Here is a 115,343-nt window from a genome sequence, read left to right as displayed (position 1 = left end):
ATGGTAGTTGAAGAGTTTGGTGCGAAATTTAAAGTTAACCTGTTTGATTATCTAGATACAGGCTTGTTTTTAGACCACCGTTTAGTACGTCGTTATATTCAAGAAAATGCCAAAGATAAACGCTTTTTAAATTTATTTGCGTATACAGGTAGTGCATCTGTGCATGCAGCCCTTGGCGGCGCAAAAGCGATTACTACTGTTGATTTATCTAAAACCTACTTAAAGTGGGGCCAAGATAACTTTGATCTAAATAATATAAGCAATACACGTTATCGTTTTGAACAAGCCGATTGCTTAAAATGGCTTGAGCATGCAACAGCACAGTACGATTTAATATTTTTAGATCCGCCTACATTCTCTAATTCTAAACGTATGAAAGATGCGTTCGATGTGCAAAGCGACCATATTAAGCTACTAACGTGGGTTAAAAAGATTTTAAGCCCTTCAGGTACTTTAATATTTTCAAATAACAAGCGTGGTTTTGTTATGGATGAAGTAGGCTTAATTGGTTTAGGTTTAAAAGCAGTTAATATTTCTGAAAAAACATTATCGCCAGATTTTAAGCGTAACAAAAAAATTCACAATAGCTGGTTAATTACGCATGGCTAAATGGGTTTTGTATCATACAGAAGGATGCCACTTGTGTGAGCAAGCTGAGCAACTAGTTACTGATTTGCTTGATGCCTCAAGCTCATTAGAATTGGTTGATATAATTACTGATGAGCAGCTTATTAACAAGTATCAAACACGTATTCCTGTATTAAAAAGTGAACAAGGCCTGCAACTATATTGGCCTTTTAGTGCACACAGTGCACGTGAATTTATGACGCAAGCAGATTAAGAGCAAATAAGAACTATGGATTTAATTAGAATTTTAAAAGCACAACTTGCCTTTGGCACTCATGCGTTACTTAATAATGCGGATGCTGTCATTGAAAGTGGCGAGCGAGTGTGTATTGTTGGCCGTAATGGTGCTGGTAAATCAACACTTTTAAAAATACTCGATGGCCAAGTTATTCTTGATGATGGTGAAATTAACCAATTAGGTGGATTAAAAATATCTCGTCTAGAGCAAGATCCACCAAAAGGCGCCAGTGGTACAGTATTTGACTACGTAGCCCAAGGTATGCCTGAAATTGCTAATTTACTCATTGATTTTCATCATGTTAGCACGCAATTACAAACTGAATGTACAGATAAATTACTCAATAAACTTGAACGTTTATCAAATCAGTTAGAGGCGGCTGATGGGTGGCGTTTTGACAGCCGTATTCAATTAGTATTAACGCAATTAGAATTAACACCGGAAGCAAAGCTTGAATCGCTATCTGGTGGGTGGTTGCGTAAAGTTGCACTTGCTCGCGCACTTGTAAGTGAGCCTGATTTATTATTACTTGATGAGCCAACGAACCATTTAGATATGGCAAGTGTTATGTGGCTTGAGCAATTTTTGAAAGAGTTTAAAGGCGGTATTGTATTTATATCGCATGACCGTGCGTTTATTCGCGCTGTTGCCACTCGTATTTTGGACTTGGATCGCGGGAAACTTATATCTTACCCTGGTGATTACGCTACGTACCTTGAACAAAAAGCCCATGATTTGAAAGTTGAAGAGAGTCAAAATGCGCTGTTTGATAAGCGACTTGCCGAAGAAGAAGCCTGGATCCGTCAAGGTGTTAAAGCAAGAAGAACACGTAACGAAGGACGTGTACGTGAACTTAAGCAACTTAGAAACGAGCGTAAACAACGTGTAGATCAAGTTGGTAAAACAGACTTTAATATTGAAACAGCTGATCGCTCTGGTAAGTTAGTTTTTGAAGCTAAGCATTTAAATCATGCATTTAAAGACAAAGTAATTGCTGATGATTTTTCTACTTTGGTTATGCGTGGTGATCGTATTGGCTTAGTGGGTCCAAATGGTATAGGTAAAACTACACTCTTAAAGCTTTTGTTTGGTGATTTAGAAGCCGACAGTGGTGTAATTAAGCAAGGTGTAAACCTAGAGTTTGCTTATTTTGATCAGTATAGACAAAAATTAGATGAAGAAGCGACTGTTCAAGATAATGTAGCAGAGGGCAAGCAAGAAGTAATGATGGGCGGGCGTTCTCGTCATGTACTTGGTTACTTACAAGACTTTTTATTCCCGCCAGCTCGAGCTCGCACGCCAGTTAAAGCGCTCTCTGGTGGCGAAAAAAACAGATTGCTACTGGCAAAACTTTTCTTAAAGCCTTCTAATATTTTGGTACTCGATGAGCCAACCAATGATTTAGATATTGAAACGCTAGAATTACTTGAAGATATTATTAATCAATATCAAGGTACGGTTTTAATAGTTAGCCATGACCGCGAGTTTATTGATAATACATGTTCAAGTGTTTGGGCATTTGAAGGTAACGGTAAAGTAACGGATATCGTTGGTGGTTACAGTGATTATGAAGCCTATGTTAATTATCTTGCTGAACAAGCTAAAACAGCACAACAGCAGCCTGTAAAAAAAATTGAAAAAACAGCGCCTGCACCTGTAGCTAAAGCAGAAAGTAAAAGCAATAAACTCTCTTACAAATTAAAACTTGAATTAGAGCAACTACCAAATAAAATGGAACAACTTGAGGCTGAAGTAGAAGCTCAGCAAATAATTGTGAGTGACCCTGACTTTTTTAAACAAGACAGTGACGTTACCACTAAAGCATTGAACCATTTAGCACAACTTGAGTCTGACCTTGAAGCTGCCTTTGAGCGCTGGGAAGAACTTGAAGAATTAAAGAATCAGTAGTAAGGACTAAAATGAAATATAAATTACTCGCTGCCAGTATTTTAGCGACATTAAGCACATCTGCAACAAGTGCTACTTACCAGTTAAGTGAATTAGGGACTCTTGAAGACGCTAAATATTCTTACGTATCAGATGTAAGCGAAAGCGGGCATATTATAGGTTTTGCAAACGGCTTATATAACTTGCCAATCGATACCAGCTATATAGACTTTGGTGAAAGTGTAGTTGAAAGTGCATACGACAGCGAAGAAGCGGCATACGAACTAAGTGATAAAGAAATTACATTTACACTTGATGATATTGATAATAATGATGCTGTAAGTACAAACCCAGATGCCCATAGCTTTATGGTTAGCTTTTTATCGAGTTCTTCTTTAGGTATTTCAACTAACTTTGAATACCAAAAACTAAGCTCTTTAATTGGGGTTGTATTTTCAGATGAGCAAGTAACAGAGCAACCGTTATTTGATATAGCATCTGTCGATTATGACGGCCTAACACGCTCAACAACAAATATTTTTAATGCAGTTAGTGAAGATGGTGTAATGGTTGGTTGGGGCAGCGCGCCTTATGACAAAGTATCTTTTACACCTGATGACGAAGACGATGCTGAAACATGGTTCACCCATGAGTTTATCGAACGTGGTGTTGTGATAAGTTCAAGTGGCGTACAAGTACCTCTAGAGCCAGAATTTAATGAATATGGCGGTACGAGTCGCGCAAACGATATTATTAAAACGAACAGTGGCTACACAGTTGTAGGTAATGCATCTATCGATATTCCGCTTGAAAGAGAAGAAGATATCGAAGATAACTGTGATAATGAAGATGAGCCAACATCCGTTTGTATTAACTTATTAAACTCTAATATTTCTCGTGGTTTATTTAATAAACGCGCAGTTAAGTGGGAGCTTGATGAGTCTTTAAATATCACTTCTTTTGAAGAGCTAGGTTTAGCGCTTGCTCCTGATGAAGATGAAACTGAAGACGATGCATTTACAAGTACTGCTTTAGCAATAAATGAAAATGGTGTAATTGTAGGTTCTTCAAATACACGTTATTACAAAAATGACGATACAATTATTACTATGCCTGTATATTTTAAAGATGGGGCAGTAACTGATTTTATAGATCAGGAAGATGATTGGATTTCTGGTAGTGCAGTTGCCATCAACGATAACGACGTTATTACTGGTAACGCAGTTAAATTTATTGAGGGTACAAGAAGAAGTAAATTTTTCTATCATGATATTGAAACGGGTAATACTGTGTTTCCAACAGATTATTTCTCAAGTTCAAGCTCATACGGTAATGATATAAACAACCAAGGTTATATTGTTGGTGAAGGTGAAGTAGGTGTTTCTGATAATACACGACGTAAAGAAGCCTTTATTTACAAAATTGGTGAAGATACCATCACTAATTTAAATGATTTATTGCCTTGTTATGATACTGATGGTGAAACTGACTACGGTTACACTATGGTAGAAGCAACATCAATTAATGAAAATAATGAAATTTTTGGTACAGCAACTAAAACGGTTGAAAAACGCGATACTCTAGGTGGTATTGAAACCGATGTTAACGGTGAAATTGAATACGAAAGTGTTGCAATAGCGGTAAAACTTACGCCTATTGCTAATGGTGAAGTAGAAAATTGCGCTGCACCTGAGGCTGAAGAGTACGAGCGTAGCTCTGCAAGTTTCCCTTGGTATACATTATTACTATTACCATTAGTTGGCTTAAGACGTGTATTTCGATTTTAAGCACTAAAATATTAGTTACAAAAAAAACCAACTTAATAAAGTTGGTTTTTTTTCGTCTATAATAAATATTAATTATTTTTTACGAGCGAGCCATGCCTTTTTAACAGAACGGCGCCAAATTATATCAATACCAAAATACGCGATGATAGAAGCTATGGAAGCACATACTAAAGAGCCTAATAAGAATGCCGGGCCAATAGTTTCAACACTTTGTAAAAACCACTCCCAACTCGCTTCAAATACGAAGTGTTGCTCAGGTTGGTTTAGAATTAAAGTACCCACTAAATACGAACCATAAAAAATAGGCGGCATAGTCAAAGGGTTGGTTAGCCACACTAAAGCAACAGAAATTGGCATATTAACTCTAAATAATATAGCGCCAGCTGCGGCTAAAACCATTTGAAAAGGGACAGGGATGAAGGCAAAAAATAACCCGACTGCAAACGCGCCTCGTGCGGAGCGTCTATTTAAATGCCAAAGATTTGCATCTTGCAATAGGCGTCCAAATATTTTTAGCATTTTATGATGCCTAATTGTATTTGGATCAGGTAAAAATCTTTGGATCGTTTTTTTAGCCATTTAAAGCAACCATTTACATCTGTGTGGATATGTCTTGGGTTTGTAATTGGTTGTGTAACAACCGTATTTTATTACCAAACTCTCGAATTCACAATATTCACAATTTCCATTGTTATTGTAAGCGCTTATTTTAAGCCGTTTTCAAACGTATTGTTAGGCTTTATTTGCGCAATTTGCTGTGTAGGTATCAATTTTTATGCTTTTCATAGCTTTGAAATACCAAAACAGGATGAAAAGTATGCGCTCAGTTCTACTGTTAAAATTGAAGAGATAATTTCTTCTAAAGCACCTCAATATATAAAAGTTAAAATCTTATCTTTAGAGACAAATACATTCTCGCGTTTTAGAGCTCCAAAAGCTTTGCTGAGTGTAAATACGCAAGATGTTTTATACGTAGGGGATGAGTTTTCTGCTTCACTAAATTTGAAGTATTTTAGAAGCAATAAGAACTTTTATGTATTTGATAGTGAGCGCTATGCATTTATAAATAGAATTTTATTTAAAGGTAAAGTTCTTAATAAAAAGTTAAAAATAAAACATAACAATAATAAAAGCTTAATTTTAAGCTATCAAAATTTTTTAAAAAACACCTATAAGAATACAAAGTTACTGTGGCTTTATTATGCTCTTCTTAGCGGAGATAAGTCTTTAATGAGTTTTGAAGACAAACAACTTATGCAATCACTTGGGCTAAGTCATTTATTAGCTATATCTGGATTGCATATAAGTTTGATTTTTGGCTTGGCTTATATATTTACGCGCTTTGTGTTTATAAAAGTAAACCTGTTATTTGATCAATCAAAAAATTTATCTATTTATTACAGTCTTTCAGGCTTTTTAGCCGCTTATATATATGTTTATTTAAGCAACTTTTTAGTGTCAGCGACACGTGCGTTAGTTATGTTAGCGTGTTATTTATTACTGTACTTTATCGCCAAACAACCTCTTAGATGGCGAAGTATTTTATTCGCGCTTGTGATTGTTCTTGCAATAAACCCATTTTATTTATTGAATCCTGGACTCTATTTTTCTTTTTTAGCCGTCGCTATTATTTTTATTGTTATCAGCAAATTACCAATAACAAATACGCGTTTAAAAAGTAAAGTACTGGCCTTAATTGTCATTCAATTTGGCTTATTTTGTGGGTTACTGCCACTATCTTTATATTTTTTTAATGGAGTGAGCATAGCGGGTTTGGTTATCAATTTAGTGGCAATTCCAGTGCTTTCAATAGTTATTTTACCCTTACTAATCGTGTTTACTCTACTAAGTAGTTTTATAGATATAAGCTTAATAATTCAATTTTTTGACTATGGGGTACATCATTTATTTAATCTACTTAATCAGATACCTGAAGTACTTAGATGGCTTAGTACTGGGCAAGTGAGTTTAACTTTTGTTGTATTTTCGTACGCTACAATGCTGCTATTGTATTTATTACCTTTTAAGTGGTTGGCTCTATTACCTATTGCTGCAATCACGTTTAATTATTTTGTTAAAAATAAGCCTTTGTGGCAATTACATGTATTTGATGTAGGGCACGGGTTAATGGTTTTAATTGAAAAAGATAAACACGCATTCGTTTATGATTTTGGACCTAGCTATTTTAATCGCTACAGTCGTACAAGGAGTATTTTATTACCTTATATAAAAGCTAATAAATTAAACGTAGACACTGCCATTTTGAGTCACGAAGATAATGACCATGCTGGCGGGTTAAAGCATTTTATAGATGCAGGATATAAAACAACGCTTATGCAGTTTCACTCTAAAAGTATAAGTGATGCATGTGATAAAAAAAGTATAAATTTTCGAGGGTTAACAGTACAAACTTTTAGCAGTAGTAAGTTTAATAACGAAAATGATGATTCATGTGTCGTTAGGGTATTTAATCATAACCACAGTGTATTACTTACGGGGGATATATCTAAATCTCGAGAGGCTCTACTAGTTGCTTCAAAAAACCACTTGCAAAGTACTGTCATGTTGAGCCCACACCATGGAAGCGATACATCATCAAGCAGTGAATTTATTAATGCGGTAAAACCTCAATTTGTTATTCATTCAAGCGCTTACAAAGGTCAGTGGGAATTTCCAAAACCTTCTGTAGTAACGCGCTATAAAGAGGCTGGCGCTAAACAATTTACAACAGGTAAACTTGGACAAATAACTGTTAAATTTTATTCACATAATTTGGTTATAGAAACAGCAAGAGAGCAGGAAAGTTATTGGTTTATCAAAGATTGACGTTTAGTTTTCTCTCATCGGAGGATACAATACAGGTTGTTACTGTATTTAGAGAGTGTTATGGATCAAAGTACTACACAAATATATAAACGTTTGATTTCTTACGTTGGCGATTACAAGACTGTCGCTATCGTCGCAATTATAGGCATGATTGGATATTCAGCAATGGACGCTTTATTTATTCAATTAATGAAGCCGTTTATTGATCAAGGCTTAAATCAACGTAATACGGAAGTTTTAAAGTACGCACCTTTTGTAGTAATAGCGTTAGTGCTAGGGCGAGGTGTTTTTAACTTTATGTCCTCGTATTGTTTAAGCTATGTAGGTTCACAAGTGGTTCGCTCTTTGCGCCAACAGTTATTTGAGCACATACTCCATTTACCTGTGTCCTTTCACGATAAAAACTCAACCGGTGATTTAATTTCAAAAATCACTTTTGACACAGAACAAGTTCAGCAAGCAATTACTAAAGCGTTACTTATAGTTGTACGTGAAGGGGCTTTTGTCGTCTTTTTACTGGGTGTAATGTTTTATACCAGTTGGAAGCTTTCACTCATATTTTTAGTCATCATTCCACTTGTAGCAGTAATTGTTGCTGTAGTGTCTAAGCGCTTTCGCCATATATCTAAAAATATTCAATCCGCTATGGGGCAGGTTACTCGCAGCTCTGAACAAATGCTCAGTGGGCATAAAGTTATTCATGGATTTGGCGGGCAAGAGCAAGAAGTAAAGCACTTTTCAAAGATCAATAACCATAACCGCCAGCAGCGCATTAAAATGGATGCGACAAAAGCATTAAGCGTATCAATTATTCAAATATTAGCAGCAAGTGCTATGGCCGTTATTTTATGGGCCGTATCGTTACCATCAATGATTGATACTATTACATCTGGTGATTTTATGGCGCTTATTGCATCTATGATGATGTTACTTCGCCCACTTAAACAACTTGCTAACGTTAATAGTGATATGCAGCGTGGTATCTCTGCTGCACAAAGTATATTTTTAGTACTTGATGAGGAAATTGAGAAAGATACAGGTACAGTCACTGTTGATAAAGTAAAAGGTTTAATCGAGGTTAAAAATGTAACCTTTAAATACCCAACTAAAGATGAGGCAGTGCTTAACGATTTATCACTAACAATTAAAGCCGGTGAAAATATAGCGTTAGTTGGTCGCTCAGGGTCTGGTAAGTCAACTATTTCAAACTTGTTACCCCGCTATTATGATTTAAAGTTACCAAGTGAAATTTTACTCGACGGTATTCCTCTACAAGATTATAAATTAACAGATTTACGCCGCCAATTTGCTTTAGTATCTCAGCAGGTGGTGCTGTTTAACGACACGATTGCAAATAACATTTGTTACGGTATTCAGCGAAATGTATCTGATAAAGAATTAGAGCAAGTAGTTAAACAAGCCCATGTTTGGGAGTTTGTAAAAGATTTACCAGAGCAGCTTAATACAATGGTGGGTGAAAACGGTGTAATGCTTTCTGGTGGTCAACGCCAGCGAATAGCTATTGCTCGCGCAATTTTAAAAGATGCACCGATTTTAATTTTAGATGAAGCTACATCCGCACTAGATACAGAATCTGAAAAATTAATTCAGCATGCGCTTGATACATTAATGAAAGAGAAAACGTCTATTGTAATAGCGCACAGGCTTTCTACTATTGAAAACAGTGACCGTATTTATGTAATTGATAATGGTCGTGTTATAGAAAGTGGTGACCATAATACCTTACTTGCTAATGACGGCACTTACTCAGCATTATGTAAAATGCAGTTTGGTGATCAGGCGTGAGTAAAATAGAACAAAGTTGGTTTAAACCATTTGGTCTAATCACGTTTTTGTTATTACCATTAAGTGCTTTGTTTTGGCTCATCTCGTCAATTCGTACAGTTTTATACAGTTATAATTTATTAAGTAGTTTTGCATGTAAAACCCCCGTTATTGTTGTTGGGAACATTAGCGTAGGTGGGAATGGTAAAACGCCATTTGTGTTATGGCTGTATGAGCATTTAACTAAGCAAGGTTTATCAGTTGGTATTATAAGCAGAGGCTATGGAGGGCAATCTGATAGTTACCCGTTACTAGTAACTGACAACATAACTACGCTCCAAGCTGGCGATGAGCCCATACTTTTATATCATCGTTTAAAATGTCCGATTGCTGTAGGACCAGATCGTCAGCAAAACATTGCCCTATTAGAAGAAAAGTATAAGCTCGATGTCATCATTTCAGATGATGGAATGCAGCATTACAAAATGCCGCGTACTATTGAATGTTGCATTGTTGATAGTCAGCGCCGCTTTGGTAATGGCTTATTGATGCCAGCGGGGCCGCTACGTGAAACAACAAAGCGTTTAAATAGCGTGGATATTGTTATTGAAAACGGGGGGGATGCAAACAATAGCTATCAATTGCATACGAGTGCTCTTTGCTCAGTTAATTCGGGTGATGAAACTAAAAATAAAATAACCCAAGCACATGCAGTCAGTGCAATTGGTAATCCACAACGATTTGAAAATTCTCTTAAAGCACTGGGTATAAAGTTATTATCAACCCATCACTTTAGAGACCATTATGCTTACAGCGCTGATGATTTTGAGCAATTTGGTGAGCAGAGCATAGTAATGACTGAAAAGGATGCGGTAAAGTGCCGCTCTTTTGCCAAATCCAACTGGTATTATTTACCAGTTGATGCAAAGCCTACAGATATTGTTATAGACAAATTAAATTTATTATTAAAAGAAAAAGGAATACTAAATGGCCTTTGATACAAAATTACTTGAAATAATTGCTTGCCCAGTATGTAAGGGAAAATTACGTTTTGATAAAGATAATAATGAGTTAATTAGCACAGCAGCTAAACTTGCTTATCCTGTACAAGACGATATTCCAGTATTACTTGAAAATGAAGCCCGTGAGTTATCTTTAGAAGAGATTGAAAAGTGGAATTCGTAGTTATAATACCTGCTCGTTATGCATCTACACGCTTACCTGGTAAGCCACTTGCTGACATATGCGGTAAGCCTATGGTGCAACATGTATATGAAAAAGCCTGCTTATCGGGTGCGAGCAAAGTTGTTATAGCAACCGATCATCAAAAAGTATTTGATGAAGTCAGCCGTTTTACGCGTGATGTTGTAATGACTCGTGAAGATCATCAATCGGGTACTGAGCGTTTAGCTGAAGTTGTTGATTCATTAAATCTTGATAGCGATACGATTGTAGTTAATGTTCAAGGTGATGAACCATTGCTAGCGCCAGAAAATGTATCTCAAGTGGCTTCACTTTTAAATGATTCAAGAGCACCAATGGCCACGCTTAGTGTTGCTATTGAAGAGCAAGATGAAGTGTTTAACCCAAATGCGGTTAAAGTGGTCAGTGACATAAATAAAAATGCATTGTACTTTTCACGAGCGAGCATCCCGTTTGATAGAAATGCAATGATGACAAAAGGTAGTGAGCTTAATTTAGCCCCTTTTCAGCGCCATGTGGGTATTTACGCTTACAGGGCTGGGTTTATTAAGCAATATATTGAATTGAGCACCTCTCCTTTAGAGGTTTTAGAGTCACTTGAGCAGTTACGTGTTTTATACCATGGTTTTAATATAAAAATAGAGCAAGCTCATGTTACTCCACATGCAGGGGTTGATACGCCTGAGGATTTAGAAAAAGTAATAGCCTATTTAAAAAGTAGCAATGTGTGAATGAGCCTTTGTACACACCCTTAAATATTGTTTTTACACATAGTGATTTTTATATATTCGAAAAGCCAGCAGGGCTAAATTTTCATTCTGAAGATGGACCTGGCCTTGTTGTACTCGCTGAGCAGCAAACGGGCGAAAAGTTATTTGCTGTTCATCGCCTTGATAAAGTCACATCTGGACTCATTATTTTAGCGCGAAATAAAGCATCTGCAGCTAAGTTTACAGCTTTGTTTACAAAGCACGCTATTGATAAATATTATCTTGCTATTAGCGATGCTAAGCCTAAAAAAAAGCAAGGTTGGATAAAAGGAGGTATGGCTAAATCTCGTCGTGGTATGTTTAAGCTTCTTACTAGTAAAGTAAACCCTGCCATTACTCGTTTTTATTCTTTAAGCTATAAAGTTGGTTATAGAGCTTATATTTTAAAGCCATATACAGGTAAAACACACCAGCTTAGAGTGGCATTAAAAAGTTTAAGTGCTCCTATATTAGGAGACACACTTTATGCAGGTTCAACTGCTCCGCGTACTTATTTACACGCATTTGCATTGAGTTTTGAATGGAAAAGTGAGTGTATGCAATTTACTTTATTCCCCGACGAAGGGGATGAATACAAAATATTAAATAAACATCAAGATTTTAAGGCTTGGCAGTCGCCATGGCAATTGGATTGGTAAATGAGTGAAAAAGTAACTGATATCCGTTTTGGCGGTATTAAACGTTTATATGGTAACCAGCAATTTGATTGGTTACAAGAGGCTCACTTTTGCGTTATTGGCATAGGTGGAGTAGGAAGTTGGACCGCTGAAGCTTTAGCACGTACAGGTATCGGTAAAATCACACTTATCGATTTAGATGATATTTGCGCAACTAATGTAAACAGACAAATTCACGCACTTAGCGGGACTGTAGGTCAAGCTAAAGTAGATGCGATGAAAACCCGCTGCGAATTAATTAATCCTGAGTGCGAAATTAACGTAATTGATGACTTCATTACTCTTGATAATATTCAAGAGCACATTCAAGGTTTTGACTATGTGATTGACTGTATAGATGCAGTGAAAGAAAAAGCCGCTTTAATTGCTCACTGTAAGCGTAATAAACTACCTATTATTACAACAGGTGGGGCAGGCGGGCAAACAGATCCTAGCCAAATTACTTTTGGTGATGTAGCAAAAACTACGCAAGACCCACTATTAGCTAAAGTACGTTACATGTTGCGTAAGCAATATAACTTTAGTACCAACCCAAAACGCAAATTCAATGTTGATTGTGTGTATTCTACAGAGCAGCTAGTCTACCCTGGAAGTGATGGTAGTGTTTGCCATGCAAAGCAAAGTACAGATGGCAGTATGAATATGGATTGTAACAATGGTTTTGGCTCTGTAACTATGATTACAGGGAGTTTTGGTTTTTTTGTAGCAGCTAAAGCTATCCGAAAATACTTAGATAAAAAGCAGCGTTTACAGGCTTAATACCAGTCCGCTTAATTAAGTGAGCTATTTTGAGGGTGGAAAAACGTGTTGATAGCTAGGCAAAAATTCGCTATTTAGTTGTTCTGGGCAATTGCTCTACCTTCTGTATCCATGCAGTCGTAAATGAGAGTTTTTTAACGCAGTCAGTGACACGTTTAGCCTGCTAAAATGATTAAGTGTTCTTGCGGATTGGTATAAATTTACTTAGCTAATTTTTTGTTGTGCCATGGTTTGAATTTTATCAACCATGGCTTTTATCCCATTACCACGCGATGCACTTAAGTGGCTAATAAGACCTAATTTGTCAAATTCTTCGTACGCATTTATATTCACTACTTGCTCAGGTGTGAGTCCATTATACAACGCTAAAATAATCGCTAATAAACCTTTTACAATGCGTGTATCTGAGTCGCCAATAACAACTAACGTATTTTCTTTTAAATCAAACTCAACGAACATCCACACCTTGCTTTCACAGCCGGGTACTAATACATCCTCGGTTTTTAATACATCAGGTAATGCGGGTAAAGTTTTACCCAATAGCATTATTTCACGGTACTTTTGCTGCCAGGCAGGGGCTTTTTCTATAGATTCAGTGACTTTTTTAAACGTATTTGTCATGAGTTATCCTAATTAATTCTATAAAAGTGACGTTTAATCTAATAAAGCGATACATTCTTTAAGCGAATTGATGAATATATCAACATCTTCATAGGTATTATAAAAACAAAAGCTGGCTCTAAGCGTTCCATTAAGTCCTAAATGAGCCATAAGTGGCTGAGTGCAATGGTGTCCAGCTCTTACCGCAACCCCATAACCGTCAAGTAATGTTGCCAAATCGTAAGGATGTTCATCTTTAAAATTAAAAGATAGCGTACCAATATTGTCAGATAGGTTACTGTAAATTGTAATACCTTCAATGGTTACCAGTTTTTCAGCCGCATACTTAAATAATTCTTGTTCATACCTGTGTAACTTAGAGCTTTGCATAGCGTTTAAATAATCCAAAGCGGCAGAAAAACCCAATACGCCAGAAATATTAGGAGTACCAGTCTCAAATTTTGCAGGTGCAGGGCGATAAGTACTATGGGTAAGGTATACTTTATCTATCATTTCCCCACCAGTTTGATATACATCTAATGAGTTTAGCGCTTCATACTGCCCATAAAGTACACCTAAACCTGTAGGGCCAAGCATTTTATGGCTTGAGCAAACGTAAAAATCACAGTTTAATTTACGCAAATCAGGCTTTAGATGCATTGCACCTTGGGCACCGTCTATTAAAACAAGTGAATCAACGTCCTTTGCAGCCGTAATAAGAGGCTCTAAATTGGTGATATTACCAAGCGTGTTAGATGCTTGTGTGATCGTTAGTAAGCTAGGTTTAGACTGTTTAATAAAATCACAGCATTGCTTAATATTTAATGTACCATCATGATTAACTGGAAGGGCTATTAATTTAGCCCCTGTTTGCTCACTAAGAACTTGCCACGGCACAATATTGGCGTGGTGTTCAAGGGCAGAGATGATAATAGTATCGTTTTTACTAAAACGGCTTCGCAGACCATTACTTACCAAATTTATTGCTTCAGTGGCTCCCTTAGTCCAAACGATTTCTTTACTTAATACATTGAAATACTTAGCTGTTTTATCACGAGCTTGTTCGTATAAAGTTGTTGCGTGTTCGCTTAATGTATGGCGTCCACGATGTACGTTTGCATTTTGACTGGTATAAAACTCGTTTATTACGTCTATGACTGATTGGGGCTTCTGCGTAGTTGCTGCAGAGTCTAAATAAACAAGCTTATTATCATTTATTGACTGCTTTAAAGTAGGGAAATCATTTCTAATCTTATTAATATTAAATTCTAAAGCAGGCATAGCTCTTCAACATGGTCATTTTAAGGCAGGAATTGTAATGGGTTTATAATAATTCTCAAGTATTGATAATAAAAAAGGCCGCAAAAGCGGCCTTTTATACTAATGCACGCTAATTAGCGCTTATCAGTAGATACGAAGTCACGTTGAGTGTAACCTGTGTACATTTGACGAGGGCGGCTGATCTTGTGACCAGGTTGAGATAACATCTCATCCCAGTGAGTGATCCAACCAACAGTACGTGCCATTGCAAAGATTACAGTGAACATGCTTGTTGGAATACCAATCGCTTTTAAGATAATACCTGAGTAGAAATCTACGTTAGGGTATAGTTTTTTCTCAACAAAGTATGGGTCTTCAAGTGCTATTTGCTCAAGCTTCATAGCAATATCTAGAAGTGGATCTTGAATGTTAAGCTCAGCTAAAACTTCATGACACGTTTGGCGCATTACTGTAGCACGAGGATCGAAGTTTTTGTAAACACGGTGTCCAAAGCCCATAAGGCGGAACGGGTCAGCTTTGTCTTTAGCTTTTGCTACGTACTCATCAATACGATCAACAGAGCCAATTTCTTCTAACATGTTTAAACATGCTTCATTAGCGCCGCCGTGTGCAGGGCCCCAAAGTGAAGCAATACCAGCAGCAATACATGCGTATGGGTTAGCACCTGATGAACCAGCAAGACGTACTGTAGATGTTGATGCATTTTGCTCATGATCTGCATGAAGCATAAAGATTTTATCCATAGCTTTTGCAGTTACTGGGTTAACTTTATATTCTTCAGCAGGTACAGAGAACATCATATGCAAGAAGTTTTCTGCGTAGCTTAAATCATTACGTGGGTATACAAACGGTTGGCCGATATTTGTTTTATAAGCCATAGCTGCAATAGTAGGTAACTTAGCTACTAACTTAATTGCGCTTGTTTTACGTTGTTCAGCGTCAGTAATATCAAGGTCTTCATGATAAAAAGAAGATAGTGCGCCAACTACACCACATAGCATTGCCATTGGGTGAGCATCAAAGCGGAAACCTTGGAAGAAGTTAGCAATTTTCTCGTCTAGCATTGTGCTGCGAGTAATTTGCTTAGCAAAAGCGTCGTATTGCTCTTGCGTTGGTAACTCACCATTTAATAGTAAGTAACAAAGCTCAATGTAGTTTGAATCTTCAGCTAATTGCTCAATTGGGTAACCACGGTGTAGTAGTACACCTTTACCACCATCGATGTAGGTGATTGCAGATTCACAAGAACCAGTCGACATGAAACCTGGGTCATAAGTAAAGTGACCATGTGAACCGAGCGTTCGTACGTCGATTACATCTTGGCCAGCAGTGCCTTGATAAATTGGAAGTTCGATTGGATCTAGCCCATCAATCTGGACTGTGGCTTTTTTATCTGCCATCTATGTATCTCCTATTAAGATATCTATTCTGATTTTTAGATTTTAAAGTTCTGAAATCTGTTTTAAGCACATCTTCGCATTTTAACGTGAAAGAGGGGGTTAAAGTCAATTTTTATAAACATTATGCATATATGTATAATAAATATTCGGTATTAATTAAATATAATACTATTGGCTAATTCGCAAACATCTATAAATAAACAAGAATTGTAAAAAGCCCTGTGGGTATATATACTAACGGTGGTTTTAAACCGTATTGACTTTGGGTAAACAAATTTTTACAGCTAATTTTTTACAGCTTTGTGAACTTTAACTGTTTTGATGCGTTTATTTTGATAGTTCCACCAGTAATATTTGGTGGGTTTTTAGAAAAACAAGTAGATGAGCTCCACTGTGAGCAAAGATGGGCAAGTAACTGTGAAAAAGCAAAGACCTGTAAATCTAGATCTAACAACTATATCTATGCCGGCAACGGCTAAAGCTTCAATTTTTCACCGCGTCACCGGTGTTGCATTATTTTTTGCTTTAACGTTTGTCATTTGGGCTTGGTCTGAGTCTCTTTCTTCAGCTGAAGGTTTTGAATTCGTCAAGGGTCTGTTTAGCGGATTCATTGCCAAATTCATAGCTTGGGGCACCCTTTCTGTATTGGGTTATCACTTAATTGGTGGTATCCGTCACATCATTATGGATATGGGTCATTGGGAAGAACTTGAATCAGGTAACCTTAGCGCTAAAATTGCAATGGCACTTGGCGTTGTATTTGCCGTATTGGCAGGGGTGTGGATATGGTCTTAAATCAAGCAACTCTTAAACGTGATGGTGTACAAGATTTCGTATCTTTACGTACCACGGCACTAATAATAACTGCGTACGCGATTTTTATTATTGGCTATTTTTTAGCGACGCCAGAAGTCACATTCGAAGCCTGGACAGGCCTATTCTCTAACCTAGCAATGAAAGGGTTTACGTTAATTACCCTTATTTGCATTATGGTTCATACCCACATTGGCCTTTGGCAAGTTCTTACAGACTATGTTAAGTGCGCAAAGCTTCGTGCTGCATTAGGGTTTGTTTTAAACCTTATGTCACTTGCTTACGTAGCTATTGGTCTAATCGTTTTATGGGGTGTTTAAGTGAAATATTCTGTTCGTGAATTTGACGCCGTAGTAATTGGTGCCGGTGGTGCAGGTATGCGCGCTGCTTTAGCAATTACAGAATCTGGCAAAACGTGTGCATTAATCTCTAAAGTATTTCCAACGCGTTCACATACTGTATCTGCCCAAGGCGGTATTACAGTTGCGCTTGGTAATTCACACGAAGACAACTGGGAATGGCATATGTACGATACCGTTAAGGGCTCCGATTTTATCGGTGACCAAGACGCTATTGAATATATGTGTCAAACTGGCCCAGAAGCTATTACAGAATTAGAGAACATGGGCTTACCATTTTCTCGTTTTGAAAATGGCCGTGTTTACCAACGTCCTTTCGGTGGTCAATCGAAAAACTTTGGTGGCGAGCAAGCCGCTCGAACTGCAGCAGCAGCTGACCGTACTGGTCACGCATTATTACACCTTCTTTATCAACAAAACGTTAAAAATAAAACAAATGTATTCTCTGAATGGTATGCACTTGATTTAGTTAAAAACGATAACGGTGATGTAGTAGGTTGTACTGCAATCGAGATTGAAACAGGTGAAATCACTTTTTTCAAATCAAAAGCAGTGGTATTAGCAACAGGTGGTGCAGGTCGTATATTCGCATCAACGACTAATGCTCACATTAACACCGGTGATGGTGTTGGTATGGCAACACGTGCTGGTATTTCTATGCAAGACATGGAAATGTGGCAGTTCCACCCAACGGGTATTGCAGGGGCTGGTACGCTAGTAACTGAAGGTTGTCGTGGTGAAGGTGGTTATCTTTTAAATAAAGATGGCGAACGCTTCATGGAACGTTATGCTCCTAACGCAAAAGACTTAGCGTCTCGCGATGTTGTAGCACGTTCAATGATGACAGAAATCCGTGAAGGTCGTGGTTGTGATGGTCCTTGGGGTCCACACCTTAAGCTTAAACTTGACCATTTAGGTGAAGAAACGCTTAATCTGCGTCTACCTGGTGTATGTGATCTTGCTAAAACATTTGCTCACGTTGACCCAGCTAAAGAGCCAATTCCAGTTATACCAACATGTCACTACATGATGGGTGGTGTTCCTACTAACGTAAATGGCCAAGCGCTACAAATCGATGCTAACGGCAACGAAAAAGTAGTTGAAGGTTTATTTGCTGTTGGTGAGATTGCATGTGTATCGGTACACGGTGCAAACCGCTTAGGTGGTAACTCACTACTTGATTTAGTGGTATTTGGTCGTGCTGCAGGTAACTTCCTAGGTAAGTACTTAAATGATGTTGAAATTACTAAAGCAGCATCTGAGTCTGACTTAGAAGCATCTCTTGCTCGTTTCAACCGTTGGGAAAGTTCAACGGCTGGCCAAGGTGAAGATCCGGTTCAAATCAAAAAAGATTTACAGCAATGTATGCAGCTTAACTTCTCGGTATTTCGTGAAGGTGATTCGATGGCTACAGGTCTTACTGAGCTTAAAGAAATTCGTGAACGTCTTAAGCATGCTCGTCTTGATGACAAATCATCAGACTTCAACACGCAACGTATCGAATGTCTTGAACTAGACAACTTAATGGAAACAGCTTACTCAACTGCAGTAGCTGCAAACTTCCGTACAGAAAGCCGTGGTGCACATTCGCGCTTTGACTTCCCAGATCGTGATGACGAAAACTGGTTATGTCACTCAGTATTTAATCCGGTAACGGATGAAATGAGTAAACGTGATGTGAACTATGCGCCTAAAACGCGTGAAGCTTTCCCACCTAAAGCACGTGTTTACTAGGAGATAGACGATGGCACAAGTACAGTTTTCAGTTTATCGTTATAATCCAGATGTTGATAACGCACCTCGTATGCAAGAATACACCTTGCAAACAGAGGAAGGTCAGGACATGATGGTTTTGGATGCACTTTTACTTTTAAAAGAGCAAGATCCAACATTATCTTTCCGTCGCTCATGCCGTGAAGGTGTGTGTGGATCTGACGGTGTTAACATGAATGGTAAAAATGGTCTTGCATGTATCACTCCTTTATCTACACTGCAAAAAGGCGGTAAAGGTAAAATAGTAGTACGTCCACTTCCTGGCTTACCAGTGGTTCGTGACCTTGTTATTGACATGAGTCAGTTCTACACTCAATACGAAAAAGTTAAACCATACCTAATTAATGACGAGCCTGCTGCAGGCGAACGTCTTCAATCAATTGAAGAACGTGATAAATTAGATGGGCTTTATGAGTGTATATTATGTGCATGTTGTTCAACATCGTGTCCTTCGTTCTGGTGGAATCCAGACAAGTTCATCGGTCCAGCAGGCCTTCTTCACGCATACCGCTTCTTGGCTGATAGCCGCGATACGGCAACTGAAGAACGTTTAGCTGACTTAGACGATGCGTTCAGTGTGTTCCGTTGCCACAGTATCATGAACTGTGTTAGCGTTTGTCCTAAGGGGTTAAACCCGACTAAAGCAATTGGACAAATCAAATCTATGTTATTAAACCGAGCGGTTTGATTACTTAGTAAACGTAAGATGGCTAATAATTTTTATTAGCCATCTTGTTATGATAACTATTAATTTCTGCGCTAAAGAAAAGGGCTTATAAATGCACGAAGGTGTGATGAAGGCATGGCTAGAATCTTCACATTTAAACGGCGGTAACGTTGCTTATGTAGAAGAGCTTTATGAAGCGTATTTAGACGATGCGACTTCTGTGCCAGAAGAATGGCGAGAAGTGTTCGAACAATTACCTAAAGTAGATGGTGTGGATGTTGAAGTAAAACATTCAGAAGTTCGCTCACAATTTGCACAGCTTGCTAAAAACAAGCATAGAGAAGTGGTGGTAGCAGAGGGAAGTAGCTCTGACCTTAAACAGGTTAAAGTGCTTCAACTTATTAATGCTTTCCGTTTTCGTGGTCACCAAAATGCAAACCTAGATCCATTAGGTATTTGGCAGCGAGAGCGTGTACGAGATTTAGAGCTAGAGTACCATGACTTATCTTCAAGTGATTTTGACCGCGAGTTTAACGTAGGTTCGTTTGCCGTAGGCCGCGATACTATGCCTTTAGGTGAACTATACCAAGCGCTTAAAACTACATATTGTGGTTCTATTGGTGCTGAGTATATGCACATCACATCAACAGAAGAAAAGCGTTGGTTACAACAACGTTTAGAATCTGTTCAGTCTAGGCCTAAATTCGAAAAAGATGAAAAGCTACGTATCCTTAAAGGACTAACAGCGGCTGACGGTCTTGAAAAATATTTAGGGGCTAAGTTCCCGGGTGCTAAGCGCTTCTCACTGGAAGGTGGTGATGCGTTAGTTCCAATGCTAAAAGAGCTTATTCACCGAGCAGGTGAAAGCGGCCAGCAAGAAGCTGTTATAGGTATGGCTCACCGTGGTCGTCTCAATGTACTTGTTAATGTACTTGGTAAAAATCCATCAGAGTTATTTGATGAATTTGCCGGTAAACATAAAGATACATTAAGCTCTGGTGATGTTAAATACCACATGGGTTACTCGTCAGATTTTGCGACCAAAGGTGGCAACGTTCATATGGCGCTTGCATTTAACCCATCTCACCTAGAGATTGTTAACCCAGTTGTTATGGGCTCGGTACGTGCACGTCTTGACCGCTTAAGCGATAGTTCAGGTATTAAAGCACTACCAATCACAATTCATGGTGATTCTGCGGTAACGGGTCAAGGTGTTGTTCAAGAAACATTTAACCTGTCTCAAACAAACGCATTTAGCTGTGGTGGTAGCATACGCATAGTTGTAAATAACCAAGTTGGTTTTACAACATCAAAACAAGATGACGTACGCTCTACAGACTACTGTACTGACATTGCAAAAATGGTTCAGTCTCCTATTTTCCACGTTAACTCTGATGACCCTGAAGCAGTTGCATTTGTTACGCAAATTGCACTTGATTTCAGAAATCAGTTTAAACGTGACGTAGTAATCGATCTAGTTTGTTACCGTCGCCATGGTCATAACGAAGCTGATGAGCCAAATGCTACACAGCCTCTTATGTATCAAAAAATCAAAAAACACCCAGTACCTCGTTTAATCTATGCTGATCAGCTTATGTCTGAAGGCTCATTCACAGAAAGTGAAATTAAAGCACTTGCTGATGATTACCGTAATGGTTTAGATGATGGTAACTGTGTTGTTGAAGAAATTCAGCCAGAGACATCACACTCTTCTGATTGGGCTAAATATGTAGGCCATGAATGGAATGTTGATTATGACGCAAGCGTACCAGTAGAAGAGCTTAAAGCACTCGGTGAGAAAATAGCTTCTTACCCAGAGCAATATAAAGCTCAATCTCGCGTTAAAAAGATTTACGATGATCGTAAATTAATGGCAAACGGTGAGAAACCACTTGATTGGGGTATGGCAGAAACACTTGCTTATGCAACAATTGCAACTGAAGGCACTGATATTCGTTTAACAGGGCAGGATTCAGGTCGTGGTACGTTCTTCCACCGTCATGCTGTTGTACACAGTCAATCTGATGGCGCAACTTACACACCTCTTCAACATTTAAGTGAAGATCAAGGTACTTTCCAAGTATTTGACTCAGTACTTTCTGAAGAAGCCGTGGTTGCTTTTGAATACGGTTATGCCACAGCAGAGCCTACTTCATTAGTACTTTGGGAAGCACAATTTGGTGACTTCGCAAACGGTGCACAGGTTGTATTTGACCAATTCTTAAGTTCTGGTGAGCAAAAGTGGGGCCGTTTATGTGGTCTTACAATTTTGTTACCACATGGTTACGAAGGCCAAGGCCCAGAGCATAGCTCTGCGCGTCTTGAACGCTTTTTACAACTATGTGCGGATCATAATATGCAAGTATGTGTTCCTTCTACACCAGCACAAGTTTACGCGATGTTACGTCGTCAATCAGTTAGACCGCTTCGCCGTCCACTGATTGTCATGACACCTAAGTCATTGCTTCGTCATCCTCTTGCGACTTCATCGCTTGAAGAGCTTTCGCAGGGGGTTTTTCATAATATGATCGACGAAATCGATGATATTAACTCTGAAAAAGTAGAACGCGTTGTATTTTGTAGTGGTAAAGTTTATTACGAGCTCTTACAAGAACGCCGTAAGCTTGAGCAAGACAATGTTGCTATTGTTCGTGTTGAACAGTTATACCCGTTCCCACATGACGAAATGCAAACGATTATGGAGCGTTACCAACATGTAACTGATTTTGTTTGGTGTCAAGAAGAGCCGCAAAACCAAGGTGCTTGGTATTGTTCGCAACATCACTTTATTGATGCAATCCCACAAGGTGCTAAATTAAAATATGCAGGGCGTAAAGCCTCAGCATCACCAGCGTGTGGTTACATGTCAGTACATACTAAAGAACAACAAGCGCTCGTTGCAGACGCGCTTACTATAGAAAATAAAGGATAAGCAATGAGCACAGAAATTAAAGTTCCTGTTCTTCCTGAGTCGGTTGCAGATGCTACCGTTGCTACATGGCATGTAAGTGTTGGCGACAAAGTAAGCCGTGACCAAAACTTAGTAGACATTGAAACAGATAAAGTGGTTTTAGAAGTAGTTGCACCAAATGACGGTGTAATCACTGAAATTTCACAAGAAGAAGGTGCAACGGTACTTGGCGATCAAGTTATCGGTTTAATTGGTGATGCTGATGCAGCACCAGCAAGTGATGACTCTGACAAAGAATCTGCACCAACTAAATCAGAAGACGCGCCAGCGGCGCAATCAGCACCAGCATCAGAAGGTAAAGAAGTGGATATTAAAGTACCTGTACTTCCAGAATCAGTTGCAGACGCAACAGTTGCTACATGGCATGTACAACCAGGTGACGCAGTTACACGCGACCAAAACTTAGTAGATATTGAAACTGATAAAGTTGTTCTTGAAGTAGTAGCTCAAGAAGACGGCATTATGGGTGAGATAATCAACGCCGAAGGCGATACTGTTCTTGGTGAGCAAGTAATTGGCTCAGTGAAAGCGGGCGGCGCACCAGCTGCTCCTGCTGCTAAAGAAGAAGCGGCTCCTGCGGCTGATTCAAGTGATAGCTCTGATGTGTTAACGCCATCAGTTCGTCGCTTAATTGCTGAAAAAGGTCTAGATGCTTCTAAAATCAAAGGTACTGGCAAAAATGGCCGCGTAACTAAAGAAGATGTTGATACCTTCTTAAAAGCACCTGCGCCATCAGCTAAGAAAACTGAAGCTGCGGCACCGGCTGCGCCAATGGGTGATCGTACTCAAAAACGTGTTCCTATGACACGCCTACGTAAAACGATTGCTAACCGTCTTCTTGAAGCTAAAAATTCTACTGCAATGTTGACTACGTTTAACGAAGTTAATATGAAGCCAATTATGGATCTTCGTAAGCAGTACCAAGAAGTATTCGAAAAGCGTCACGGTATTCGCTTAGGTTTCATGTCTTTCTACGTGAAAGCAGTCACTGAAGCACTTAAACGTTTCCCTGATGTAAATGCGTCAATCGATGGCGACGATATCGTATACCACAATTATTTTGACATCAGCATTGCTGTTTCTACGCCTCGTGGTTTAGTAACACCAGTTCTTAAAGATTGCGATAAGCTATCAGTTGCTGAAATTGAAAAAGGTATTCGTGAACTAGCACTTAAAGGTCGTGACGGTAAGCTAACGCTTGACGATATGACAGGTGGTAACTTCACAATTACAAACGGTGGTGTATTCGGTTCGTTACTATCTACGCCTATCATTAACTTGCCACAGTCTTCAATTTTGGGAATGCACAAAATCCAAGACCGTCCAATGGCAGTAAATGGTAAAGTTGAAATTCTTCCTATGATGTATTTGGCACTTTCTTACGATCATCGCCAAATAGATGGTAAAGAATCTGTTGGTTTCTTAGTAACTATTAAAGAGTTACTTGAAGATCCAACTCGCTTATTACTGGATGTTTAATCAAGTAGTATGAAATGTAAGCTGTGAACCACAATTCACAGCTTTTTTTTTGCGCCTTTGGTCTTACTGGGGTTTTCATGTTAAGCCTTGGGATCTATACTAAGTGCGCAATTTGGGATAGTTGTTTATTGAATAAATATTCAGCTCTTTTAGTATAAAAAATTGGATAAAGCATCATGAATTTGCATGAGTATCAGGCAAAACAACTTTTTGCCGAATATGGTTTACCAGTTTCTCAAGGTTTCGCTTGCGATACACCTGAAGAAGCTGCTGCAGCTGCTGAGAAAATCGGCGGTGATATGTGGGTTGTTAAAACTCAGGTTCACGCAGGTGGACGTGGTAAAGCTGGCGGTGTAAAGCTAGTTAAAACTATCGACGAAGTAAAAGCGTTTGCAGCTAACTGGTTAGGTAAAAACCTAGTTACTTACCAAACAGACGAAAATGGTCAGCCAGTAGCTAAAATTTTAGTTGAAAGCTGTACAGATATCGCAAACGAACTGTACCTAGGTGCAGTAGTTGACCGTGCTTCTCGCAAAGTTGTTTTCATGGCGTCTACTGAAGGCGGTGTTGAAATTGAGACTGTTGCTGAAGAAACACCAGAACTTATCCACAAAGCTGAGATCGATCCATTAGTTGGTCCTCAAGCTTACCAAGCACGTGAACTTGGTTTCAAATTGGGTCTTAACCCAACACAAATGAAACAGTTCGTTAAGATCTTCATGGGTCTTGGTAAAATGTTTAACGATTTCGATTTCGCACTTCTTGAAATCAACCCGTTAGTAATCACAGATGAAGGTAACCTTCACTGTCTTGACGGCAAAATCGGTATTGATGGTAATGCACTTTACCGTCAACCAAAAATCCGTGAGTTCCACGATCCATCTCAAGAAGATGCACGTGAAGCACATGCAGCAAGCTTTGAGCTTAACTACGTAGCATTAGATGGTAACGTGGGTTGTATGGTTAACGGTGCAGGCCTAGCGATGGGTACTATGGACATCGTAAACCTACACGGCGGCAAGCCAGCTAACTTCCTAGATGTTGGTGGCGGCGCGACTAAAGAACGTGTTTCTGAAGCATTCAAAATCATCCTTTCTGACGACAATGTTAAAGCTGTTTTAGTTAACATCTTTGGCGGTATCGTACGTTGTGACATGATTGCTGAAGGTATCATTGGCGCAGTTAAAGAAGTTGGCGTAAATGTACCTGTAGTTGTACGTTTAGAAGGTACTAATGCTGAATTAGGTCGTGAAGTTCTTAAGAGCTCTGACTTAGACATCATCGCTGCTGAATCATTAACAGACGCTGCTGAAAAAGTTGTTGCTGCTGCGGAGGGCAAATAATGTCTGTATTAATCAATAAAGATACAAAAGTTATCTGTCAGGGTTTCACTGGTGGCCAAGGTACTTTCCACTCAGAGCAAGCGCTTGAGTACGGTACACAAATGGTTGGTGGTGTTAGCCCAGGTAAAGGCGGTCAAACGCACCTTGGTCTTCCTGTATTCAACACAGTACGTGATGCAGTACAAGAAACTGGCGCAACTGCTTCAGTTATCTACGTACCAGCACCTTTCTGTAAAGATGCAATCTTAGAAGCTATCGATGCTGGCATCGAGCTAATTGTTTGTATCACTGAAGGTATCCCTACACTTGATATGGTTGACGTTAAAGTTAAACTAGATCAAACAGGTACTCGTATGATCGGTCCTAACTGTCCAGGTGTTATCACCCCTGGTGAGACTAAGATTGGTATCATGCCTGGTCACATCCACAAGCCTGGTAAAGTAGGTATTGTTTCTCGCTCTGGTACTTTAACGTACGAAGCTGTTAAGCAAACTACAGATGCTGGTTTTGGTCAGTCTACGTGTGTTGGTATTGGTGGTGATCCAATCCCAGGTACTAACTTTATCGACGTTCTAGAAATGTTCGAAAAAGATCCACAAACTGAAGCAATCGTAATGATTGGTGAAATTGGTGGTACTGCAGAAGAAGAAGCTGCAGAGTACATCAAAGCTAACGTAACTAAACCTGTTGTATCTTACATTGCTGGTGTTACTGCACCAGAAGGTAAGCGCATGGGTCACGCTGGCGCAATCATCGCAGGCGGTAAAGGTACTGCTGATGAGAAATTTGCTGCACTAGAAGCTGCTGGCGTACAAACTGTACGTTCACTTGCTGATATCGGTAAAGCACTTAAAGAAAAAACAGGCTGGTAATTCAGTTAGTTTAATCTTTAAAAAGGCTCGCATTTGCGAGCCTTTTTGTTATTGACTAAAAATTAGTAAGGGTAACTAATATGCTGAAAAAACCGCACAGATAAATCTTGTCGCTCTTTATTTATAGATAGCTCAGAGGACATTGTATGTATTGTTTTTTCTACTTGATTCATAAAACGCCCGTAGCCTATCTCATGCTTATCTTTATCTGTTGCAACAATTACAAAATGTAGTGTTTCGACTAACTTATCGCTTTGGTAAAAGCTTTTTAAATCCAATTGATTGTCTTGTGTATTAAAGCTTAGTTTTTGTATTTCACAATTGCTCTCATTTTTATCAATTTTGCTATTACGAACTATGGGCAGTGCACCATTGGCAACCATAGCGCCGTGACTCAGTTTATTTGTAATACACGCTTTGTTAAATGAATCTTCAAAATAATCATAAAATTTAGCATAGTCATTATTATTTATTAACGCTTGAAACTGGGTTTTAATAGCGCGTGAAACGGGAATAGAGAACGTTACGTAGGTCATTTCAGCGTGAGTATCTGGAATATTACAGTGCCTAGACTGGTAGCGAGGGTAGAGACTTCTTAATTTGTATCCATAACTTTCTTTATTACCTTTTTCTTTAGCAAATAAGTCGTATGTTAAATGTTGGTGATCGCGTAATTTAAATTGAGGTTGGTTTAAAAATAAATGTCCTTGCAAATAATTTAGAACTTTAAGCACCTTATTATGAAAATGAGCTGAGTTTGCTCTTAGATCATCGCCGGTTGCTAAAAATAATAATCGTATTTTTTTACTTTTCTCACCTTTAGCGTAATAGACCTTATGCGCTTCGTGATAGCGAGGGTTATAAAAGAACAGCATTTGCTTTTGTGTTTCTAATTGATAAGACTCATCATGAAAGCGTACAACAGGAAGTTTATCGTTAGCTAATAAATGCACATTGTGTAATTCATATTCATCACAACAAGCAAAAAGCTGGCGTGCTATGCGCTCATAGCAGCAATCAATATTGCTAAAGCTTTTATAGAAATCTTCGTTGGGTGTTAGCTCTGCTAATAAATAATGATTTGCACGAGCATTTGTAGGGATATAAACACGGTGTTGTGTAGAGTTTGCCATCTTAGAGTCCTTTTTATTCGGGGTTACGCGTACTATAAAATCATTTGATGACTTAAATATTGCGCTAAAACAAATTTTATCTATAAACAAGACTTAATAAGAATTAAAGTTGAGCAATTTCTAGAATAAACCCGCATCTAGTGCTGTATGTTAGTGTTTGTTTTTGTAATAATGCATTAGTTTTGTTATCACGAATATTCAGAGGATTGCACTCCTATGGCGGAAATTGAGAATCGCCCAAGTAACTTTATTAGAACCCGAATTGATGAAGATTTAGCAAGTGGAAAGCATGCGACAACGCATACTCGTTTTCCACCTGAACCAAATGGCTTTTTACACATTGGCCATGCAAAATCAATTTGTTTAAATTTTGGTATCGCAAAAGATTACGACGGTTTATGTAATCTACGTTTTGACGATACAAATCCAGAAAAAGAAGATATTAACTATGTTAACTCTATAAAAGAAGATGTTAAATGGTTAGGTTTTAACTGGAGTGGCGACATAAAGTATTCATCGAATTACTTTGATACTTTATATGGTTATGCTGTAGAACTTATTGAAAAAGGTTTAGCTTACGTTTGTTTTTTAACAGCAGATCAAGCACGTGAATACCGTGGTACGTTAAAAGAGCCTGGTAAAAATAGCCCGTACCGAGATACTTCAATTGAAGAAAACCTAGTATTATTTGAAAAAATGCGCGCTGGTGAATTCAAAGAAGGTGAATGTGTTCTGCGTGCTAAAATTGATATGGCCAGCTCATTTATGGTGCTGCGCGATCCAATTATTTACCGTGTACGCTTTGCGGTTCATCACCAAACGGGCGATAAATGGTGCATTTACCCTATGTACGATTTTACACATTGTATATCTGATGCGCTTGAAGGTATTACACATTCACTTTGTACACTAGAATTTCAAGATAACCGTCGTTTATACGATTGGGTGCTTGATAATATCAGCCTTGAATGTCATCCACAGCAAATTGAGTTTTCTCGTTTAAATCTAGAATACACAATTATGTCTAAGCGTAAGCTAAATGACTTAGTTGTAAATAAGTTTGTTGAAGGCTGGGACGATCCTCGCATGCCTACCATAGCGGGTTTACGTCGCCGTGGTTATACGCCTGGTTCTATTCGTGAGTTTTGTTTACGTATTGGTGTAACAAAACAAGAAAACATGGTTGAAATGGGTATGCTTGAAGCCTGTATTCGTGAAGACCTAAACGAAAATGCACCGCGTGCAATGGCAGTATTAGATCCCGTTAAAGTGGTTATCGAAAACTACGATGAAAATACAATTGAAACTTTATCAGTGGCTAATCACCCTAATAAAGAAGAAATGGGTCGACGTGATGTACCATTCACGCGCGAAATTTACATCGAACGAGAAGACTTTAAAGAGCAAGCAAATAACAAGTTTAAACGTTTAGTGCTTGATAAAGAGGTACGTTTACGTGGCGCTTATGTTATTAAAGCAGAGCGTGTAGAAAAAGACGAAAATGGTGAAATAACCACTATTTACTGTACTTACGATAACGAAACACTAGGCAAAAACCCAAGTGATGGTCGTAAAGTGAAAGGTGTTATTCATTGGGTTTCTGCACCAGAGTCTATTACCGCTGAAGTACGCTTGTATGACCGTTTATTTAATGTACCAAACCCAGCTGCCGCTGATGAGTTTGAAACTACATTAAACCCTGAATCATTAGTTGTTTTACACAATGCTAAACTTGAGCCTTCACTTGCTAATTCACAAGCAGAGCAGGGCTTTCAATTTGAGCGAACAGGGTATTTTTCTCGCGATTCAAAATCAGATAATGTTGTATTTAATCAAACAGTGGGTCTTCGTGACTCATGGTCTAAAACTCAGTAATAGCTAGTGCTATAATGCCCAATAACATATTGGGCATTATACTAATTTGCAATAAATTAAAAAATTTGAGGGGGCAAACCTGACGCTAACTGTGCTTAAAGTTCTGTGATAAAAGAAGTGGATTACGAATTTTTTGCCTTGTTATAGATACGGTTTCCTACTCTCAAAATAGTTAACTTAGTTAATTGTTTATTGAGCCACAATATTTAGACACAAAAAAACCTGCAATTAGCAGGTTTTTTTATTTTAAAAAGCGGTATTAGCTGTTGGCATCGCTAAATGCTTTACATGCTACTTTATCGTTACACTCGCCGTATAAATATAAAGAATGATTAGTAAGTGTAATACCATTTTCTTCAGCAATCTCAAGTTGACGACGTTCAATCATGTCATCTTCAAACTCAACAACCTTGCCACACTTTAAACATACTAAGTGGTCGTGGTGAGTACTGCCTGAAAGTTCAAATACTGATTTACCACCTTCAAAGTGATGACGGCTTACAATGCCAGCGTCATCAAATTGGTTAAGTACACGGTAAACTGTCGCTAGGCCAATTTCTTCACCAAGGTCTAATAGAATTTTGTAAACATCTTCAGCGCTGATGTGTTGGTTATCTGGAGATTGTAAAATCTCTAAAATTTTAATACGCGGTAAAGTTACTTTTAAACCGGCTTTTTTAAGTTCCAAGTTGTGATCAGTCATTAAATCTGTCTCAATTTTATTTGGTTATACTAGACATCTTGCAAAGATGTACACGACACATTAGCAACAGTAAGAATAACGTGCCTAGGTGTTAAGTGCAAAGAACAATTGATCATAATTGTAATTTAGACTTAAAACGCTAACTGTTTGATAATTATTTAAACAGCTAGCGTAAAGAGGGGAGAAACTAGTCAGCTAATTCGCTTAAACACATTTCTTCAAAGACTTGCGCAGACCAGGCTTTAACACGTTCTTCGGTTAGTTCAGGTTGGCGATCTTCATCAATGCCCAAACCTACAAAGTGATTGTCATCCGCCATGCCTTTAGATGCTTCAAAGTCATAGCCTTTAGTTGGCCAATGACCTACAACAATTGCGCCACGTTCAGTAACGATATCGTTGATCATGCCCATTGCATCTAAAAAGTACTCTGCGTAATCTTCTTGATCACCACAACCGAAAATAGCAACTAGCTTGCCTTCAAAATCAACTTCTTCAAGCTCTGGGAAAAAATCATCCCAATCACATTGTGCTTCGCCGTAGTACCAAGTAGGGATACCGAATAAGATCAAATCGAATTCAGCAATCTCTTCTTTAGAGCTTTTTGCAATATCGTGAACAGCAACAAGTTTTTTACCCAATTCTTTTTGGATCATTTTTGCTACGTGTTCTGTGTTACCTGTATCACTTCCGAAAAAAATGCCTACACTTGCCATGGATTTACAACCTTTTATGTATCAATAGCCAATCTTTCTTGTAAAATCGTTTCGATCAACGCACTGCGGCTAATATTTTGTGCATCTGCCATATCACTAAGTGCCTGATATAACTGTGATGAAACTTTAAATTCAACACGCTTTAAACCACGTGCTTTATCTCTTTTTATTTGATTACGTTTATTAACCTTTAACTGCATATCCCTAGAAAGGGGATTAGTTTTAGGTCTGCCTGGGCGTTTTTCGTATTCAAATAAATCGAGTGTTGTTCTATCTGTTTCTGACTTCGCCATGCTTAACCTACACCTGCGCCTTGCCAAAATACTTGAATAAGGCCTTTAGCAATAAAGCCAGAACACCCTAAAAAGAGCACACCCCAAACAATATATTGTCCAAACTTAGGCACATTACCACTTTTTAGTACGTCTTTAATTGCCATGCCGATGAATATGAATATACCGGCTAAGCCAAAATACAACCCTAGGGTATCAAATTCGTTAATTAACTGACTGACCATCAACGTATAACCTTTAAATTAAACGGCGCGTACTATAGCATATAAATCTGCAATTATTTAGTGCGCTGAATCAAAAACACGCGATAAAATCGCTTTAAACCGCAGTTAAAAAGTCACTTATCGCTTTATTTACAGCAAGTGGCTTTTGGGCATGAAGCCAATGACCTGCACCATGAATGATTTTTGCTTTGGTATTTTTAAATAGTGCCATTATTGCACTACGATGCTCGGGTAAAATATAGTCAGAATCATTACCTTTAATGAAAAGAGTATCACACAAACAAGAATTGTTTTCATTAACATTGGCGGTAATTGTCGAATATTTTTCGTCAAGCACCTTTAAGTTAAATCGCCAAGCAAACTGGCCACTTTCATTTTTAGCTAAGCTTTTAAGTAAAAATTGGCGAACGCCTTGTTCATCAATATAAGGTGCCATTATTGAATCTGCTTGCTTTCTATCACTTATGTTCTCATTAGCCACGGCGTTGAGGGCCTTTAAAATTTGTGTGTGACGAGCCGGGTAGCTTACGGGCGCAATATCTAGTACTACAAGCTTATTAACACGTTCAGGTTGTGTTAGTGCTAATTGCATTGCAACTTTACCGCCCATTGAGTGGCCGATTACATGTGCTTTATTAATATTTAAACTATCCATTAGTTCTAAAATATCTTGCGACATAGCAGGGTAGTTCATTTCGTTACAATGGGGTGAAAGGCCATGGTTGCGTAAATCCACATTTATTACATTAAAATGCTCACTGAGCGGTTTTGCGATCACATTTAAGTTTTCTAGTGATCCAAAAAGGCCATGAATTAAAATAACATCAGGGCCTTGCCCCTGTTGTTTGTAATTTAGCTGCATACCAGTCTCCTAAAATTTTGCATAGTTTGACGAGCATTGCTTTAAAAAGCAAAAAAATGCAGCCACTATTTATTACATTGGGCTATTGGGTATTAAATCAACGACATTGAGTAAAGTTTATTCTGTAATTGCTGTTTACAGGTTATGTTTATGGGAGTGCTTGTTGTAACTCGCATTTCTGATTGGTTTGGGTATAATCACACGGGAGAAAAAAATGTGACCCGTAATGACAGGAAGAACATGAAACAAATCGACATAGACGACGAGTTATATCAATATATTGCCAGCAATACGCAAAGTATTGGTGAGAGTGCATCCACTATTTTACGTCGTTTATTAAACCTCAGCGGCGAAAAAATTCAAACCGCTAACGTAGAACTTAATCAAAATAATCAAACTGCGATAACAACCAATACTTTACCAAGTTCTGAGCAAGTTGCTGAGCCAACAAAGGTAAAAGCGCCTGATGCTGTCACACCCGTGAAGCAAAAAAGCGCTAATGTTTTTAATATATTAAATAAAGAAGAGTTAGCAATGCAAAAAGGCGTTGTTGGTCGGTTTTTGTTTATTTTAAGTGCGTTTTATAGAACCCATAAAACGGATTTTAGTGCTGTTTTAGAGATAAAAGGCCGCGATAGAGTTTACTTTGCAACAAGCAAAGAGGACTTAGTTAATAGTGGTAGTAGCATGAACCCTAAAAATATTACTGATAGTGAATATTGGGTAATGACTAACTCTAATACAACGCGCAAAAAGATGATGCTTCACGAAGTTGCGCTTTGCCTAGGATACAGTGCAGAGCAAGCTGAAAAAATTCGCGATTACTTGTAAGGAAATATAATGGCTATTCACTCAGGCGCAGGCAAAGCTGCTCCACAATCAATATTGGTTAATGTTCCTAAGTTAGTTTCTGCTTATTATTTAAATGAGCCCGACCTTGAGCAAAACCCAGAGCATTGTGTTGCTTTTGGTACATCAGGACACCGTGGTTGTTCTTACGATGTAAAATTTAACGAGTCTCATATTTTAGCAATTACACAAGCTATATGTGACTACCGAAAGCAAAATGACATTTTTGGTCCACTATTTTTGGGCAAAGATACTCATGCCTTGAGTGAAGCTGCGTTTAACTCAGCAATCGAAGTGCTTGTTGCAAATGAAGTGCAAGTAATCACCCAAGAAAATGGCGACTTTACACCTACTCCAGTTATTAGCCATGCCATTGTTTGCCATAATAAAATTAACCCTAATGAACTGGCAGACGGTATTGTTGTAACGCCTTCGCACAACCCTCCAGAAGATGGTGGTTTTAAATATAACCCTCCTAATGGCGGTCCAGCAGATACAGATGTGACGAAGTGGATTGAAGATAGAGCCAATCAACTTTTGTTGGAAGATTTAGTTGAAGTTGAATTGTTCCCGTTTGCTAAAGCGTCTCGTTCTGGTTTTATTAAATATGAAGACTTGATGACACCATACATTAACGATTTAGAAAATATCGTTAATTTAAAAGCGATTAGTGAGGCCGGTATCAAAGTAGGTATAGACCCACTAGGTGGTTCAGGTATTAACTTTTGGCCAATAATAGCGCAAAAATATAATTTAGATTTAACCGTAGTAAATGACAGTGTTGATCCACGTTTTGCATTTATGCCTCTTGATAAAGATGGCAAAATACGTATGGATTGCTCGTCTCCTTACTCTATGGCTAATTTAATTAAGCTTAAAGATGACTTTGATATTTCAATAGGTAACGATCCTGACTATGACCGTCATGGCATTGTTACTCCTGATGGTTTAATGAACCCAAATCACTTTTTAGCTGTGGCGATTGATTACTTATTAAAACACCGAGATTGGGATTCAAGCGTAGAAATTGGTAAAACACTGGTTTCAAGCTCAATGATAGACAAAGTTGCAGCAAGAAATGAGCGCAAAGTAAAAGAAGTACCTGTAGGCTTTAAATGGTTTGTTGAGGGCTTAAATAAAGGAAAACTTGCTTTTGGCGGCGAAGAAAGTGCCGGTGCTGCATTTTTACGTTTTGATGGCACCGTGTGGTGTACAGATAAAGACGGCTTTATTATGGGGCTACTTGCAGCAGAAATTTTAGCTGTTACAGGTAAAACACCTTCAGTGCTTTATAAAGAGCTTGAGCAAGAGTTTGGTTCACCACTTTATAAACGACTAGATGCGCCAGCAAGCAGCGCTCAAAAATCACGTTTAAAAGCACTAAGTGCTGACGATGTAAAAGCGGATACCTTAGCTGGAGAGCCTATTTTACAAAAGCTAACTCATGCTCCGGGTAACAACGCTGCAATAGGTGGGTTAAAAGTAGTGACTGAAAATGGTTGGTTTGCTGCACGTCCATCAGGTACTGAAGATATTTATAAAATCTATCTTGAGTCTTTCAAAGGTGAAGAACATTTAGCTCTTCTAGAAAAAGAAGCTAAAAAGTTAGTTGACTCTGTGATCAGCTAACACTAATTAAACTATTTAAAAACGGCTGATTTATTCAGCCGTTTTTGTTTGTACCTCTCACATTATTAAAAGGGCTTATCATGTTAGCCAAACCAAGTTATTTAAATGAACTAAAAAGTACCGGCGATTTTTTAACGCTCAGTCGTAATAATGAATGGCATTTAGAGGCAAGTAAATTTGCTTTAGAAAATGGTACACGTGTAACTGTTCATGATACGGGCGTTATTGAGTTTCAACCACGTGTTACAACAACAAAAGATGTTGTGCTTTCAAGCGCTGTTCACGGTAACGAGACTGCGCCAATAGAAATTTGTGACTCGCTCATAAAGCAAATTATAAGTGGTGAACTTAAGCTAGCTCAACGAGTGCTATTTATTTACGGTAACCCTAAATCTATAAATATTGGTTTACGTTTTGTTGAAGAAAACCTTAATAGGTTATTTAACGGTCATCATACTGTAGAAGGTATAGCTATGAATGATGAACGTGTTCGTGCTGCAAAGCTTGAACAATACGTGAGTGATTTTTTTGAGCGCGGTGAGCACGGCAGTGCACGTAGTCATTATGATTTACATACTGCAATTCGTGGCTCAAAAAATGAGAAGTTTGCCGTCTACCCATACTTACATGGTAAACCATGGAAAAAATCACAATTACAGTTTTTATTAAGCTGTGGTGTAAATACCGTATTGATGATGAAATCTGAAGCTACAACGTTTAGTTATTATTCGTCGTATGTACACGGTGCTGACTCGTTTACTGTTGAACTGGGTCAAGTTAAACCTTTTGGTCAAAACGACATGACTCGATTTGAAAAAACCAAGAAAACATTGACTGCATTAATTAGTCAAAATGAAGTTGAATACCCGCAGTTTAATGCAAGTGACTTTGAGCTGTTTGCTGTACATCGTACAATTAACAGAACACAAGATGAGTTTAGTTTTCCATTTTCAGATGATGCTGAGAACTTTACCGGGTTTGCAAAGGGGGAGCTGCTTGCTACAGACGGTGATACGTCTTACTATGCCGACGTTGAGGGTGAAGCTATCATTTTCCCAAATGCACACGTTGCTTTAGGGCAGCGAGCATTACTTACTGTTATTCCTATGCAAATTGATAGTAATTTCGTTTAATAAAACTCATCAGACCACACCTACATTGAAGTTAACTATATGATTGGTATTAATTTAATTAGCCGTATAGTTAACTTGCCAGTTTTTTAATCAGTATTTGTTTTTCTTTCGTCACAGATTTGTTGAATAACACTTTACGTTAACGTAAAGTGTTGGCAGCTTTAATTAAAGACAGTGCAGATGCTGCAAAGTTTATTCGCAGCTATCACCCATAATAATAATCCACAGGGGCATTGTTTTTCCGACAACAAAAGAAGGTAGGTTATGAGTAATCCCAATAACGTATCGCTGAATATTAACCATGACCTAGAGTTTATCGATGGTAATGCGCTTAATATTCCAACCCTTAGTATTTTAACTGAGGACGGCGACATTCATCCTAGTGCAACCGCACCTGATATTTCAAAACATACCGCACTTAAATTATACGAAACCATGCGTTTTATTCGCCTGCTTGATGAGCGTATGCAAGGCGCACAGCGCCAAGGCCGTGTTAGCTTTTATATGCAATGCTTAGGTGAAGAGGCCGCTGTAACCGCGTCTGCCGCAGCACTAGATCAAGACGATATGATAATGGCGCAATACCGTGAGCAAGCTGCACTTCATTATCGTGGCTTTACACTTGATCAGTTTATGAACCAAATGTTTTCAAACGAATTGGATTTAGGCAAAGGCCGCCAAATGCCGATTCATTATGGTTCTAAGGAATTGAATTACATGACTATCTCATCGCCATTAGGTACTCAAATTCCTCAAGCTACAGGTTATGCCTACGGACAAAAAGTAAAGCATATAGATGCAACAACAGGTGAGCTTGCAAGCAATATCGATAACGTGACGATTTGTTATTTTGGTGAGGGTGCGGCATCGGAAGGCGATTTTCATGCCGGTTTAAATATGGCTGCTGTACACAAAGCACCCGTTATATTTTTTGCCCGTAATAACGGCTATGCAATATCTACTCCGGCAGATGAGCAATTTAAAGGTGATGGTATTGCCTCTCGTGGTGTTGGCTACGGCATTAAAACGATTAGGGTGGATGGAGCTGATGCATTGGCTGTTTACGCTGCAACAAAAAAAGCGCGCGAAATTGCAACTACCCAAGGTGAACCTGTTTTAATTGAATCTATAGCGTATCGATTAGGTGCGCACTCTACATCTGACGATCCTAGTGGGTATCGCTCAAAAGATGAAGAGGCAAATAATCAAACGTGCCCAATTGATAAATTTAGAAAATGGCTTGTTAAGCAAGACTGGTTAAACGAAGACCAAGACGTAAAAGCAAAAGAGTCTATTCGCGAAGAAATTTTAGCAGCCCTTAAGCGTGCAGAAATATTACAAAAACCTGCATTAGAAGAACTAATTTCTGATGTATACGATACGCCAATTCCTTCTCTTGTTCGTCAATATAACGAATTAAAAGAGCATATTAAAAAGCACCCAGATGCGTATCCGATCACAGCAGGGAGAATCAAGTAATGGCTAAAATGAACATGCTACACGCAATAAACTCTGCGCTCGACATTACAATGAATGAACATCCTCAAGCCTGTATTTTTGGTGAAGATGTTGGTTACTTTGGTGGCGTATTTAGAGCAACATCGGGCCTACAAGAAAAATACGGTAAGCATCGTGTTTTTAATACACCTTTAACTGAACAAGGTATTTTAGGTTTTGCTAATGGTTTAGCGGCATTTGGTGCACCTGCTTTAGCTGAAATACAATTTGCTGATTATATTTTTCCGGCATTTGACCAAATAGTTAATGAATCAGCAAAATTTAGATACCGTAGTGGTAACGAGTTCAACGTAGGGAATTTAACTATACGTACACCTTATGGTGGTGGTATTGCCGGTGGTTTATATCATTCGCAATCACCTGAGGCATATTTTGCACATACGCCTGGCTTAAAAATAGTGGTACCACGTAATCCTTATCAAGCAAAAGGTTTGTTACGTGCGTGTATTAAAGATGATAACCCTGTTTTATTCTTTGAACCAAAGCGTTTGTACCGTGCATCAATTGGTGAAGTACCTGAAGAAGATTACACTATTGAGCTCGGAAAAGCCGAAGTAGTACAAGAAGGGGCTGATATAACCGTACTTGCTTGGGGCGCGCAAATGGAGATTGTAGAAGAGGCTGCTAAACAAGCCAGTGAGCAAGGTATAAGCTGTGAAGTAATAGATCTTAGAAGTATATTACCATGGGATGTAGACACCATTGCTAAGTCGGTAACCAAAACGGGTCGGCTAGTTGTTAGCCATGAAGCGCCTATTACAAATGGCTTTGGCGCTGAAATAGCGGCAACTATTCAACATGAGTGCTTCCTACATTTAGAATCTCCTATTATGCGAGTGTGCGGCTTAGATACACCATATCCGCTTGCGCTTGAAAAAGAATATGTACCGGATGCGTTAAAAGTACTGGCTGCAATTAAACAATCAATGGATTTTTAGGGGTTACCATGGCTAAAGATTTTATATTACCCGATATTGGTGAAGGCATTGTTGAATGCGAAGTTGTTGAATGGTTAATCAAAGAGGGCGATAGCGTATCTGAAGATCAGCCTATTTGTGATGTAATGACAGATAAAGCATTAGTGCAAATTCCGGCTGTACATGATGGTGTAATTACTAAGCTTTATTATCAAAAAGGTGAAATTGCTAAAGTACATGCCCCATTATTTGCTATGGATGTAGCCGGTGACAGTGTAAATAATGAAGCAGTTCAAGAAGACGTTACAACTGAACTACAAGCAAACACTAGCTCAATTGATTTGCTAGAAGACTTTATACTACCCGATATCGGCGAGGGTATTGTTGAGTGTGAAATTGTTGATTGGTTAGTTGCACAAGGCGACGAAATAGAAGAAGACCAAGCGGTTTGTGATGTAATGACTGACAAAGCATTAGTACAAATTCCGGCTAAATATACGGGTACTGTGCAAAAGCTTTATTATCAAAAAGGTGAAATTGCTAAAGTACACAGCCCGTTATTTCAAATGACAATTACAGGCAGTGCAGCTAAGCCAAATGTTGATATAAACCAAGCGGTCGTAAAGGCGCAAACTAATGCGGTTGTTGAAAAAACAGCACCAGTTAAAACGCAGCAAGCTGGTAAAGTTATCAACCAAAAAGCAGTGGCATCGCCTGCGGTTCGTCGCAAAGCACGGGAGCTTGATGTTGATTTAACCTGCGTACCAGGTAGTGGCAAAAATGGCCGTATTTATAAGCAAGACATAGAAGAGTTTGTAAAAGGTGAAGTGCCAAATACTATTGATACTTCACCTCTTAATAGCAATGCCTCTCAAAGTACAGTACAAAACCAAACGCAAAATCAAAGTAGTGGCGTACGAGTAGAGCCTATTAAAGGCATTAAAGCGGCTATGGCTAAGCAAATGATGGCTTCTGTGTCTACTATTCCGCACTTTACCTTTAGTGATGAAATTGACTTAACACAGTTAATTGCGCTCAGAAGTGCTTTAAAAGAGCAGTATAAAGCGCAAGGTGTAAAGCTCACCATGATGCCGTTTTTTGTAAAAGCACTGTCACTGGCTATGAAAGAGTACCCAGTGCTTAACTCAAAAGTAAATGACGATTGTTCAGAGCTAACCTACTTTGATGATCATAATATTGGTATTGCAGTTGACTCTAAAATTGGTTTGTTAGTGCCTAATATTAAGTCGTGTCAGAGTAAGAGCATTGTAGATGTAGCAAACGATTTAACTCGTTTAACTCATTCAGCACGCGAAGGGCGCGTAGCACCTGATGACTTAAAAGGTGGCACAATTAGCATTTCGAATATTGGTGCAATTGGTGGCACTATTGCAACGCCTATTATTAATAAACCAGAAGTAGCAATTGTTGCATTAGGTAAATTGCAACATTTACCGCGTTTTGATGAAAGCGGGCAAGTTGTGAGTAAAGCAATTATGCAAGTTAGTTGGTCTGGCGATCATCGCGTTATTGATGGCGGAACAATTGCACGCTTTAATAACTTGTGGAAATCGTATTTAGAAAATCCATCGGCAATGATGATGGCTATGAGTTAATAATATAATTGTTTAAGCCTAATAAAAAACCAGCAATTTGCTGGTTTTTTGTTTTAAAAGAGTCTGTTTTTATTTAAGATACAATTGTTACTCAAAAGTAATAAAATTAAACCCATTAGGGAATATAAAAACTAATACTAAGGAATTTTTATGGAATACTTTATGGAAGCAATGCGTCGTTATACAGATTTTAGTGGTCGTACACGTCGTAAAAACTTTTGGATGTTCATACTTTTTTATGCAATATTTTACGTCATATGCGCAGTTATCGACGGTGTTATAGGTACAGCTCCTATAGTTACTACTTTATTTAGTTTAGCTATGTTAATACCATCGATAAGTATTGCAGCTAGACGTTTACATGACACAGGACGTTCAGGTTGGTGGCAGTTAATAGCATTGATCCCTTTAATTGGTGGAATTGTATTATTGGTTTTCTATGTATTGGATTCACATCAGGGTGAGAATGATTATGGCCCAAATCCAAAAGAGTTTGCTGCTGAACCTGCTTCGGTATAAATAATACGTTAGTGTATAAAAGCTCAGCAATTGCTGAGCTTTTTTGTACTTATGATTTTTAAACTATTAGCTTAAAAAGTAAAGACCATAGCCAACAGCTAATGCAGGGATAGACGTATACAAAGTAGCAATTATAGCCGCTCTAGGTGCCATGGCAATTGCAGGGAATAATGCATCACCATCGTTAGATATTGCATTAGCAGTTAATGCGCTAAATGGAATGATCCCCTGAATATATAACGTTGTAACAATTATTTGCGGGCCACAACCCGGTAAAAAACCAATCACTACAGCGATAAGCGGCGCTAAATAAGCGTAATGTGCAAACCAAGCTTTTAAATCAAGCCCTGCAATATTTACTAAAATTTCAAACAACATAAACGATGCCACAACCCATGCAGTAACAAAGTGTGTGTCTTGAAGTACTTTAATAATTTTAGAAGGTGGATTACATTCATCGTCTTCAGAGGTTACTTCTTTATAGCTTTCGCCTTTAGAAGAATACGCCCATATAGTTACAGTAAATAACGCCATTGCAGCACCAAAAATACTAATACTTGTGCCTGTGTATTTTCCAAATTGATCAAAGTCGACATTAAACGCAATTAAAAAAGCAATAATGAGGCTTGGAATAATAGCGAACATCCAAACGGGTTTGCTTATTTTAATTATTCGAGTAGGCAATACTTTTACTTGGTGTTTTTGTTCTTGCTTAGTTGGGCGTAAAAAGTCTTTTGCATGAAGGGCATTTACTATAACACCACAAAACGTACCGACGACTAAACCAATCGCCATTATAATCAAACCTTCAGTAGGGCGAGTGGCAAGGAGTAAAAATGCAGCGTCTCCCATTGTGGCAGTAAGCACGGCGACTATAGCCCCAAAACTTGCTTGGCCTTTTGTAAATTGGGTAACCACTATTATTGCACCACCACACCCAGGAAGGGCACCTAATACGGCTGCAAAAAATATTTCTAATACCGGCGATTTAGCACTTAAATAACTAAGCTCTAACTGAGGTAAGTGCTCTATAGCGTAGTAATAAATTAATAATGTAGCAGCTACAAATACGCTAACTTGAAAAAAAGCATCGCTTAGTGCTGTTATTGTAATTTCACGAAGTGATGGCATTGCTAAGCATACCAATAAAAACAGTGGTAATAATAAACGTTTATTTTGGCTAACAAAGCGTTTAGAAGCGGGCGTAATAAATCCTATTTGAGAAAGTAAAATCATACAGTGTTACCAATTAAATAAACGTGGTAACACTGTATATTTTAATTAAATGATAATCAATATCATTTGCATTTATTTAAATCGATTACTCACTTTGAGTTTTTCGATGTTAAACCCTATGTTATTTACGTTGAAACTCTGAGTTTGCATTCCAAGTCGGCCATTGCTCTTGCTCAGATATATTAAAACCTACTTTATAAAATAATTGTAAGTCTTGAACAGCGCCTGATAAATCCCACTCATCGCGGTACCTATCACAAGGCTGATGGTAACAACCACGAAGCACTAAACTCATACGTTTACGATAATTTGCTGTATCTTCATCGGCTGCTACTGTACCACCGCCTGCATACATTGCAGGAATACCCATATTTGCAAATGCAAAGTGATCAGAGCGGTAATAGCCACCCGATGATGGTTTTGGATCGCCAGATATTGTTCTACCTTGCTCTTTTGCTGCGGTAGTTAAAAATTCGTCCATTTGCGATTTACCAATACCCACTACATTCATATCTTTAACTTTACCTAGTAGGTTTAAGCTATCCATATTTATGTTAGCAACGGTTTTATTCGCTGCAATAACCGGGTTTGCTGCGTAATATTTAGAACCAAGTAAACCTTGTTCTTCTGCAGTAACCGCTAAAAAGGTCATTGAGCGGCTAGGGTGTTTAGGTAATTTAGTAAAGGCTTCAGCTACTTCAATAAGACCAGCTGTACCCGTTGCGTTGTCGTGTGCACCGTTATAAATTTGATCGCCTTTACGGGTTTTATCTGTACCTAAGTGATCCCAGTGTGCAGAGTAAATAACGTGTTCTTCGGGTTTTTCACTACCTGGGAGGGTTGCAATAAAGTTGTACGACACCGATTTTTTAATTGTATTTTTAACATTTACTGACGCGGTTAAATCGCCCATATCAACGTTATAAGCACCTTTTGCTGCATTTGTTTTTACAGTTTCAAAATCAAGGCCAGCCTTAGTAAAAAGCTCTTTTGCTACATCACTAGTTACCCAACCTTCAACGGCAACACGGTCCATGTTGTTATTTTCTTTTTGAAACCCAAATTGTTCACCACTCCAAGAGTTTTCTACAACCGACCACGGGTAAGATGCAGGTGCTGTTTCATGAATAATAATGGCTCCAGCTGCACCTTGACGGCTTGCTTCTTCGTACTTGTAAGTCCAGCGTCCGTAGTAGGTCATTGCATCGCCTGTAAATAACGCAGGATCTTTTGTAGCAAAACCCGGATCGTTAACAAGCATAACCACTGTTTTGCCTTTAACGTCTAGCCCTTCGTAATCATTCCAGTTGTACTCTGGCGCATTTACACCGTAGCCAACAAATACAAGTTCTGAATTTTCAATGCCTTCTTGTGCACTAATACGGCTACTACCCATAACCATATCTTTTTTATATTGGTAATCTTTCCCACCAATACTTAATACCATGTTTGCATCAGCCTCAAGCGACACAAGTGGAACTTCTTGTAAGTAGCTGTCGCCATTGCCTGGCTCTAAACCTAGAGCTTTAAATTGCGATGTTAAATAATCAAGCGTTAGCTTTTCGCCAGGCGATGAAGGGGCGCGTCCGCCAAATTCATCAGATGCGAGTACTTTTACATGTTTAGCCAGTTCATCAGCTTTAATGCTGTTATAGCCTTTAGTTACATCGGTAGATGTAATACTTGTTGTTGCACAGCCGGCTAAAACAGCACCTGCAAGTAATGTGAGAGAAAAATAACGTTTCATGTCAGCTCTTTTCTTGTTTTAAGATTTAATAAGTATATTAAGTTCTATTAAGTAGAACCAGTTTTTGCGGTAAACTTCCCGTAAATTAAAGGTATAAATTGTTAAAGGTACAAATGAAACGCTTTACTCCTCCAGAGCAATGGCAAGTGAGTAGTTTACAAACAGGCGCATTTTCGCACTTACGTGAGCTATTTAAAGTAGACGAACTAACTAATTGGCCTGCACCTCAGTGGTTTTCCCCTTTTTTAAAAGCGATTAATGCTAATAATATTGCTATTAGCTTTGAAGACGACGCAAAAGTAGACTTTGGCGATAGGTATTACGAGCAGGTTATCTTTGAAACGGGTGTAGTACCAACACGTGCAGAAAATTGGCATGACTTATTTGGTGGTTTTATTTGGTGTTTATTCCCAAAAACTAAGGCACTAATCAACCAACGTCACGTGCAAGACATAGCGCAATATGGGCTACAAAAGCGTACTAAACACAGAAATGCACTTACTTTGTTTGATGAATGCGGCGTTGTATTAGCCACTAGCGACACAAAGTGGATTGAGCTACTTCGCGAGCACCAATGGAAAACTGCTTTTGTTGATAATAAAAGCGAGTGGGGTAAAACAATAAAGCCATTCATGTTTGGTCATGCAAATTACGAAATGCTTACCAAGCCTTATATAGGGTTAACGGGTAAAGCGTTGTTTGTGAGTATGCCCGATGAAATATTTTGTAAAGATTTAGTTACTCAATATCAGTACCTAGACCAAGCCCTTTATGAGATGATTAATACTAACAACTGTTTAGCTGATAACAAACAGCTTTCACCTTTGCCTTTATTAGGTGTGCCAGGTTGGCATGATGAAAATCAAGACGCGTCATTTTACGACAATACAGATTATTTTAGAGCGAAACGAAGGATACGAATATGATAGAAATCGCTGGGCTTAAAAAGAAATTTAAGTTAACCAAAGATCATAAAAAAAACAAAGTCGACGATATCGACCCACGTGAAGACAAAGACTATTTTCACTCTGTTCGTAATGTAAGCTTTAGTTGTGCTAAAGGTGAAGTGCTTGGTTTATTAGGCCCAAATGGGGCGGGTAAAACAACAACACTACGCATGTTATCAACCGCACTTAAACCAGATGAAGGCTCTATTACTATAGCGGGTAACGACATAGTAAAAAAACCATTGCTAGGGCGCAAATCAATCGGTTTTTTATCAGGCTCTACAGGGTTGTACGGTCGCTTAACCGTAAAAGAAAACATAGAGTACTTTGCAAAACTCCATGGGATGAGTAAAAAAGACATAGCATCGCGTTGTGAAGAGCTGTTTACCATGCTCGATATGCACAAATTTATTGATAAACGCGCAGAAAACCTCTCAACGGGTATGAAGCAAAAAGCAAATATAGCGCGTGCGGTAGTTCATCATCCGGATGTAGTAGTGCTTGATGAGCCAACAACTGGCCTTGATATAATGACTACACAAACGGTTATAAACTTTATTAAAGGCTTAAAAGAGCAGGGCACGCCTGTTATTTTCTCAACTCATCATTTAGATGAAGTTGCACTTTTATGTGATCGAGTAGCGGTTATAAATGAAGGCGTTAGTTGTTTTGATGGCACGGTGGAAGAATTTAAAAAAGCGGGTAATAGCGATGAGCTAAACCAAGCATTTATGAATATATTAACGGAGAAACAAGATGTTTGAAGTATTTAAAAAGGAATTAAAAGAACTCCTTCGTGACAAAAAAACCTTATTGTTTGTTGTAGCGTTGCCCGTTGTTATATTTCCACTACTATTTGCAGTAATGGCATTTATAAGCTCACAAGCTGCGCTTGATGCTGATCAAAAAATAAATACATACGTAATTATTAATGGTGAGTACGCACAAGAATTTACAGATAAGGTGTTTTACCACAAAAGTTTTGAGTTATATAAAGGCAGCAAAACGTTTAATACTATTGAAGAGCTTAAAGCGGGTGTTATTGCTGGCGATATCGATATGGGGATCTATTTACCCAGTGATGCCAAACAAACGTTAAATGACGAAAAGCAAAGTAAATGGCAAGTGGTATTTAACGATTCAAAATCTATTAACTTCTTATTTGAACGTGTAAAAGAGCTCGCTAAGGAATACAGCGACAACTTACAAAAAGAACAATTAATTAGCTTTGGTATTGATATGTCAGCTCACGCAGCGCTGTTAAATCCAGTTGATGTAATAAAAGTTGATACCGCAGATAAGCGCGAAAACTTAGGCGAGAAAATGGGGGGCTTTTTACCTTATTTACTTATCCCTCTTGTATTAATGGGGGCGACTTATCCAGCTATAGATTTAGGCGCCGGTGAAAAAGAGCGTGGCACACTAGAAACTCTTCTGCTTACACCTATTACTCGTACTGAGTTAGTACTTGGTAAATTTATAACGCTGTTAACGACTTCTATAGCGTCCACAACAATAACAGTACTCAGTATGGGCTGTTGGGTTGCGTTAGCATTAGCGTTTGCAGATTTAGACGTGATTAAAACGGCTTTTAGTTCTTTAGCAGTAACCGATTTACTAATGATATTTGTATTGCTGCTACCTTTGGCTGCAATATTTTCATCATTAGCATTGGCTATATCTATCTATGCACGTACGTTTAAAGAAGCTCAAAATTATATGGCCCCGCTAAGTATGGGTGTATTCTTCCCTATTATAATTTCAATATTACCTAATATGGAGTTAACAGCTAAAACTGCGTTTATTCCTGTTACTAACGTTGCTTTAGCAATTAAAGATATAATTAAAGGCACAGTTGATTACACTTTTGTAGGCTTAATATTTTTGGCTACGGCGCTGATAGCCGGTGCGCTGCTAGCATTTTGTGTTAAATGGTTTAATAGAGAAGACGTTCTTTTTAGATAGAAAGCCAATATTATAAAACGTAAATGAGGTAGCCAAGGCTACCTCATTTTTTTATTAGTCACTAAAATTAACGCATGTATTGAATCGCTAACCAATCCAAATATTCACTTAAAATTCATACTCTTTGTGCTCTAAAAATTAAACTCATCCTTTAGTACTTTAATAGGTAAAAACATTAAAATTAATAACGATAACTAATTAGTTTTGGGGTCCTTTTTAACTTTTAATACACTATACTGTAGCGAGTAGAATCTGGTGGCGAAGGTAAATGTTAAAAAGGAATGTTTTTTTGAATGTTGCAAAAAGTAATAAATTAATTGTGGTTTCAGCAGGGTTATTTTTGCTGATTGCGTTACCTGCTTTGTATATATTTGAAAAAAACGTTAGAAGTGATATTTACCATACAGCGCAAACTGAACTTAAGCGCGAGCTTGAACTTAAAAGCCTCTCTTTAAAAAAGCATCTACAAGATAGCGTTAATGCAATTAGGTTTTTAGATGCAACCCCTCCTATTCAAGGCATTTCGCGTGCTTCTGAAAATAAATACATAGATCCACTATTGGGCACGCCTATTGATGTTTGGCAAACTCGTTTAGCCAGTATTTTTAGCGGCTTTATGCGAACTGACGAAAGCATACTACAGGCTCGATACATTATGCTTGCGGATGGTGGGCAAGAAATAGTAAGGGTAGATCGTAATCAATTAGGTGAAATTATAAGGTTGCAGGGCGCGCAGTTACAAAAAAAAGGCGAGCGTGATTATATAATTAAAGCAAGCATGTTGGATTACAAAAGCGTTTATATTTCACCAATTAATTACAACCGCGAAAATGGGCAAATTCAAAAACCTTATGTAAGTACTTTTCGAGTTGCTAAGCCAGTGTTTGACGAACAAAAACAAGTGTTTGCTATTTTAGTAACAAACTACTTTGCCGAAAACTTAATAAAAAGTTTAACGGTTGAATCTCCACAAGGGACACAAATTTACCTGATGAATAACGAGGGTGAATTTTTGTATCATCCAAATCCCGATTTAAGATTTGGTTTTGAGTTTAATAAAGCAAAAACATGGGATGACGAGTTTACAGCCTCAGCTACCATGGATGCTGATGGCACACTGCCTTTTAACGAGTACCCTGCATTTTACACTTTAAAAAAACGCATCACATTTAGCGGCAATATAGCTATGCTTCCGTTAGAACTGGCTGTGAGTGTTAATACTGAGCATTTACTAGCTAAAGTGAGTAAAAGACGAGATAACTTTATAACTATGCTAGTGGTATTTTTTAGCATATTTTTAGTAATCACCATTTTATACCAGCGCTTTATCAACCGAAAATTACTTATTCACTCTTTAAAAGAGCAAAATAATAAAGTGATTGAAAACTCGCTCGATGCCATTTTTACAATTGAGCAAACCGGCGAAATTGTTAATTTTAATAATACAGCGCGCGATGTTTTTGGTACTAATTTAAAAGGCGAGAACGTTAGTTTTACGTCACTTTTTGAGTTAAGCGATGCAGATAAAAATTGCATACAAGATACAATTACCGATGGCGTTAAAATGCCTTTTGAAGCAACCTACACCGATGGGTTTGGTAGTAAACAATTTTACTCTATTACCCTTAGTAGTATTTTTGATGTATTTAATAATCGTTACCAAGTGGCGGCCATTTTAAGAAATATAAGTTCGTTAAAAAATATTCAATCTGAGCTTGAAGGTTTAAATAACACCCTAGAGTTAAAGGTATCTCAGCGCACTGTAGAGCTTGAGCGAGCAATTGATCAGGCACTTGCTGCAAGCCAAGCTAAAAGTGATTTTGTTGCTAATATATCGCACGAAATACGCACACCGATGAATGGCGTACTAGGCATGTTAGAAATGCTTAAAGAAGATAGCCTAACCGATCAGCAACATCATTACTTAAAACTAGCTAATAGTAGTGCTAATTCTTTAATGAATTTAATAAACGATATTTTAGATTTTTCTAAAATAGAAGCCGGTAAGCTGGATATAGATAATCATACATTTGATGTGGTCACTGTTTGTAGTGACATGATCACATCGCTTGCGCTGCATGGGCAACGTAAAGGACTTGAAGTATTTTTAGATACTAAAAATGTTGTTGATAGAATGGTTATTGGTGATAGCCATCGCCTAAAGCAAATTTTAATAAACTTAGTAAATAACGCGTTTAAATTTACGCATAAAGGAGAGGTAAGCTTAACCTTATCGTCTAAGTATATTACTGATTCAAAGCTGCTAATGAGTTTTACAATTAAAGATACTGGTATAGGTATTGCGCCAGAAAATCTTAATAAGTTATTTGAAGTATTTACCCAAGAAGATTCTAGTACCACGAGGCATTTTGGTGGAACTGGCTTAGGTTTATCTATTTGTAAAAAGTTGGCGCAGTTAATGGGTGGCAATATTACTGTCACGAGCGAGAAGGGTGTGGGGAGTACATTTACAGCCACAGTAGAGCTTCATGTAGCAGCCCAGAAAAAGTTAAACACAGGTATTGAGCTTTCAACAAGTATTAATGTTGCTGCGTTAATTGCGCGCGATAACGTGTTTAATAACGTTACTGACCTATTATTACAAACCTGCAAGGTTGATGAAGATAAAATAATAAGGCTCGATTATTTTAGCGAGCATGAAGCCTTTGACGCAGATTTATTAATAATTGATGATGAACACCCTCAAGTAGATGCATTAATAAACTTTTGTAAGCAACACGATAAACGTTATGTACTCATTTTGCGTGATATGGTCATGAATAAGCAATCTAAAAAGGTTTTCCCAGAGCATAGCCATATTCTTAATAAGCCACTTACTCAAGATCAATTTACCTATAAATTGGCAAGCTTATTTGGTGCCAGTAAAGAGTTTGTTTTAACCCCACCTAAAACTCTCGAGGAAGAATTATCTGAGCCTGATTTATCGGCTTATCATGTACTGCTTGTTGATGACAACATGATAAACATTGAAGTGGCTAAAGCCATTTTAAAGCGTACTAAAATTAATATTACATGTGCTTCTGACGGCGTTGAAGCCATTGACGCACTTAAATTTAATGAAGGCCAACACATAGATTTAGTATTAATGGACTGTCAAATGCCTAACTTAAATGGCTACGATGCAACGAGTGAAATACGAAACGCTAAAGCCGGAATTAACTACATTCATGTACCAATAATAGCGATGACAGCAAGTGCTATGGAAGGTGATAGAGAGCGTTGTATTGCAGCAGGTATGAACGACTATATTACCAAGCCTATAAAACCAAAAACACTAAAAGACAGGTTAATAACCTGGTTGAATTAGTATTTTCGATAGGCAATTTATTTTAATAAGTCATCAGTTAAGCCGCTGACTTATTCGGTTTAACTGTTGTAGGTGTAACTATACTCGTTACATCTGCACTCTCTAGTACTTTTTGCGTGTCTGACCAATGCAACAACTCTATTTTACCGTTTTGCTGCTCTACTAGGGCTGTACAGCTTTCTATCCAATCGCCATCGTTGCAATACACTATGCCATCTTCAACCTTAATTTTAGGGTGATGGATATGACCACAAATAATTCCATCCACCTTTTGCTTTTTAGCTTCGTGAATAGCCGCATATTCAAAGGCTGCAATTGCCTCGCGGGCTTTATGTACACGCGCTTTTATATAGGCTGCAAGTGAATAGTAATTACCACCAAATACTTTACGAATACGATTAGTCCAGCGATTTAAAAATAATAAAAAGTCATAGCCTGCATCTCCAGCAATACTAATGAGTTTGTTATAGCGGGTAGCAATATCAAAATCATCACCATGAACCAGTAAAAAACGCTTATTTGCTTTAGTGGTATGAATATATTGCTGGTGGACTTCAACACCAAAAATTGTTTGATCAACATAGTGTCTAAACGTTTCATCGTGGTTACCAGGGATGTAAATTACACGCGTTCCATCAAGTGCTTTTTGTTGTATACAGTTAAGTACTTGGTAGTGGGAAGGGTGCCAATAAAACTGGCGTTTCATGGACCATAAATCAACAATATCACCGACTAAATAAAGCGTATCGCATTCAATTGAGTTTAAAAAATCTAGCAGGTATTCTGCTTTACAATCTTTAAAACCTAAGTGTACGTCGGAGATCCATACCGCAGGATAGTGTTGCTTGTTTGCGTTTAATTGCTCTGTCATGTCCTTTACCCATATTAGAATAATTATCCACTTTAGATAAGACGCGTGACATTTATAAGACACTTTGGCTAAGCCTACATGACATTACACGCAAAAAATTAAAATAAAAAAGCCGCTAATTAAAGCGGCTATCTGTTTATAGGCCCGTTAAGCTATTAGTTAACCTTTTACGGTAGCCTTAATAACTTCAACTGCTGTGTCTATATCAACCATAAGTTTTTCGCCAGTATGACGGTTTTTAAGCTCGACTTTATTTTCGTCAAGGTTACGCTCGCCAATAACCAGTGTATAAGGCACACCAATTAATTCCATGTCATTAAACATAACACCAGGGCGCTCTTTACGATCGTCAAATAACACGTCTAAACCTGCATCTTTTAAACCTTGGTAAAGGTTATTAGCAATATCAGGGATACGATGTGATTTATGCATATTCATCGGTACGATTGCTAAATCAAATGGTGCAATAGGTTGCGGCCATTTTATACCGTAATCATCATTGTTTTGCTCAATAGCAGCAGCAACAATTCTAGATACACCAATACCGTAACAACCCATAGTCATTACTTGGTTTTTACCACCTTCGTTTAACACGCCGGCTTTCATCGCTTCTGAGTATTTAGTCCCTAGCTGGAAAATATGGCCTACTTCAATACCGCGTTTGATTTGAAGGTTACCTTGACCACATGGGCTTGCATCACCTTCAACAATATTACGGATATCTGCAACTTCGTAGTTAGTTACATCACGATCCCAGTTAATACCGCTAAAGTGTTCGTCATCTTTATTAGCGCCGGCTACAAAATCAGCCATTACATTTGCTGTTCTATCAACAATAATAGGCATTGATAAACCAACAGGGCCAAGTGAACCTGGTTTTGCGCCAATAGCGTCAACGATGTCTGCTTCTGTTGCCATTTCAAGAGGCGAGTCAACAAGTGGGTGATTTTGTGCTTTTAGCTCGTTTAATTCGTGATCGCCACGCAGTACTAAGGCAACTAAACCACGTACTTCGTTTTCATCAGGTGTACCATAAACAATTAATGTTTTAACGCCACGATGAGGTTTTACACCGTAATGCTTTTTAAGCTCATTAATAGTTTTAGCATCTGGAGTAGGGAATGCTTTTAGCTCTTTGCTTGCTTCTGGGCGAGGCTCAGTGGGTGCAAGGGCTTCTGCTTTTTCAATGTTAGCGGCATAATCGCTGCCATCACTAAATGCAATGGCATCTTCGCCAGACTCAGCAAGCACATGAAATTCATGAGATAAGCTACCACCAATAGAGCCAGTATCAGCAAGCACAGGGCGGTAATTAAGGCCTAAACGCTCAAAAATATTACAGTATGCTTTGTGCATTACTTGATAAGTTGCATCTAAACACTCTTCACTTAAGTGAAATGAGTATGCATCTTTCATTGTAAATTCACGGGCACGCATAACACCAAAACGAGGGCGTCGCTCGTCGCGTACTTTAGTTTGTACTTGGTATAATGTAATAGGCAATTGCTTGTAGCTGCTAATTTCTTTGCGAACAAAATCAGTTATTACTTCTTCATGGGTAGGACCCATAGCAAATTCACGGTTGTGACGGTCTGTAAAACGCATAAGCTCAGGACCAAATTCACTCCAACGACCTGACTCTTCCCATAAATCTGCAGGTTGTATAACAGGCATTAACATTTCTATCGCGCCTGCTTTGTCCATTTCTTCACGTACAATGTTTTCTACTTTACGAAGTACACGTAAACCAGAGGGTAACCAAGTGTATAAACCCGAAGCGACGCGACGGATCATACCGGCTCTAAGCATTAACTGATGCGATACAATTTCAGCATCTGAAGGCGTTTCTTTAAGTGTTGCGAGTATATATTGACTGGTACGCATTATTTTTCCGAAATAGAGTAATATGTTCTTTTAATAGAGCTTAAGTTTACCAGCGGATGCTTTTACACTAAAGCGCTAAGTGAGTTATTTAGCTTTTTTCTATACTTGTTACTACGTTATGTTCGCCATTGACCTGCCAGCGAATATTATAATTATACAAAGTCATTCCATAGCTTTGCTCGCCATCTTTTTGTTTTTTATAGGCAGGGCGCGGATCTTGTTTTAAAACATTACTAATAAAGTTGAGCAAATCTGGGTATTGCGTTTGCTGCTCAATAAAAGAGGTAACTTCAGGCGTAAACTCCACACTCATTTGTGTTTCTGGGCGTGTATCGGCAAAGCCTGCACTGGCGTCATGCATCGCATCTGAATAGGGTAGGTAGGGTTTTATATCTATTATTGGCGTGCCATCGAGTAAATCAATGCCTGCAAGTAATAAACTAAGCTGTCCATTTTTATATTCAATCCCTTCAAGCTTTACAGCGCTCATACCTATAGCGTTAGGTCTAAATGTAGCGCGGGTAGCAAACACGCCTTTTCGCTCATTACCGCCTAATCGAGGAGGGCGCACCATTGCTGAATAGCCCTTATCTGCGGTTTCATGAAACCTAAATAACAGCCAAATATGAGTGAATTCATCAATACCACGTACAAACTCTTCACGATTAAAATCAGCAGTAAACACAAGTTTCGCTTTAGCCTCTGGTACTAATCGAGGTTGCCTAGGAATGGCAAATTTTTGTTTGTATGGAGATTGAATATGGCCTATTGCCGAAATGCTGTAATCGCTCATAGTGCTCAGGTACAAATTAAATAAAGCGCTATTCTACCTTTATTTAGTGGCTATGGCATTAATGTGAATAAGTTTTTATTTATAGACCCTGCGGTTTAAAGTTATTAATTAGACTGATTGGTTTATATTGGTGTATTTAAAAAAAGAGCCTAAAACAAAAAAGGTAAGCCTAAGCTTACCTTTTATATACACGTTAAATATTAATTAAAACATGTACTGAACTGAAACAGATGCAACATCCATATCTGGGTCAATATCGTCATCAAGTTTATAACGCTCGTACTCTAAACGAAATTGAACATTTGTTGTAAGTGCGTATTCAATACCTGCACCATAAAATACATCACCGCCATCTTGAGAAGTTGAAATGCTGCCTACAGGTAGTTCTTGTTCGTAGTCTGCATCCCATTCAAACCAACCACCTTTAGCGTATACAGAGAAGCTTTCGCTAATCGGTAAACCTAAACGTGCAGCTAATGATACACCATCAATTTCAGCTTTACTGTCGATATCGCTTACTTCATCAAAGTTTTGATAAGCAAGTTCTAAGCTTAAATATTCGTTAAATTGTGTACCAATGTAACCTTTAAGCATTTGCGCATCGTCATCGAAGTCAGTGTCGTTGTCGCTATCTTCAAACTCAAAAGAATATTGTCCGTAACCAATACCGGTGTAAATACGAGGAGAATCGAAATCGGCAATATCAGCGTGTGCTGCAGAGTTAAAACCCATTGTTGCTAAAGCAAGTGCAGAAAGAGAAAGTGTTTTAATCATTGAATAGCTCCTTTAAAATAATATAAATGTTTGATTAAACTCATCAAACGACAATTATCTAGTTGCAGCGAGCGTGCCAAGTTTAAAAGAGCATAAAAAAACGCCACACCCAGTACTTAAGTACTAATAAAAATGGCGTTTAGGGTGTTTTATAATCACATTGAACTTTTAGATGTTTTTGTTTTCTAATCTTAGTTGTATGTTTTACAAAACATTATGAGTTTTTTACATACCTATTGGGTACATACTAAATAAAGCTTATTTATACTTTATGAAGTAGGTTTTCAGTTTCTATCGCAATCTCTTTCATTTTTATAGCGTAGTTTTCTAATTTAATATCTTCTTCAGTAACGGCTTTAAATGACGGCACTTCTATTGGGTAACCGGTTTCGTCCATAGCAATAAAGCTAATAACACAGTGGTTTGTTTCAACCATGTTTTGTGTTTTAGGATCGCCACAGCGAACTTGTATAAATATTTGCATGCTACTTCTGCCTGTATGGGCAATTTTAGCTTCTACTTCTACAATTTGGCCTACTAAAATAGGGCGTCTAAATTTAACACCAGCAACCGATACGGTTACACAATAATGGCCACTCCAACCAGCAGCACAGGCATATCCAGCTTGGTCAATCCACTTCATTACAGCTCCACCGTGGACTTTACCTCCAAAGTTTACATCGGTAGGCTCGGCTAAAAAACGAAAAACAACTTTTGACGACGGCATATTAAATACTCACTTTATTAAACTTATCTATGAGCATACCGTAAAAAAGGGGCCGAAGCCCCTGCAATTTAGGATAGGTTTATAATTTATATGTAAAAGATACGTTTTTAATGCACCTTTGTGCATAAAATAGTTACATATTAGGGTAGTTTGGCCCACCAGCGCCTTCTGGCGTAACCCAAGTAATATTTTGGCTCGGATCTTTAATATCGCAGGTTTTACAGTGCACACAGTTTTGCGCATTGATCACAAACTGGTTTGCACCTTCAATTTCTTGCACTTCGTATACGCCTGCTGGGCAGTAGCGCTGTGCAGGTTCATCAAATTTAACTAAGTTCACAGAAATAGGAATGGCTGCATCTTTTAATTTTAAATGACATGGCTGAGATTCTTCGTGGTTTGTGTTTGATAAAAATACACTGGAGAGTTTATCAAAGCTCAGCTTTGCATCTGGTTTGGGGTAAGTAATTTTTGCAGCCGCTTTAGCGTCAACAAGAGTAGCATGATCGGGTGTATTATCTTTAAAAGTAAACGGCAAACCGCCATTAAAAATGTTTTGATCAAGCGTATTATAAGCACCGCCTACAAATTTGCCGAGTTTGTGCATTGCTGGGCCGAAGTTGCGTGATTGATATAGCTCTTTATATGCCCACGAATTTTCAAATGCCGTTTTAAACTCGGTTAAATCAGTATTAGCCATATTATTTTGTAGTGCATCAAAAATGACTTGTGCAGCTACAATTCCCGATTTCATAGCGGTATGGTTGCCCTTAATTTTAGCAAAATTGAGCGTGCCTGCATTACATCCTACTAATAAGCCACCCGCAAAGTTCATTTTAGGTAGCGAATGTAAGCCACCTTTTGCAATTGCTCGTGCGCCATAAGCAATACGATCACCGCCTTCAAGTACGTTTTTAAATACAGGGTGATGTTTCATTCGTTGAAACTCATCAAACGGACTTAAATGCGGGTTTGAATAATTTAGGTCAACTATTAGGCCAACCACAACTTGGTTATTTTCACTGTGATACATAAATGCACCACCGTTGGTGTCGCCAGCAAGTGGCCAACCTGTGCCATGAACAACTTTACCAAGCTCATGTTTGCTTTCATCAATTTGCCAAATTTCTTTAAAGCCCAAACCGTAATGCTGAGGAGATGCATTGGCATCTAGTGCAAACTGGTTTATAAGCTGTTTACCTAAATGGCCTCGACAGCCTTCAGCAAAAATAGTGTATTTAGCACGAAGCTCCATACCTGGCATGTAACCGTCTTTCTCGTTACCGTCTTTATCGACTCCCATATCACCAGTAATAATGCCTTTAACGGCTTCATCTTCAATAATTAACGAATGTGCGCTAAAGCTTGGAAATATTTCAACGCCTAAACCTTCAGCCTGCTCTGCAAGCCATCGACATACATTACCCATAGACACAATGTAGTTACCATCATTATGAAATGTTTTAGGTGTAGCGAAGTGGGGGATTGATGTCGCTTTTTGCTCGTTATTAAACCAGTAGATTTCATCGTTAGTTACTTTAGTTGAAACAGGCGCACCCAATTCTTGCCAATTTGGCAGTAGCTCATCAAGCGCTTTTGTTTCAAATACAGCTCCTGAGAGTACATGTGCACCCACTTCAGAGCCTTTTTCTACTACGCAAATCATGCACTCTTGTTGTTTTTCTTGTGCTAATTGCGCGAGTTTAATTGCACTAGCAAGACCTGCTGGGCCTGCTCCTACAATTACTACATCAAATTCCATGGTTTCACGTTCGACCATAATAACCTCTCAATCAATGACGGGCTTAGCTAAATTAGATAAGCAATGCAGCCTTTTTAATACTTGCACATTAAACGTTACAGGCTGTGAATAGTTTAAGGTTATTTTAGGTTGACGTTTACGTCAACAGGAAGTAGTCTGATTTCATGAAATAAATAGGTTGACGTGCGCGTTACCTTGTAGGTTTAAATAATTATGGAGTTCCTATGAAAGTTCTCGTACCAATAAAAAGAGTTATCGACTACAACGTAAAAGCTCGCGTTAAAAGCGATAATAGCGATGTTGATTTAGCTAACGTAAAAATGGCAATGAACCCATTTTGCGAAATTGCAATTGAAGAAGCTATACGTTTAAAAGAAGCGGGCACAGCAACAGAAGTAATCGCCGTAACCATTGGCGCTAAAGCCTCACAAGAGCAATTACGCACTGCACTTGCATTAGGTGCCGACAAAGCAATTCACATCGAAACCGATGAAAAATTAGAGTCACTTCATATTGCTAAGCTCCTTGCAAAAATTGTTGAGCAAGAAGCTCCCGAGCTGGTTATTTTAGGTAAACAGTCAATTGATTCAGATAATAACCAAACAGGACAAATGCTTGCAGCCTTAACAAATCGTGGACAAGGTACGTTTGCATCAAAAGTTGTTATTGAAAATAACAAAGTAAACGTAACCCGTGAAGTTGATGGCGGTCTACAAACGGTAGCACTTAGCTTACCAGCTATTGTTACTACTGACTTACGCTTAAATGAGCCTCGGTATGCATCATTACCCAATATAATGAAAGCAAAACGTAAGCCGCTTGAAGTTATTGCAGCCGACTCGTTAGGCGTTGATTTAGCGCCTCGCATACAACTAGTAAGCGTAGAAGAGCCCGCTAAACGCAGCGGTGGCATTATTGTAGAAGATGTAGCACAGCTTGTAGAAAAACTTAAAACAGAGGCTAAGGTGATTTAAATGAAAACACTTGTAATTGCAGAGCACGATAACGGTGCCTTAAAACCAGAAACCTCAAAAACAATTAATGCCGCTGTTAAATTAGGCTTAGACGTAGATGTACTTGTTGCAGGTTTAAATATAAGCGCTATGAGCGAAAAGCTAGCGAGTATTGCGGGTGTTAATGCGGTACTTACAGCAGACAACGCTGTTTATGAGCATCAACTTGCTGAAAGCATGACAGACTTAGTATTGAGCCTTGCTGATAACTACAGTCATATTGTGGCAAGCGCCACTACCACGGGCAAAAACTTTATGCCACGCGTTGCAGCTCTTTTAGATGTGGCTCAAATTTCAGAAATAATTGATGTAATAGATGCCGATACGTTTAAACGCCCAATTTATGCCGGTAACGCTATTGCGACAGTTAAATCACTTGATGCTAAAAAGGTTATTACCGTACGCGCAAGTAGCTTTGATTTACAAGGCGAGCAAGCCGCGGTAAATATTAATACTTTAGATACGGTATCGGACTCACAGTTAAGTACGTTTGTAAGCGTTGAGCAAACTGAGTCAGAGCGCCCAGAGCTTACTGCTGCAGAGGTGGTTATATCTGGCGGTCGTGGTATGCAAAATGGTGAAAATTTTGCGTTATTAAATGGCATTGCCGATAAACTAGGTGCCGCTATTGGTGCATCGCGCGCAGCCGTTGATGCAGGCTTTGTACCTAACGATATGCAAGTAGGGCAAACAGGTAAAATTGTGGCGCCTAACTTATATATTGCAGTAGGTATTAGCGGTGCAATTCAGCACTTAGCAGGTATGAAAGACTCAAAAGTGATTGTCGCAATTAACAAAGATCCTGATGCGCCAATATTTCAAGTAGCAGATTACGGCCTAGTAGCTGATTTATTTGAAGTGCTACCTCAGCTTGAAGGTGCTTTATAGCGCTTAATTAAGCAAAATATATTCTGGTTGAAAGCCGTGGTGCTTATTGAGTGCTGCGGCTTTTTTATGTGTAAAGTTAACGTCACAAAAAAACCAGCCAATTGGCTGGTTTTTAATGTTTTTAAACAACTTATTAAATAAGGATTTAGTAAGTTGCGCTGCCTTTAGTACGAGGGAAGGCAATAACATCACGTACGTTACCCATACCTGTTACGTATGCAACTAAACGTTCAAAGCCTAAACCAAAGCCAGAATGTGGCACGCTACCGTATTTACGTAAATCACGGTACCAGCTGTAATCTTCTTTGTTTAAGCCCATTTCGTCTAAGCGAGCATCAAGTACGTCAAGGCGTTCTTCACGTTGTGAACCACCAATGATCTCACCAATGCCAGGTGCTACAACATCCATTGCTGCAACGGTTTTGCCGTCTTCGTTTTGGCGCATGTAAAACGCTTTAATATCACGCGGGTAGTTTTTAATAACTACAGGTGCTTTAAAGTGCTCTTCTGCTAAGTAACGCTCGTGCTCAGACTGTAAATCAACACCCCATTCAACAGCGTACTCAAACTTTTTACCACATGTTTTAAGGATTTCAACAGCGTCTGTGTAATCAACTTGTGCAAAGTCTTTATCTACAAACTCTTCAAGGCGAGTGATTGCAGTTTTTTCTACACGTTGTGCAAAAAATTCCATGTCGTCACGGCGCTCTTCAAGTACGGCTTTAAATACATACTTAAGCATGTTTTCTGCAAGTTTTGCGATATCTTCTAAATCAGCAAATGCTACTTCAGGTTCAACCATCCAAAACTCAGCTAAGTGACGAGAAGTGTTTGAATTCTCAGCACGGAAAGTAGGGCCAAATGTATAAATTTTTGACATTGCTGATGCGTACGTTTCGCCGTTTAACTGGCCAGATACAGTTAAAAACGCTTCTTTACCAAAGAAATCTTCGCTGTAATCAACATCGCCTTTATCTGTACGCGGTAAATTTTGCATATCAAGTGTAGATACACGGAACATTTCGCCAGCGCCTTCACAGTCACTTGCTGTGATAATAGGTGTGCTGATCCAGTAAAAACCTTGTTCGTGATAAAAACGGTGAATAGCTTGTGCTAAACAGTTACGTACACGTGTTACTGCGCCAATCATATTTGTGCGAGGGCGAAGGTGAGCGTGCTCACGTAAGTACTCAATGCTGTGGCGTTTTGCCGACATTGGGTAAGAATCTGGGTTTTCTACCCAACCTAAAACTGTTACAGAATTAGCTTGAATTTCAAATGATTGACCTTGGCCAGCAGATTGAACTAAAACACCAGTAACCGATACAGAACAACCGGCTGTTAAGCTAGTAACTTCATCATAATTATTCAGTGAATTAGGAACTACCGCTTGAATAGGATCAAAACACGAACCGTCATGAACGGCTAAAAATGATATTCCTGCTTTTGAATCGCGGCGAGTACGGATCCAGCCTTTAATTGTAACTTGGCTGTCTACCGCAACGTTGCCTTTTAATAGCTCTGAAATCGCTAAATGGCTCATCTTCACTCCAATGATATAAGTTGCCTAACTTTATTTATTTAACTGTGCGCAGCACATTGGCATTAATTGCATAAACGTTGCTGCACTTGAACCCTGTATCTTACCTAGTTAACTCAAATAAAAAAACTATTGTGGGCAACTCTTTAAAAGTTTTTATCAATGCGCTTTATTTTTAGCCATTTTTAAAGCAAAAATGATCAAGTTTGTAATTTGATGCTCTGAAATTTAACGATTTTGTGGCATTATAAGTTTTTAAACTCTTTAACGTTGCCTTTTACTTAGAAACGGATGCCATGAAACAAGTTTTTATTTTACGAGGACTACCAGGAAGCGGTAAGTCTTATTACGCGCAAAACCTTGCAGACGAACTAGGTGGTGTTGACGAAAGCCAATATCTAATTTGTTCAACCGACGACTACTTCATAAATGAGCAAGGCGAATATCACTTCGATAAATTTAGGCTCTCGCAATATCATAATTTAAACTTGGCTCGTTTTATTAATGCACTCGCACAAAACATTCCATTAGTCATAGTTGATAACACTAATATTAAAAAGTGGGAATTTATTGCGTATTCACAAGCTGCTGTTGCTTTAGGGTATCAAGTAAAAGAAGTGATTGTGGGTGAAGTGAAAGACAAATCAATGCAGCATTTATACGCTAAGCGTAACTCACATAATGTGCCGCTTAAAACCATAAGTAAAATGGCGTACATGTTTGAGTGGTGATTTGCGTTAACGTTTTAATTTAAAAAGCCCATACATATGGGCTTTTTTAGTTTTTAAGCGCTACTAGTTAGCTTTTGTATAAACCGCAAGTGGATGCGATGTACTTAGCGATACATGTACTTCATCGCCAGGGTTTACTACAACCTCATGGCTAACACGGCTGGTTACAACAGTAGAACACGCAAGTTTTACAGCACATAATCGGCTGCCACCTTCAAAGCGTACCCATACAACTTCACCATTATTACCAACACTACTTTGTACAAGTAATACGTCATCAGGGCGAAGCAGTACATCAACATCGCCGCTTTCGCAGTCAACGCCTTGAGCTGGTGCGTTGCCTATAGCTGTAGTGGCTTGTCCGTTTTCAAATTTACCGGCAATAAAGCTAGCTTCACCTAAAAAACGAGCAACAAAACGATTGTTAGGAATACTAAAGCAGCGCTCAGGTGTATCTATTTGCTGAATTTTACCCGCTTTTAAAACACCAACACGATCACCAACAGAAAGCGCTTCTTCTTGATCGTGCGTTACCCAAATTGCAGGAACACCGGCATCTTTAAGTGCGTTTCTAATATCCCAGCGCAGCATATCTTTTAGTGCAGCATCTAGGTTAGACAATGGCTCATCAAGTAAAACAAAGTCTGGCTCGTGTGCAAGAGTTCGGGCTAGGGCAACACGCTGCTTTTGACCGCCCGAAAGCGTAGCAGGTTTTTTATTTCTAAATTCGTCAAGACCCAATAGTTTTATCCAGCGCTCTGCAGGCGCTGTATTTTTTAATCTAAAGCAAATGTTTTGCTCAACCGTTAAATGCGGAAATAATGCAAAGTCTTGAAACACCATACCAACACTGCGTTTTTCAGGTGGTACCGTTAATTTAGGCGTAGCACGCCATTTACCCACGTTTATTTCGCCTTCGCTGATAGGTAAAAGCCCAGCAAGTGCTTGTAAAATTGTGCTCTTACCACAGCCTGTAGGGCCGACAAGCATAAGGATTTCACTTTGTTCAAGCGATAGGTTTAAATCGCTGACTACACGGTTACTGCCATAATCTATAGACAACTGACTTACAGATAGCATTGTTATTAAATCCTTAATGTTCTAACTGATTGCGTTTTTCGCCAGTGAGCATAATAGCTAACGCGCACGCAGAAATCACTACTAACAATAAACCAGGTATTGCAGCGCGGCCAAAATAACCTGCTTCGTAAACACGCCATAAGTAGGTTGAAAGTGTTTCAAAGCCTGTAGGGCCAAGTAAAAGAGTGGCTTCAAGTTCACGCATAGACTCTAAAAACACAAGTGCTGCACCTGCTATTATACCGCGCATAGTCAGCGGTAATGTAATACGCGTGAAGGCTTCACGTGGGCTTGCGCCTAGTACTCTGGCAGATTTAATTAAACTAGGATCTAAGTGTTCTGTGCTAGTACGAACAGAGCCTACCGCAAGCGGTAAAAAACGCAGCATATATGCAATAATTAAAAGCCCTAACGTTTGATATAAAAACGGTAATTGTAAGCCGCCATAAACCAAAGCAGTACCCATTACTATACCCGGAATACCAAAACCAAAATAAGTCACGCGCTCCATTACTTTACCGGCTTTACCACTAAGGGCTGCATGAGCAACTGGGACGGCTACAATTACGGCAACCACAGCGGCAATTGCTGATGCATAAGCTGAGTTCCAAGCAATATTAAAATCGAACGAGCTAAAACCATCACGCCCTAACCACAGTGTAAAAATAGCTAGAGGCAAACCAATGGCTAACAATAACACCGGCGCAAAGGCCACAAACATAGCACTTAACTGCCACTTGCTAGGAAATAAAATTAGCGGACGACCTTGTTTTTCACTGGCTGTTTTTATTTGTGATTCTATTAATAATAAAAAGCCAACAATAACCATTAGTTGCAGCGAAAGCATTGCTGCTCGGCCTAACGCAAAGGCGTTGTATTCTACGTATATAACACGGGTAAAGGTATCTAGGCGCATCATCGCCGGAGTACCAAAATCAGAGAGGGTGTAAAGCGCAACTAATAAAGAACCTGCCGCAATACCATTAACTACACGGGGTAATATTACTTTAAACACGCTTTGTGTCATCGACATACCTAAAGTACGCGCTGCGTTGACCATGCTGGCATCTAAGCTTAAAAGCGATGAGCGGGTGGTCATCATTACAAAAGGGAAGGTATACAAAGTCATTACAATGGCAGCGCCAGTTAACCCATACATAGAAGGGGTTTCTATGCCGGTCACTGTATTAATTTCGCCGCCAGGGCCAAAGGCCGCGTACAAAGTAAATGCACCTATATAGCTGGGTACAGCAAGTGGCGCTGCAAAAAATACCAGCCATAATTTTTTAAAGGGTAAGTGCACATAGGCACTAATAAACGCTAAAGGCACACCAATTAAAATAGAACCTAAAACAGTTAAGCCCATTAACGATAGGGTGTTTCCTAAAATTTTTAAATTATGGCTATCAAAAACGGTACTAGCATCGCTTGCAAGTACCATTAATATAAAAACAGGGGTAAGCGTAATGAGCGCTGCAAGCAGCGCCATTGGGTAAGAAGCGGGTAGTCGCATTATAAAACGCCGTTATTTCTCATCAAATCGATGGTAGGTCGTAAATCTGCCAATTGGGTTAAATCTATCTTCGGCGGTGAAATATTAGCGAGCGATGGTAATCCATCGGGTTGGCTAATGTTATTTATAAGCGGAATTTCGTACGCTTCAGTTGCTAAATAACCTTGTACTTCTTTACTAAGTAAATAACGCATAAAGTTAGTAGCAAGTGGATCCTCATTCAAGGCAAGTACGCCCGATGCATTAACTAAACAGCCTGCATCGTTTTGAGTAAAGGCTAAATCGAGTTTTGCATCCGGTTTGCCTGATTTAAGGCGAAGAGTGTAATAGTGATTAGCAAAACCAATATCTACTTCACCGCGTTCAACACCCATAACTACACCCAGTTCACCGGCGTAGGTTTTAGAGCGTTTTTGAACTTTTTTAAGCCATTTAGCGGTTTTGTCATCGCCTTCTAAAATTCTCATTGCGGTTACAAAGGATTGAAAAGACGCATAAGCCGGCGCCCAGCCAATGCTTAAATCGCTATCGGCAATTTCCATAATGCTTGTAGGAATTTGCTCTTTCGTTAAACGCGACGTGTTGTAAGGCAATGTTCTAATGCGCCCAGTTACAGGAGCCCATTCTTTGTATCTAAATTGCGGCTGTAATTGCTCAGATAAATCAGTAGGAATTTTTTGAGCAAGCCCAGAGTCGGTTACTAAACCAATAGCGCCAGAATCTACAGCCCAAAATATATCAGCGCGTTTAACGCCGGCTTTAGCTTCGGCAACAATGGTATTAGCGAGTGCAGCAGTTGGACCTCGGCGTATGCCTAACTTAAAGTCTGGATTTCTTTTTTGAATAGCTTGTAATACGTTTTCGTATAAACCGCCTTCACCACGGCCTAAATATAAGGTGAGTTCACCTTTAAGCTTTGGTAAATCATCAACAGAAACAGGGTTTGCTATATTGGCAGCTAGTGCGCGAGAAAGAGGAAGTGGCAATGAGCCAACAACCCCTAACGCAGCTAGGCCTTGTATAAAGGTCCTACGCTTCACTTAAAATACATCCTTACGCGACTTCTCTGCTTTTTCTATAAGCGTTTTAGCGCGGTCTAATTTGGTTTGCATATCACTTACCACATTGCGTACGTCATCTACGCTTTTACCATTTTTAATTGCTTGTGGCAGTGTTACGTTAAAGTCTTTTTCCAGCACTTCAACTAAGTTGGCATCTTGTTCGATAAGTGTACCTTCTACGCCTTCAAATAGGTGTAGGTAAGTATCGTGAACAATGTTGGTGGCTTCGTCTTGTAAACGCTCAGCAAATTTTGCTACTACACGGTCTAGCTTGTGCTTAATTTCATCAATTGTTGCACTTTGTGTCATTTCTTCTGTAGCCGTTGCTTTAACGCTTTCTAACAAGCCTTTTTGCTGGAATTTTGCGGCAAGCTTAACAGCACCAAGGCCTTGCCACAAGGCTATGTTCATCGCTTCTTGCTCTTTGCGTACTTCTGCAGCAGGTTTACCATTTTCGATGGCCATTTTTACGCCATATATACCTTGCCAAATAGATGCGTAAACAGGTACGTAGTTTGTTTCAATTGCGCTGTGGAACTTAACAGACTCCCAGTATTCAATTAAATCGTCAGTTTTAACCGCTTTAGCGCCTTTTTTATCGTAGTCGCTTACCATGGTATCCACTTTGCCTACCATCCATTCCACTTCTTCAGCGTAACTTTTTAGATTAGCTTGAAGGTGATTTACATGCTCACCAATTGGGCCATTAGCAAGTACTGGCTGCGCCATAAAAGCTGAAGCAAGTAAAAGGCTTGCACCTAAGGTTTTAGCTGGTTTAAATAATAAATTCATTGCAGAAGAGTCCATAAAGGTAATTGTAAATGATAGACATTATCATATCCGTATTGATCAGCGAGATCAATAACCACAAACTGGCTAAATAGATAAAAACACTAAATACAGCGCTTAGTTACGAGTAAACACAGTTTAAAGTTTAACAAGCGCAGTAATTAAGCGAAATGTTTACCTTTAATTGCATTATAAATCGCATCGCACAGTGTTTTAATGCTGTTTGCGTCACTTATATACGGAGGCATGAGGTAAATAAGTTTACCAAAGGGGCGAATCCACACGCCTTGCTCAACAAAGTAGGCTTGAATTTTAGCTATATCAACGCTGCCCGCAGCATCGTTTAGCTCTACTACACCTATTGCGCCTAATGTGCGTACATCAGCTACATCATCAAGTTCACGGCACTTATTAAGTTGTTGTAATTGGGTGTTTATATCGCTAATACGGTGTTGCCAGTTTTTATTTAGTAGTAAATCTATACTCGCGCACGCCACCGCGCAGGCGAGTGGGTTACCCATAAATGTAGGTCCGTGCATCAAAACACCGGCTTCGCCTTCGCTAATACCTGTTGCTATTTTTTCGCTAGTAAGCGTTGCCGAAAGCGTCATTGAGCCGCCGGTAAGGGCTTTACCTATACATAAAATGTCGGGCTCAATGTCAGCGTGCTCAACCGCAAATAATTTACCCGTGCGGCCAAATCCTGTGGCTATTTCGTCGCAAATCAGTAGTACATTATATTGGCTGCAAAGTGTGCGTACGCAGGCTAAGTAATCGGGGTGATAAAAGTTCATACCACCTGCATTTTGTACTATGGGCTCAATAATAAAGGCGGCTACTTGGTTGTGGTGAGTTTTAAAGTATTGCTCAAGTATTTGGGCTTCTGCTTGGTTAAAATTGCTTCCAAATTGACTCACTGGCGCAGGCACAAATATATGCTCTGGTAAAAAGCCGCTGTATAAGCTGTGCATTGAGTTAACGGGGTCGCATACACTCATGGCGGCAAATGTATCGCCATGGTAACCCTTATACGGGGTCATTAGTTTTTGTTTAGTGGTAATGCCTTGGCTTAGCCAATATTGCAGGGCCATTTTAATAGCGACTTCTACACTAACCGAGCCGCTATCGGCTAAAAATACTTTGGTTAAATTTTCAGGGGTAATAGCAACAAGCTTTTTACACAGCTCAACCGCGCTGTTATGGGTAATGCCACCAAACATTATGTGGCTCATGCTATTTATTTGCTCAACCATGGCCGCGTTTAAAGTAGGGTGATTATAGCCATGAATGGCGCTCCACCATGAGGCCATGCCATCTATAAGTTGCTCGCCGGTTTCTAGGTGAATTAAATTATGATTTGCATGGGTAACAGGGTAAACCGGAATTGGCTGAGTCATAGACGTATATGGGTGCCAAATGTGCTCACGATCAAAATCAAGGTCAACCGTTTGTTTTTTGTTCATATGTAAACTTTAGCTTGGTGGGTTTCGTTGACAATGGTACTTCAAGACGTAGACTAAGCCAACATCACCACTGAGAAAAATAAGAGACTACTATGGAATTTGCACCTGTTCGCCACGATTGGACCCACGCACAAGTTAAAGCATTATTTGAGATGCCATTTAACGATTTACTCTTTAAAGCGGCGTCGGTTCACCGTGCTAATTTTAATCCTAATGAAGTACAAATATCTACTTTGTTATCAATTAAAACAGGCGCTTGCCCAGAAGACTGTAAATATTGCCCGCAATCGGGGCACTATAAAACCGACCTAGAACGCGAACGCCTAATAGAAGTTGAAAAAGTAGTAGAGCAAGCACGCCTTGCTAAACAAAAAGGCGCTACACGTTTTTGTATGGGTGCAGCTTGGTCAGATCCAAAAGACAGAGACATGCCATACATTTCGCAAATGGTTAAAGAAGTAAAAGAGCTTGGCCTAGAAACCTGTATGACCCTTGGTAAACTTAGCAACGAAAAAGCTCACGAGCTAAGCAGTGCAGGGCTTGATTACTACAATCATAACCTCGACACCTCACCTGAGTACTACGAGCAAATAATATCAACTCGCACTTTTCAAGACAGATTAAACACCATAGATCATGTACGTGATGCAGGCATGAAGGTTTGCTCAGGCGGTATAGTTGGTATGGGCGAGCAAGCAAGCGACCGTTTTGGTTTATTAATGCAATTAGCTAACTTGCCACAACAACCCGAAAGCGTACCCATTAATATGCTGGTAAAAGTAAAAGGCACACCGCTTGAAAACGTTGACGATTTAGACCACTTTGAATTTATACGTACCATAGCCACAGCCCGTATTATGATGCCACACAGCTATGTGCGTTTATCGGCAGGGCGCAACGCCATGAACGAGCAAATGCAATCAATGTGCTTTTTTGCAGGCGCAAACTCAATCTTTTATGGCGATAAGCTTCTAACAACCGAAAACCCAGAAGCCGATGCCGACATGAACCTCATTAAAAAATTAGGTATGAATCCAGAAACTCGCGAAGATTATTCAGACGAAGCCGTAGCAGCGTCTCTTTCTTCGCAAGTGGCTGATAAAGCAACGTCAGAACTGTTTTACGAAGCTTAAGTTTAAACGCATGCCATTTGAATTTATAAATACGCATCTTCAAGCGCGCCAGCAAGATGCGTTATTACGTAATCGCCATATTGTACAAAGCGCTACAGCCCGTACCATTACAGTAAATGACGTAACCTACCTTAACTTTGCGAGCAATGATTACTTAGGATTTGGTGATAGCGCATTAAACCTTGAGCAAAGCCAAACACTGGGTAGCCACAGCTCGCCATTAGTTACAGGTTATCAAGCGCAGCAACAACAGCTTGAACAGTACTTATGTGAGCAATTTGGCTATAGCGCAGGTATGCTATTTAACTCAGGCTTTAGTGCAAACAGCAGTGTAATAAAAGCGCTGTTTCAAGATAAAACCGCCGCGCAAAATAGTGCTATTTTTCAAGATAAGTTAAATCATGCCAGCTTAATTGACGGAGCAATGCATTCTAACGCCGCATTAGTGCGCTTTAATCATAACGATTTAAACCATTTACGCTCACGGCTCGAAAAATCAAAAGTTCAAAACAAGCTTATTATAAGCGAAGGGGTGTTTTCGATGGATGGCGATACTGCGCCATTAAAAAAGTTACTTACGTTGGCAAAGCAACATAATGCCTGGCTTATGATAGACGACGCCCACGGCTTTGGCGCTTTAGGTAAAACGGGCTTAGGTAGTTGCGAAGCATTATTAGATGAAGGGTTAGCGCTTCCCGAAATACTGGTTATTACCTTTGGTAAAGCCGTAGCAAGTAGCGGGGCGTGTGTATTAGCAAGTAAAGAGCTCATAAATTACATGCTGCAATATAACCGCGATTACACGTATTCAACCGCTATGTCGCCGCTTATGGCAAGCCTTACACTTATCCGTTTAAAAGCAATTAAAACGGCAAACAGTAAACGCGAGCAACTTAATAGTAATATTGCTTTTTTTAAACAGCTTGCTAAAACGCATAACATTGCGGTTATGGAGTCAACCACAGCAATTCAACCCATCGTACTTGGCTGCGCTGAGCAAACACTAAAAGCTGCTGAGCAACTAAAAAAGCACGGTATTTGGCTTACGGCAATTCGCCCACCCACGGTTGCACATAATACCGCTCGCTTACGAATTACGTTAACCGCTGCACATACACAAGCCGATATAACAACGCTAATTAAACATTTAAAAGGTGCAATAGCATGATTGCACGCGCATTAACTAATACACAAAAGCAAGCTGAGCGTATAACTGAGCTAGTTGAGCATAAAGTACCTCAAAACATAAAACCAATTGCAAATACGGCGAGCGGTATAACTAAACATCCTGCCAATAAGTCACTAAAAAAAGCAGCGCAAACTAAGTTTTCAAAAGTGGCAGATCAATACAACAACCATGCTAATGTACAAAAGCTCGCAGCAAACGACTTATTCAAATTATTAAGTGCAAACCCACAAAATAAAAACAAACTGTGTGTAGATTTAGGTGCAGGCCCGCTTGTTAATACACACACGCTGCAAAACGAGTTTGGGCAGGTATTTGCCATAGATTTAAGCTTAAATATGCTAAAAAGCAGCACATTAAACACACCTCGTATTTGCGCCGATATGGATAACCTACCGCTACAAGCAAACAGTGTAGATGCCCTATTTAGTAACTTTGCTGTGCAGTGGTCTGCTAATTTTGAATTGTTAATGCAATCACTTTATCGTGTTTTAAAACTAGGCGGGCAGGCGTATATAAGCACTGTGGTTGAGGGGTCACTTAATGAAATAAAAACAGCCTTTACTGCGCTTGATAACAGCAGCCATATAAACTCATTTAATACACATACCTATATAAACCAATCAGTCCAAAAAGCAGGGTTTGTGATAAATAGCTTGCAAAAAAAGGTTTATACCGATTGCTACTCAACGCCTTTAAAAGCCATTAAATCAATTAAAGCTATTGGTGCTACTACGCAAAACCATACTAATACACGCCAAGGGTTATTAACTAAATCGGCACTGCAAAAAGTGTGTAATGCGTATCCGCTTATAAACAATAAAGCGTGTGTGTCGTACCATGTGGTATTGTTATCACTACAAAAACCAATCATAAAATTTAAATAGCGCACGATTAAAATACCAAGGTTAAGCAATGAAAGAATTTTTTATTACCGGCACCGACACCGACGCCGGCAAAACCCACGTTACTAGTTTGCTATTAAAGCTACTTGCCCAACATAAAAAACCAGCTATTGGCTTTAAACCGCTTGCTGCAGGCTGCGAAATGGCATTTGATCAGCTAGTAAACGCTGATGCGCTTATGCTTATGGAAAGCGCAACGGTAAGCGCCAAGTACGATGTAATAAACCCATTTGCATTTGCGCCGCCAATTGCACCGCATATAGCAGCAAAACAAGTAGGCGTAACCATTACGCTTGATAAGCTAAGCGCTGCGTACTCTACGCTTAAACAGCAAGGTGCTGATTATCACCTAACCGAAGGCGCTGGTGGCTGGGCATTACCTATTAATAACACCGATTATTTATACGATTGGGTTAAAGCAGAGCAACTGCCCGTAATTTTAGTGGTAGGCATGAAGCTAGGCTGCTTAAACCATGCCTTACTTACAGCCGCCCATATGCAAAATTTAGGTATTAACTGTGTAGGGTGGGTTGCAAACCAAGTAGACCCAAACATGGACGAATACCAAGCTAACCTTGATTCGCTTAAATCACGTTTACCATTTCCTATTCTTGCAATAAGCCCTTACAGCGAGCAAACACCAAAACTACAAATATACAAAAGCTTACTCAATACTCTCGATTTAAATTCTTAAAAGTTAAAAAACTGCTTTGTAAAATACAAAGCAGCTTTTGTATAAAATACATAAGCTTAATATTTCGTTTCAGCCTTGAAATAATCTCTCTTAGTACGCATATTACATTTATAACCAAGTTGCTATTGTTACTAAGGAAATAACATCCACCATGACCCACCCATTTATTGAAAATTACGCTCAAAATACGCACGTAAAGGCCGAGCCAGACGTACTTAAAAGTGCTTTGCCTAAAACCCGTGTGGGTATTTTAGGTGGGGGTACTGCAGGGGCAACAATAGCAATTCGCTTAGCGGCATTAGGTATTCACACGACTGTTTTTGAGAAAAAAAAGTCATTAATAGATGGCCCACCTATGTGCCACTTGCACGCAGGGGGGAATTTATACCGAGAGATACCCGACGAAGACTGCATAGACTTACTTAAACAATGCATTGATATTTTAAGGTTATACCCTTACACCATAGACGTACGCCCAACAGTATTTGCTGTGCCAACGCGCGATGACGACTCACCCGATGATTTACTACCAAGGTTAAATAAAATAACCAATGCGTATAAAGAGTTAGTTGAGCAAGATCCTAACAACCAAGTGCTTGGTGAGCCGGATAATTACTACCAGCTTTATAGTTATGAGCAAATGATCGCCCTTTCACATAAAGATCAAATAGCAGAGCCTAAAACACTTGATGAGTGGATGATCCCCGTTGCCAAGCATCTAAATTTAAAAAAAATTAAATACCCAATCATTGTTGCTCAAGAATATGGTTGGAACATATTTAGATTGTCGGCCAGTGCTCAACTTGCACTAGCACAGTATGAACACGCTAACGTACTTACCAGCACAGAGGTAAAACAGGTCAGCCAAGTTAATAGCACTAATGGCAAAACCCAATCACCAACCTGGCAAATTGAATACCAAAAAGCACAAAGCAATACCACGCAAACAACAGAGGTTGACTACCTTATTAATGCCTGCGGGTTTCAAACCGGTATTGTTGATGACATGGTAGGGGTTGATGCCAAACGTATGGTCGAATTTAAAGCCTCGTATATTACACATTGGCAGGGCGCAGGTGGGCTAATACCCGAAATTATTATTTACGGTAACCGCGGTACGCCCGAAGGTATGGCGCAGTTAACGCCTTATCCGGATGGGTATTTTCAAATACATGGTATGACCAACGCAATAACTTTATTTAACGATGGTCTTGTAGAAACAAGCAGCAATAGCGCCCAACCTCAACTACCTAGCAAATATTTAGAGTACATAAGCGAAGGTTGGGATGAAACTGCACTTAAAGCACGAAGCCAAAAAGCAATAGATTTTGTTGCCGAGTTTGTACCGGCATTTAATAATGCAGATACGCAAAACAATGCATTATTTGGTGGGCAACAAATCCCAGGAGAAGACGACACATTGCGGGTAGCTGATGTTAGCTTATATTCGCATATTAGCTATGCTCGCGCCGAAAACGTAAAAGCGTCATCTACGCTTATTGCAGCCGACGAAATAGTAGCGGAATTTACAAAGTTAGGCTTTATAAGTGGCGAGCACGATATTAATTATCACCGTAATAACCATCAATGGGCGTATCTTGAGCGCAACTGTAATGAAGACATAAGCAAAATTGCACAAGTACTTGCAAAAGAGCGAGGGTTCCCTGTGGCTATGGCAAATATTAATAATGGTATAAACAAAACCACCTAAAATTAAACCTCCTAACCATCTGTTTAAAAAGCGATTTAAGGCTTGCTGTTATTATTAACTAACAACAAGGCTATATAATTTCATGCTTCTAAACACCCCAAAAATATTTATTTATAAACGCATAAATAACCCTTGCGTTACGACATAGTTTGTCACAGAATAGCGCTAACGCTATGACATAGTGTGTCATAGCGCAGTGATTACTTTTAGCTGATTTAATTTAAAATTCGTAAATGGCTTAGTGATCAAACCTATTTTTGTGAGGACAATATGAAACGTATATTTCTGTTTTTATTAACTAACCTAGCGGTTATGTTGGTATTAGGTGTAGTGCTTTCAATAATAATGAGCGCGCTGGGCTTAAGCCATCGTAGCCTTGGCGGAATTTTACTAATTGCTACTGTGTTTGGTTTTGGTGGCTCGTTTATTTCGTTATTTATGTCTAAGTGGATTGCTAAAAAATCAACGGGTGCACAAGTAATTACCCAACCACGTAATGAAACCGAGCATTGGCTTGTACAAACAGTATCTGCACAGGCACAAAAAGCAGGTATAAAAATGCCTGAAGTGGCAATTTACGACAGCCCAGAAATGAACGCCTTTGCAACCGGCCCAAGTAAAAACAACTCGCTGGTGGCGGTAAGCTCAGGCTTATTACATAACATGAGCCAAGACCAAGCTGAGGCGGTACTTGCCCACGAAGTATCGCACGTAGCTAACGGCGACATGGTAACGCTTACGCTAATACAAGGCGTGGTAAATACCTTTGTAATATTTGCCGCAAAAGTACTGGCAGGCATAGTAGATAACTTTTTAAGTGGCGACGAAGAAGAGGGCGGTAGCAGCTGGTCTTACTTTTTATTCGACATGCTATTCCAAGTATTATTTGGTGTACTTGCAAGCATAGTGGTTGCTAGTTACAGCCGTAAGCGCGAATTTACAGCCGACAGCGGCGCAGCTAAATTGGTAGGGGCAGACAAAATGCGCTCTGCCCTTGAGCGACTAAAGCAAAACCACCCATCGCAATTACAAGGCTCTATGATGGCCTTTGGTATTGCAAGTGGTAAAGGTATGGCTGAGCTGTTTTCATCTCACCCGCCGCTTGATGCGCGAATAGACGCACTACGTAAATAATTACGTAAATTAGTACATATACAAAGCCAGCTTAACCGCTGGCTTTTTTGTTAATACTTGCTATTTAGTACCTTTTATGCAAACTTAATGTGGAGTACGAAAAATACTCACTAATTTTTTATTTGTTATAAGTTCTCTAATATAAGGAAATAAATATGAAGTTACTTAAAGTATTAGCCGTTGTTGCAATTGCTTTACCAAGTGTTGTTTTAGCTAATCAGCATGTAATTACAGCAAACAAACAAGTTTTCTCTTCGGATAGTAAAACCCAAACATACTTAGGTGATGTACACCTTTCATTTGACGATAAAAATAAATTTCAGACCACATCAAACAATGTAAGCTTTAATAATGGCGATACAGTAATGGAAGGTGAAGTAGTCATAACCTTTAATAATATTACTGCAGTAACTGATAAAGTTACTTTTTCTAAGTCTGATTCAGGTGTTTTAGCTAAAATGGATGAAGTTACTTTTACTTATAAGTAATTGTTTATTTAAAAACACAAAAGCCAGCTTATTTGCTGGCTTTTTAGTATTTAGTAAACGGGTTATTTACCAAAAATAATATCGGTAATTCCCTCTGGTGAGAGTATTTCTATCCAGTAGCCGTCAGGGTCTTTTATAAATGCTAAGCCCTTCATTGAACCATCGTCTGGCTTTTTAACAAATTCTACATCGTACTTTGCAAAACGCTCACTGGCTGCGTATACATCCGGTACGCTAATACCAATGTGACCAAAGCCTTTAGGCTCTTGGTTGCCACTGTGGTAACCCTCAAAGCTATCGTCGTCTTCTGTACCCCAGTTATGGGTAAGCTCAATTAAAGCAGGGCGACCAAATACCCATTTAGCTTTTGTTTTATCATCACCTTGCGGCTGCTCTGGCTCGTAGCCTAAAAAGTACAACGTAAACTTCATTTCAGGAAAGTCATACTTACCTAATAGCTTCATACCTAATACATTTTGATAAAATTCGAGCGACGGCTTGGGATCTTTAATACGCAACATAGTTTGCTGCATCACATAGCCTTTAGTGGCTTGTTCGATTTGCTCTGAAGATTCGTTATAGCTAGACATGGTAATCCTTTGTATAAATTAAGAGGCGAAAACATAGATATAATGCTTAAACCATCATAATCAACTCTAAGTTAAATAAAAACTCCCTCGCATACATCACTATTTATAACGGATTACGTCCATAAAGCAGAAGTTAGTAAATATACCGCATTATTTTTCTAAGCCATTTTCCTAGATGGGTTAGGAAAATGGATGATTTTTAATTACATAAATACTCATAAACTATAACTAAACAAGGACGTAGGGTACTAAGTATGATTTGTATGGATGAAAATATAACTGAATTTGGCAACATGAGTGTATTACTTAATACCCAAAGTGACACAAGCTACTGTATACAGTGGTTTAGCAAAATGACTGGCGCTACAGTAATACTTACCCGCAAAGCCTCTCGGCAGTATCAAGTTACCAGAAAGTGGGCAACAGGGCGCGAACTCGACGATGTATCAAGTGAGTTTACTCATGCTAATCAGGCAATTATTCACTTTTTAAATAATGTTGATATAGCAAAAATTAACGAACAAAGAATCGCTGCAGCAAAATATCACTGTATAAACTTATTTGTAAAAGCTGAAGGGTTAAGGCCTATAACCAACCTTAATTTACCAAAACCTAGGTTGCAAGAAGCGATTGGCAAAAAGGTGATGGTAAAATCAACATTAGGCAATAACAACATCGCAACCGGATTATTACTTCAGCTGGTGGGTAACCAAGTCGAAATACAAGTAAACCCCGACGACGCATACGATGATCAACCAAGGCAAAAATTTTATACCAAGCAAGTATCAATTTACTAAATTAGTCATCAGCTTTTATTGGCAGTTTTACTTTAATAGTAAAACCGCCATTATTAATAACTTCAAAACTCCCCCCTAACGCAATAGCGCGCTCTTGCATAAAAGCTAAGCCATAGTGTCCGGTGTTATCGGTTAACTTTACACTATCGCCGTTATCACTAATTTCTAACTCAATAAAATGCTCGCTCGATTTAATAGTTATAGAGAGTGAGTTAGCATTACTATGTTTAATACAATTGGTTACTGCCTCTTGGCAAATTCTATAAACAGCAATTTCATGCTCTTTAGAAAGCGCTTGTTCTAGTGTAAAACTTACTTCGTAACTTATATTAGCCTGATAAAGTAAGCTTTTTAAGCGTCCCTGAATCATTGCTTTTTTAAGCCCTAGCTCGTCAAGCTCTCGTGGGCGAAGATAATGCATTAACTGATAAACAGAGTCATACATGGCATTTGCATTATTTTTTAATGTTGTAACAAAGGTTTGTGTTTTTTCATTACTAATATGAGACAAAATAGCTAAATCTGTTTTTAAAGCTGTTAAGTTTTGGCCAAGTTCATCGTGCAACTCTTGTGAAAGGTGTTTTCGTTCGTTTTCTTGAACGGTAACCATTTTAGCTGCAAGGCGTGAGTTTTGATCAAGCTGCTTAGTGAGTGCGCGGTTAATTTTTTTTAACTCTACATTTTTACGTTTCAGCTCAGTAATAGCCGCGCCTAACACCATACTGGTAATGGCATTGGCTAAAATAAATAGCTGGCTTATATAAGTATTACTAGGTTCGTGAGTAATACTTGCTTCAACTATTATTAAAGCGTTAATAAGTGTTGCGCTAGTAATTGCGCCTAAAATACCAAACCGATACGAAAACCAAATAATAGGTAATAAAGATGCAAGGCGAAGTAACGGGTAGGTATCGGGGCGAAGTAAGTATGCAAATATAAGTACAAATATAACTATGGCTAATGTTAAAGCTAAATTAGTCACTTTAAGTAATGCAGGGCGCGTTAACGGAAGATTTAAAGAGTGAATCAGCATAATAAACGGCGCAATAAGCAACGAGCCAGTTATATCGCCCAGGCACATATTTAACTGATACTGCAATAGCTCTTTAGCAACCTGAATATTTGTAAATTCGAATGCACTTGAAAACAAAAACCACTTTATTGAAGTACTTGCTACACAGAGTAAAATTAACGAAAGTATACCTAGGCTATTATTAATGCTGGGCGGCCAACGGCTGTGTTTAAATACATACACCAGAGCATAAAAACAAAGCTCCTGCCAAAAACCATGGAGTAAATTAAACTCCCAAACACCAGAACCTAAATACCCTAAGTGAGCTGCCAAAGCACGAGACGATACCCATAAAGTAACCCAGTAGCGTGTTGGCGAAAGTAAATAAAAAGCTATTTTTATCCCTGCGGGAATAAATATAGCGCTACTCTCAGGAACGGTTTCTAAATTAGCCCCAACCCAAAAAGCAGCAATACAGGCAACAAAATATATTCCACCTAGTAGAAGGTGCTTTGTAATTTCTTTAATACCTGCGATAGCAGAAAAGTTAAAAGCGGGGAGTGCACTAGGTAAGTTCATCTAGCTTAATTACTCCCGCATCAATGGCTAGTTTTAACAGCTCAAACGAAGTGGTTACATTAAGTTTGCTGTAAATATTTGCCTTATGCACGTGTGCTGTTTTAGGCATTATTTCTAATTGTTGCGCTATTTGCTTAGCATTTAACCCTTTTGCTAACAGTGGTAAAGCTTCCAGTTCTCGGTTAGTTAAAATAGTTAAAGCTGAGCTTTGTGTATTTAGTGCAAAATTTACGTCTTCACTTATATAGCGTTTACCCAATGCAACCGATTTAACTGCATCAATTAACTCCTCCGACGCAGAGCGCTTAGACACATAACCAAGAGCACCCAGACGAAGTGCATTACTCACATAAGGTTCGTAATCGTGCATGGAGGCAACAATTGTTTTTATTTCAGGGAAATTTTCGTTAAGGTAGGTTAAAAAAGTAAGGCCAGTTTGAGATTCATTAAGCGATATATCTACAATAAATATATCGGGTTGCTCAAGTGCAACGGCAAGTATTGCTTGGTCAACATTGCAGGCTTCTATTATTACTTCCCAGTCGGCTTGTAGTTCTAATAGTTTTTTAAAACTGTCACGTACTAATTGATGATCTTCAATTATTCCAATGTGCATGTATTTCTCCCTTTAAATTTATTATACATTGAAATACTTAACCATCAGCCAAAATATTTATTAAATTTAACTACCTAGTAAATATGTACACTGCAAAAATAAAAGGGCAATAACGCTCAGCATTTATATATAACCGGAGACACTATGAAAGCATTAAACAGTATTTTTGGACTCGCAATACTCTTTGTAATTTCAAATGCGAATGCCGCTGATGGAGTAATATCTGTAAAAAGCCCGTTAAGCGCTAAAGCCACAATGAATAAGTTTGAACAGCTAGCCAAAAGCAAAGGCCTTACTATATTTGCACGCATCGACCATGCTGCAGGCGCCAAAAAAGTAAATAAAGCGCTAACCCAACAGAGGTACTTATTTTTGGAAACCCAAAAGGCGGAACACCGTTAATGCAGTGCGCTCAAACAATAGGTATCGATTTACCGCTAAAAGCACTGGTATGGCAAGACGTACAATCGCAGGTGTGGTTAAGTTACAACGATCCTACATATATAGCTGAGCGCCATAATGCAGCAAATTGCCCAGCTGCTGAGAAAATAGGTAAAGTATTACACACACTCGCAACAACTACAGTTAAGCAATAAATTAAAAAATGTAAGCAAGTAACAAGCACTTATATTAAGCGTTAAAATAGAAAAGGAGCAATTATGTTTTTTGATGATATGCAGGGTTTACTACGCGTACTTATTATTGGTGTACTGGGTTATGTAGCGCTGGTGTTTTGGCTGCGCGTATCGGGCAAGCGTACGCTATCTAAATGGAACGTGTTCGACTTTATAGTAACCATTGCGCTGGGCTCTATTTTAGCTTCGGTGATTATTTCAAAAAGTGTGGCACTGCTTGAGGGCATATTCGCGTTTGTTGTGTTAATAGGGCTGCAATACTTAATTACGTGGCTAAGCGTGCGCTCAACTAAATTTGCGGCTTTAGTAAAAGCAGAGCCTACGTTGTTATTGAGCGATGGTGAATACTGCACGGCTGCACTTAAGTCGCAGCGGGTAACTAAATCAGAAATTCGCGCTGCTATTCGTGGCGCGGGCATATTAGCCATAGAAGATGTAGCCGCCGTAGTGCTAGAGACCGATGGCAGTTTTAGCGTACTTAAGCAAAATAATAGCGGCTTAAAAACCGCGTTAAGTGATGTAAGTGGGCATTAAAGTAATGCACTACAAAATACCCAAGGCAGGCTTTTTACCTGCCTTAATTTGTATTAAAGCCTAAGTTATTTAGCGTGTTGCTCTAATAAACTAAAGGTAGGTAGGCGCCATTTAAAGCGTATTGACGCCATACGTATTAAATAGCCTGCAACAAGGCTTACAATAATGCTGATGTTGTCATCAATATTGTAATGGTGCAGCGCTAAGTATAAGCAAGCAACAAGTAACGATACACTCGCGTAAAGCTCGTTATGTAATACAAGCGGTGCTTGGCGACATATTAAATCTCGCAGTAATCCACCAAATACACCGGTTACAACCGCCGCCACTGCACAAATACCATAATGCAGCCCCATATTTAGCCCAACTTGGCAGCCAATAATACTAAACGCCGCAAGGCCCAGTGCATCTAAGCGCATAAAAATGCCTTTAAATTTAACTACCCACTTAGCAAGCCAGGTAGTCACAATGCCTGCTATGCAAGTAATTAACAGGTATTCTGGGTGCTGTACCCAGGTAAGCGGGTAATTGCCTAGTAATATATCTCGCACGCTGCCACCACCAATTGCCGTAGCACAGGCAACCAGTACAACACCAAACCAATCCATTTTCATTCTGCCTGCGCTAAGTGCGCCGGTCATGGCTTCTGCGGTAATACCAATAATATAAACAACGGTTAGTAGCATGCGATAATCACTTGAAATCTGTGCGTAAAAATAAGGTGAGGATTGTATAGATAAATTAAGTAAATAACGAATGAAAAATCATACTAAATCGGCTTAATTCAGATAGAAATAACTAATAACAAAACCCAGTGTAAACAGGCTGTTAAGCTAATCAGTTCGCTAAAGTTAGCAATACTAGAATAAAGGACAAATGGCCGTAAATTATAAAATAAAATAGGTCATTATTTGATATTTTTAAACCCAACAGCTAATCATTCATCACATACGCTTAAGTGTTTTTCCAACTATTTAAATTAACCTAATATGAATGTTTGGTTGCATCGTCCTAATTTAGGAACGTATACTAACAAGTGTTAACTTAAATGGAATTTGCGTAATCGCAGCTTAATCAGCACAGGTAAATACATGAACAAAGGATTGTTAAAAGCGTGGAATGACGAAAAGGGCTTTGGTTTTATTAAATCAGACACCCTAGAGCACGACACCTTTATACACATTTCAGCGCTCAAACACATGAGCCGCAAGCCTAAATTGGGCGACACCATTTATTTTGAAGTGGCTAAACAGCCCGATGGTAAAACCAAAGCCGTTAATTGCCGAATTGAAGGCGTAGCTGCGCTTAAAGTTATACATAAAAAATCAAACCATCATCGTGTTGCTAAATCTAATTTTACCGACAGCTTTTTAGGTAAAGTCGCCTCAATTAGCATTATCGCCGTACTTGGATTTGTCGCAGTAAATAAATACAACCACTATAAAACTAGCGAGCAATTTAATAGCCAAACACCTGTTATTACCAACGCCGATTTAGCAACTTTTGATGAACAATACCCAAAAAGCGTTATTCCTAAAAACACGCAAAATTTTACCTGCGATGGCAGGCAGCACTGTAGCCAAATGACCTCACGTGCAGAGGCAGTATTTTTTATAAATAACTGCCCGAACACAAAAATGGATGGCGATAGAGATGGCGACCCATGTGAGAACGATACAAGGTTTTAGCGGCTAGGGTAGTTATAAGCATTTTAGTAAAAAGGTTAAGTGAAGATAGGTTTTACTCTTCACTATATATAAATACAGTTACGTACAGTTTGTCCCATAACATTATTAAAAGGTGTTTTGGGGTTAAATAACAAAGGCTATTGAGTAGCACTGATTATAAACGAGTTGTTTGGTGTGATTTTCAAGCAACGTAATATACGCCGTTTTGGGGTGTTATAAACCACCAAAGTGGGGTTCAATAAGCTGTTATATTTTTCAATGTTTTCCGAGTTTTGAGGTGTTATGAAAATAAGTACAATAGAAATAAAAGATTGGCGTTCAATCAAAAACGTGAACATTACTTTTCAAGACTTGATGATACTTATTGGTCAAAACAACCATGGTAAGTCGAATGTTTTGAATGCAATTCTTTTCTTTTTTGGTGAAATAAAGCCTCATGACTTGGATTTCAATGGTGAATCAGATGAGCTATATGTAGAAATAATATTCGATTCATTGGTTGAAAGTGAACGGTCAACATTTGCTAAATATGTAACAACAGATCACAAAATAAAAGTAAGAAGAACTGCAACAAGAAATGGTTCAATTGTTTATCAAGGATACACTCAAACACCTGCTTTAGAGTGGTTAAGAACTGAAAATGCTTCCTCTTATACAACTCGTAGCGTAGCAGAGGGATTAGCATTTTATGATTTACTCCCTGAAAGTGGCAGAATCACTAAAGCGGCAGTGGAGCAGGCTCAAAACCAATACATAGAGGCAAATCAAACTGAACTTGAGTTCAATTATATTTTAGAAACCACTAATTTTATGGGCGCTAAGAATGTCGCTAAAGGTATTTTTGGTGACGTGTTCTATATACCAGCTGTGAAAGTTACATCTGAAGATTATTCAAATAATAGCAGTAGTATTTTTAGTAAATTATACGGCAAAATTATATCTGATATTTCAGCAAATAATGCAGGTTGGGTAGAAGCTAAGGAAACAGTTGCTTCTTTGTTTAGCTTATTAAACAAAGAAAATACAGAGGGTAATCAAAATACTCAGAGGCCAGTCCAGCTTGGAGAGTTTGAAACTAAGTTGAATCAACAATTAGCTAGTTGGGGGTCTGAAGTAGAATTAGAAGTATTACCACCAAATGTTGATGATGTATTTAAAGCCAATACGCAGGTTTGGGTAAATGATGGCTGTAAAACTGATATTTCCAGAAAAGGAAATGGATTACAAAGAGCATTAAGCTTTGCTTTAATCAAAACATTAGCTGATATTTTGAAAAGTGAGCAAGATGACGTTGAAAGTAGTGGTCGTTCCTCTTCACAGTCAATGTTCTTTATTCTTGAAGAGCCTGAGTTATATTTGCACCCACAAGCTCAGAGAGCTTTACTTGAAACACTATCCTCGCTATCTGAATCTGTAGGAGCACAAGTTATTATTTGTACTCATTCAGCTTCGTTAATTGATTTAAGTAAGTATAAATCGATTTGTATAATCAAAAAAGAAAATGTGGAGATAGGCACTAAGGCATGCCAATGTGATGAAGAATTATTTATTGGTAACGGTAAAAAAGATTTTAACCTGAGTTATTGGATAAACCCTGATCGTAGTGAGTTGTTTTTTGCTAAGAAAGTAATCCTAGCTGAAGGCGCGACTGAAAAAACGGTAATCCCTTTTATTGCTCAAAACTTAGAGTGCTTTAAACACGATTATTCAGTGATTGATTGTGGATCTAAAAATAATATTCCAATGTATTGCAACTTGTTAAATAAGTTTAAGATTCCATATGTTGCAGTCTACGATATTGATCATCAAGCACATAAAGGTGACGAAGCGAGAGCATCGGCTGATATTGCTTCTCAAGCAATTGAAGATGTAATAAATGATACATATGGCTCTTCTATAACATTCGTGAATGATATAGAAGAAGAGCTTGAAATGCCTAGAGGTTTTGGTGGCAAGCCATATTCAGCCTTAGAACATATATCAGATGAAACATATATAGTTCCAGACCAAATTAGAAATAAAATCCTAAGCATATACGAATAAAAAAGTTAAAGGGGTCAAATCTTGACTTCATACATCAAAGCTTAATCTAGTTAAGAGTACTTTTATTAGGCGGAAGAAACGCTAATAAAAAAGAAAAAATCAGCAAGACACCCATCTTAAATTTTGAAATTAAGATGGGTGTAAGTCTAAATGAATTGAAGTGGGTGTCATCCTAATTCTCGTGAGTTTTGTCCCATAACATTATTAAAAGGCGTTATGGGGTTAAATAACAAAGGCTATTGAATAACTCTTGTAGCTAGTTGTTACTAGTAGAGTTATTTAGCGTAAATATAAAACAATGTAATATGCGCCGTTTTGGGGTGTTATAAACCACCAAAGTGGGGTTCAATAAGCTGTTATAAGCCTAAAGGAATATCGTGTGAAATTTCCCGTTCTATTATTATCAATGCTTTCACTCCATTGTTACGCAGTTAATGATGTAGAGATTAAAAACTGGAAAGCTGATCTGGAGTTTTATTCTAAAAAGATGTCTGAAGAACATATAGATCTTTACCATACGATTTCTAAGCAAAGCTTTAATGAAGAGGTGACTCAACTTAAAAGATCTCTATCCTCTTTAACGGAAAATCAGTTATTAATTGAACTTATGAAGTTGACACACAAAATTGGTGATGGGCATACATCATTTCCTTTATGGGGGGCTAATTTAAAAAGTTTTCCTATTCAGTTAAAAGTGCTAAATGGAGAGCTTTATGTAATTAAAACTACCATGGATTTCAAGCATCTACTTGGTGCGAAACTTGAGAAAATTAACGGCATGAATGCAGAAGAAATCTACCGTTTATTTTCTCAATTAACACCTTTTTCTGAAAACAAATACTCAACACAAGTAAGAGCCGCACAATATATCCCAAAAGCCGAGTTGCTTAATGGACTGGGAATTATCAACGATACATTTCAAGCTCGGTTCACATTTACAATAGGCAAAGAACTAATTGAACAGCAATTAGAACCATCTCACTCAAATGAGTACACAGCCGAACTAACCTATCTAAACAATTCCATATTTTCGATTGAGGAAAAACTAAACGAGAATCTTTGGTTTGGGTCGTTAAACGATAAGAAAGTGGTCTATTTTAAATTTCGCCGTTATACATCAATCTCAAAAATGGAATCACTGGGCGAAGATTTATTATCTTTCATTAATAAAAACAAATCTAAAAAGTTAATAATTGACCTTAGAGACAATTATGGAGGAGACTTTTTTGTTGGCTTAAAGTTGGCTCAACTTCTCGTGCTGGCTGACAGTATAGATTGGAAGTCAGGAGTTTATGTTCTTATTGATAATGTAACTTTTTCAGCTGCAATGAGTAACGCAGCTCAGTTTTCACAATTACTGAACGCACAATTAATTGGCGAGCCTACAGGTTCAAAACCTTCAGGGTATCAAGATATGGGGCAGTTTATTCTACCTAATTCCAATCTAGAGGTGACATATTCAAAACGACTATATCATTTCACTAGTGATCTTAAGGATGCGTTATATCCGGATATTAATATAGGGGTATCAATCGATGACTATATTTCAAACAAAGATCCTCAATTAAAATGGATATTAAATGACATGGGCTTGAATTAATCAACTTATAACAAACAATTCAACAAGGACAAAAAACAGTTGGCTTTTGCTCCTTCATCGCTAATTTTAGCCAACAAATTTTTGCCCATTAATTGGGCGTTATATGTAAATGGAGATAATTTAGTAAATGTCGAAATCCCCCTATTTAAAAAATCACAACCGGTTAGGTAATGTTATTTCAGCTATCCAAGTTATGGGTAAGTATGGGTTCTATAAGCTTGATTATGCTGGCTGGGCGATGAGAATTACAGGTGATGAAAATAATGCAGATTATTGGAAAAAGATATTTGAAGAGCACCCAGAATTTTTTCGTGTTGACGGAGAAGGTAAAAAGGTTTCTTTAGCTTGGAGGCGAAGCTATCGAAAACGATATAATGTTGATGAACAAAGAGATTTGAGTTTTCAAGAATTTAAAGCGCTGAATGATGACGAGAAAAAAAGAATCTCACGAACGCCGCTTAGTGGAGAAGAAATAACCGTTCTTATTCAGACTGCCATTGAACTTCATTCTAGAGCTATTGAACAAAATAAGGAATATAGATGGCTATCTAATCCATTATTGAGCATTTTAGGTGGTGTTGTTGCTGCTTTTATTGGATGGTTGGCCAAAGGTTGATTTACATTTAACAAACAATTTAAGAGTGATTCAGCACACTTGGCATTTTCGGTTTGGATTGAGCTTAGTGTTTACGGTGGTCTAGTTAAGTGTCGTGGTCGCGTGCTTCAAACCTTAATTGGGCGTTATATGCAAAGGAATCTCCAGAAATGGATGCGCTCGAAAAATTAGCGGAGAGAAACCGCCAACATAATAAAATAAAAAAGGATGAAAAATTCTTAACGCATTTTGTTTTGTTAGGCTTATTGCCTTTCTACGCAGATCTCATTTATTCTAAATTTGTTGTTGGTTTAGAGTTTCCTGAAAGCTTTGGGTATTTTCTGCTATCACTGGCTGGGAATTGTATATTCGCTTTTCCTGTTTTAGGTATGGGGAGTCTTTTACTTTTTCCTCGATTACTGAAATTGTTTACTTTAATTGGTATTCAAACTTGGTTTGCATATTTTTGGGTATTCCATGACTTAACTTGGGTTGGCTTTTTCCCTTTAGTAATTGTGTATATAACTTTTCATATACAATTACCAAAAATAAAGCAACGTGCCGCAGAAGAAGATGGCATATAACAAGCTAATAAATAACGATAAAAAACAGTTGGCTGTTTTCGTTCCACAACATTTTAGCCAACAATTTTTAGCCCGTTATTTGGGCGTTAATTTGCACAGGGATATATGAATACGCCTCAAATTTCATTGGAACATGGATATACCATTTTGCTACTTGTTGGTAGTTCTATGCTTATTTTTTTATTAGCTGTACAAAGATTCGTTGTAGGATTTAAAGCTTTGAATCATTTTTGGTTAGCAGATAGCACTGCTAAAGAATTGTCATATTTTAAATTTCTAATCAGTGTCTTTGCTAGTTCATTATTTGATAGCAATATGAATACGCACCGTTTACTAGCTATTGCTAAGCTCAAATCTAGTTTACGTTTATTTTTACTCGCGTTTTTTATTTTATTATTTAGTCGCAATGGTGGTTTTGAGTTTGTTGAAAGCTTAATTACAGCGATGAGTAATGAAAATTAACAAGGCACCCATTAGAAAAAGCCAATGTCAGTCCAGTTTCTGGCTGTATTTACACACTGTGCTGTAACAAATCTTGACTTCATACATCAAAAGATGGGTTTGTTAAAAGCTTTTAATCTAAGTTAGTTATAACCCCTAAAAGCGAAGCGTCTCTAATCCTCTTTGTGGATTGGTCTTTAAAGTTTTACCTTTTTTTGAACTTGGTGTTTGATTTAGTCGTGTCAAAGTTGAGACATTTTAAGTGCATATGATGAAAATTTACTACGAAACAACAATAAGCTTTAATAGCATTGAATTTTTGCCATATGTGCTTTTTGTAGTTATTAGTTTAATGTTTATTGGGAAGCTCAAAAAATTATACGATTTACATATTAAACGTTTTTTTAAGTTTAATTTCTTCGTCTTATTTTTTATATTTATTATTTACAACCTTGCTTCTACAGCTTCTTTATATTCAAAAATGCAATATATAGCTAAAATAAAATCGCATGAGCAGAGAGTTGTAACAGGCGAAATAGAAAAATTAGTAGAAAAAGAAGGAGCAAGTCGAACACAGAGTTTTTCAGTATCAGGAGTGTTTTTTAAATATAATGACTATCAAACTGCGCCATATTTTTTTGCAAACCGGAAATATAACGATAAGGTTATTTTTTATGGAGGTTATGTTGAAGTACATTATATCCAAGATAACGGCAAAAATTATATCACCAAGTTATTTATAGAAAATGATTGAGCATTTTCAGTCAAAGAGAGCGTCTAATCATATAAATTTTGATTCAATCTATTAGCCCTCAAAAAGCGCAGCGCATCTAATCCTCTTTGTGAATTAGCTATAACTAATTGAGGTGGCTAGCACTTTAAATCTCATCACTCTAAACGTAAAACATCGGCGAATTAGGTACTCTAATACACGCCGATGTTTATAACTTATTAAATAAGCAAATTACTTATAAGGTATTAAGCCTTAGTCTTGTTTACGGTTAAGACCAAATAAGCAGATTGCTAAAAGTAATGTTGCAATCATACCGGATGCGCCAGCAACACCTGATGGTAAGAATCCATCACGGCCAAAGGTAATTAAAATACCATTGGCTAACATTGCAACTGCGCCTGCTAGTGCTGTAATACTACCAATTGCTTTACCGCCTTTAGCGATAAATGATAGGCCAAAAACAAGTGCTGCTAAGCCTAATAATAATTTAGCTGCGTAGTAAATCATGAATGACAACGAAACCACGCCACCAATTAAAGGTTGTGCGCCTTCTACTGTGCCCGCTACTTTTCCAAATGTAGAAAACAATGTAAGGCCAACGCTTACCTGCACTATGTTAAGTGCTGCGCTAAACGCGATAGCCGACCAGCCTAGTTGAGCGTATTTTGCTTGCACCATAGAAGAACCTGCAAAGGCAACGAGCAATGTAAATACCAGTGCTTCTAGCCCCCAAGCCACCTGCCTTGAAAAACTAATTTCAGCACTGTAAAGAACTGAATAAATACCCTGTGATATTGCCAATATCAATAATAACGATGCTGCAATTAGGTTGGTGCGTTTTTGTGTAAATTCCATTAGGGACCTCTTATAATTTTATATTTAACGCTTTTAAAAGATGCAGTAGTTTTGCACACATCAAACCGTTGAAACTTTTATATAAATATTGAAACTATAAGACAGGCAAAGCGATTTAAAAATTTCACTAAAACCAATAAAAATAATAATTAATTACAAATGGGCTCAAGCTTTGGCTCTTTTATAAACTTAAACTAGCAAAGTTGCTTTGAGTTAAGCTGTTAAACCTTTAAAAGCACTGCGCCTTTTACCCTCTTTGTGAATTAACTTTTAAATTACTAAGAGGGCATTTAGATGTATTTTGGCAATGGGCATAAGCGACGTTGAAAAAGCCACTTACTTTAAGATAAAAGCCTAAATTTAGACCAATCACTTAATGCGGTAATAGTTTGCTCTGTAGGCGGGGCTATATAGATTAAACCTGCAATGGCAATAACCGATGCCAAGGTAATTAATTTATTATCGAAGTCAGCTATTTTTAAAGCGGTGCCGAAAGAGCGTTTAATGGTGACATTATTTAAATCTACACTGTAAAGCTCATCGAGTAATAAATGGATTAATCCGCCGAGTAAAATAAACCCACCTGTTAACCAGGCAAAAGTAGCGGCTTGTGCGGTTGTTTGGTCGTTTAGTTTCCATGTTACTTGGGTTGTTAACAGCGCGCATAGCAATAAAAACAGTAAAGAGTGGCAACTGCCTCTATGTACCGTGATCCATTCAAAAATGGGTCTAATAATATATTTCATGAATCCGTACACTAACAGCGGCACTACAATTAACTCGATAAAGCTAATGTGAATAATAAGCTCGGTGGTTATGTAATGCAGCACCAGCAATACGGCGCTGAGTGCAAATAAGTTAAAAATAGTGTCGAGTGATGTAGAGTTATCTGAATCTATGTCGGGTAATAAGCCGCCAATAGAGCCTAAAAACCATAACCAAAGTGCGCCGTTTAAATCGATATGGCCTGCAGATAATAAAGTGGCTGAACTTAAGCCGGTGATGATGACTGCAGTATTAAGATGAGTATTGAAATTTGCCATTGTATCTCTTGATAAAAAAGTAGGTTGGCATTCTATCAATTGAAAACTTAATTGTTCAATGTACTTTAAAGGTTTGGTTGTAAATATGGGTTTAGGGGGCTGATTTATCACTTTTTACTAGTGTGGTTATTTGTGGTCAATGAGGTAAGTTGTAATTATTTATATAAAAAACAATAATAAGCGCAGTTATAGTAGCTGAACTCACTAAATGAAAGGTCACTTTTTATGAATCAAAATAGATATAAAGCATCGTTTCCTGCGCCTAACATTGGTAGTCACTATTTTGTTTCATCAACGTGGAGCAGTTATGGTTTCTGGGCTTTATTAGCACTGACTCCGCTTGCTCATTACATGATGTACTACAGCGAAGACGGTTTAGTACATGGAGAAGATTTAAACACTTTAGGGTATGTAATATTAGGCGCTATTGTCTTGTTTGTTTTAAATATTGCAGCCCAATCTATATCTTGGTTAGGCAGGCTTTTGGCAGTGATTTGCTTTAGCATTAGCCTGTTCTTTATATTATTGCTTATCTACCTTAGCGTATATAGCCACTTTCCAATCGCTTATCTAGGTGCTATTTCGTATTTTGGTTTAGCGGCTTATTTTTATAATAAAGATTATTTAAAAGCCATAAAAACGCTATAGCATTTACTATATAAATGCTCATTCACGCTATCTAATTTTTTATATCGTCGTAAAAGGCGACTTTTCCTCGGCCTGTTTCTTTTACGTGATAAAGGGTTTTATCACCGTTGTGCATTAATTCATGAAGTTCAGTGCCATCAGTAGGAGCTACTGCAATACCTATGCTTGCACCCACTACGCACGTTTTAGTGTTTGAAATACTAACATGTTGTTGTAGTTCATTTAGTAAGGCGGTTGCTTGCTCACAGGTTGCTGCTTTATTGAATGTATTTACCAGCCTTGCAACAATAAATTCGTCACCGCCTAGGCGGATACACATGTCGTTTTGTTCGTGAAATAGGGTTTTAAATCTGTGCGCAGTTTCTATAAGTACTTTGTCACCGGCTTCGTGCCCATAAGTGTCGTTAATGGGTTTAAATTTGTCTAAATCAATCATCATAAGGACTAAGTGCTTATTATGATTTATGCATTCGCGTAGTGCTTTTTGCAGGCGCTTTTCACCGGCGCGGCGGTTTAATAAGCCGGTTAGCGGGTCGTGATCGGCTTCAAAGCGGGTTTTAAGTTCGCGTTCTGCGCGCTCGGTTACATCATGTAAAATTACTTCTACTAAGTGCTCTTGTTGTGGGCCTCGGTTGGTGTCTCTTTGGTCTGTTAATCTAACAAATAAGCAATGAAACCAGAGCGTTTTATAGCCAACTTTACACTCTACATCTAATGTAGTTTGTGGTGGGTTATGAGCTAAGCGAATATCTTTCAGCAGGCTTTGTAGTTCATCAACGTTGTTTAATAATTCAGGGAAGTGCAAGGTTGATAATTCTTTTTCGCCGGGCACGGTAAAGTAATGTTTAAATGCAGGGTTAAAGGTGGTGATAATATTTTTGCTATCGAGTAAACAAATACCTGCGCTGGCTTGTTCAAAAATAAGTCTAAATTTGGCTTCTAATTCTTGGGTTTTTTTACGTAAGGTTTGCTCGTTACTAATGGTTAAATGTAGCTCGTGCATTAAGGCATTTATACCGTGTGTTAAACGGCTTATTTCGTCTCGTTTGCCTTGCTTAAAGGTTAGCATTTTAAGGGTTTCTGGTTCTGATGGATTAATTTTAGCAAAGCTGTCGGTTAGGTTTTGTATAGGTTGAGTAAGCCATCGTTGTACTACCAGTGATACAAAAAAAGCAATAACGATAGATTGTACTAGCATTAAAATAAATTCTTTTTTTAGTGCAGCCTGTGCCTGGTGCTGTATAAAATTATCGTCGGGGTATATTGATAAAACACCTATAAAAGTGTCATCTAAAAAAGGATGAACTAGCCTAACTAACACCGCTTCTTTTTGCTTGTTAATAGTGCCATTTGCAATAAACAACTCCATTTCGCCTTTTACGTTTGCTTCTGATTCGAGGCTTGCGCCTTGCACTAAATCGTTACTTAGTAAGCCATTAATTATTTCTTGGCTTAATTCTTTATCGTTTAAATAGGCGGCTATGGCGGCAGTTTTTCCCATTGTTTGCGCTAACTGTTGTACGAGTAAGTAGTTGGTGTTTTTCTTTTCTTTAAAGCCTGAATAGTACGACAGCATTGACGATACTAAAGATACAACAATAGCGACTAAAGCAATTGCTATAGCAACGCGTATGTAGAGTTTTTGGCTAATAATTTTAATCAAATCTGTATACCACTTTTACTGCATCGGTAACTTGCGATAGCGGAATGTAACCAATTGCAAATTGCGATGCTGCAATTTTATTTATTGCATCTTCTACTGATGTCGAAGGTGTAGGGGGCTTTGCACGGCCAGAAAATAAAAGCCTTGCCCAATACGCATTTATTTTTTGCTCGTCTTTATTGACCAGTTTTAAGTAAAAGTCGTTTTTTAGTGTTGATTGGGCGGGTAAATCAAGTGGTGTTGAGGTTTCACCATCAGGAAAAGTTAAATACCTACCCATGTAAATATCAATAATTTCCCGTTTTGATAAGGCATTAATAGTATTGCTTTTATTTACTACTACAACAAACTCTGTCGATTTTGCATAAGAGCTCATCAAAAGCAGGCATAAGGGGAGCATTACATTAAGGGTTAGGTTACGAGCGCTTATCATAACTAAAACACCATACTAGCATTTAGACTAAGTATATGTACTTTGTGGCCCTCATCTATATCTGAAGGGTTACTAAGACTCCATAAGCCTGCGCCTTGAGGCTTTATATCAAAGCGGTCTAACTGGGCTTTTAATGCTATGCGCTCAGACAGTTGCCATTTTACGCCTACGTTAATTGAGTGTTGGTGAACATTGGTAATTTTAACCGCTGACTGACTGGCAACTGCGAGCTGCTGTATAGGTACTGAAAATTGCTCGGGAGTACTTGGCGCAAAAGCGGGATCGTTTACTTTTATTACGTCATGGCGGTGTTTAGCCGCTGTAAAACCGGTGTAAAATATTGCGTTATCTACTCTGTAGCCTGCACTAATATAGCCACTAAGAACTGATGGAGCAATTATCCAGTCTGATTCTGAAATACCTAGCTCAGACTGAATAAGCCAATTGTTATGATCGTAAGTAAGCCCAAACGCAGCGTATTCTATACTGTTGCCTTTGGTGTTAAATTTGCTTGATATTTTTTGTGCTTGCGGCCATATACTTTGTGGTATGGCATCGAGCGCGGCTAAATACTCATCTAAAGCAGTTAACTTATAATCCCCAAAGTCTGATTTTGATAATGAAAAGCGCATAGTCCATGCATCTAAAGAGTAGGTTGCACTTAGCGTTGTTAAGTTATCAAAATCAATAAAAAAGTCTTCATTATAGGCTTGTAGCTTGGCTGTTGTACTACCATAAGCAAGTTTTAAACGTAAAAACCCATCGTTAATGGCTTTACTGTATTCAACATCAACACCATCAAAATTACCGGCAATATTTGCAAACGAATAATACGAATGAGGCGGGCGCACCCATAAATAGGCATACCCTACGTAAGGGTATTCAGAGAGTAAGTAAAGATCGCTGTTTAACCTACCAGCCCGAATGGACCAATGGCGGGTAGGGCGATAACGTACAAAGGCGAGCTCTAAAAAGTTATCAAAGCTTTTAAAGGCATGATCTTGTATTACAACTTGAACAACAGAGTCCCATTTTTTCGCCAGTGATATATTAGCTTGCCCACCTAAAATTGAATCACGCGTTACTGAAAAGCCGCTATCGTTTTTATTTGAATAACTAGATGCAAAACCAATATCTGAGTCGTCAGTGTAACTAAGGGTTAAGGATGCAAAACCACTAAACTGCACGTCAATGTCGTTTGCAAAGGTTTTATTAGTTGCAGAGATTGCCAATAATACAATGACAATGGTGCCTCGAAGCAGCATGTTAGCTCGTGTTTTTTCTATTAAATATAATAAAAAGATAGCACAATATTTTAGATACCCAACTTAACTACACAGTTTTGACTAAATAAATTAGGATGTTAAACCATAATATTTACATTCTTTTGGATTAGATTTGATTTTTGGTATTTAATCGTTTGTGAGTTCAGATATTTTTTAGTTTTAGACTGCTTTGTGTCACGGTATTGGTAGGTGTAGAAAGTGCATCGACTTAAAGTTAGTATTAATCTCTGCACTTTTTTTAATTTACTTTTTTAATTACAGCGCTTCAAAAATGGCTGCTATACCTTGGCCGCCGCCAATACACATAGTAACTAAGCCATACTTGCCTTTAATACGTTTTAGTTCGTACAAACACTTGGTAGACAAAATAGCACCGGTTGCGCCAACAGGGTGGCCAAGCGCTATAGCCCCCCCATTTGGATTTACTTTATGCTCAGGAAAGTTTAATTCATTTGCTACGCATAATGCTTGTACAGCAAAGGCTTCATTTGATTCTATTACGTCCATGTCATCAATGGTTAAGCCAGTTTTATTAAATACCAGTTGTACAGCAGGGATTGGCCCTGTGCCCATTAATACGGGCTCTACACCTGCTCTTGCATAACCTATTAATCGGCCAAGTGGTTTTAAGCCTTGCTCATTCGCTTTTTGCTCCGACATAAGCACGAGCATGGCTGCTGCGTCGTTAATCCCCGACGAGGTTGCTGCTGTTACTGTTCCATTTTGTTTAAAGTAAGGTTTTAACGTAGCTAGCTTTTGTTCTGTTGTGTTTTCACGCACATGCTCGTCTGTGTCAAACACATGAAAATTATTTCGCGTTTTTATCTCTATAGGGACTATTTGCTCTTTAAAGTGTCCTTTGGCTATCGCTTTAGCTGCTTTATGATGACTTTGCGCTGCGTAAGCGTCTTGTTGGTTGCGGGTAATATTATATTTTTCTGCAATGTTTTCGGCGGTGATCCCCATTGGGTTGTTATCCCATGGATCTTGTAATGTAGTGGTTAGCTCATCAAGCACTGTGCTATTACCCATTTTTTGGCCCCAGCGGTTACTCTCTAGTGTGTAGGCTGAGCTACTCATGCTTTCTGCTCCGCCTGCTAAAGCTGCATCTACATTACCTAGTTGAATTTGTTGGGCTGCTTGTATAATGGCTTCTATACCTGAGCCACATAAACGGTTGAGTGTTACCGCATGACTACTAATTGGTAATCCTGCATCAAGGCCGATGACTCTGGATAGGTAAGCATCTTTAGGACCATTATGAATAACTTTACCTATTACACATGAGCCCACTTGAGTTGGTGATATATTTGCTCTGGCTAATGCTTCTTTTGCGCAAAGTGTACCAAGTTCTGCAGGAGTGAAATTTTTAAGACTCCCTCCAAAGCTACCTATAGCGGTGCGTACTGCGCTTAGAATAACTACACTATTGTTATTAAACTTCGTCATTTTTTGTCTCTTATTATTTTTATGCCTATTAACTTATCAAAACATAGTTTGAGTTGTTATGTAATTATAAATTAATTACTTAGAACGTTTTAAAAGCCAAAGTAAAAACAACGTACCAATCATTACTATGAATGCCGATAAATATAGCGCCATATTATAGTTACCAAAATACGTTAAAAGGTAGCCGCTGGGAATGGGGGCTATTATTTGTGCGGCGCCGTAGGCTAGGGTCATTGTGCCCATAAACCTTGCTGGGTTACTGGGGTAAAAGTTACCTGCCATGGTTAATACAAGGCTTACACAAGCTATAAAGGTGCCTCCAAACAGTAATACGCTTATTATAATTACAGGTAATGTATTACTTAGAGTTGGGAGCACAATACCAATTGCTTGCAAGGTGTATGCAGCTATTAACGCTTTAATAAAGCCTGTACGCCTAGCTATCCGATCCCATATTAATGCTGCAGGAATTGCTGCTATCCCTAGTAATAAAAAAGCAAAGCTACCTTGCCCTTTTAGGCTATCAACACGCTCTACTATATCAACAATAAATGTAGAGCTAACTGCGTAGCCGTATCCTGCACAAAAATAGGCCAGCATTATTAATAATTTAAAGGTTTTAGTTGGTGGGTTGTCTTTTTTAGTGACCTTTATTTGTTGTTGAGCGCTTGGGTGTGGCATCCATAGCCATGCGGGTATTGCAATTACAGCCGCCATAACGGCTAAGGCTACCCATTGTTGCTGCCAGTTACTCGCCATGTCGAGCATATGATCTACTAGCAATGATGTAGCAACAATGCTTATACCCGCACCAGCAAAGTGAACCCCAAGCTCTGCGCGGTGATTATTGTTAACTAGCCATTTTAAAATAAGGCCTGAGGCAATAATAAACCCACCTGCGCCACAAGTACCTGCAATAAAACGAAGTAGTGCCCATACGTATACATTACTGGTTAATACCATTGCCGCAGAGGTAATAACACTCAAAATAAGGTAAATGCGGTGCAAGTTATATTTGTGATTTAAGTTATGCATGTTTGCAGCTATAAATACGCCAAACATATAACCCATAAAGTTGGAGGTGGCTAACCAGCCAGAGCCTAGCTCGGTTAAGCCTGCACCATTTTGCATTATGGGTATGAGTAAACTATACGAAAATCTAGCTACGCCAACGGTGACTATTATGCTGCAAATGCCCGCAAGGTAAGCACGTGTTTTTGTGATGATCATTTGTTTGTTCTACTTTAAGTTTACGGTTGTTATTCGCTAAGAATACGTGGCTCTGTTAATATAAAAAATTGAATTATTAAGAATTAAAGATTCTCAAAAAGAGAAGTATTTAGTGACTTATTTAAAATTAATGTAAGAACCCTATGGAAATATTAATACTTAAAACGTTTAAAGCTATTGTTGATGAGGGCGGTATTAAAGGCGCTGCTGAAAAACTCAATACGGTGCAATCTAACGTTACTAATCGCATTAAAAAGCTTGAGCAAGAGCTAAATACTAAGTTATTTACCTTAACTGGGCGCAAGCTTGAGCTAACCCCAAGCGGTAAACAGCTTTGTGAATACGCAGATAAAATATTGCAGCTCGAGTATCAGGCAACATCAGCAATTTTAAGTAACAAGGGCAGTTATGAGTTACGAATTGGCATGCCCGAAACATTTGCAGCTGTACATATGCCTTTAGCTTTAAAGCAACTTAAAGATAATTACGCGCATATTAGAGCTAAAATTTTTACAGATACGAGTGAGCGACTCGTATTTTCCGTTTTAAATAACAAGGTTGATTGCGCCGCAATAGGTAATGCACCTAAACACGAAAACCTTGAAGTTATTCCTGTGGTGTATGAAGAGTTAGTTATGGTTACACCGCTAGATGGCGATCATTACCCTGTATTATTTGTAAGAGATGAGGGGTGTGGCTATAGAAAACATGCCCTTGTTTGGCAACAAAAATCAGGGCGAGTAAATGATGAATTAATGATTATGAGTAGCGCTGATGGGGTTTTAGGATGTGTGTCTGCGGGTTTAGGTTACACAATAATTGGCAAAAACATGGTGGTAGGTAGCCGATACGAAAAGTCATTGTGTATAAGGCCTGTTAACTTTGGGCCTAAGCATGTAGAGCTTTCTATTGTGTACAGAAAAGATTGCCCATTAGAGCCTGGCGTCCTTGCTCTGGCCAATCTCTTAAAAACAAATTAGCTAAGCAATTTTATTTTGCTTTCATCACATAAATATGACTTATTTATTAAGTTAACAATGTTATAGTATTGCAATTGTTGTTTGTTATAGTATAACATTCGTCGCATTCTAATTTCCCCTTAATAGAGTGTGAATGTGACTACACCTACTGCAATTAATCAAACATCACCAATAGAATCTCAACGTACTGAAAATATCGGTAATTCTAAATTAAATAATGCTCAAACCGCTAAAAACGAAGCCATTATTGAAGTGAATTCGTTAAGTTTTAGCATTAAAAACAACGCTATTTTAAAAAACTTAAACTTTACTGTGGGCTCAGGCGAAATTTACGCGTTACTTGGCGGTAACGGTGCGGGTAAATCAACCACGTTAAAAACGTTATTGGGTTTTAATAAACCAACGCAAGGCTCGGTAAAAGTAGCGGGTAAAGAGGTTACACAAGCACTTGATTTTGTACGCGGTAAAACAGCGTATTTGCCAGAGTCGGCAACGTTATACCCGCATTTAACCGCCCGCGAAAACGTAAAATACTTTTTATCACTTGCTGATATTAATAAAACAGATGAGCAAATAAATGCCGCATTTAAGCGCGTAGCCTTGCAAGAAGGTGCGTGGGAGCGTTATATGCAAACTTACTCTAAAGGCATGAGACAAAAAACCGCAATTGCATTAGCCATTTTACGCGAAGCCCCTATATTTTTACTTGATGAGCCTACATCGGGCCTTGACCCTGTTGCCATAGATGAGTTTAACCAGTTAGTGCGCGAGCTTGCATTAACGGGCGCGACTATTTTAATGGTGACTCATGATGTATACGGTGCCTGCCAAGTAGCTAACCGTATTGGTTTACTTAGAGCCGGTGAGCTGGTGGGCGAATTTGACGCGCCTGAAAACGGCCGCATTGATACCGAACAAGTGCACGCAGCCTTTGCGCAAAGAGGCGCGTAATGAGTATAAATAACTTTTCAAAAGTGGTTATAGTTGCCAAAGATGAATGGCGCTATTGGCTACGCTCAAAACTAGCAATGACCGTTTTAGCTATTGGTTTATTGCTTACGCTTTCATCGGTAGTGGTGACTGCCATTACAATGCATGAACTTAGCCACGATCGCCATGAACTGCAATCAAATGCCGAGCAAAGCTTTGTTGATCAACCCGATCGCCACCCGCACAGAATGGTGCACTATGGGCACTATGCATTTAGAACGCCTTCGCCACTGAGCACACTCGATCCAGGTATAGATGCATACACAGGTAACTCAATATTTTTAGAAGGGCATAGGCAAAATAGTGCAATGTTTGCCGATCAACGCCAAGGTACAGCGCTTACTAAATTAGGTAGCTTAACGCCTGCTTTTATAGTGCAAACTTTAGCGCCGTTACTTCTTATATTAATAGGTTACAGCTCTATTAGCCGTGAGCGTGAATCGCAAACGCTTTCGTACTTATTAGCGCAAGGCACGTCGGGTATTACGCTTATTGCCGGTAAAGGCTTAGCACTACTTTCGGTTGTGGGCTTAATTATTGCGCCACTAGCGGTATCGGCTTTATTTACGGTGTCTGCGGGCGAAAGCTTACTAGCAGTTGCCAGTTTTGTTGTAGGTTACGCTTTATATTTAACTGTGTGGGTATTACTGATTTTACTCGCATCGAGCGTGTTTAGTAAAAACAGTGGTAGCTTTACGGCGCTTGCGTTTGTATGGATTTTACTGTGTATTGTTATGCCGCGCGTAGCAAGTACTACAGCATCAACGGCTGTGCCATCTGCTGGTAAAATAGAAACCGACTTTGCGGTTAAAGCTGAGCTTAGAAAACTAGGCGATGGCCATAACACCAACGACCCTGCATTTAAGCAATTTAAACAGTCACTCCTTAAAAAGTACAACGTAAATAGTATTGATGAGCTGCCGGTAAACTTTAGAGGTTTAGTAGCCAGTGAATCAGAGGCTAAACAGGCCAAAGTACTAAACCAATTTGCTCAGCAGCGTATGCAAGCAGAGCTTAAGCAAACGCAAGTATCGCGCTATTTTGGTTGGGTATCCCCTATGGTGGCTATTCGCTCACTATCTATGATTGTGGTGGGTACAAGTATAGAAACGCATCATCGTTTTTTACGCGAAACTGAGCAGCTTCGTTTTGATTTTGTGCAAGGACTTAACAAAATTCATATTGAAGAGCTTGATTACAAAGACGACATGAACCGCAACGCCGATGCTGCAGCAACTAAAAAAGCACGCGTTAGCGCCGAAAACTGGCAAATACTACAAGATTTTAATTTTAATGTAGACAGTGCAGATGTTCGCGCACAAAGAAGTGTACCTGCTTTTTTACAGTTATTACTGTGGATTGTAGTACTAGTAGGCGGTATTAAATTTGTAGGAAAACGTTTGATATGAGTTATTTAATTACACAACTTATGCGTGAATGGGGCTTTTTACTGCGCCAAAAGTACGTAGTGGTATTACTGCTGTGTAGTCTTATTTTATCGGGTTTTGCTATTTACAGCGGGCTAAGTGAAGTAAGCGCACAACAGCAAACTATTGAGCGCTTAAAAGCATCAGATCAAAGTGATCGCGCTAAAGTACAGCAAAAGCAAAACGATGCGGGCATGTTAGCGTATTACAGCTTTCATTTAACGTACTCGCAGCCATCTAACCTGGCATTTGCTGCATTAGGTGAGCGCGATATATTCCCGTGGAAACACCGCATTAATTTATTAGCGCTTGAGGGGCAAATTTACGAAAGCGATGCACAAAATGCCGAGCTGGCTCAGGCCGGTAAAATAGATTTTGTGTTTGTAATTAGTGCGCTAGCGCCACTGGTTATTATATTGCTGTTTCATGATTTATTTGCAAATGAGCGTACAAGCGGCAGGCACGATTTACTGGTCACTACGGCTAAGTCTTACTTTGCTTTATGGGGTGCACGTATAACCGTGAGGTTTGTAGCGGTAATAGTGTGTTTAATGCTGCCATTTTTTGTTGGTGCATTTATAGCTGGGGCAAGCGGGTTTGAAGTGGCTTATGTATCGCTGCTGTGTATTGCCTACCTTGCATTTTGGACTGCGCTTAGTGTGTGGTGGGGTAAAAATGCAACCAGTGCGCCGCGTGTTGCCTCTAGCTTAATTGGTTTGTGGGTGTTGTTTGCTTTTATTATTCCTATTTTAGGCGACCTTGCTATAAACAAATCTGTGCATTCGCCTAAAGGTGGCGACATTGTACTTACCCAACGAGAAGCGGTAAATGGAGCGTGGGATTTACCTAAATCAACCACCATGGATGCTTTTATTAGAGAGTATCCAGCGCTTGCGCCATACGTTGATATGAGCAGTGAATTTGAATGGAAATGGTATTACGCATTTCAACAAATGGGCGATTTAAAAGCAGCAGAGCTTTCAAAGGCCTACCGCGATGCAGCCGCTAAAAAATACGAGTTAGCTGGTTTTGTATCTTGGGTTTCGCCACCGCTGTTACTGCAGCGAAGCTTAACGCGTGAAGCCAATACCGATTCAATAACCGCTTACGAGTATGAGCAGCAAATTAGAGATTATCATCAGCAATTACGCGAGTTTTATTACCCGTGGTTATTTTACAAAGGCGACCCAACTAAAGCAGCCCTTGAAAACATGCCACGCTTTGAAAACACCACTGCGAAGCAGTAACTAAAAATACAGCGCTAAACACACCTGTTTAGCGCTATATAAATGACTACATAACTATAAAATACACAAGGTTCACAATGAAAACCAATACAAAAGGGCTTAAGCTCACCTATTTAAGTACTTGCTTAGTAAGCTTATTTAGCAGCCATGTTATGGCCGCTGAGCAAAACCAGCAAAGTAAAAGCGTAACGGATGACGCAATTGAAAAAGTAACGGTTGTTGCATCTCGCCAGGCTTATCAAGGTAACTTTAGCCCTTTAGAAACACCGCAATCAGAGCTTAAAATTGATTTAGAAGCCCTTGAAAACGCAGGTGCAGTAAGCCTTGACCAAGCGCTTGATTTATCAGCCTCTGTTGCGCGCCAAAACAACTTTGGTGGGCTGTGGAATAGCTTTTCGTTACGTGGTTTTGTAGGCGACGAAAACCTACCAAGTAACTACTTAGTAAATGGCTTTAATGCTGGGCGTGGTTTTGGTGGCTCACGTGATTTGTCGGGTATTGAGTCGGTTGAGGTTTTAAAAGGTCCGCGCGCGGCTTTATTCGGCCGTGGTGAACCAGGTGGTACTGTAAACTTAGTTACTAAACGCCCAACGTTTGATACCGAAGGCGAAATTAAACTCTCTGTAGGTAGTTTTGATACTTACCGCGCCGATGTTGATTACACCACGGCGCTTAACGACGACGTAGCAATTAGACTGGTTGGTTTTTACGAAGACGCCGAAAGCTTTAGAGATACCATAGAAACCACTAAGCAAGGCTTTAGCCCGTCAATAGTATGGAATATTAACGAGAGCAGCCAGCTTATATATGAGCTTGAATATAGCGACCAAGAAGTACCGTTTGATAGAGGTGTATTAGCGATTGATGGCGAGCTTGGCCTTATACCTGAAAGTCGCTTTTTAGGTGAGCCAGGCGACGGCCCAATTGAAGCCGATGTACTAGGGCACCAGTTAGAGTACATTCATGACTTTGATGATAACTGGAGCATTTTATTTGGTGCAAACTACCGTGATACCTCTATGGAAGGCTTTGCAACCGAAACTGGTTTTGGTGGTGTAATTGATGGCGAAGTAAATCGCTTTAGACGCTACCGCGACTTTGATGCTAAATACCAAGTATTTAGAACTGAGTTAAGTGGTAATTTAGAGTTTGGCGGGTTTGAGCACCGTTTAATTATGGGTGTTGATGCCGATAAATTTGAAAACGACCAAGTAATTTTACGTGTACGTGGCGATCAATACATTAATGTATTTAACCCTGTTTACGGCGCGTATGAATTACCAACGCCAACATCAAATACTGACCGCGTAGAGATTCAAGAGTCGTTAGGCATATTCATTCAAGACCAAATAAGCATTACCGATAAGTTAGATATTCGTATTGGTGCACGTTTTGATGATTACGAGCAGCGCTTAAATAACCGCTTAGCTAACACTAACACTAAACAAACTGAGTCACGCGTGAGCCCGCAATTTGGTGTGGTTTATGAAGCAAGCGATTATGTATCTTTTTATGGTGCTTACGGTGAAAACTTCCGTCCGCTTTCGGGCGCTGATGCTAATGGCGATGGTTTTGAGCCAAACCAATCTACATCTGCTGAGGTGGGTGTTAAATTTACATTAAACGATGGCGCCTTATTTGGTACTGTTGCTGTGTTTAAAGTAGAGCAAGACAACATGCTTGTTGTGGACGACCCAACAGCGTTTACTTACGCAGCCATTGGTGAAGCACAAAGTAAAGGGATAGAAATAGACCTAACGGGTGAGCTTACCGATACACTAGAAATTTGGGCGTCATATGCATACGTTGATGCAACAATCGAAAACTCATTTTTTGATGCTAACTTTGGTTACACTGTAGAAGCGGGCGCATCACTATTAAACGTGCCAGAGCAACAGCTTAGCTTACAGTTAGTGCAATCAACAGATTTATACGGTAAAGCCATTAAGTTTGGTGGTGGTTTATTACATGTGGGCAAGCGTAACGGCTTTTTTGGTACCGACTTTGAATTACCAAGCTACACAACAGCCCGTGCTTTTGTAAATTACGATGTAACAGACGCGATTGGAATTACGGCTGAGGTAAATAACCTCTTTGATGAAACGTATTACACAAACTCGTTTGCCGATGCATGGGTACAACCTGGTACACCAAGAAACGTTAAGTTTTCAGCTTCCTATAAGTTTTAACGGTTTTTAAGGTTATATAGCCTTTTAAAGGTTATTTAAAGCACAAAGGCCACTTTAAATTAAGTGGCCTTTTTTGTGATTAATTCGTTTTGTTTATATAGTTAAGCTGTACAAAATTAAACCAACTGTTTATGGTTAAACAACCATTTTAATGAGCCAAGTTGTAAGTTTTTATACATATAAATTGAAAGGACTCTCAATGTTCAGCCCTAAAATTATTTTGGCGTTAATACTTTTGCCATTTATAAACTATACAAATGCGTCTGAAATTATTTTAAAAGATGCTCAAAATTTTGCTGAATTGTTTAAAAAGCAAAGCCATTTAACCCCTCATTTACTACAAACTCAGTATTTAGATATTGGCAGTAAAGGGATTGAAATATTTACGCCTCGGCGCATTAAAAGTGCAGAGAATATGCTTAGTATGATTAACCATAATAAGCACGTTTACAATCAAGCGTTAGACATTTGCCTTCCTCAAATTGAGTCACTTAAAAGTGAAGCATTACAAACCTTAAATGAAACTCAAAAAGTGCTATCGCAAACTCAATCGGCGTCAGTGTATATTGTTTTTGGGGCAAATAATTCTGGTGGAACTGCCTCAGTAAATGGTTTAGTACTTGGGCTTGAAGTTTTATGCTCGTTAGCGCAAAGCAAAGAAGAATTTAAAGATGTGTTTATGAACTTTATTGCGCATGAAATTACTCATGTTTATCAAAATAGGGCGTATGTAACTCATAAAAACAAACCAGAGCCTACCTTACTATTTGTATCGCTGCATGAGGGGATAGCAGATTTTGTCTCAGGGTTGGTGTTAAATAATATTTCTAATGCTGAAATACTAAGGCATACATACGGTTTAAAGCATGAAAAACAGCTTTGGAAGCGTTTTAAATCACAAATGAATGGTATTAAACTTGGAGACTGGTTTTACCAAACTGATACTACAAATCAACCAAACGATATGGGGTATTGGATAGGTAAAAGAATAGCTAAAGCCTATTACGAACGTGCTGAAAATAAAAAAGAGGCGCTTATTACACTTATTAACTTAAAAGACGCTAATGCTATTTATAGGGCCAGTAAATACAACCCTTAAACTTATTCTAGGTAGCTATCAAATATTTGTTTGTACTTGCCGGTTTCTTTGAGTTTTTACAGTTGTAAATTAAAGTCATCACGCACTTTTTTAGACTTAAATAAATATCCATTTGGGCTTTTACCAAATAAAGTGAACTGATCAATTTTTTGTGTTGTATCAATATCTTTTATATTTGCGCGAAAGTAGTTAAAGCTTTGTTTATCCATTTGTATTACATCAACCTTATCTAAGTACAAAAACTTAACTTGAAGCGATTAGTCGTGGATTTCGTTATAACGCGGGTTAGCTTTAACTATATTTGCATACTCATCCCCTAGGTGAATGGCAGCACTTGGCCAAGACAATAAACTATAATTTTTTAAATCGGCTATTTTACTAAGGTTAAAGTTATTTTTACTTAAAGCGACATCTACATTTTCGTAAACATAAGACTCGGTTGATAAATAGCCTTTTAGGAGGTTTCCGTTGGCAGTATTTAGATTGATATCTGCTACTACATCAATTTTATCTTTTTTGTAGTCTTTAGCACGCCTTGTATAAGGGTAATAAAGCGCCTCAATTTTGTAGCCCAGTGGTGTTAGAGCCGCTGTAATAATATCTACTGTTAAGCCACTATTTGACTGAGGAAATACAAAAGGGGGGAGTTTTTCACCAAAGCCTACAACGAGCGTTTGTTGTGTGGTTGAGGCGCCAACAAAAGGCGACACTAATAATGTGGCTATTATAATGGTGTTTAACGTCATTTTTTGCTGCAATAAATTAATTATTAATAATAAAAAGATAGTAACTAACTAGTTATGCAACAAGTAAAAAGCCCATTAAACTAATTATTAATTAGCTTTAATGGGCTGATAGTTATCTGCTTTTTATTAAGCTTGATTAAAATGGCGCGTAGCCATCAGGTGTTGTAACTAGTGTAGTCCAACGCTCTTTAGCTTCAATTTCAGTGCGTTGTGCGCCTTGCGCTGGTAAACGACCGCGATCGCCAAACAGCCATAATACAAAGTTTGTTCTATCGCCACTGGTAATAGGTTTTGCCGCGTGAGGTACATTGCCTCGGTGTATCATTGCGGTGCCTGGTTTAAAGCCAAGTTGTACAACGTTACCATTTACTTGGTCGTAAAAATCAAGCTCAGAACCTGTAAACTCCTCACCCGGTAAATTTAAATTAATATTTAACGTTACCGCCGATGCATCGGTATGTGGTCGAATAGACGCATCTGTACTTGGATCGTAGTAAATAGAAAACCCAAATGTTTGCGTATCGTAGCCAGTTATTTCAGGAAACAATAAGCGCGAAATAGGGCGCATATAAGTGTTTAGCATTTCGTTATAAAATGCTTGAAAACTTGGCGCTGCTAAATAGCCCTCTGATCGTTTGTCGAGCATAACGCCGCGGCGGTTTAATACAATACCGTAAGGTGGGCGCATAGGAATGTTAGAGTTCCATACTTGTTCAAGGTAGCCACGTAAAACGGCTAGGCGCTCAGGGTCAAAAAATTGAAACTGAAACACACCCGGAGCCACTTCTTCTAAAAGGGCTTTTACTAAATGCTCTTTAGATGGGTCTTGCCATGCTTGTTGTACGGCTTCGCGTAAATTTTTATCAAGTAACGAATAGTCTAACGTGAAAGTAGAGGCGTCAATTTCGCTTGCTTCCCATTCTTTCCACGCGTCTGTAATTAGGTCGTCGTTGTTGTACCAAAACTGCTGTACCGAGTGCTCACGGTTTAACATGGCTGTTCGCGATGGTAAATCTAGAGCACGTGCTAGTTGTAATTGATTGGTAGACATATTGTGTAACTCCAGTTGTTGAATTTGTTTGTATCAATCTAGGAGTGCAATTTATTATATTTATTAATTTAGATAAATAAGCTGTTTTAGGAAACAGTATCAAAATAATATTTATAATTAGAGGCGAATTGAATAATTTAGTGTTAGAGATTAGAGGTTAGAGGTTAGAGGTTAGAGGTTAGAGGTTAGAGGTGATTCTTATACCTAAACAACACACACTCTCTCAGAGCATGATAATTTAAATAAATAGTCTAAAAATAACGATTAAATTTGATGAGTTAACACCTAACCCATCAAATTTATAATTATTAACTTGTTAGTGGGTTGCTCTATCGCCCCAAATATCTTCTAGGCGACTATCGCGGCCGCAGCGCCAACGATATGTGTTGTAACGAATAGGGTTATTTTTATAATAATCCTGATGGTAGCTCTCTTTGCCTTTAATAGGGTAAAAGGTGCTGGTACTTAATATTGGCGTTACCACTGTTTGATTAGGGAATTCGTTTACAACGGCTTGCTTGGTTTGCTCAGCTATTTTACGTTCTTGCTCGTTAGCTACAAAAATTGCGCTTAAATAACTAGGCCCTTTATCACAAAATTGGCCTTTGGCATCAAAGGGATCAATATTTACCCAATAGTGATCAAGTATGCCTTTGTAGCTGACTACTTCTGGATCGTAAGTAATTTGTACTGCTTCGTAATGGCCTTGATGATTGCCATTGTAGGTCGGGTTTTTAAGCTTACCGCCTGTAAAACCAGATATTACATCTTTTACGCCTTCGAGTTTTTCAAAGTCGCTTTCCATACACCAAAAACAACCACCGGCTAAAACCGCTTTTTCAGTTTTTGCAGCATGAGTAAAAGTGCTAAACAAAATTGCGGCAGATGTTAATGCAAGCGTAAGTGAGTTTTTCATATAATGATCTACCTCTAGTGTGAGTTTAAATACGTATCCTTTATAGCTAGACCTGCTAAGTGTTATTACTATTTCATTGTTTTTAGTAGGCTAGGGTGCAAAGTAATGTACGTAAACCTTTTTAATTAAAGCCACATTTTGAGTGAGTAACCCATATAACACAATGTTGTATTATTAAAGCGTGTTTATTAAAGTGAAAACATTGATGAATAAATTAGCAGGTGTGAAATGAACCAGTTAACCGAAAAATCGATAAGTTGCCCGTATTGCGGCGAAAGCATTGAAGTATTACTTGATGCGGCTGATATTGATGAGCAATACATAGAAGACTGCCAAGTATGCTGTAAGCCTATTTCGTTTGTTGTATTTGAAGACGACGACGAGCTAAAAGTAAATGTATACAGTGAAGACGATACATTTTAAATTGGTGTAAATTATAAAAAAGGCTGCATACCTGCAGCCTTTTTTATTGATGGGGCGTTAGCTACTTTGTTCTCGAGCTAGCTGGTTAGGGAGTAGCTCTTCTACTATTTCGCGAGCGGGAAGCGTGTAACGTGTGCCATCAAACATGACTGAGGTAAACTCATTTATATTAGTAATGCCGGTTAGGGTCCAGCCCTCGCCGCGCTTAGGACAATACACAGTTGTGGTAGGTTGTATTACTTTAAAATCATCACTCATTTGAGCCTCTGTACTGTTATTACTTTAAATATAATGCTTGTTAATGGGGTATGGTAAGTTAATAATGCTTGCCCATAAAGCGCTATTTTAATTCACTAAATAAAATGTTTAAAACAATTGAGCTTGAACGCGTTACTTTGCGTTTAATTACCCACAAACATGCCCCGCAATTATTTACTATTTTGAATCACCCGCAAGTGAGCGAGTTTAACGATTACAATACGCCGCTGTGTAAAAGCCAAATTAAACAACTAATTCAAGATGATATTACCGCCTATTACGAAGGCGAAGTGATTAGAGTTGCAATTGAACATAATATTACCGGCGAGTTAATGGGTACCTGTGGGCTTTATAATTTATCGGCGTGTAAAAGTAGTGCGTTTATTGGTTTTGAGCTTCACCCAAACTTTTGGGATAAAGGCGTAATGTTTGAGGTAATAACTGGCTTTATAAAAACACTTAAACAGCATATTGGCCTCAAACATTTAAGCGCTGAGGTAAGCGCGCATAATGCGCGTTCGCATAATTTACTTTTAAAATTGGGGTTTAGTTTGCGCGAGCATTCTATATGGCATAAGCAGCTGTAGCGAATACACGTTAAAAAATTCATCATTACAGGAACAAATAAAATATAAAATTTAACCTCTTTGGCTTATAGTGAAGTGTAAGCAAATGAATTTGTTACCCGAGTTTTTAAAACGTGTTCGCTTAACAAGGATTTTATATGCTAGAAAAACTATCTCAAGATGCCCTCGTTATTTGGGCCACCATAGACCCAATAGGCACCATGGCACTATTTGCGGCGCTTACTTCTCATTTAACTGATCAACAACGTCGTAAAACTGCATTTAAAACGGTGCTCTATGCCGGGGCTGTTTTACTGGGGTCTATTTTAATAGGGCAGCTAATACTTAATGCGATGGGTATTAGGTTGGTATCGTTTCAGTTAGGGGGCGGAATTATATTGTTTTTGTTTGGCCTGCAAATGATATTTGGCAGCGACTCTAATAAAGCAAAGCAAGATCCAGGGCACGATATAGCTGTTTTTCCACTGGCTATACCTGCAACGGCTACGCCAGGCGCTATTTTGGCTGTAATACTGCTTACCGATAACCATATACACCCCATTACCACTCAAATAGGCACTGCGCTGGTTACGCTTGGTGTATTAGGAGTCACATTAATACTGTTATTACTCTCGGGTAAAATTATTAAACTAATTGGTACGGGCGGCGCATCTATTTTAACTCGCGTAATGGGCATGATTTTAGCGGCTTTTTCGGTAGAGCTTATTATGACTGCGCTTGAAATAGAGCAATGGGTAAAAATAGATTAAATGCAAAAGAGGGCGCGCTAATGACAATAAAAATATCAAAGTACCATTTAGTAAATGTGTGTTTGGCCATTGTGATGGTAGCTTTGGCTGTAACGGCTATTAGATATTATAACCATTATGTATCGGCGTTTACTGACATAACCATTGAGTCTAAAGCGCTTAACGAATCGCGTAAGGTATTTATTAGGTTGCCTGCCAATTACGATAAGAGTAAAGCTTACCCACTAATTATTAAAACAGATGGTAATTTTAATCTAGATAATTGGGATCGAACATTAACCGCGCAAAGAAAAGCCGGAGAGGGAGAAGGCGCTATATTGGTGTCTATTCCTAATAAGTTTTGGAAAACTACACGTAACCGTGACTTAGTGCCGCCTTATGCTCGCCAAGAGGTAAATACTGAGCCTCGCCCTGAGCTTCAAACGCTTTTTGAGCCTAATGGAGAGGCTGATAAGTTTTTAAAGTTTATAGAAGCCGAATTACTCCCTTATTTGCAAACCCATTATAAATTGAATGATCAGCGTGTATTAAGTGGTTTTTCGGCAGGGGGAAGCTTTGTACTTTATACACTGCATACTAAACCTGAGCTATTTAATGGGTATTTTGCATTTAGCCCTGCAGCTTGGTACGACGATATGAGTGTTGTTAAACGCTTTAGTGACTTTTTAAAAACTAATAACCCAAAAATTAATGCGCCTACATTTTTGTATTTAACAGTTGGTGGGGAAGAGCATCCACTAATGTTGGAGGCTTATAATAGTTTAAAAGCGGCGCTTAACGTAAGTCCTAACCCTAATTTAATTTGGCACAGCACAGTTAACCCAAACGCAGAACATAATGACAACCCTAAGCAAAGTGTGGCTAAAGCACTTATTGATTATAAAAAGTTTGTAGAAAGCTTAACTAAACATGTTGGCACGGGTATCGCTATGCATGAAGAAGGTTTATCAATTAATAGATGATGGGAGTTGGGTTGTTTTGAACCGTGAATATTAGGGATTGATATGGATTATTTAGTTAAAAAACATCTAATGGTTTTGTTATTTTTAATGGCTACAATTATGAGTAGCTTTAATTCTACGGCAACGGCAATTTGGGAAACTGAAGGGTACGGATATGTGTTCGATTTAACAAATCATGTGAAACCACTTGTCTACGATATAAGTGATAATTATTGTATTTTGAATCATTTTTTAACTGATGAAGCGCAAAGAGATAGTGTAGCCATTGATGAAAGAACCAAAAAATTAGATTTTGATAAGTTATTCCCTCTATCTGTCAGAAAACTAGATGTATTACCAAAAACTTGCAGTTCTAAAGAGCTAAATGGTTTTCAAAGCAAAAGTTACGTATTCAATAGTCGTCAGGTAATAAGTGTTGTACTAGACAGCTTTTCTGATCATTACGCATTCACTGAGGAAAAAGAGTTAGACTGGAAGGCATTGAAGTCACAGTGGCTCCAACGTGCTGATAACAATACAACTCCAATTGAACTACAACGAATCATTGACGAATTTCTTGAATATATGCGAGATGGTCACGCGATATTGATTGATGGATCATTAAATAGGTTAAGCCATTACTCACCGAGAAAGTCTGCATCAGAAAAAAGGCTGAAAGAGTACCTTTCTAAAAACTCTGAGTTTTCGGACATTTCACAAGTTTACAGTTATATCTATAGGCAATGGACAAAAAATGTAGAATCCTATTTTTCTACCAACAAACCAGAACAGTATCTAGAAGATAATTATCTTATTGCAAAACTAAAAAGTGGTGCTTCTTACTTTAGGATCGAAAGTTTTGATCAACATGAAACGCTCAAAGTAATGCAAAAAGTTACGCCACAATTTAATCGCTCTAAGGGAGTGATAATAGACCTGAGGGATAGTTCTGGCGGCAGTGATCTAGTCGCTCTTCAAATAATGTCCTACCTTATTGAGAAACCACTTAGAATTGGCACTAAAAGCTTCAAAGTTCCAACTGGCATGAGTGAAAAGATAGATATACTTGTTTCCCCCACGAACGTTAAACCTTTCATTGGTAATATTGTTGTGATTACCAGTCACCTCACTCCAAGCGCTGCTGAGCTGTTTTTAATGGCATTAAAGGCTAGGAATAATGTGACATTCATCGGTGAAAGTAGTTATGGAGCCTTCAGTGATGCGTTGATAAAAGCACTACCAAATGGTTGGGGGATTACGTTATCTAATGAGTTTTATTCCGACAGTGAAGGACAAAGCTTTGAATTTGTAGGAGCTCCTGTGGAACATGCTTTTGAATTTCCTAATATCAAGGATGTTGAGGAGAGTAAAGACTCAGCGTTGGAATATGCGATAAAACTTTTAGATGAATAACTCAATAGAAATAAACTGAAGTAAAGGCGTATTTGTTTAAGTAGAGAACCACTGTATTCATGTACAGTGGTAGCTATATTGGCTATAATATTAGCCAATTAAACAAGGTTAGTATTAATTAAGCTATTTAAATTTAACCGCTGGTGGAATATTAAAAAGAACACATCATACTAAGTTTGATTTAGTATATATCTAAGCAAATGAGTTATATTTTAGGGTACGTAAACAGAGAGCTGCGGGATTAATGGTCAGCTCTCATGGATTTAGTTATAACTAGCCTTAACTAAGGTTTTGCTCAGTTGCTTGCTTTTTATTTTTAACAAATAAGGTAACAGCAACAACAGCACTTAAAATGGAGCAAATAATAAATACGTTATGAATTCCCCCAGGTATATATTCCATAAAAGAGGTAAAAAACTGCCCAGAGAATACCGCCATAGTAAAGTACGATAAGTTACGGCCACGTACTTTTTCTGCGCTGAGCTCTACCGTCATATGGTTTAAAAGCGGGATACTAAAGCCAAAACCTATCCCTATTAATATTGCACCTAAAATTAAAACTAGGGTACTGGGTTGGGTAAAACATAAATACGATAACCCAAACCCTAAAAACGCCAGTGCAAGGACGTTTGTTTCGCCAATTAGCTTGGTTGCTTTTGGCATTACACCCGCCGTAAATACAGCTACTAACGATATAAACGCCAGTAACTGGCCAATTTGAGATTCGTTATAGTCAAGTGCACTCATAGTAATAGGCAATAAAACGGTCGAGGTAAAAAATATAGTCATCGCGAGGGTAGAAACTATATAAACCCCTTTTAATGAAAAAGCGCCAATAACGGTTTTGGTATTTTCAGTTACGTGTTTTTCAACTTGGTTGCTTGCTTTATGTTTGCTTGGAACAAAAAACAAAAGCATGGCTAAAAATACCCAGGCAATTAAATAAAGCGCCAGTGGTAAACCCCAAAACTGTGAAGCTAAATAACCACCTAAAAATAAAAATATTACTCCGCCAAGTTCTATTGCCATACCTTGTTTGGCTATCATGCCTAAGCGAGCTTCACCTTTGTACCAAGTAGAAATTAATACAGTGCAGCCAGCCATCACTATGGCCGTTATCCCACCAAGAATAAATCGGTTAATAAATACAAGCGTTGGACCATATAAAAAGTAGCCGCTTGCACCTACAAGGCCATATAAAAATAACCCGATTATTAAAAGTTTATACGCGCCATATTTATCTATTAACCGCCCAGCAATTGGCGCAAATACAACAGCACCTAACGAAGGTAATGTAATTAAAAGTACAGTGTTATTAGTAATGCCTAAACCGTTTGAAATGCTAACTAGGCCAGGCGCTAAAAGAGTGCCAACCATTATGGTTAAGCTGGCAATACATAATAACGTAAAGCTACCGGCCGCTTTGAGTGAATTCATCGTTTCTCCAATTAATGTAAAAATTAAGCTCTTTTAGCTAGGGCATTAAAAATCCCGCTAATAACTATAAAAATAATACTTATGGCAATTACGCCATTCCATTTGTATAAATCAAATGCTTTTACACCTGCAGCAGACCCAACAGCACCACCAATGTAATAACCGAGCATATAAATGCCGTTTATTCTGCTTTGTGCGCTTGGATCTATACTAAATACCCGTACTTGGTTTGATACCTGCGCGCTAAATACCCCAAAGTCTATGAGTATAATGCCAACTATTAACGCCACTAAACTGCTACCAAATAGTCCTGTAATTACAAAACCTATTGCAATTAAGCTAAGTGATATTGCAATAACGTTTTTAGAACCAAGCTTACTTACAAAGTTACCCGCTAATTTTGCGCCAATAACACCTGCAAGGGCTATAACACCAAATAATCCTGCCTGTTGAGCACTGTAATTAAATGGCTCATTGCTTACATAGATTGCAAGCGTGGCCCAAAGCACATTGAACGATGCAAACCAAAAAGCGCCCGAAAACGTAAACATGCGCAGTTGCTTGTATTGTTTAAATAAACTTAAAGTACTTTTTATAAGCGCTAAGTAACTTAAATTAGCATGTGGTTTATTAACGGGTAAAAATACATAAAGTAGGGCGCCAAACAAGGTGGCTAATAGCGCCGACATATAAAAAACACTTTGCCAGCCAAAGTGCTCACCTAAAAAACCACTCAACGTACGTGAAAGTAATATTCCAAGTGTTAACCCCATCATTAACGTACCCAGTGTTGTGCCTTTGTTTTGAGCGCTCACCATTGAAGCCGCAAAGGGAATGAGTTGCTGCGTAATATTTGCGCCTACGCCTATTAAAAATACGCTTATAAGCAATACGGTTAAATTTGGCGTCACTGCTGCAATGAGTGACGCTGCAACTAACAAACCAGACAAAATAGTGATTAGTTTTCGCCTTGGCAGTGAATCACCAAGGGGCGATATAAATAAAAGCGCAAAGGCGTAACCAAATTGCGTTAGTGCAGGAATACTCCCTAATTGAGCGTCGGTTAAATTAAACGCGACTTTCATTAAAGGCAGTATGGGTTGGTTGTAATATAGGTTTGCAGCGGTTGCTGCAATTGCAGCGGTCATTAGTAATAAAATAAATCGACTTAACTGCTGATTTTGTTCAGGCTTGGTCATAGCTATCTTGCTTTGTTAACTGATGGAGCTATGGTATGAGTTCTTTACCTATAACAAAAATGATATTATTTTATAGAATCTATACAAATATTGTATTTAAGGTGTGTTATGGATATTAAAACATTAAAAAGCTTTGTAAGCGTGGCTAAGTATCAGAGCTTTTCAGAAGCTGCAAAAGAGCTACATACCGTGCAACCTGCAATAAGTAGGCATATTGCACAGCTAGAAAGCGAGCTTGATGTTGTATTGTTTATTCGAAACTCACGCGATGTTGCTATTACCGAAGCGGGTGAACAGTTATTAAAAGATGCAAATGCAATTATTGAGTTAACTCAACAGGCCAAAACAAAAGTTAAGCGTGCTCAAAATGGTCAAATTGGCACGCTCACTATTGCCCATTTAAGTTCTGCGTGTTTGTCGTTTATGGCGTCGCTCGTGCGTAGCTATAAAGAAAAGTATCCACAAGTTCACGTTACACTTATCGAAATGACTGCTACGGAGCAAATAGAGGCTCTTAAAAATGAGCGTATAGATATTGCGTTTTCACGAGCGCTTCCAAGCTCCATTGCCGATGAATTTTTAAGCCACTGTATTTATATTGACTCATTAGTGGCTATTGTTAATCAAAACCATTCTCTTGCTAGTAGTAACAACATTGATTTAGCGCGTCTTAAAGATGAGCAATTTATTATTTTTAATCGCGAAGAGGCACTTGGGCTTTTTGATGAAACCATTTTGCAGTGTAAAAAAGCACAGTTTTCGCCAAACATTATTAGCCAACCTAGGCACATGCAAACATTAGTTACTGAGGTAGCAGCTGGGCTTGGCGTGGCTATTGCGCCTTATTGCGTGCGTAAGTTATACAGTGAAGGGTGTCATTTTATTGCGCTAAACAATGTTAGTACGCAAATACCGGTAGAAATTCAATTTAAAAAAGCAGCGACCAATGCAGCTGTCAATGCATTTGTTGATATAGCACTCAATGCAAGGCAACAAATACAAAAAAGCATGGCATAAAAAAAGCCCAGTTAAAAAGTTAAAAGGGCTAAAAGGGTAGACTTTTAAAGGTAAAAATTAAAACTTATATCTAAATCCAAATGCGATTCCGTCATCTTCCGACTGTTCCATTTGGGCTTGCTGATCTTTATCGTCGCTTTCAAAGTCACTAAAATCTTTACGGGCCTCTACATACGCAATCGTGTCTTCGTCAAATAAATAATGAAGGCCAATAACAGCAAATTGACGTTTAAATACATCGTTCGGATCGGCATTAAAGTTAGGTTGAATTACGTAATCATCACCTGCATCAAATACGTTGTAAGCGATAAAAGGGCGAAAATCGTTATCAAAGCGGTACGATGCAAATGTTTCTACACCTATTGCGTCTTTAATTAAGCGACCAAGGTTATCGGTATCATGATTTTTGTTTTTATTAATATTAGCGGCAACATAAAGACCTTTTTGATCTACGCTGCCCCACATAATGCCTGCACCGTATATTAAATCTTCAACATTTTGTGTAGAGCCATCGCCGTAAGTTAAATCAAACTCACCTCGGTTTACACCGGCTGTAAGCGTTAACATGTCAGTAGGGGTGTAAGTAACCGAGGCACCAAAGGTGTAATTAAACTCAACTTCTTGTGCAGCGCTATCGCCAGTGTTCCACAATGTCTCGCATTCATCTTCAGTTATATCGCTTACATCGCAGGTGTAAAATTCGCTGTTTTTAAGCTGTGCTTGCAGTGTAAAACTGAAGTCGTTGTAGCTGTTACGATATTGAATAAGTTTATCGCCACGGCCAGTGCCGTTTACTGCGCCATCGTCTTTGTTGTAGGTATAAACACCAGCAGCATTACCATCCCATACAAAGCTATTGTTGGTACCATAAACAACGTCGTACCATGCACCCCATTGCTTACCAATGGTAATTTGGCCATATTTTTCGTGCGAAAGGCCGGCATAACCTAAGCGGTTATATAAAAACTCATCTTGAATTGATTCAAAGCGGTTGTTGTAAACAATATCGCTGCTACCTACAGGGTTTACACCCCATTCTACAAGGACAAGTGCCGTCCACTGTTTTTTAAGTTTGCGGGTAAACCCAAAGTTAATACGCGACGTGCCATTTACTACTTCGGTTTCGTTTTGTGTGTTGATTACACGTACATCAAGATATCCGCCCACTTTTACTGTGTTTTTATCATCTTTGTATAATTCAACCGCAGAAACTGTCGGTGCAAATACAATACTTGCGCTGATAAGTGTTGCTAGTTTTTTGCTCATCTTGTGTGTGCCCTGTGTAAATAGTGCGTAGGTAAAAATTCAGGCTCGAAGACTAGCAAAGCAATAAACAGCTCAAAAGTGAAAAATACTCAATAAATTTGAGCGTAAAAATTAATGAATATTCACTTAAGGTTAACGTTGTTTTTTATGTGTTGCTGAGGTTTGTTTTTGCAGTTAACTAATAAGTAAAAAGGGTTATAAAAAAACGGAGGGATAATTTTTTAATTTGAATTATTTTCATGTTGTTTAAAAAACAACGACTAGTGCAAAAGCTCTAAAATGCTTTATTTTCATAAATATAGCCTTTTTATATGATCGCATATACATAAATGAGTTAAATAAACACGCAAACACGTTAAAAGTAATTACTCTAAATTTTAGTACGCATTGTAAAATTGTTTATCGATGAATTTTAATGTACTCAAATTGAATAATAATTAGTAATCCAAAGCGGGTTTATATTGCGAGCCGTTAAGTGCGTGTGCCTTTAAACTTTCATAGAAAAATAGGCCATTTTGGTTTAAACTGCGCGCAATTTAAATACATCCTGTCTCCCTTGGAGGGTAGCGCTATTATTAGTACAGCTAACATCACCATGCAATTTGGTGCTAAACCGTTATTTGAAAATATTTCAGCAAAATTTGGCGAAGGAAACCGTTACGGTTTAATTGGCGCAAATGGTTGTGGTAAATCAACATTTATGAAAATACTCAGTGGTGAACTTGAGCCATCTTCGGGTAACGTAAGCACTGATCCAAATGAGCGTGTTGCTAAACTAAACCAAGACCAGTTTGCTTACGAAGAATACTCTGTAATCGATACTGTGATCATGGGTCACAAAGAGTTATGGGATATTAAACAAGAGCGCGATCGTATTTATTCTTTACC

General features: G+C 38.5%; 107 protein-coding genes and 1 pseudogene (2 of these 108 cut by a window edge). 65 read left to right on the top strand and 43 right to left on the bottom strand.

The window, feature by feature from the left end; translation table 11 throughout:
• The 4 genes in view from rlmKL to CWC11_RS08880 are tightly spaced (at most 15 nt apart) and all read left to right on the top strand, a layout consistent with a single transcriptional unit that may run on beyond the window.
• Window positions 1–609, top strand: partial view of a bifunctional 23S rRNA (guanine(2069)-N(7))-methyltransferase RlmK/23S rRNA (guanine(2445)-N(2))-methyltransferase RlmL gene (gene rlmKL / locus CWC11_RS08895; RefSeq protein ID WP_138682401.1) — the 3' end only. Its footprint begins 1,509 nt before the window's first position; only the last 609 of its 2,118 coding nucleotides appear in the window; its start codon lies off the left edge, out of view; it ends in the stop codon at window positions 607–609.
• Window positions 602–841 carry a glutaredoxin family protein gene (locus tag CWC11_RS08890; protein ID WP_138682400.1) on the top strand — a complete coding sequence of 80 codons (240 nt, stop codon included), beginning with the start codon at window positions 602–604 and terminating at the stop codon, window positions 839–841. Before rlmKL ends, CWC11_RS08890 begins: the two co-directional genes overlap by 8 nt.
• Window positions 842–856: 15 nt before the next feature.
• Window positions 857–2,773, top strand: a complete 1,917-nt coding sequence (gene uup / locus CWC11_RS08885) for an ATP-binding cassette ATPase Uup (protein WP_138682399.1) — start codon at window positions 857–859, stop codon at window positions 2,771–2,773.
• Between the two features lie 11 nt (window positions 2,774–2,784).
• Window positions 2,785–4,539, top strand: a complete 1,755-nt coding sequence (locus CWC11_RS08880) for a DUF3466 family protein (RefSeq protein WP_138682398.1) — start codon at window positions 2,785–2,787, stop codon at window positions 4,537–4,539.
• 72 nt (window positions 4,540–4,611) lie between these two features.
• Here CWC11_RS08880 and CWC11_RS08875 read toward each other — a convergent pair whose 3' ends face one another.
• The gene (locus CWC11_RS08875; protein WP_138682397.1) at window positions 4,612–5,118 is read right to left on the bottom strand and encodes a DUF2062 domain-containing protein; all 507 of its coding nucleotides are present in this window, start codon (window positions 5,116–5,118) and stop codon (window positions 4,612–4,614) included.
• Here CWC11_RS08875 and CWC11_RS08870 point away from each other — a divergent pair.
• The 7 genes from CWC11_RS08870 to tcdA are packed head-to-tail and all read left to right on the top strand — an operon-like array spanning window position 5,098 to window position 12,559.
• Window positions 5,098–7,365, top strand: coding sequence for a DNA internalization-related competence protein ComEC/Rec2 (locus CWC11_RS08870; protein ID WP_138682396.1), 2,268 nt, complete (start codon window positions 5,098–5,100; stop codon window positions 7,363–7,365). The genes CWC11_RS08875 and CWC11_RS08870 overlap by 21 nt on opposite strands.
• 60 nt (window positions 7,366–7,425) lie before the next feature.
• Entirely contained in the window at window positions 7,426–9,171 is a 1,746-nt protein-coding gene (msbA, locus tag CWC11_RS08865; protein WP_138682395.1) for a lipid A export permease/ATP-binding protein MsbA, read from the top strand.
• Window positions 9,168–10,148 (top strand): tetraacyldisaccharide 4'-kinase, encoded by a 981-nt coding sequence (gene lpxK, locus CWC11_RS08860; protein WP_138682394.1) that lies wholly within the window; start codon window positions 9,168–9,170, stop codon window positions 10,146–10,148. Before msbA ends, lpxK begins: the two co-directional genes overlap by 4 nt.
• The gene (locus CWC11_RS08855; RefSeq protein WP_058550141.1) at window positions 10,138–10,335 is read left to right on the top strand and encodes a Trm112 family protein; all 198 of its coding nucleotides are present in this window, start codon (window positions 10,138–10,140) and stop codon (window positions 10,333–10,335) included. Before lpxK ends, CWC11_RS08855 begins: the two co-directional genes overlap by 11 nt.
• Window positions 10,323–11,084: a 3-deoxy-manno-octulosonate cytidylyltransferase gene (kdsB, locus tag CWC11_RS08850; protein ID WP_138682393.1), complete on the top strand. Its 762-nt coding sequence runs from the start codon at window positions 10,323–10,325 to the stop codon at window positions 11,082–11,084. Before CWC11_RS08855 ends, kdsB begins: the two co-directional genes overlap by 13 nt.
• Window positions 11,081–11,761, top strand: a complete 681-nt coding sequence (locus tag CWC11_RS08845; protein ID WP_138682392.1) for a TIGR01621 family pseudouridine synthase — start codon at window positions 11,081–11,083, stop codon at window positions 11,759–11,761. The genes kdsB and CWC11_RS08845 overlap by 4 nt, the downstream gene beginning before the upstream one ends.
• Window positions 11,762–12,559 carry a tRNA cyclic N6-threonylcarbamoyladenosine(37) synthase TcdA gene (gene tcdA, locus CWC11_RS08840; protein WP_138682391.1) on the top strand — a complete coding sequence of 266 codons (798 nt, stop codon included), beginning with the start codon at window positions 11,762–11,764 and terminating at the stop codon, window positions 12,557–12,559.
• Between the two features lie 204 nt (window positions 12,560–12,763).
• Here tcdA and CWC11_RS08835 read toward each other — a convergent pair whose 3' ends face one another.
• The 3 genes from CWC11_RS08835 to CWC11_RS08825 form a co-directional block, all read right to left on the bottom strand.
• Window positions 12,764–13,180, bottom strand: coding sequence for a SufE family protein (locus tag CWC11_RS08835; RefSeq protein ID WP_138682390.1), 417 nt, complete (start codon window positions 13,178–13,180; stop codon window positions 12,764–12,766).
• Window positions 13,181–13,213: 33 nt separating this feature from the next.
• Window positions 13,214–14,440, bottom strand: coding sequence for a SufS family cysteine desulfurase (locus tag CWC11_RS08830; RefSeq protein WP_138682389.1), 1,227 nt, complete (start codon window positions 14,438–14,440; stop codon window positions 13,214–13,216).
• A gap of 113 nt (window positions 14,441–14,553) precedes the next feature.
• Window positions 14,554–15,840, bottom strand: a complete 1,287-nt coding sequence (locus tag CWC11_RS08825; protein WP_058550135.1) for a citrate synthase — start codon at window positions 15,838–15,840, stop codon at window positions 14,554–14,556.
• 417 nt (window positions 15,841–16,257) lie between these two features.
• On the opposite strand from CWC11_RS08825, the gene sdhC reads away from it, so the two are divergent.
• The 8 genes from sdhC to sucD all read left to right on the top strand — a co-directional run bounded on the left by sdhC (window position 16,258) and on the right by sucD (window position 26,117).
• Window positions 16,258–16,635: a succinate dehydrogenase, cytochrome b556 subunit gene (gene sdhC / locus CWC11_RS08820; RefSeq protein ID WP_084554498.1), complete on the top strand. Its 378-nt coding sequence runs from the start codon at window positions 16,258–16,260 to the stop codon at window positions 16,633–16,635.
• Window positions 16,626–16,973, top strand: coding sequence for a succinate dehydrogenase, hydrophobic membrane anchor protein (gene sdhD / locus CWC11_RS08815; protein ID WP_058550133.1), 348 nt, complete (start codon window positions 16,626–16,628; stop codon window positions 16,971–16,973). Before sdhC ends, sdhD begins: the two co-directional genes overlap by 10 nt.
• Window positions 16,974–18,746 (top strand): succinate dehydrogenase flavoprotein subunit, encoded by a 1,773-nt coding sequence (gene sdhA, locus CWC11_RS08810; protein ID WP_058550132.1) that lies wholly within the window; start codon window positions 16,974–16,976, stop codon window positions 18,744–18,746.
• A 10-nt stretch (window positions 18,747–18,756) separates the two neighbouring features.
• Window positions 18,757–19,473 carry a succinate dehydrogenase iron-sulfur subunit gene (locus tag CWC11_RS08805; RefSeq protein ID WP_058550131.1) on the top strand — a complete coding sequence of 239 codons (717 nt, stop codon included), beginning with the start codon at window positions 18,757–18,759 and terminating at the stop codon, window positions 19,471–19,473.
• A 91-nt stretch (window positions 19,474–19,564) separates the two neighbouring features.
• Complete coding sequence (gene sucA, locus CWC11_RS08800; protein ID WP_138682388.1) at window positions 19,565–22,384, top strand: 2-oxoglutarate dehydrogenase E1 component; 2,820 nt, start codon at window positions 19,565–19,567, stop codon at window positions 22,382–22,384.
• Window positions 22,385–22,387: 3 nt separating this feature from the next.
• Window positions 22,388–23,902 (top strand): 2-oxoglutarate dehydrogenase complex dihydrolipoyllysine-residue succinyltransferase, encoded by a 1,515-nt coding sequence (odhB, locus tag CWC11_RS08795; RefSeq protein WP_138682387.1) that lies wholly within the window; start codon window positions 22,388–22,390, stop codon window positions 23,900–23,902.
• A gap of 176 nt (window positions 23,903–24,078) precedes the next feature.
• A complete protein-coding gene (gene sucC, locus CWC11_RS08790; protein ID WP_006794719.1) occupies window positions 24,079–25,245 on the top strand; it encodes an ADP-forming succinate--CoA ligase subunit beta in 1,167 nt (388 codons plus the stop codon).
• On the top strand, window positions 25,245–26,117 hold the full coding sequence (sucD, locus tag CWC11_RS08785; protein WP_008127375.1) for a succinate--CoA ligase subunit alpha: 873 nt from the start codon (window positions 25,245–25,247) through the stop codon (window positions 26,115–26,117). Before sucC ends, sucD begins: the two co-directional genes overlap by 1 nt.
• Window positions 26,118–26,179: 62 nt before the next feature.
• Here the strand turns inward: sucD and CWC11_RS08780 are convergent, their stop codons facing one another.
• Window positions 26,180–27,250, bottom strand: a complete 1,071-nt coding sequence (locus CWC11_RS08780) for a DUF3083 family protein (protein WP_138682386.1) — start codon at window positions 27,248–27,250, stop codon at window positions 26,180–26,182.
• Between the two features lie 216 nt (window positions 27,251–27,466).
• On the opposite strand from CWC11_RS08780, the gene glnS reads away from it, so the two are divergent.
• Complete coding sequence (gene glnS / locus CWC11_RS08775; protein WP_138682385.1) at window positions 27,467–29,125, top strand: glutamine--tRNA ligase; 1,659 nt, start codon at window positions 27,467–27,469, stop codon at window positions 29,123–29,125.
• Between the two features lie 259 nt (window positions 29,126–29,384).
• On the opposite strand, the gene fur is transcribed toward glnS, so the two are convergent.
• From fur to CWC11_RS08750, 5 genes are all read right to left on the bottom strand, one after another.
• Window positions 29,385–29,828: a ferric iron uptake transcriptional regulator gene (gene fur, locus CWC11_RS08770; RefSeq protein WP_138682384.1), complete on the bottom strand. Its 444-nt coding sequence runs from the start codon at window positions 29,826–29,828 to the stop codon at window positions 29,385–29,387.
• Between the two features lie 187 nt (window positions 29,829–30,015).
• Window positions 30,016–30,543: a flavodoxin FldA gene (gene fldA / locus CWC11_RS08765; protein WP_058550125.1), complete on the bottom strand. Its 528-nt coding sequence runs from the start codon at window positions 30,541–30,543 to the stop codon at window positions 30,016–30,018.
• A gap of 14 nt (window positions 30,544–30,557) precedes the next feature.
• Window positions 30,558–30,836, bottom strand: coding sequence for a LexA regulated protein (gene ybfE / locus CWC11_RS08760; RefSeq protein ID WP_002962928.1), 279 nt, complete (start codon window positions 30,834–30,836; stop codon window positions 30,558–30,560).
• A 2-nt stretch (window positions 30,837–30,838) separates the two neighbouring features.
• Entirely contained in the window at window positions 30,839–31,060 is a 222-nt protein-coding gene (locus tag CWC11_RS08755) for a DUF2788 domain-containing protein (RefSeq protein WP_002962930.1), read from the bottom strand.
• A gap of 94 nt (window positions 31,061–31,154) precedes the next feature.
• The gene (locus tag CWC11_RS08750) at window positions 31,155–31,922 is read right to left on the bottom strand and encodes an alpha/beta fold hydrolase (protein WP_138682383.1); all 768 of its coding nucleotides are present in this window, start codon (window positions 31,920–31,922) and stop codon (window positions 31,155–31,157) included.
• A gap of 240 nt (window positions 31,923–32,162) precedes the next feature.
• Here CWC11_RS08750 and seqA point away from each other — a divergent pair, with 240 nt between their 5' ends.
• The 7 genes from seqA (at window position 32,163) to CWC11_RS08715 (ending at window position 40,103) form a co-directional block, all read left to right on the top strand.
• Window positions 32,163–32,753, top strand: a complete 591-nt coding sequence (gene seqA / locus CWC11_RS08745) for a replication initiation negative regulator SeqA (RefSeq protein WP_138682382.1) — start codon at window positions 32,163–32,165, stop codon at window positions 32,751–32,753.
• 9 nt (window positions 32,754–32,762) lie between these two features.
• Entirely contained in the window at window positions 32,763–34,400 is a 1,638-nt protein-coding gene (pgm, locus tag CWC11_RS08740; protein WP_138682381.1) for a phosphoglucomutase (alpha-D-glucose-1,6-bisphosphate-dependent), read from the top strand.
• Window positions 34,401–34,480: 80 nt separating this feature from the next.
• The gene (astE, locus tag CWC11_RS08735) at window positions 34,481–35,533 is read left to right on the top strand and encodes a succinylglutamate desuccinylase (protein ID WP_138682380.1); all 1,053 of its coding nucleotides are present in this window, start codon (window positions 34,481–34,483) and stop codon (window positions 35,531–35,533) included.
• Between the two features lie 264 nt (window positions 35,534–35,797).
• Complete coding sequence (locus CWC11_RS08730) at window positions 35,798–37,012, top strand: thiamine pyrophosphate-dependent dehydrogenase E1 component subunit alpha (RefSeq protein WP_138682379.1); 1,215 nt, start codon at window positions 35,798–35,800, stop codon at window positions 37,010–37,012.
• The gene (locus CWC11_RS08725) at window positions 37,012–37,989 is read left to right on the top strand and encodes an alpha-ketoacid dehydrogenase subunit beta (RefSeq protein WP_138682378.1); all 978 of its coding nucleotides are present in this window, start codon (window positions 37,012–37,014) and stop codon (window positions 37,987–37,989) included. Before CWC11_RS08730 ends, CWC11_RS08725 begins: the two co-directional genes overlap by 1 nt.
• An 8-nt stretch (window positions 37,990–37,997) precedes the next feature.
• The gene (locus tag CWC11_RS08720) at window positions 37,998–39,584 is read left to right on the top strand and encodes a dihydrolipoyllysine-residue acetyltransferase (protein WP_138682377.1); all 1,587 of its coding nucleotides are present in this window, start codon (window positions 37,998–38,000) and stop codon (window positions 39,582–39,584) included.
• 150 nt (window positions 39,585–39,734) lie between these two features.
• Complete coding sequence (locus CWC11_RS08715; RefSeq protein ID WP_138682376.1) at window positions 39,735–40,103, top strand: DUF805 domain-containing protein; 369 nt, start codon at window positions 39,735–39,737, stop codon at window positions 40,101–40,103.
• Window positions 40,104–40,169: 66 nt separating this feature from the next.
• On the opposite strand, the gene CWC11_RS08710 is transcribed toward CWC11_RS08715, so the two are convergent.
• Both CWC11_RS08710 and CWC11_RS08705 read right to left on the bottom strand, forming a co-directional pair.
• Window positions 40,170–41,339 carry a putative manganese transporter gene (locus tag CWC11_RS08710; protein WP_138682375.1) on the bottom strand — a complete coding sequence of 390 codons (1,170 nt, stop codon included), beginning with the start codon at window positions 41,337–41,339 and terminating at the stop codon, window positions 40,170–40,172.
• A gap of 121 nt (window positions 41,340–41,460) precedes the next feature.
• Window positions 41,461–43,086 (bottom strand): M28 family metallopeptidase, encoded by a 1,626-nt coding sequence (locus tag CWC11_RS08705; RefSeq protein ID WP_138682374.1) that lies wholly within the window; start codon window positions 43,084–43,086, stop codon window positions 41,461–41,463.
• Between the two features lie 113 nt (window positions 43,087–43,199).
• On the opposite strand from CWC11_RS08705, the gene CWC11_RS08700 reads away from it, so the two are divergent.
• From CWC11_RS08700 to CWC11_RS08685, 4 genes are all read left to right on the top strand, one after another.
• Window positions 43,200–44,012 (top strand): DUF3025 domain-containing protein, encoded by an 813-nt coding sequence (locus CWC11_RS08700; RefSeq protein WP_138682373.1) that lies wholly within the window; start codon window positions 43,200–43,202, stop codon window positions 44,010–44,012.
• Window positions 44,009–44,797: an ABC transporter ATP-binding protein gene (locus CWC11_RS08695; protein WP_138682372.1), complete on the top strand. Its 789-nt coding sequence runs from the start codon at window positions 44,009–44,011 to the stop codon at window positions 44,795–44,797. The genes CWC11_RS08700 and CWC11_RS08695 overlap by 4 nt, the downstream gene beginning before the upstream one ends.
• Window positions 44,790–45,998: an ABC transporter permease gene (locus tag CWC11_RS08690; protein ID WP_138682371.1), complete on the top strand. Its 1,209-nt coding sequence runs from the start codon at window positions 44,790–44,792 to the stop codon at window positions 45,996–45,998. Before CWC11_RS08695 ends, CWC11_RS08690 begins: the two co-directional genes overlap by 8 nt.
• A 268-nt stretch (window positions 45,999–46,266) precedes the next feature.
• Window positions 46,267–49,326, top strand: a complete 3,060-nt coding sequence (locus CWC11_RS08685) for an ATP-binding protein (RefSeq protein ID WP_138682370.1) — start codon at window positions 46,267–46,269, stop codon at window positions 49,324–49,326.
• A 37-nt stretch (window positions 49,327–49,363) separates the two neighbouring features.
• Here the strand turns inward: CWC11_RS08685 and CWC11_RS08680 are convergent, their stop codons facing one another.
• The 6 genes from CWC11_RS08680 to CWC11_RS08655 form a co-directional block, all read right to left on the bottom strand.
• Window positions 49,364–50,197 (bottom strand): UDP-2,3-diacylglucosamine diphosphatase, encoded by an 834-nt coding sequence (locus CWC11_RS08680; protein ID WP_138682369.1) that lies wholly within the window; start codon window positions 50,195–50,197, stop codon window positions 49,364–49,366.
• A 159-nt stretch (window positions 50,198–50,356) separates the two neighbouring features.
• The gene (locus CWC11_RS08675; protein ID WP_138682368.1) at window positions 50,357–52,081 is read right to left on the bottom strand and encodes a proline--tRNA ligase; all 1,725 of its coding nucleotides are present in this window, start codon (window positions 52,079–52,081) and stop codon (window positions 50,357–50,359) included.
• An 88-nt stretch (window positions 52,082–52,169) separates the two neighbouring features.
• On the bottom strand, window positions 52,170–52,874 hold the full coding sequence (gene tsaA / locus CWC11_RS08670; RefSeq protein ID WP_138682367.1) for a tRNA (N6-threonylcarbamoyladenosine(37)-N6)-methyltransferase TrmO: 705 nt from the start codon (window positions 52,872–52,874) through the stop codon (window positions 52,170–52,172).
• A 204-nt stretch (window positions 52,875–53,078) separates the two neighbouring features.
• A complete protein-coding gene (locus CWC11_RS08665; RefSeq protein ID WP_058550107.1) occupies window positions 53,079–53,648 on the bottom strand; it encodes an outer membrane beta-barrel protein in 570 nt (189 codons plus the stop codon).
• 262 nt (window positions 53,649–53,910) lie between these two features.
• Complete coding sequence (locus CWC11_RS08660; RefSeq protein ID WP_058550106.1) at window positions 53,911–54,375, bottom strand: acyl-CoA thioesterase; 465 nt, start codon at window positions 54,373–54,375, stop codon at window positions 53,911–53,913.
• Between the two features lie 133 nt (window positions 54,376–54,508).
• Entirely contained in the window at window positions 54,509–56,155 is a 1,647-nt protein-coding gene (locus tag CWC11_RS08655; RefSeq protein ID WP_138682366.1) for an electron transfer flavoprotein-ubiquinone oxidoreductase, read from the bottom strand.
• Between the two features lie 206 nt (window positions 56,156–56,361).
• Here CWC11_RS08655 and CWC11_RS08650 point away from each other — a divergent pair, with 206 nt between their 5' ends.
• Window positions 56,362–57,111: an electron transfer flavoprotein subunit beta/FixA family protein gene (locus tag CWC11_RS08650; protein WP_138682365.1), complete on the top strand. Its 750-nt coding sequence runs from the start codon at window positions 56,362–56,364 to the stop codon at window positions 57,109–57,111.
• Window positions 57,112–58,038, top strand: coding sequence for an electron transfer flavoprotein subunit alpha/FixB family protein (locus CWC11_RS08645; protein ID WP_138682364.1), 927 nt, complete (start codon window positions 57,112–57,114; stop codon window positions 58,036–58,038).
• Between the two features lie 145 nt (window positions 58,039–58,183).
• Here the strand turns inward: CWC11_RS08645 and asnS are convergent, their stop codons facing one another.
• Window positions 58,184–59,581 (bottom strand): asparagine--tRNA ligase, encoded by a 1,398-nt coding sequence (gene asnS, locus CWC11_RS08640; protein ID WP_058550102.1) that lies wholly within the window; start codon window positions 59,579–59,581, stop codon window positions 58,184–58,186.
• Window positions 59,582–59,874: 293 nt separating this feature from the next.
• Between asnS and CWC11_RS08635 the strand changes: the two genes are divergently transcribed.
• On the top strand, window positions 59,875–60,309 hold the full coding sequence (locus CWC11_RS08635; protein ID WP_058550101.1) for an ATP-binding protein: 435 nt from the start codon (window positions 59,875–59,877) through the stop codon (window positions 60,307–60,309).
• Window positions 60,310–60,372: 63 nt separating this feature from the next.
• Here CWC11_RS08635 and CWC11_RS08630 read toward each other — a convergent pair whose 3' ends face one another.
• The 5 genes from CWC11_RS08630 to bioA form a co-directional block, all read right to left on the bottom strand.
• Window positions 60,373–61,389 carry an ABC transporter ATP-binding protein gene (locus tag CWC11_RS08630; RefSeq protein ID WP_138682363.1) on the bottom strand — a complete coding sequence of 339 codons (1,017 nt, stop codon included), beginning with the start codon at window positions 61,387–61,389 and terminating at the stop codon, window positions 60,373–60,375.
• 13 nt (window positions 61,390–61,402) lie between these two features.
• Window positions 61,403–62,902 (bottom strand): ABC transporter permease, encoded by a 1,500-nt coding sequence (locus CWC11_RS08625; RefSeq protein WP_138682362.1) that lies wholly within the window; start codon window positions 62,900–62,902, stop codon window positions 61,403–61,405.
• Entirely contained in the window at window positions 62,902–63,942 is a 1,041-nt protein-coding gene (locus CWC11_RS08620; protein ID WP_138682361.1) for an extracellular solute-binding protein, read from the bottom strand. Before CWC11_RS08620 ends, CWC11_RS08625 begins: the two co-directional genes overlap by 1 nt.
• Window positions 63,943–64,755: a hypothetical protein gene (locus tag CWC11_RS08615; RefSeq protein WP_138682360.1), complete on the bottom strand. Its 813-nt coding sequence runs from the start codon at window positions 64,753–64,755 to the stop codon at window positions 63,943–63,945.
• Between the two features lie 158 nt (window positions 64,756–64,913).
• On the bottom strand, window positions 64,914–66,215 hold the full coding sequence (gene bioA, locus CWC11_RS08610; protein ID WP_138682359.1) for an adenosylmethionine--8-amino-7-oxononanoate transaminase: 1,302 nt from the start codon (window positions 66,213–66,215) through the stop codon (window positions 64,914–64,916).
• Between the two features lie 92 nt (window positions 66,216–66,307).
• Here bioA and bioB point away from each other — a divergent pair, with 92 nt between their 5' ends.
• From bioB to CWC11_RS08575, 7 genes are all read left to right on the top strand, one after another.
• Window positions 66,308–67,348, top strand: a complete 1,041-nt coding sequence (gene bioB / locus CWC11_RS08605) for a biotin synthase BioB (RefSeq protein ID WP_058550095.1) — start codon at window positions 66,308–66,310, stop codon at window positions 67,346–67,348.
• Between the two features lie 10 nt (window positions 67,349–67,358).
• Window positions 67,359–68,516 carry an aminotransferase class I/II-fold pyridoxal phosphate-dependent enzyme gene (locus tag CWC11_RS08600; RefSeq protein WP_138682358.1) on the top strand — a complete coding sequence of 386 codons (1,158 nt, stop codon included), beginning with the start codon at window positions 67,359–67,361 and terminating at the stop codon, window positions 68,514–68,516.
• Window positions 68,513–69,421 (top strand): methyltransferase domain-containing protein, encoded by a 909-nt coding sequence (locus tag CWC11_RS08595; protein ID WP_138682357.1) that lies wholly within the window; start codon window positions 68,513–68,515, stop codon window positions 69,419–69,421. The genes CWC11_RS08600 and CWC11_RS08595 overlap by 4 nt, the downstream gene beginning before the upstream one ends.
• A gap of 28 nt (window positions 69,422–69,449) precedes the next feature.
• Window positions 69,450–70,133: a dethiobiotin synthase gene (gene bioD / locus CWC11_RS08590; protein ID WP_138682356.1), complete on the top strand. Its 684-nt coding sequence runs from the start codon at window positions 69,450–69,452 to the stop codon at window positions 70,131–70,133.
• Between the two features lie 151 nt (window positions 70,134–70,284).
• Window positions 70,285–71,844, top strand: a complete 1,560-nt coding sequence (locus tag CWC11_RS08585; protein WP_138682355.1) for an FAD-dependent oxidoreductase — start codon at window positions 70,285–70,287, stop codon at window positions 71,842–71,844.
• 270 nt (window positions 71,845–72,114) lie between these two features.
• On the top strand, window positions 72,115–72,978 hold the full coding sequence (gene htpX / locus CWC11_RS08580; protein WP_138682354.1) for a protease HtpX: 864 nt from the start codon (window positions 72,115–72,117) through the stop codon (window positions 72,976–72,978).
• Window positions 72,979–73,133: 155 nt separating this feature from the next.
• A complete protein-coding gene (locus CWC11_RS08575) occupies window positions 73,134–73,466 on the top strand; it encodes a hypothetical protein (RefSeq protein ID WP_104642704.1) in 333 nt (110 codons plus the stop codon).
• Between the two features lie 62 nt (window positions 73,467–73,528).
• On the opposite strand, the gene gloA is transcribed toward CWC11_RS08575, so the two are convergent.
• Entirely contained in the window at window positions 73,529–74,056 is a 528-nt protein-coding gene (gene gloA, locus CWC11_RS08570) for a lactoylglutathione lyase (RefSeq protein ID WP_104642703.1), read from the bottom strand.
• Between the two features lie 263 nt (window positions 74,057–74,319).
• Between gloA and CWC11_RS08565 the strand changes: the two genes are divergently transcribed.
• On the top strand, window positions 74,320–74,853 hold the full coding sequence (locus CWC11_RS08565) for a hypothetical protein (protein WP_249330707.1): 534 nt from the start codon (window positions 74,320–74,322) through the stop codon (window positions 74,851–74,853).
• Window position 74,854: 1 nt separating this feature from the next.
• Here CWC11_RS08565 and CWC11_RS08560 read toward each other — a convergent pair whose 3' ends face one another.
• Together CWC11_RS08560 and CWC11_RS08555 are read right to left on the bottom strand one after the other, a co-directional pair.
• Window positions 74,855–76,444 (bottom strand): MASE1 domain-containing protein, encoded by a 1,590-nt coding sequence (locus CWC11_RS08560; protein WP_138682352.1) that lies wholly within the window; start codon window positions 76,442–76,444, stop codon window positions 74,855–74,857.
• Complete coding sequence (locus CWC11_RS08555) at window positions 76,431–77,060, bottom strand: response regulator transcription factor (protein WP_138682351.1); 630 nt, start codon at window positions 77,058–77,060, stop codon at window positions 76,431–76,433. The genes CWC11_RS08560 and CWC11_RS08555 overlap by 14 nt, the downstream gene beginning before the upstream one ends.
• Window positions 77,061–77,204: 144 nt before the next feature.
• On the opposite strand from CWC11_RS08555, the pseudogene CWC11_RS23600 reads away from it, so the two are divergent.
• Together CWC11_RS23600 and CWC11_RS08545 are read left to right on the top strand one after the other, a co-directional pair.
• Window positions 77,205–77,656: pseudogene (locus tag CWC11_RS23600) on the top strand (DUF302 domain-containing protein).
• 63 nt (window positions 77,657–77,719) lie between these two features.
• The gene (locus CWC11_RS08545) at window positions 77,720–78,229 is read left to right on the top strand and encodes a DUF421 domain-containing protein (protein WP_138682350.1); all 510 of its coding nucleotides are present in this window, start codon (window positions 77,720–77,722) and stop codon (window positions 78,227–78,229) included.
• Between the two features lie 65 nt (window positions 78,230–78,294).
• Here the strand turns inward: CWC11_RS08545 and CWC11_RS08540 are convergent, their stop codons facing one another.
• Entirely contained in the window at window positions 78,295–78,915 is a 621-nt protein-coding gene (locus tag CWC11_RS08540; protein WP_138682349.1) for a trimeric intracellular cation channel family protein, read from the bottom strand.
• A gap of 405 nt (window positions 78,916–79,320) precedes the next feature.
• Between CWC11_RS08540 and CWC11_RS08535 the strand changes: the two genes are divergently transcribed.
• From CWC11_RS08535 to CWC11_RS08505, 7 genes are all read left to right on the top strand, one after another.
• On the top strand, window positions 79,321–79,917 hold the full coding sequence (locus CWC11_RS08535; protein ID WP_138682348.1) for a cold shock domain-containing protein: 597 nt from the start codon (window positions 79,321–79,323) through the stop codon (window positions 79,915–79,917).
• A gap of 282 nt (window positions 79,918–80,199) precedes the next feature.
• A complete protein-coding gene (locus CWC11_RS08530; protein ID WP_138682347.1) occupies window positions 80,200–81,960 on the top strand; it encodes an AAA family ATPase in 1,761 nt (586 codons plus the stop codon).
• 379 nt (window positions 81,961–82,339) lie between these two features.
• On the top strand, window positions 82,340–83,560 hold the full coding sequence (locus CWC11_RS08525; RefSeq protein WP_138682346.1) for a S41 family peptidase: 1,221 nt from the start codon (window positions 82,340–82,342) through the stop codon (window positions 83,558–83,560).
• Between the two features lie 127 nt (window positions 83,561–83,687).
• Window positions 83,688–84,176 (top strand): N-carbamoyl-L-amino acid amidohydrolase, encoded by a 489-nt coding sequence (locus CWC11_RS08520; RefSeq protein ID WP_138682345.1) that lies wholly within the window; start codon window positions 83,688–83,690, stop codon window positions 84,174–84,176.
• 149 nt (window positions 84,177–84,325) lie between these two features.
• Window positions 84,326–84,739 carry a hypothetical protein gene (locus tag CWC11_RS08515; RefSeq protein WP_138682344.1) on the top strand — a complete coding sequence of 138 codons (414 nt, stop codon included), beginning with the start codon at window positions 84,326–84,328 and terminating at the stop codon, window positions 84,737–84,739.
• Between the two features lie 105 nt (window positions 84,740–84,844).
• Complete coding sequence (locus tag CWC11_RS08510) at window positions 84,845–85,201, top strand: hypothetical protein (RefSeq protein WP_138682343.1); 357 nt, start codon at window positions 84,845–84,847, stop codon at window positions 85,199–85,201.
• A 250-nt stretch (window positions 85,202–85,451) separates the two neighbouring features.
• Entirely contained in the window at window positions 85,452–85,934 is a 483-nt protein-coding gene (locus CWC11_RS08505; RefSeq protein ID WP_138682342.1) for a hypothetical protein, read from the top strand.
• Between the two features lie 231 nt (window positions 85,935–86,165).
• On the opposite strand, the gene CWC11_RS08500 is transcribed toward CWC11_RS08505, so the two are convergent.
• Window positions 86,166–86,768, bottom strand: a complete 603-nt coding sequence (locus tag CWC11_RS08500) for a thiamine biosynthesis protein ThiC (protein ID WP_138682341.1) — start codon at window positions 86,766–86,768, stop codon at window positions 86,166–86,168.
• Window positions 86,769–87,109: 341 nt separating this feature from the next.
• On the bottom strand, window positions 87,110–87,811 hold the full coding sequence (locus tag CWC11_RS08495; RefSeq protein WP_138682340.1) for a metal-dependent hydrolase: 702 nt from the start codon (window positions 87,809–87,811) through the stop codon (window positions 87,110–87,112).
• 225 nt (window positions 87,812–88,036) lie between these two features.
• On the opposite strand from CWC11_RS08495, the gene CWC11_RS08490 reads away from it, so the two are divergent.
• Window positions 88,037–88,459, top strand: coding sequence for a hypothetical protein (locus CWC11_RS08490; protein ID WP_138682339.1), 423 nt, complete (start codon window positions 88,037–88,039; stop codon window positions 88,457–88,459).
• A gap of 31 nt (window positions 88,460–88,490) precedes the next feature.
• Here CWC11_RS08490 and CWC11_RS08485 read toward each other — a convergent pair whose 3' ends face one another.
• The 5 genes from CWC11_RS08485 to CWC11_RS08465 all read right to left on the bottom strand — a co-directional run bounded on the left by CWC11_RS08485 (window position 88,491) and on the right by CWC11_RS08465 (window position 94,520).
• Entirely contained in the window at window positions 88,491–90,122 is a 1,632-nt protein-coding gene (locus tag CWC11_RS08485; protein ID WP_138682338.1) for a sensor domain-containing diguanylate cyclase, read from the bottom strand.
• Complete coding sequence (locus tag CWC11_RS08480; RefSeq protein WP_138682337.1) at window positions 90,115–90,555, bottom strand: type 2 periplasmic-binding domain-containing protein; 441 nt, start codon at window positions 90,553–90,555, stop codon at window positions 90,115–90,117. The genes CWC11_RS08485 and CWC11_RS08480 overlap by 8 nt, the downstream gene beginning before the upstream one ends.
• A 2-nt stretch (window positions 90,556–90,557) precedes the next feature.
• A complete protein-coding gene (locus tag CWC11_RS08475) occupies window positions 90,558–91,820 on the bottom strand; it encodes a hypothetical protein (RefSeq protein ID WP_138682336.1) in 1,263 nt (420 codons plus the stop codon).
• Between the two features lie 276 nt (window positions 91,821–92,096).
• Window positions 92,097–93,290 (bottom strand): beta-ketothiolase BktB, encoded by a 1,194-nt coding sequence (gene bktB, locus CWC11_RS08470; RefSeq protein ID WP_138682335.1) that lies wholly within the window; start codon window positions 93,288–93,290, stop codon window positions 92,097–92,099.
• A 75-nt stretch (window positions 93,291–93,365) separates the two neighbouring features.
• Window positions 93,366–94,520 (bottom strand): YbfB/YjiJ family MFS transporter, encoded by a 1,155-nt coding sequence (locus tag CWC11_RS08465; protein WP_138682334.1) that lies wholly within the window; start codon window positions 94,518–94,520, stop codon window positions 93,366–93,368.
• 143 nt (window positions 94,521–94,663) lie between these two features.
• On the opposite strand from CWC11_RS08465, the gene CWC11_RS08460 reads away from it, so the two are divergent.
• The 6 genes from CWC11_RS08460 to CWC11_RS08435 all read left to right on the top strand — a co-directional run bounded on the left by CWC11_RS08460 (window position 94,664) and on the right by CWC11_RS08435 (window position 102,452).
• Window positions 94,664–95,500, top strand: coding sequence for a LysR family transcriptional regulator (locus CWC11_RS08460; RefSeq protein ID WP_138682333.1), 837 nt, complete (start codon window positions 94,664–94,666; stop codon window positions 95,498–95,500).
• A 135-nt stretch (window positions 95,501–95,635) separates the two neighbouring features.
• The gene (locus CWC11_RS08455) at window positions 95,636–96,451 is read left to right on the top strand and encodes an ABC transporter ATP-binding protein (RefSeq protein ID WP_171038408.1); all 816 of its coding nucleotides are present in this window, start codon (window positions 95,636–95,638) and stop codon (window positions 96,449–96,451) included.
• Entirely contained in the window at window positions 96,451–97,899 is a 1,449-nt protein-coding gene (locus CWC11_RS08450) for an ABC transporter permease (protein WP_138682332.1), read from the top strand. The genes CWC11_RS08455 and CWC11_RS08450 overlap by 1 nt, the downstream gene beginning before the upstream one ends.
• Window positions 97,896–99,164: a DUF3526 domain-containing protein gene (locus CWC11_RS08445; RefSeq protein ID WP_138682331.1), complete on the top strand. Its 1,269-nt coding sequence runs from the start codon at window positions 97,896–97,898 to the stop codon at window positions 99,162–99,164. The genes CWC11_RS08450 and CWC11_RS08445 overlap by 4 nt, the downstream gene beginning before the upstream one ends.
• 77 nt (window positions 99,165–99,241) lie before the next feature.
• Entirely contained in the window at window positions 99,242–101,353 is a 2,112-nt protein-coding gene (locus CWC11_RS08440) for a TonB-dependent siderophore receptor (protein ID WP_138682330.1), read from the top strand.
• 199 nt (window positions 101,354–101,552) lie between these two features.
• Window positions 101,553–102,452: a gliding motility protein GldB-related protein gene (locus tag CWC11_RS08435; protein WP_171038407.1), complete on the top strand. Its 900-nt coding sequence runs from the start codon at window positions 101,553–101,555 to the stop codon at window positions 102,450–102,452.
• A gap of 56 nt (window positions 102,453–102,508) precedes the next feature.
• On the opposite strand, the gene CWC11_RS23305 is transcribed toward CWC11_RS08435, so the two are convergent.
• The 4 genes from CWC11_RS23305 to msrA all read right to left on the bottom strand — a co-directional run bounded on the left by CWC11_RS23305 (window position 102,509) and on the right by msrA (window position 105,165).
• On the bottom strand, window positions 102,509–102,661 hold the full coding sequence (locus CWC11_RS23305; protein ID WP_249330702.1) for a hypothetical protein: 153 nt from the start codon (window positions 102,659–102,661) through the stop codon (window positions 102,509–102,511).
• Between the two features lie 48 nt (window positions 102,662–102,709).
• Window positions 102,710–103,198, bottom strand: coding sequence for a transporter substrate-binding domain-containing protein (locus CWC11_RS08430; protein ID WP_249330700.1), 489 nt, complete (start codon window positions 103,196–103,198; stop codon window positions 102,710–102,712).
• Window positions 103,199–103,334: 136 nt separating this feature from the next.
• Entirely contained in the window at window positions 103,335–104,249 is a 915-nt protein-coding gene (locus CWC11_RS08425) for a 2OG-Fe(II) oxygenase family protein (protein ID WP_138682328.1), read from the bottom strand.
• A 316-nt stretch (window positions 104,250–104,565) separates the two neighbouring features.
• Entirely contained in the window at window positions 104,566–105,165 is a 600-nt protein-coding gene (gene msrA, locus CWC11_RS08420; protein ID WP_138682327.1) for a peptide-methionine (S)-S-oxide reductase MsrA, read from the bottom strand.
• Between the two features lie 228 nt (window positions 105,166–105,393).
• Between msrA and CWC11_RS08415 the strand changes: the two genes are divergently transcribed.
• Window positions 105,394–105,588, top strand: coding sequence for a CPXCG motif-containing cysteine-rich protein (locus CWC11_RS08415; RefSeq protein WP_058428886.1), 195 nt, complete (start codon window positions 105,394–105,396; stop codon window positions 105,586–105,588).
• Window positions 105,589–105,645: 57 nt separating this feature from the next.
• Here the strand turns inward: CWC11_RS08415 and CWC11_RS08410 are convergent, their stop codons facing one another.
• Entirely contained in the window at window positions 105,646–105,846 is a 201-nt protein-coding gene (locus CWC11_RS08410) for a hypothetical protein (protein WP_138682326.1), read from the bottom strand.
• Between the two features lie 104 nt (window positions 105,847–105,950).
• On the opposite strand from CWC11_RS08410, the gene CWC11_RS08405 reads away from it, so the two are divergent.
• The 4 genes from CWC11_RS08405 (at window position 105,951) to CWC11_RS08390 (ending at window position 109,536) form a co-directional block, all read left to right on the top strand.
• Window positions 105,951–106,433, top strand: coding sequence for a GNAT family N-acetyltransferase (locus CWC11_RS08405; protein ID WP_138682325.1), 483 nt, complete (start codon window positions 105,951–105,953; stop codon window positions 106,431–106,433).
• 137 nt (window positions 106,434–106,570) lie between these two features.
• Window positions 106,571–107,182 (top strand): MarC family protein, encoded by a 612-nt coding sequence (locus CWC11_RS08400; RefSeq protein ID WP_138682324.1) that lies wholly within the window; start codon window positions 106,571–106,573, stop codon window positions 107,180–107,182.
• Window positions 107,183–107,202: 20 nt separating this feature from the next.
• Window positions 107,203–108,144: an alpha/beta hydrolase gene (locus CWC11_RS08395; protein WP_138682323.1), complete on the top strand. Its 942-nt coding sequence runs from the start codon at window positions 107,203–107,205 to the stop codon at window positions 108,142–108,144.
• Between the two features lie 42 nt (window positions 108,145–108,186).
• The gene (locus CWC11_RS08390; RefSeq protein ID WP_138682322.1) at window positions 108,187–109,536 is read left to right on the top strand and encodes a S41 family peptidase; all 1,350 of its coding nucleotides are present in this window, start codon (window positions 108,187–108,189) and stop codon (window positions 109,534–109,536) included.
• A gap of 279 nt (window positions 109,537–109,815) precedes the next feature.
• Here CWC11_RS08390 and CWC11_RS08385 read toward each other — a convergent pair whose 3' ends face one another.
• Together CWC11_RS08385 and CWC11_RS08380 are read right to left on the bottom strand one after the other, a co-directional pair.
• On the bottom strand, window positions 109,816–110,973 hold the full coding sequence (locus CWC11_RS08385) for an MFS transporter (RefSeq protein ID WP_138682321.1): 1,158 nt from the start codon (window positions 110,971–110,973) through the stop codon (window positions 109,816–109,818).
• Between the two features lie 23 nt (window positions 110,974–110,996).
• Window positions 110,997–112,172: an MFS transporter gene (locus CWC11_RS08380; protein ID WP_138682320.1), complete on the bottom strand. Its 1,176-nt coding sequence runs from the start codon at window positions 112,170–112,172 to the stop codon at window positions 110,997–110,999.
• A gap of 108 nt (window positions 112,173–112,280) precedes the next feature.
• Between CWC11_RS08380 and CWC11_RS08375 the strand changes: the two genes are divergently transcribed.
• On the top strand, window positions 112,281–113,189 hold the full coding sequence (locus tag CWC11_RS08375) for a LysR family transcriptional regulator (protein ID WP_138682319.1): 909 nt from the start codon (window positions 112,281–112,283) through the stop codon (window positions 113,187–113,189).
• Between the two features lie 57 nt (window positions 113,190–113,246).
• Here the strand turns inward: CWC11_RS08375 and CWC11_RS08370 are convergent, their stop codons facing one another.
• The gene (locus CWC11_RS08370; RefSeq protein WP_138682318.1) at window positions 113,247–114,455 is read right to left on the bottom strand and encodes a porin; all 1,209 of its coding nucleotides are present in this window, start codon (window positions 114,453–114,455) and stop codon (window positions 113,247–113,249) included.
• Between the two features lie 571 nt (window positions 114,456–115,026).
• Here CWC11_RS08370 and CWC11_RS08365 point away from each other — a divergent pair.
• Window positions 115,027–115,343, top strand: the start of a protein-coding gene (locus CWC11_RS08365) for an ABC-F family ATPase (RefSeq protein ID WP_104643645.1). The gene runs 1,273 nt beyond the window's last position; 317 of the gene's 1,590 nt are visible here — the first part of the coding sequence; the start codon lies at window positions 115,027–115,029; the stop codon falls past the right edge of the window.

This window comes from Pseudoalteromonas sp. S3178, assembly GCF_005886985.1.
Taxonomy (GTDB): Bacteria; Pseudomonadota; Gammaproteobacteria; order Enterobacterales; family Alteromonadaceae; genus Pseudoalteromonas; species Pseudoalteromonas carrageenovora.
The sequence above is the reverse complement of the archived record's forward strand: the minus strand, read 5'-3'. Positions and strand labels throughout refer to the sequence as shown.

Bases quoted from the DNA above. Each gene is read 5' to 3' on its own strand.
- CWC11_RS08890 (WP_138682400.1), top strand. From the start codon at position 602: ATGGCTAAATGGGTTTTGTATCATACAGAAGGATGCCACTTGTGTGAG.
- uup (WP_138682399.1), top strand. From the start codon at position 857: ATGGATTTAATTAGAATTTTAAAAGCACAACTTGCCTTTGGCACTCAT.
- CWC11_RS08880 (WP_138682398.1), top strand. From the start codon at position 2,785: ATGAAATATAAATTACTCGCTGCCAGTATTTTAGCGACATTAAGCACA.
- CWC11_RS08875 (WP_138682397.1), bottom strand. From the start codon at position 5,118: ATGGCTAAAAAAACGATCCAAAGATTTTTACCTGATCCAAATACAATT.
- msbA (WP_138682395.1), top strand. From the start codon at position 7,426: ATGGATCAAAGTACTACACAAATATATAAACGTTTGATTTCTTACGTT.
- CWC11_RS08855 (WP_058550141.1), top strand. From the start codon at position 10,138: ATGGCCTTTGATACAAAATTACTTGAAATAATTGCTTGCCCAGTATGT.
- tcdA (WP_138682391.1), top strand. From the start codon at position 11,762: ATGAGTGAAAAAGTAACTGATATCCGTTTTGGCGGTATTAAACGTTTA.
- CWC11_RS08835 (WP_138682390.1), bottom strand. From the start codon at position 13,180: ATGACAAATACGTTTAAAAAAGTCACTGAATCTATAGAAAAAGCCCCT.
- CWC11_RS08830 (WP_138682389.1), bottom strand. From the start codon at position 14,440: ATGCCTGCTTTAGAATTTAATATTAATAAGATTAGAAATGATTTCCCT.
- CWC11_RS08825 (WP_058550135.1), bottom strand. From the start codon at position 15,840: ATGGCAGATAAAAAAGCCACAGTCCAGATTGATGGGCTAGATCCAATC.
- sdhD (WP_058550133.1), top strand. From the start codon at position 16,626: ATGGTCTTAAATCAAGCAACTCTTAAACGTGATGGTGTACAAGATTTC.
- CWC11_RS08805 (WP_058550131.1), top strand. From the start codon at position 18,757: ATGGCACAAGTACAGTTTTCAGTTTATCGTTATAATCCAGATGTTGAT.
- sucA (WP_138682388.1), top strand. From the start codon at position 19,565: ATGCACGAAGGTGTGATGAAGGCATGGCTAGAATCTTCACATTTAAAC.
- odhB (WP_138682387.1), top strand. From the start codon at position 22,388: ATGAGCACAGAAATTAAAGTTCCTGTTCTTCCTGAGTCGGTTGCAGAT.
- sucC (WP_006794719.1), top strand. From the start codon at position 24,079: ATGAATTTGCATGAGTATCAGGCAAAACAACTTTTTGCCGAATATGGT.
- sucD (WP_008127375.1), top strand. From the start codon at position 25,245: ATGTCTGTATTAATCAATAAAGATACAAAAGTTATCTGTCAGGGTTTC.
- CWC11_RS08780 (WP_138682386.1), bottom strand. From the start codon at position 27,250: ATGGCAAACTCTACACAACACCGTGTTTATATCCCTACAAATGCTCGT.
- glnS (WP_138682385.1), top strand. From the start codon at position 27,467: ATGGCGGAAATTGAGAATCGCCCAAGTAACTTTATTAGAACCCGAATT.
- fur (WP_138682384.1), bottom strand. From the start codon at position 29,828: ATGACTGATCACAACTTGGAACTTAAAAAAGCCGGTTTAAAAGTAACT.
- fldA (WP_058550125.1), bottom strand. From the start codon at position 30,543: ATGGCAAGTGTAGGCATTTTTTTCGGAAGTGATACAGGTAACACAGAA.
- ybfE (WP_002962928.1), bottom strand. From the start codon at position 30,836: ATGGCGAAGTCAGAAACAGATAGAACAACACTCGATTTATTTGAATAC.
- CWC11_RS08755 (WP_002962930.1), bottom strand. From the start codon at position 31,060: ATGGTCAGTCAGTTAATTAACGAATTTGATACCCTAGGGTTGTATTTT.
- CWC11_RS08750 (WP_138682383.1), bottom strand. From the start codon at position 31,922: ATGCAGCTAAATTACAAACAACAGGGGCAAGGCCCTGATGTTATTTTA.
- seqA (WP_138682382.1), top strand. From the start codon at position 32,163: ATGAAACAAATCGACATAGACGACGAGTTATATCAATATATTGCCAGC.
- pgm (WP_138682381.1), top strand. From the start codon at position 32,763: ATGGCTATTCACTCAGGCGCAGGCAAAGCTGCTCCACAATCAATATTG.
- astE (WP_138682380.1), top strand. From the start codon at position 34,481: ATGTTAGCCAAACCAAGTTATTTAAATGAACTAAAAAGTACCGGCGAT.
- CWC11_RS08730 (WP_138682379.1), top strand. From the start codon at position 35,798: ATGAGTAATCCCAATAACGTATCGCTGAATATTAACCATGACCTAGAG.
- CWC11_RS08725 (WP_138682378.1), top strand. From the start codon at position 37,012: ATGGCTAAAATGAACATGCTACACGCAATAAACTCTGCGCTCGACATT.
- CWC11_RS08720 (WP_138682377.1), top strand. From the start codon at position 37,998: ATGGCTAAAGATTTTATATTACCCGATATTGGTGAAGGCATTGTTGAA.
- CWC11_RS08715 (WP_138682376.1), top strand. From the start codon at position 39,735: ATGGAATACTTTATGGAAGCAATGCGTCGTTATACAGATTTTAGTGGT.
- CWC11_RS08710 (WP_138682375.1), bottom strand. From the start codon at position 41,339: ATGATTTTACTTTCTCAAATAGGATTTATTACGCCCGCTTCTAAACGC.
- CWC11_RS08705 (WP_138682374.1), bottom strand. From the start codon at position 43,086: ATGAAACGTTATTTTTCTCTCACATTACTTGCAGGTGCTGTTTTAGCC.
- CWC11_RS08700 (WP_138682373.1), top strand. From the start codon at position 43,200: ATGAAACGCTTTACTCCTCCAGAGCAATGGCAAGTGAGTAGTTTACAA.
- CWC11_RS08695 (WP_138682372.1), top strand. From the start codon at position 44,009: ATGATAGAAATCGCTGGGCTTAAAAAGAAATTTAAGTTAACCAAAGAT.
- CWC11_RS08690 (WP_138682371.1), top strand. From the start codon at position 44,790: ATGTTTGAAGTATTTAAAAAGGAATTAAAAGAACTCCTTCGTGACAAA.
- CWC11_RS08685 (WP_138682370.1), top strand. From the start codon at position 46,267: ATGTTAAAAAGGAATGTTTTTTTGAATGTTGCAAAAAGTAATAAATTA.
- CWC11_RS08680 (WP_138682369.1), bottom strand. From the start codon at position 50,197: ATGACAGAGCAATTAAACGCAAACAAGCAACACTATCCTGCGGTATGG.
- CWC11_RS08675 (WP_138682368.1), bottom strand. From the start codon at position 52,081: ATGCGTACCAGTCAATATATACTCGCAACACTTAAAGAAACGCCTTCA.
- tsaA (WP_138682367.1), bottom strand. From the start codon at position 52,874: ATGAGCGATTACAGCATTTCGGCAATAGGCCATATTCAATCTCCATAC.
- CWC11_RS08665 (WP_058550107.1), bottom strand. From the start codon at position 53,648: ATGATTAAAACACTTTCTCTTTCTGCACTTGCTTTAGCAACAATGGGT.
- CWC11_RS08660 (WP_058550106.1), bottom strand. From the start codon at position 54,375: ATGCCGTCGTCAAAAGTTGTTTTTCGTTTTTTAGCCGAGCCTACCGAT.
- CWC11_RS08655 (WP_138682366.1), bottom strand. From the start codon at position 56,155: ATGGTCGAACGTGAAACCATGGAATTTGATGTAGTAATTGTAGGAGCA.
- CWC11_RS08650 (WP_138682365.1), top strand. From the start codon at position 56,362: ATGAAAGTTCTCGTACCAATAAAAAGAGTTATCGACTACAACGTAAAA.
- CWC11_RS08645 (WP_138682364.1), top strand. From the start codon at position 57,112: ATGAAAACACTTGTAATTGCAGAGCACGATAACGGTGCCTTAAAACCA.
- asnS (WP_058550102.1), bottom strand. From the start codon at position 59,581: ATGAGCCATTTAGCGATTTCAGAGCTATTAAAAGGCAACGTTGCGGTA.
- CWC11_RS08635 (WP_058550101.1), top strand. From the start codon at position 59,875: ATGAAACAAGTTTTTATTTTACGAGGACTACCAGGAAGCGGTAAGTCT.
- CWC11_RS08630 (WP_138682363.1), bottom strand. From the start codon at position 61,389: ATGCTATCTGTAAGTCAGTTGTCTATAGATTATGGCAGTAACCGTGTA.
- CWC11_RS08625 (WP_138682362.1), bottom strand. From the start codon at position 62,902: ATGCGACTACCCGCTTCTTACCCAATGGCGCTGCTTGCAGCGCTCATT.
- CWC11_RS08615 (WP_138682360.1), bottom strand. From the start codon at position 64,755: ATGAATTTATTATTTAAACCAGCTAAAACCTTAGGTGCAAGCCTTTTA.
- bioA (WP_138682359.1), bottom strand. From the start codon at position 66,215: ATGAACAAAAAACAAACGGTTGACCTTGATTTTGATCGTGAGCACATT.
- bioB (WP_058550095.1), top strand. From the start codon at position 66,308: ATGGAATTTGCACCTGTTCGCCACGATTGGACCCACGCACAAGTTAAA.
- CWC11_RS08600 (WP_138682358.1), top strand. From the start codon at position 67,359: ATGCCATTTGAATTTATAAATACGCATCTTCAAGCGCGCCAGCAAGAT.
- CWC11_RS08595 (WP_138682357.1), top strand. From the start codon at position 68,513: ATGATTGCACGCGCATTAACTAATACACAAAAGCAAGCTGAGCGTATA.
- bioD (WP_138682356.1), top strand. From the start codon at position 69,450: ATGAAAGAATTTTTTATTACCGGCACCGACACCGACGCCGGCAAAACC.
- CWC11_RS08585 (WP_138682355.1), top strand. From the start codon at position 70,285: ATGACCCACCCATTTATTGAAAATTACGCTCAAAATACGCACGTAAAG.
- htpX (WP_138682354.1), top strand. From the start codon at position 72,115: ATGAAACGTATATTTCTGTTTTTATTAACTAACCTAGCGGTTATGTTG.
- CWC11_RS08575 (WP_104642704.1), top strand. From the start codon at position 73,134: ATGAAGTTACTTAAAGTATTAGCCGTTGTTGCAATTGCTTTACCAAGT.
- gloA (WP_104642703.1), bottom strand. From the start codon at position 74,056: ATGTCTAGCTATAACGAATCTTCAGAGCAAATCGAACAAGCCACTAAA.
- CWC11_RS08565 (WP_249330707.1), top strand. From the start codon at position 74,320: ATGGATGAAAATATAACTGAATTTGGCAACATGAGTGTATTACTTAAT.
- CWC11_RS08560 (WP_138682352.1), bottom strand. From the start codon at position 76,444: ATGAACTTACCTAGTGCACTCCCCGCTTTTAACTTTTCTGCTATCGCA.
- CWC11_RS08555 (WP_138682351.1), bottom strand. From the start codon at position 77,060: ATGCACATTGGAATAATTGAAGATCATCAATTAGTACGTGACAGTTTT.
- CWC11_RS08545 (WP_138682350.1), top strand. From the start codon at position 77,720: ATGTTTTTTGATGATATGCAGGGTTTACTACGCGTACTTATTATTGGT.
- CWC11_RS08540 (WP_138682349.1), bottom strand. From the start codon at position 78,915: ATGCTACTAACCGTTGTTTATATTATTGGTATTACCGCAGAAGCCATG.
- CWC11_RS08535 (WP_138682348.1), top strand. From the start codon at position 79,321: ATGAACAAAGGATTGTTAAAAGCGTGGAATGACGAAAAGGGCTTTGGT.
- CWC11_RS08530 (WP_138682347.1), top strand. From the start codon at position 80,200: ATGAAAATAAGTACAATAGAAATAAAAGATTGGCGTTCAATCAAAAAC.
- CWC11_RS08520 (WP_138682345.1), top strand. From the start codon at position 83,688: ATGTCGAAATCCCCCTATTTAAAAAATCACAACCGGTTAGGTAATGTT.
- CWC11_RS08515 (WP_138682344.1), top strand. From the start codon at position 84,326: ATGGATGCGCTCGAAAAATTAGCGGAGAGAAACCGCCAACATAATAAA.
- CWC11_RS08510 (WP_138682343.1), top strand. From the start codon at position 84,845: ATGAATACGCCTCAAATTTCATTGGAACATGGATATACCATTTTGCTA.
- CWC11_RS08505 (WP_138682342.1), top strand. From the start codon at position 85,452: ATGAAAATTTACTACGAAACAACAATAAGCTTTAATAGCATTGAATTT.
- CWC11_RS08500 (WP_138682341.1), bottom strand. From the start codon at position 86,768: ATGGAATTTACACAAAAACGCACCAACCTAATTGCAGCATCGTTATTA.
- CWC11_RS08495 (WP_138682340.1), bottom strand. From the start codon at position 87,811: ATGGCAAATTTCAATACTCATCTTAATACTGCAGTCATCATCACCGGC.
- CWC11_RS08490 (WP_138682339.1), top strand. From the start codon at position 88,037: ATGAATCAAAATAGATATAAAGCATCGTTTCCTGCGCCTAACATTGGT.
- CWC11_RS08480 (WP_138682337.1), bottom strand. From the start codon at position 90,555: ATGATAAGCGCTCGTAACCTAACCCTTAATGTAATGCTCCCCTTATGC.
- CWC11_RS08475 (WP_138682336.1), bottom strand. From the start codon at position 91,820: ATGCTGCTTCGAGGCACCATTGTCATTGTATTATTGGCAATCTCTGCA.
- bktB (WP_138682335.1), bottom strand. From the start codon at position 93,290: ATGACGAAGTTTAATAACAATAGTGTAGTTATTCTAAGCGCAGTACGC.
- CWC11_RS08465 (WP_138682334.1), bottom strand. From the start codon at position 94,520: ATGATCATCACAAAAACACGTGCTTACCTTGCGGGCATTTGCAGCATA.
- CWC11_RS08460 (WP_138682333.1), top strand. From the start codon at position 94,664: ATGGAAATATTAATACTTAAAACGTTTAAAGCTATTGTTGATGAGGGC.
- CWC11_RS08450 (WP_138682332.1), top strand. From the start codon at position 96,451: ATGAGTATAAATAACTTTTCAAAAGTGGTTATAGTTGCCAAAGATGAA.
- CWC11_RS08445 (WP_138682331.1), top strand. From the start codon at position 97,896: ATGAGTTATTTAATTACACAACTTATGCGTGAATGGGGCTTTTTACTG.
- CWC11_RS08440 (WP_138682330.1), top strand. From the start codon at position 99,242: ATGAAAACCAATACAAAAGGGCTTAAGCTCACCTATTTAAGTACTTGC.
- CWC11_RS08435 (WP_171038407.1), top strand. From the start codon at position 101,553: ATGTTCAGCCCTAAAATTATTTTGGCGTTAATACTTTTGCCATTTATA.
- CWC11_RS23305 (WP_249330702.1), bottom strand. From the start codon at position 102,661: ATGGATAAACAAAGCTTTAACTACTTTCGCGCAAATATAAAAGATATT.
- CWC11_RS08430 (WP_249330700.1), bottom strand. From the start codon at position 103,198: ATGACGTTAAACACCATTATAATAGCCACATTATTAGTGTCGCCTTTT.
- CWC11_RS08425 (WP_138682328.1), bottom strand. From the start codon at position 104,249: ATGTCTACCAATCAATTACAACTAGCACGTGCTCTAGATTTACCATCG.
- msrA (WP_138682327.1), bottom strand. From the start codon at position 105,165: ATGAAAAACTCACTTACGCTTGCATTAACATCTGCCGCAATTTTGTTT.
- CWC11_RS08415 (WP_058428886.1), top strand. From the start codon at position 105,394: ATGAACCAGTTAACCGAAAAATCGATAAGTTGCCCGTATTGCGGCGAA.
- CWC11_RS08410 (WP_138682326.1), bottom strand. From the start codon at position 105,846: ATGAGTGATGATTTTAAAGTAATACAACCTACCACAACTGTGTATTGT.
- CWC11_RS08405 (WP_138682325.1), top strand. From the start codon at position 105,951: ATGTTTAAAACAATTGAGCTTGAACGCGTTACTTTGCGTTTAATTACC.
- CWC11_RS08400 (WP_138682324.1), top strand. From the start codon at position 106,571: ATGCTAGAAAAACTATCTCAAGATGCCCTCGTTATTTGGGCCACCATA.
- CWC11_RS08395 (WP_138682323.1), top strand. From the start codon at position 107,203: ATGACAATAAAAATATCAAAGTACCATTTAGTAAATGTGTGTTTGGCC.
- CWC11_RS08390 (WP_138682322.1), top strand. From the start codon at position 108,187: ATGGATTATTTAGTTAAAAAACATCTAATGGTTTTGTTATTTTTAATG.
- CWC11_RS08385 (WP_138682321.1), bottom strand. From the start codon at position 110,973: ATGAATTCACTCAAAGCGGCCGGTAGCTTTACGTTATTATGTATTGCC.
- CWC11_RS08380 (WP_138682320.1), bottom strand. From the start codon at position 112,172: ATGACCAAGCCTGAACAAAATCAGCAGTTAAGTCGATTTATTTTATTA.
- CWC11_RS08375 (WP_138682319.1), top strand. From the start codon at position 112,281: ATGGATATTAAAACATTAAAAAGCTTTGTAAGCGTGGCTAAGTATCAG.
- CWC11_RS08370 (WP_138682318.1), bottom strand. From the start codon at position 114,455: ATGAGCAAAAAACTAGCAACACTTATCAGCGCAAGTATTGTATTTGCA.